General features: G+C 49.7%; 83 protein-coding genes and 1 tRNA gene. 25 read left to right on the top strand and 59 right to left on the bottom strand.

Annotated elements, in window-relative coordinates:
* Positions 1–291: TA system toxin CbtA family protein (locus FDX11_RS25015; RefSeq protein WP_170975628.1), on the top strand; the 291-nt coding region annotated here is incomplete at its 5' end.
* Between the two features lie 381 nt (positions 292–672).
* On the opposite strand, the gene FDX11_RS25010 is transcribed toward FDX11_RS25015, so the two are convergent.
* The 11 genes from FDX11_RS25010 to proB form a co-directional block, all read right to left on the bottom strand.
* Positions 673–748: transfer RNA gene (locus FDX11_RS25010), tRNA-Thr, on the bottom strand.
* 165 nt (positions 749–913) lie between these two features.
* Complete coding sequence (locus FDX11_RS25005; RefSeq protein WP_249360765.1) at positions 914–1,258, bottom strand: isoprenylcysteine carboxylmethyltransferase family protein; 345 nt, start codon at positions 1,256–1,258, stop codon at positions 914–916.
* 298 nt (positions 1,259–1,556) lie between these two features.
* On the bottom strand, positions 1,557–3,005 hold the full coding sequence (locus tag FDX11_RS25000; protein WP_137398702.1) for an EAL domain-containing protein: 1,449 nt from the start codon (positions 3,003–3,005) through the stop codon (positions 1,557–1,559).
* 648 nt (positions 3,006–3,653) lie between these two features.
* On the bottom strand, positions 3,654–4,349 hold the full coding sequence (locus tag FDX11_RS24995; protein ID WP_061383053.1) for a fimbria/pilus periplasmic chaperone: 696 nt from the start codon (positions 4,347–4,349) through the stop codon (positions 3,654–3,656).
* Positions 4,346–5,953: a hypothetical protein gene (locus tag FDX11_RS24990; protein WP_042310368.1), complete on the bottom strand. Its 1,608-nt coding sequence runs from the start codon at positions 5,951–5,953 to the stop codon at positions 4,346–4,348. The genes FDX11_RS24995 and FDX11_RS24990 overlap by 4 nt, the downstream gene beginning before the upstream one ends.
* A gap of 10 nt (positions 5,954–5,963) precedes the next feature.
* Entirely contained in the window at positions 5,964–8,456 is a 2,493-nt protein-coding gene (locus FDX11_RS24985) for a CS1-pili formation C-terminal domain-containing protein (protein ID WP_079226190.1), read from the bottom strand.
* A gap of 58 nt (positions 8,457–8,514) precedes the next feature.
* The gene (locus tag FDX11_RS24980; protein ID WP_042310371.1) at positions 8,515–9,192 is read right to left on the bottom strand and encodes a hypothetical protein; all 678 of its coding nucleotides are present in this window, start codon (positions 9,190–9,192) and stop codon (positions 8,515–8,517) included.
* A gap of 52 nt (positions 9,193–9,244) precedes the next feature.
* Positions 9,245–9,832 (bottom strand): common pilus major fimbrillin subunit EcpA, encoded by a 588-nt coding sequence (locus tag FDX11_RS24975; protein ID WP_042310373.1) that lies wholly within the window; start codon positions 9,830–9,832, stop codon positions 9,245–9,247.
* 594 nt (positions 9,833–10,426) lie between these two features.
* Positions 10,427–11,146, bottom strand: coding sequence for a Crp/Fnr family transcriptional regulator (locus FDX11_RS24970; RefSeq protein ID WP_137398701.1), 720 nt, complete (start codon positions 11,144–11,146; stop codon positions 10,427–10,429).
* A 279-nt stretch (positions 11,147–11,425) separates the two neighbouring features.
* Positions 11,426–12,676: a glutamate-5-semialdehyde dehydrogenase gene (proA, locus tag FDX11_RS24965; RefSeq protein ID WP_061383056.1), complete on the bottom strand. Its 1,251-nt coding sequence runs from the start codon at positions 12,674–12,676 to the stop codon at positions 11,426–11,428.
* An 11-nt stretch (positions 12,677–12,687) separates the two neighbouring features.
* Positions 12,688–13,791 (bottom strand): glutamate 5-kinase, encoded by a 1,104-nt coding sequence (proB, locus tag FDX11_RS24960; protein WP_003031373.1) that lies wholly within the window; start codon positions 13,789–13,791, stop codon positions 12,688–12,690.
* Positions 13,792–14,080: 289 nt separating this feature from the next.
* On the opposite strand from proB, the gene phoE reads away from it, so the two are divergent.
* Positions 14,081–15,136: a phosphoporin PhoE gene (gene phoE / locus FDX11_RS24955; RefSeq protein ID WP_137398700.1), complete on the top strand. Its 1,056-nt coding sequence runs from the start codon at positions 14,081–14,083 to the stop codon at positions 15,134–15,136.
* Positions 15,137–15,193: 57 nt separating this feature from the next.
* On the opposite strand, the gene crl is transcribed toward phoE, so the two are convergent.
* The 3 genes from crl to gpt form a co-directional block, all read right to left on the bottom strand.
* Positions 15,194–15,595, bottom strand: a complete 402-nt coding sequence (crl, locus tag FDX11_RS24950; protein WP_061383058.1) for a sigma factor-binding protein Crl — start codon at positions 15,593–15,595, stop codon at positions 15,194–15,196.
* Positions 15,596–15,652: 57 nt separating this feature from the next.
* Positions 15,653–16,897 carry an esterase FrsA gene (gene frsA / locus FDX11_RS24945; protein ID WP_042310383.1) on the bottom strand — a complete coding sequence of 415 codons (1,245 nt, stop codon included), beginning with the start codon at positions 16,895–16,897 and terminating at the stop codon, positions 15,653–15,655.
* 100 nt (positions 16,898–16,997) lie between these two features.
* The gene (gpt, locus tag FDX11_RS24940; RefSeq protein ID WP_038637683.1) at positions 16,998–17,456 is read right to left on the bottom strand and encodes a xanthine phosphoribosyltransferase; all 459 of its coding nucleotides are present in this window, start codon (positions 17,454–17,456) and stop codon (positions 16,998–17,000) included.
* A gap of 261 nt (positions 17,457–17,717) precedes the next feature.
* Here gpt and pepD point away from each other — a divergent pair, with 261 nt between their 5' ends.
* On the top strand, positions 17,718–19,175 hold the full coding sequence (pepD, locus tag FDX11_RS24935; RefSeq protein ID WP_137349260.1) for a cytosol nonspecific dipeptidase: 1,458 nt from the start codon (positions 17,718–17,720) through the stop codon (positions 19,173–19,175).
* A 102-nt stretch (positions 19,176–19,277) separates the two neighbouring features.
* On the opposite strand, the gene dinB is transcribed toward pepD, so the two are convergent.
* The 11 genes from dinB to lafA form a co-directional block, all read right to left on the bottom strand.
* Entirely contained in the window at positions 19,278–20,333 is a 1,056-nt protein-coding gene (dinB, locus tag FDX11_RS24930) for a DNA polymerase IV (RefSeq protein ID WP_137398699.1), read from the bottom strand.
* Positions 20,334–20,397: 64 nt separating this feature from the next.
* Entirely contained in the window at positions 20,398–21,039 is a 642-nt protein-coding gene (locus FDX11_RS24925; RefSeq protein ID WP_061383065.1) for a hypothetical protein, read from the bottom strand.
* A gap of 56 nt (positions 21,040–21,095) precedes the next feature.
* Complete coding sequence (gene lafU / locus FDX11_RS24920; protein ID WP_137398698.1) at positions 21,096–22,094, bottom strand: putative lateral flagellar export/assembly protein LafU; 999 nt, start codon at positions 22,092–22,094, stop codon at positions 21,096–21,098.
* A gap of 2 nt (positions 22,095–22,096) precedes the next feature.
* Entirely contained in the window at positions 22,097–22,960 is an 864-nt protein-coding gene (gene motA / locus FDX11_RS24915; protein ID WP_006685923.1) for a flagellar motor stator protein MotA, read from the bottom strand.
* Between the two features lie 29 nt (positions 22,961–22,989).
* Entirely contained in the window at positions 22,990–23,706 is a 717-nt protein-coding gene (locus FDX11_RS24910) for a FliA/WhiG family RNA polymerase sigma factor (protein ID WP_006685924.1), read from the bottom strand.
* Between the two features lie 20 nt (positions 23,707–23,726).
* On the bottom strand, positions 23,727–24,197 hold the full coding sequence (gene fliL, locus FDX11_RS24905; RefSeq protein WP_061383066.1) for a flagellar basal body-associated protein FliL: 471 nt from the start codon (positions 24,195–24,197) through the stop codon (positions 23,727–23,729).
* A gap of 7 nt (positions 24,198–24,204) precedes the next feature.
* Positions 24,205–25,377: a flagellar hook-length control protein FliK gene (locus tag FDX11_RS24900; protein ID WP_137398697.1), complete on the bottom strand. Its 1,173-nt coding sequence runs from the start codon at positions 25,375–25,377 to the stop codon at positions 24,205–24,207.
* The gene (locus FDX11_RS24895; protein WP_079225387.1) at positions 25,374–25,691 is read right to left on the bottom strand and encodes a flagellar protein FliT; all 318 of its coding nucleotides are present in this window, start codon (positions 25,689–25,691) and stop codon (positions 25,374–25,376) included. Before FDX11_RS24895 ends, FDX11_RS24900 begins: the two co-directional genes overlap by 4 nt.
* Positions 25,692–25,695: 4 nt before the next feature.
* A complete protein-coding gene (gene fliS / locus FDX11_RS24890; protein WP_003843794.1) occupies positions 25,696–26,088 on the bottom strand; it encodes a flagellar export chaperone FliS in 393 nt (130 codons plus the stop codon).
* A gap of 33 nt (positions 26,089–26,121) precedes the next feature.
* Complete coding sequence (gene fliD, locus FDX11_RS24885) at positions 26,122–27,447, bottom strand: flagellar filament capping protein FliD (protein ID WP_137398696.1); 1,326 nt, start codon at positions 27,445–27,447, stop codon at positions 26,122–26,124.
* Positions 27,448–27,642: 195 nt separating this feature from the next.
* Entirely contained in the window at positions 27,643–28,548 is a 906-nt protein-coding gene (gene lafA, locus FDX11_RS24880; RefSeq protein ID WP_042310403.1) for a lateral flagellin LafA, read from the bottom strand.
* A 543-nt stretch (positions 28,549–29,091) separates the two neighbouring features.
* Here lafA and FDX11_RS24875 point away from each other — a divergent pair.
* Together FDX11_RS24875 and FDX11_RS24870 are read left to right on the top strand one after the other, a co-directional pair.
* Entirely contained in the window at positions 29,092–30,042 is a 951-nt protein-coding gene (locus tag FDX11_RS24875; RefSeq protein ID WP_061383074.1) for a transcriptional regulator, read from the top strand.
* Positions 30,020–30,499: a hypothetical protein gene (locus FDX11_RS24870; RefSeq protein ID WP_137398695.1), complete on the top strand. Its 480-nt coding sequence runs from the start codon at positions 30,020–30,022 to the stop codon at positions 30,497–30,499. Before FDX11_RS24875 ends, FDX11_RS24870 begins: the two co-directional genes overlap by 23 nt.
* Here FDX11_RS24870 and FDX11_RS24865 read toward each other — a convergent pair.
* The 12 genes from FDX11_RS24865 to flgB form a co-directional block, all read right to left on the bottom strand.
* Complete coding sequence (locus FDX11_RS24865; protein ID WP_137398694.1) at positions 30,496–31,497, bottom strand: flagellar hook-associated protein; 1,002 nt, start codon at positions 31,495–31,497, stop codon at positions 30,496–30,498. The genes FDX11_RS24870 and FDX11_RS24865 overlap by 4 nt on opposite strands.
* Positions 31,498–31,522: 25 nt before the next feature.
* Positions 31,523–32,452, bottom strand: coding sequence for a flagellar hook-associated protein FlgL (gene flgL / locus FDX11_RS24860; protein WP_137398693.1), 930 nt, complete (start codon positions 32,450–32,452; stop codon positions 31,523–31,525).
* Positions 32,453–32,469: 17 nt separating this feature from the next.
* A complete protein-coding gene (gene flgK, locus FDX11_RS24855) occupies positions 32,470–33,846 on the bottom strand; it encodes a flagellar hook-associated protein FlgK (RefSeq protein ID WP_042310409.1) in 1,377 nt (458 codons plus the stop codon).
* A gap of 98 nt (positions 33,847–33,944) precedes the next feature.
* On the bottom strand, positions 33,945–34,247 hold the full coding sequence (locus FDX11_RS24850) for a rod-binding protein (RefSeq protein WP_094301070.1): 303 nt from the start codon (positions 34,245–34,247) through the stop codon (positions 33,945–33,947).
* Between the two features lie 8 nt (positions 34,248–34,255).
* Complete coding sequence (locus FDX11_RS24845) at positions 34,256–35,377, bottom strand: flagellar basal body P-ring protein FlgI (protein WP_137398692.1); 1,122 nt, start codon at positions 35,375–35,377, stop codon at positions 34,256–34,258.
* A gap of 14 nt (positions 35,378–35,391) precedes the next feature.
* Entirely contained in the window at positions 35,392–36,057 is a 666-nt protein-coding gene (flgH, locus tag FDX11_RS24840) for a flagellar basal body L-ring protein FlgH (protein WP_038643004.1), read from the bottom strand.
* Between the two features lie 56 nt (positions 36,058–36,113).
* On the bottom strand, positions 36,114–36,899 hold the full coding sequence (gene flgG, locus FDX11_RS24835; protein ID WP_042310416.1) for a flagellar basal-body rod protein FlgG: 786 nt from the start codon (positions 36,897–36,899) through the stop codon (positions 36,114–36,116).
* Between the two features lie 30 nt (positions 36,900–36,929).
* Complete coding sequence (locus FDX11_RS24830; RefSeq protein WP_042310418.1) at positions 36,930–37,667, bottom strand: flagellar basal body rod protein FlgF; 738 nt, start codon at positions 37,665–37,667, stop codon at positions 36,930–36,932.
* Between the two features lie 9 nt (positions 37,668–37,676).
* Positions 37,677–38,879, bottom strand: a complete 1,203-nt coding sequence (gene flgE / locus FDX11_RS24825) for a flagellar hook protein FlgE (RefSeq protein ID WP_137398691.1) — start codon at positions 38,877–38,879, stop codon at positions 37,677–37,679.
* Between the two features lie 26 nt (positions 38,880–38,905).
* The gene (locus FDX11_RS24820; protein ID WP_137398690.1) at positions 38,906–39,775 is read right to left on the bottom strand and encodes a flagellar hook capping FlgD N-terminal domain-containing protein; all 870 of its coding nucleotides are present in this window, start codon (positions 39,773–39,775) and stop codon (positions 38,906–38,908) included.
* Positions 39,775–40,206, bottom strand: coding sequence for a flagellar basal body rod protein FlgC (gene flgC, locus FDX11_RS24815; protein ID WP_006685942.1), 432 nt, complete (start codon positions 40,204–40,206; stop codon positions 39,775–39,777). Before flgC ends, FDX11_RS24820 begins: the two co-directional genes overlap by 1 nt.
* Before the next feature lie 2 nt (positions 40,207–40,208).
* Entirely contained in the window at positions 40,209–40,556 is a 348-nt protein-coding gene (gene flgB / locus FDX11_RS24810) for a flagellar biosynthesis protein FlgB (RefSeq protein ID WP_042310529.1), read from the bottom strand.
* 82 nt (positions 40,557–40,638) lie between these two features.
* Here flgB and flgA point away from each other — a divergent pair, with 82 nt between their 5' ends.
* The 7 genes from flgA (at position 40,639) to FDX11_RS24775 (ending at position 47,351) form a co-directional block, all read left to right on the top strand.
* Positions 40,639–41,406, top strand: a complete 768-nt coding sequence (flgA, locus tag FDX11_RS24805) for a flagellar basal body P-ring formation chaperone FlgA (protein ID WP_371414808.1) — start codon at positions 40,639–40,641, stop codon at positions 41,404–41,406.
* 100 nt (positions 41,407–41,506) lie between these two features.
* The gene (flgM, locus tag FDX11_RS24800) at positions 41,507–41,794 is read left to right on the top strand and encodes a flagellar biosynthesis anti-sigma factor FlgM (RefSeq protein WP_137398689.1); all 288 of its coding nucleotides are present in this window, start codon (positions 41,507–41,509) and stop codon (positions 41,792–41,794) included.
* 12 nt (positions 41,795–41,806) lie between these two features.
* Positions 41,807–42,235: a flagellar protein FlgN gene (flgN, locus tag FDX11_RS24795; protein WP_042310426.1), complete on the top strand. Its 429-nt coding sequence runs from the start codon at positions 41,807–41,809 to the stop codon at positions 42,233–42,235.
* Between the two features lie 135 nt (positions 42,236–42,370).
* Positions 42,371–43,315, top strand: a complete 945-nt coding sequence (locus tag FDX11_RS24790) for a lysine-N-methylase (protein WP_137398688.1) — start codon at positions 42,371–42,373, stop codon at positions 43,313–43,315.
* A 56-nt stretch (positions 43,316–43,371) separates the two neighbouring features.
* Positions 43,372–45,945, top strand: a complete 2,574-nt coding sequence (locus FDX11_RS24785; protein WP_137398687.1) for a glycosyltransferase family 2 protein — start codon at positions 43,372–43,374, stop codon at positions 45,943–45,945.
* 32 nt (positions 45,946–45,977) lie between these two features.
* Positions 45,978–46,694: a class I SAM-dependent methyltransferase gene (locus FDX11_RS24780; protein ID WP_233639317.1), complete on the top strand. Its 717-nt coding sequence runs from the start codon at positions 45,978–45,980 to the stop codon at positions 46,692–46,694.
* Between the two features lie 27 nt (positions 46,695–46,721).
* The gene (locus FDX11_RS24775; protein WP_137398686.1) at positions 46,722–47,351 is read left to right on the top strand and encodes a hypothetical protein; all 630 of its coding nucleotides are present in this window, start codon (positions 46,722–46,724) and stop codon (positions 47,349–47,351) included.
* A 91-nt stretch (positions 47,352–47,442) separates the two neighbouring features.
* Here FDX11_RS24775 and FDX11_RS24770 read toward each other — a convergent pair whose 3' ends face one another.
* From FDX11_RS24770 to FDX11_RS24725, 10 genes are all read right to left on the bottom strand, one after another.
* Positions 47,443–48,246 (bottom strand): FkbM family methyltransferase, encoded by an 804-nt coding sequence (locus tag FDX11_RS24770; protein WP_137398685.1) that lies wholly within the window; start codon positions 48,244–48,246, stop codon positions 47,443–47,445.
* Between the two features lie 78 nt (positions 48,247–48,324).
* Positions 48,325–50,556: a glycosyltransferase family 9 protein gene (locus tag FDX11_RS24765; RefSeq protein ID WP_137398684.1), complete on the bottom strand. Its 2,232-nt coding sequence runs from the start codon at positions 50,554–50,556 to the stop codon at positions 48,325–48,327.
* Positions 50,557–50,596: 40 nt separating this feature from the next.
* Positions 50,597–50,998, bottom strand: coding sequence for an adenylyltransferase/cytidyltransferase family protein (locus FDX11_RS24760; protein ID WP_137398683.1), 402 nt, complete (start codon positions 50,996–50,998; stop codon positions 50,597–50,599).
* Positions 50,995–51,438, bottom strand: a complete 444-nt coding sequence (fliJ, locus tag FDX11_RS24755; protein WP_042310438.1) for a flagellar export protein FliJ — start codon at positions 51,436–51,438, stop codon at positions 50,995–50,997. Before fliJ ends, FDX11_RS24760 begins: the two co-directional genes overlap by 4 nt.
* Positions 51,439–51,440: 2 nt before the next feature.
* On the bottom strand, positions 51,441–52,781 hold the full coding sequence (gene fliI, locus FDX11_RS24750; RefSeq protein WP_137366061.1) for a flagellar protein export ATPase FliI: 1,341 nt from the start codon (positions 52,779–52,781) through the stop codon (positions 51,441–51,443).
* Positions 52,774–53,484: a flagellar assembly protein FliH gene (gene fliH / locus FDX11_RS24745; RefSeq protein ID WP_061383093.1), complete on the bottom strand. Its 711-nt coding sequence runs from the start codon at positions 53,482–53,484 to the stop codon at positions 52,774–52,776. The genes fliI and fliH overlap by 8 nt, the downstream gene beginning before the upstream one ends.
* A gap of 3 nt (positions 53,485–53,487) precedes the next feature.
* Positions 53,488–54,504, bottom strand: a complete 1,017-nt coding sequence (locus tag FDX11_RS24740) for a flagellar motor switch protein FliG (RefSeq protein ID WP_003838846.1) — start codon at positions 54,502–54,504, stop codon at positions 53,488–53,490.
* Entirely contained in the window at positions 54,482–56,161 is a 1,680-nt protein-coding gene (gene fliF / locus FDX11_RS24735) for a flagellar basal-body MS-ring/collar protein FliF (RefSeq protein ID WP_137398682.1), read from the bottom strand. The genes FDX11_RS24740 and fliF overlap by 23 nt, the downstream gene beginning before the upstream one ends.
* Positions 56,162–56,165: 4 nt before the next feature.
* The gene (locus tag FDX11_RS24730; RefSeq protein WP_042310447.1) at positions 56,166–56,519 is read right to left on the bottom strand and encodes a flagellar hook-basal body complex protein FliE; all 354 of its coding nucleotides are present in this window, start codon (positions 56,517–56,519) and stop codon (positions 56,166–56,168) included.
* Between the two features lie 47 nt (positions 56,520–56,566).
* Positions 56,567–57,553: a sigma-54-dependent Fis family transcriptional regulator gene (locus FDX11_RS24725; RefSeq protein ID WP_042310449.1), complete on the bottom strand. Its 987-nt coding sequence runs from the start codon at positions 57,551–57,553 to the stop codon at positions 56,567–56,569.
* Positions 57,554–58,146: 593 nt separating this feature from the next.
* On the opposite strand from FDX11_RS24725, the gene FDX11_RS24720 reads away from it, so the two are divergent.
* Genes FDX11_RS24720 through flhA form a run of 7 tightly spaced genes read left to right on the top strand, consistent with a single transcriptional unit; the run spans position 58,147 to position 64,404 of the window.
* A complete protein-coding gene (locus FDX11_RS24720; RefSeq protein WP_061383097.1) occupies positions 58,147–59,010 on the top strand; it encodes a FliM/FliN family flagellar motor switch protein in 864 nt (287 codons plus the stop codon).
* Complete coding sequence (locus tag FDX11_RS24715; protein WP_137366058.1) at positions 59,003–59,374, top strand: FliM/FliN family flagellar motor switch protein; 372 nt, start codon at positions 59,003–59,005, stop codon at positions 59,372–59,374. The genes FDX11_RS24720 and FDX11_RS24715 overlap by 8 nt, the downstream gene beginning before the upstream one ends.
* Positions 59,371–60,129 carry a flagellar type III secretion system pore protein FliP gene (gene fliP, locus FDX11_RS24710; RefSeq protein ID WP_137349246.1) on the top strand — a complete coding sequence of 253 codons (759 nt, stop codon included), beginning with the start codon at positions 59,371–59,373 and terminating at the stop codon, positions 60,127–60,129. The genes FDX11_RS24715 and fliP overlap by 4 nt, the downstream gene beginning before the upstream one ends.
* A 12-nt stretch (positions 60,130–60,141) precedes the next feature.
* Positions 60,142–60,414, top strand: a complete 273-nt coding sequence (locus tag FDX11_RS24705) for a flagellar biosynthetic protein FliQ (RefSeq protein WP_003838859.1) — start codon at positions 60,142–60,144, stop codon at positions 60,412–60,414.
* Between the two features lies 1 nt (position 60,415).
* On the top strand, positions 60,416–61,198 hold the full coding sequence (gene fliR, locus FDX11_RS24700) for a flagellar biosynthetic protein FliR (protein WP_137349244.1): 783 nt from the start codon (positions 60,416–60,418) through the stop codon (positions 61,196–61,198).
* A complete protein-coding gene (gene flhB, locus FDX11_RS24695) occupies positions 61,188–62,327 on the top strand; it encodes a flagellar biosynthesis protein FlhB (RefSeq protein ID WP_137398681.1) in 1,140 nt (379 codons plus the stop codon). Before fliR ends, flhB begins: the two co-directional genes overlap by 11 nt.
* The gene (gene flhA, locus FDX11_RS24690; RefSeq protein ID WP_137360625.1) at positions 62,311–64,404 is read left to right on the top strand and encodes a flagellar biosynthesis protein FlhA; all 2,094 of its coding nucleotides are present in this window, start codon (positions 62,311–62,313) and stop codon (positions 64,402–64,404) included. The genes flhB and flhA overlap by 17 nt, the downstream gene beginning before the upstream one ends.
* A gap of 37 nt (positions 64,405–64,441) precedes the next feature.
* Here flhA and FDX11_RS24685 read toward each other — a convergent pair whose 3' ends face one another.
* Complete coding sequence (locus FDX11_RS24685; protein WP_042310462.1) at positions 64,442–65,203, bottom strand: C40 family peptidase; 762 nt, start codon at positions 65,201–65,203, stop codon at positions 64,442–64,444.
* Positions 65,204–65,552: 349 nt separating this feature from the next.
* Here FDX11_RS24685 and dpaA point away from each other — a divergent pair, with 349 nt between their 5' ends.
* Positions 65,553–66,293, top strand: coding sequence for a peptidoglycan meso-diaminopimelic acid protein amidase (dpaA, locus tag FDX11_RS24680; RefSeq protein ID WP_042310464.1), 741 nt, complete (start codon positions 65,553–65,555; stop codon positions 66,291–66,293).
* On the opposite strand, the gene FDX11_RS24675 is transcribed toward dpaA, so the two are convergent.
* Together FDX11_RS24675 and lpcA are read right to left on the bottom strand one after the other, a co-directional pair.
* Positions 66,264–67,031, bottom strand: coding sequence for a class II glutamine amidotransferase (locus FDX11_RS24675; RefSeq protein ID WP_042310466.1), 768 nt, complete (start codon positions 67,029–67,031; stop codon positions 66,264–66,266). The genes dpaA and FDX11_RS24675 overlap by 30 nt on opposite strands.
* Before the next feature lie 111 nt (positions 67,032–67,142).
* Positions 67,143–67,724 carry a D-sedoheptulose 7-phosphate isomerase gene (gene lpcA / locus FDX11_RS24670; RefSeq protein ID WP_137398680.1) on the bottom strand — a complete coding sequence of 194 codons (582 nt, stop codon included), beginning with the start codon at positions 67,722–67,724 and terminating at the stop codon, positions 67,143–67,145.
* 239 nt (positions 67,725–67,963) lie between these two features.
* Here lpcA and fadE point away from each other — a divergent pair, with 239 nt between their 5' ends.
* From fadE to FDX11_RS24645, 3 genes are all read left to right on the top strand, one after another.
* Positions 67,964–70,408: an acyl-CoA dehydrogenase FadE gene (gene fadE, locus FDX11_RS24665; RefSeq protein WP_042310469.1), complete on the top strand. Its 2,445-nt coding sequence runs from the start codon at positions 67,964–67,966 to the stop codon at positions 70,406–70,408.
* Between the two features lie 787 nt (positions 70,409–71,195).
* Positions 71,196–71,963 (top strand): amidohydrolase, encoded by a 768-nt coding sequence (locus tag FDX11_RS24650; RefSeq protein ID WP_137398678.1) that lies wholly within the window; start codon positions 71,196–71,198, stop codon positions 71,961–71,963.
* Positions 71,964–72,143: 180 nt separating this feature from the next.
* Positions 72,144–72,554, top strand: a complete 411-nt coding sequence (locus FDX11_RS24645; RefSeq protein WP_038637532.1) for a Spy/CpxP family protein refolding chaperone — start codon at positions 72,144–72,146, stop codon at positions 72,552–72,554.
* 15 nt (positions 72,555–72,569) lie between these two features.
* On the opposite strand, the gene FDX11_RS24640 is transcribed toward FDX11_RS24645, so the two are convergent.
* From FDX11_RS24640 to FDX11_RS24600, 9 genes are all read right to left on the bottom strand, one after another.
* On the bottom strand, positions 72,570–73,289 hold the full coding sequence (locus FDX11_RS24640; protein ID WP_137398677.1) for an EAL domain-containing protein: 720 nt from the start codon (positions 73,287–73,289) through the stop codon (positions 72,570–72,572).
* Position 73,290: 1 nt separating this feature from the next.
* The gene (locus tag FDX11_RS24635; RefSeq protein ID WP_137398676.1) at positions 73,291–74,958 is read right to left on the bottom strand and encodes an O-antigen ligase; all 1,668 of its coding nucleotides are present in this window, start codon (positions 74,956–74,958) and stop codon (positions 73,291–73,293) included.
* Position 74,959: 1 nt separating this feature from the next.
* A complete protein-coding gene (locus FDX11_RS24630; RefSeq protein ID WP_042310477.1) occupies positions 74,960–75,502 on the bottom strand; it encodes a fimbrial protein in 543 nt (180 codons plus the stop codon).
* A 9-nt stretch (positions 75,503–75,511) separates the two neighbouring features.
* A complete protein-coding gene (locus tag FDX11_RS24625; RefSeq protein WP_042310479.1) occupies positions 75,512–76,576 on the bottom strand; it encodes a fimbrial protein in 1,065 nt (354 codons plus the stop codon).
* Positions 76,573–77,178 (bottom strand): fimbrial protein, encoded by a 606-nt coding sequence (locus tag FDX11_RS24620; protein WP_042310481.1) that lies wholly within the window; start codon positions 77,176–77,178, stop codon positions 76,573–76,575. Before FDX11_RS24620 ends, FDX11_RS24625 begins: the two co-directional genes overlap by 4 nt.
* 11 nt (positions 77,179–77,189) lie before the next feature.
* Positions 77,190–77,966, bottom strand: coding sequence for a molecular chaperone (locus tag FDX11_RS24615; RefSeq protein WP_042310485.1), 777 nt, complete (start codon positions 77,964–77,966; stop codon positions 77,190–77,192).
* A 26-nt stretch (positions 77,967–77,992) separates the two neighbouring features.
* Positions 77,993–80,464, bottom strand: a complete 2,472-nt coding sequence (locus FDX11_RS24610) for a fimbria/pilus outer membrane usher protein (RefSeq protein WP_137398675.1) — start codon at positions 80,462–80,464, stop codon at positions 77,993–77,995.
* A 41-nt stretch (positions 80,465–80,505) separates the two neighbouring features.
* Positions 80,506–81,054 carry a fimbrial protein gene (locus FDX11_RS24605; protein ID WP_137398674.1) on the bottom strand — a complete coding sequence of 183 codons (549 nt, stop codon included), beginning with the start codon at positions 81,052–81,054 and terminating at the stop codon, positions 80,506–80,508.
* Between the two features lie 69 nt (positions 81,055–81,123).
* Entirely contained in the window at positions 81,124–81,672 is a 549-nt protein-coding gene (locus tag FDX11_RS24600; protein ID WP_038637500.1) for a fimbrial protein, read from the bottom strand.
* Between the two features lie 642 nt (positions 81,673–82,314).
* Here FDX11_RS24600 and FDX11_RS24595 point away from each other — a divergent pair.
* Together FDX11_RS24595 and FDX11_RS24590 are read left to right on the top strand one after the other, a co-directional pair.
* Complete coding sequence (locus FDX11_RS24595) at positions 82,315–83,103, top strand: winged helix-turn-helix domain-containing protein (protein WP_061383107.1); 789 nt, start codon at positions 82,315–82,317, stop codon at positions 83,101–83,103.
* 1 nt (position 83,104) lies between these two features.
* Positions 83,105–83,623: a hypothetical protein gene (locus FDX11_RS24590; RefSeq protein WP_042310494.1), complete on the top strand. Its 519-nt coding sequence runs from the start codon at positions 83,105–83,107 to the stop codon at positions 83,621–83,623.
* The last annotated feature ends 194 nt before the right edge of the window (positions 83,624–83,817 follow it).

Raw genomic sequence — 83,817 nt, 5'->3', positions numbered from 1 at the left:
CCCGTGGCTGTCTGGCAAATGCTACTGACCCGCCTGCTGAAACAGCACTATGGTCTCACCCTCAACGACACACCGTTCAGTGAGGAACGTGTTATACAGGAACATATCGATGCCGGAATCACGCTGGCTGATGCCGTGAATTTTCTGGTGGAAAAATACGAGCTGGTTCGTATCGACAGGAAGGGATTTAGCTGGCAGGAACAATCTCCTTATCTCCGGGCTGCAGACATTCTGCGAGCGCGGCAGGCAACTGGCTTGTTGCGGCAAAGCCGTAACAACGTAGTACGATGAACATTGCGTACAACCTTCCCGATTTACATTTCTGAACTTCCTCCCTTGTTTACCTATTGCGTAATGCGCCTGCTACTACCCGGCAGGCGCGTTATCTTTTTACGGACAAACAATCATGCAACCAGAAGTTGAAGTATTAACCGATCATAATGAGCTAATTTGTTCGAGCTTTATTGAACACATTGCCAACACATTAAATTTAGGAGTGGTGTACAACTAAACCTGCAGCCAAGGATGTATAGTGAGCGAAGCCCTATCAGGCCTTTTTGGTCAGTAGATAAGATTGATCTTCGTTGATAGAATTTACTTACACCAGCTGTTACATTAAGATAATTTTTTGGTGGGAGAATGATAAGATCTTACGTAACAATTTGATTTTAATGGTGCCGATAATAGGAGTCGAACCTACGACCTTCGCATTACGAATGCGCTGCTCTACCAACTGAGCTATATCGGCCCTGAAAAGGACATGTCCACGAATGTGAACACGGGGTAGAAGGTTAAAACTAACCGGGCGATGCGTCAATGGCCTTGTGAATCAAACGCCTATTTTTGCATCATCCGCTTTCAATTACGCACGAATCGTGTCAACACAAGAACGCTTGTACACGGTTGGTTATGACTATAACCAACGACGAACCCGTTGCTCATAGCGCTCCCATTCCGGCCCGAAATGTTTTCGCAGCTGTTCTTCTTCAAAATCGATATGCAATCTGGCTATCACCAGCATAAATAATGGTACAGCCAGTATCCCGGCGAGGCTGCCGATGTAGAAAGCGAAGGCCAACTGGAGTCCGCTCATTCCAAGGTAAATAGGGTTGCGGCTCCAGGCGTAACAACCTTCGGTAACAAGCGTGGTCGTTCTTTCCGTATGAAGCGGGTTCAGCGTCGTGCGTTTCATTAGCATTTGCCACGCGGTATGCAGTATCACCCACAGACTGACGCTGGTCAGTAATGCGCTGATCACGATATTCACCGCACCGAATATGAAACGTGGACTCGCCGTCATCGCATCCGCTGCGAGGAAAAGTACTAAGATGAGTGGTGGCGGAAACCAGACTCTTAATTTTTGCAGGAAATGACGCATAACGACTGAACCGGCTTGATGAACGCTGATACCGCTATAAATACCCTGTAAAAAACACATAGACAAACGATGTTTCACTCACAACAGGCTATCGCCTTCACCAGGCAGACTCTGTAGTACTAACTTCGGCAAAAATACTGGCATCAGAGGCATACGCCCCTGATGTTCCCGTCAGGTTTCATGATGAGAAAGTGGAATCCGGCGCTGATTCAAATAGACCTACCGACTGCTTGTAAAAACGCATAAAATCATCAAACATCACTGGCGGTAAAAATTGATAACCCTGTAGGTAATCAACATTATTTTTTCCTAACCATTGCTGCTGATAACCATGTTCAACCCCCTCCGCCACCATACGTAATCCCAGGAGTCCAGAAAGGTGAATGATTGACTCGAGCATAGGGATATGTTGCTCAACATCTTTAATAGCCTTGATGAAAGTTTTATCAATTTTTATAACATCCAGGTCTAACTCATTGAGATAGCAAAGGTTAGCATATCCCGTCCCAAAATCATCTAAAGCAAATAAAACCCCTTTGTTTCGCAGTGATCGTATCAGCTCTTTGATGGCAGGAGTAATAGTGAGCGTCTGGTTTTCGGTTATTTCAATCATCAATTTAATCGGTAGCCTTTGTGTTATCTCCATAAAGTTAAGGCATTCCCAATAGAAAACGGGATTACTTAAACCTGATGGGCTGACATTAAAAGAGACAAATAGAGTTTTATTGATATCCTCACTTCCATCGACCAGATTACGCGCGACCGTAGTCATTAAATAGCTCGTTAACTCATTCATTAAGCCACTTTTTTCAGCCAGTGGTATAAACTCACGTTGAGAAATTGCATAGTTATGCCCATGTGGCCAGCGAGCTAAAACCTCAACACCACAGACATCTCCATTGATATTTACGATGGGTTGAAAATAAGGAATGATTTCTTCATTCCTTATTGCCATACTCAGTCGACCAGAATCTGAGATATCATATGCATCGCCGTATATTACATTCTCACCAGAATGACTGTTCGTCGGACAACCATCATGCAATAAATTATTTCTGGTTAAAAAAATGATAGTTTCATTAAAATGTGAAAAACCCAGACGAGCGGTAATTCGTTCCCGGTATCTATACACTGATTTAATGGTTAGCGAGTTAGCAATACAAAAATCGTGCAATTTTTCTTTTGTAAATGATGCATACAGCATTTCCTCCTCAAATTCAGACAAATGAAAAGTAAACATCGTTGAACCTTTAGTGACTTCCACAACCTCAATGGGTGCCATCAAATTGGCTCTTAGCTGAGAAATCAACTGTTCCGATAATTCCCGTCCATTAATGAAAGCATACTCTTCGTACCCTCGATTAACAGAACGCGTTTCATTCATTCGCAGAACAATACAGTTTATATTGATAAATTGTGTACTATTTCTTTGAAACCATTTCCTGACCAGAAATAATGGTAACCGATTATCGATAATCAGCAAACAGGATGGATACCGTGGAATAATTGACTGAGTACCAGAAATAAATGATCGCGCATCAACCAGCACCAGATTTGGCAACCACGCTTTTATTCCTGAGAAAAGGAAAATATCATAACTGAGAAGAAAAACCTTTTTCGTATTCATAGTTATCACCAACTTTAATTTATGGCATAGCAGGCCCCTCGTTTTATACACGAGAGCATGTACAACACCTTCAACCTCCAATAATTATAAGGCGGCGCGTGAGTTAACTTTTTCCATAAGTTATCTCATGCAGGTTAGGAATTTATAATCACAACTGTCCATATGAGTATCCACGTAAAATAGTAAGGCCTTTTAAAAGTTGAAAAAGGAATATTCCTGATTCCTAAGCAGCACAAATAAAATCGCTCACGTTGACAGCAAGTCAAAATATAAAACCATAAAATAAAAAAACGACAACATATGTAACTAAAAAAATTATTCTGCCAGACAAACCATGAACACATGTCATAAATTTCTTATCCCATAACCATTTCCAGCGATATGGATCACATTTCATTAGAAAAAAAACTGGCTTAACATGAGCTACTCAGTAATATCATCAGGAACATTATCATTTAATTTTTTGACGATAGCCGCACGACGAATCTTTGATATCACGCTGCTTCAGGCTTTTCTGGTGCAATCACACTCAACCTGATCATTAATTATACACCCCATGCAATCTGACTCTTAAATACCGTAATATTGAGTACGTATGAAAAATTTCATCTATTCTGAGCTTATGACTGTATTTTATAAAGATACATACTAACGATTGAGTTTGAAGCACCCCTGCCCCACAGGTAAATATTTCTGCAAAGCAACTATAAATTTTCTGTTTTGTGTTTTTAGTTCACTACTATGCCAGGTTTCCCCGGGTAACACATAACGCATAATGGCTTCATCATCTGTTGAATGGCACCCCCGGTGTACGATGACCTTAAAAAAAGTATTCCCGGTGTTTTTCAGTGTCCCGTTTCTCTCATCAACCGAGTATGCCAGATTGATTTTTCTCGGACGAACAACCAGTATGGTATCCATGGCGATTACCGGGAGCGCCGCTCCGCCTTTCCCTTGATTGCGCTGGGTAAGCAGCGTTATCGGCATTTCGCGAAACAGAATTCGATAATAACGTTCCTTATCATCCTGTGGACCACGGTAGAAAATCTTAAAAAATTCGCTCGCCTGCGGTGCCAGTGAAAAATTCAGTGGTGTAAATAAAAGTTCGCCTTCGGCAATAGCGCTTCTGTTTTCACCACCTGGCCCCGGTTTATCAATTTTTACTGCGCTAATACTGTACAAATTCTGTTTCTGGCTATCGTTATAGATTCGTTTACTGATAAACGATTTATCCGATGGCATCTCATAAATAGTCGACTCCAGATAAACAGCCTGTACAGAGCATGCAGTCAGCGCAGACAGCAAGACAAATACCCATCTAAGTGCCAAATGGCAGCGATTCATGGCGTGACTCCCACCCAATTCGCCGTGACTTTTATCTCTCCACTGGCACTGACGACACCTTCCCAGTCCGCACCAGAAACGGTTAACAGCGAACGTGAATCATTCATTGGGAAAAGCAGTTTCAAATCAGTTGCATAGTAGCTTCCATCATCGTTGTTATTTGCGTCCCAGGGCGTCTGTTGCCACTGCGCATCACTCATGTTGATTGCCGCCTCACTACAGCTGTTTCGTTTCTGCACCACGCCCCCCGACTGACTGTTGTACTGAAGAAAGGCGGGAATTGGGACGGATAGCCCTCCTTGCGTAGAGGTAAACAGGCAATAAGGCACATTGTTTATCGTTGTACTATCCCCAATAACCTGGGCGGTAATGCTATCGGCCTGACGGGGTCCGGAGACAGTCACGGTGTAATCCATCTCAATCGGAGCGGCATCGCCAATCGTACCGCTGCCGCTTGCAGAAGTAGTATTATTCGCAGAGATAATACTGATCCCATACTCCTTCGGCACAATATTAAGCTGTAGTGAAGGTGTAAACTGGTAATATCCAGACTCTGGTGTTAATCCATTATAAAAACCAAAAGTAAACGGTTGACTATTAGTAATGCTGATTCCTGAATCGACGAGATTTTTCAGAAATGCTTTCGACAGAAAAATATAAATATATTCCCCAGACGTTGTGAAAACGTTGTAATACGCTGTTGAAGTACCATAGTTATACCAGTTTGAACCATTCCCGGAGTATTTCACCGTAGTCGAACCCGGCGTAAAACCAAGCATTGCTGTGTCAACATAAGCTCGAAACGTCAGAGAGGCGGTCAGATTAGCCGTTTGTTGCAGGTTATAACTTACCATCTTGCAAATCACACCATCGGTGCCGCCTACCACGCCAAGTTCACAATAACCAGAGTCTTTGGTGATGCTCGGCGTTCCATCGCTGGCGACCCACAACTCCTGAAATGCGTTGGTAGAAACTAAAGATAAATGGCCTCTTTTGTTTAATGTATAGGGTCTGATGTACCAATTGCCACTACTCTGGTCTTTGCAACGTTGTCCAGCCGCATAATCATAGTCAATCGTTGTTCTGCAAAAATTGAGATTGTAGGTCTCTGAGCCACCGACTGACATATTGCGAAAATATTCATACGCCGAGTCAGTCAGCGATGCAAAACCATAGTATCCACCGGCAATCCCCGCTCCGGTTGCTTTGGTATGATAAAAACCAAATTGATCGGTTAGTTCTGCAGGTATGTAGCCAGATGCCGGACAATTAGCGCCAGTTGTGCAACGAATACCACGGAATGGTTCGCTGATTGGCGAATTATCAATCCACATATCCTTGTAGTATGTAGTATTAGCTACCCAACCAACGATACCAATGTATCCAAGGCTATCCTGGTCATTTCCATATTTTACCCAAGTATTCGAGCCGCTAATACGGGGATCGAGGGAAGAAGGTGTAATAAAATATTCGTTATCAACGTTGTTTTCTATAAATAAATAATTATTGTTCACAGCCGCCTGTGTGGACGCAGAAAGCGCCCATGCCGAGGGGGATAACGCAACGAAGACACTCCCGAGAATAAGAGACAGAGATTTATTCATTATTAATACCTTATCGTTGTGCCATGGTGGTTTGCGTTGCACATTTCACCTCACCAACCCACGCCGCGCCGCGTGCTTTTTCCAGATCAAGATCAGCTTCACATACGCTGCCATTGGCTGAAATTAACGTGATGACCGGATATTTTTTATCAATATCGATAGCAAACTCACCCTTTTCATCCGTGCGCGTTTTACCAATATGGTTATGAATATCGGTATTTGCAGCCAATTGCCCATCAGGGTAGCGAATACGCCCGAACACGGTGACCATGCTTTTAATTTCAGGGTTAATAACGCCAACGTTCCCCGGATAAAGCGTCAGTTCCTGTTTGCGTCCTGAAACAATATCGAAGCTGTCCTCAGAGTTCTTATCATTGAGGATCTCCAGCTTGTATTGAGCATAGGGCGGGAGTGCAATGAAATTGGATTTACCGCTGAGAAGATAATTACGATTATTAATCTTCGCAGCCAGTTTCCCCTCGCCGGTCAAATCTGTTTTCACGATGACACCAGACCGCTGCCTCTCTTTACTCAGACCGAAGTCTTTGCCAGCCCACGCCAGAGAGCCTTGAGAAGAGAAGTTCATATTGGTGGAGTTATCCGCGGAACGCGTTACCGATACGGTACCGGCGTTATATTTCGTGTCATAACTCAGATTGCCATTTATCGAATAATTGTTGTCGTAATATTGTTCACCACTCAGACGTGTTGACGCCGCCAGGCCGACCGATTTAATGGGACCTTCAGCATACTGCTTGCGCGCGCTGAGATTCCCCTGGGTGCTGCCATAGCGATCCCGGGAGACCCCCATGCTCAGCCAGGAAGCCAACGGCAACGATAAATCCAGGCTGACATAACGTTCCTGTCTCCCATCGTCATTTCGGTTGTTGTAGTAATAACGCTGGATCCCAGCACGCAGTCCAACCGAGGCATACCTGCCAGAATATAGAGTAGTGCTGTAATCAAGGTTACGGTATTTATTGCCGGAATAACGATTCTCCGTCTGACTCACTGTGAGCGAACCGCCATGAGGAATAAACTTTCCGAGGTTCAGCGTGCCGCCAATAGAATAATTGTCACGTTCCTGCACCGGCAGACGATCGCCAATTTTACTGTCTTCACGAGATGCCCAAAGAGAACCATACCCCTCAGGCACATTGAGATTAATGTTACTGATGTTTCGCCATGACGAATCGTTCGCTACCAGCGTCTGAGCGCCAATGCTGACGTATTCATTCACATTGAGTGTGACATCCGTTTCATTGACCGCATTGTTGTCAAAACCGTAGATCGTCGACTTCAGACCTAACCCCGACAATATCGCCAGCGTTACCGATGCGGCCCCGCCGGCAATCCATGTCTGCTCGCTGCCCAAATCACGATAATGGTTACGCTTATAGCTCACCCGATCATAATCCAGTGAGCCGCCAAAAAATTGCCACGAGAGCTGATCAATTCCAGCAGCCTGCTGGCGGGCAAAGATTTTATTAACCCGGCTGATACGACTATTAATCGTCCGGCCATTGACCACGATATCCACCGTGACGTCATAAACTCCATACGGAAAACGACTGGTATCAATTTCATAGCTGCCCATATTAAAGTTCTGCACGCTGAGCAATCGCCCGTCACGAAAGACATGAACCTCGCCAGCTGCTGGCAAAAATACGGTAATCGGCGTGAGTGAAAGCGCGGTGTTTTCAACCACCGTATTTCCTTTGTTTCCGTAGCTCACGCCGTAAATTTTACCGCCATTCAACGCATTCAGGCTGGCAATAGACTGGACATTCCAGGTGTCAAGCATCCCGAGCGCCAGTCGATACCCGTTATAATCGCGCTCATACATCGCCCGATAGAGTTTACTGGTGCCATTGCTGTCGCCTATGCCGTAAAACGAACCGTTAATGTTGATGTGGTGTTCACGTAGCGATGTTGTATTGTCCATCGTCAGATAACTGCGGGTGCTACTGCCGTTACGATAGTCGTTGTAGTAAGTGCCGAAGTTATAATTCAGGATGTTGGAGAGCGTCTCTACGCTGGAAGGCCCGAGCAGACTGCTGCGTGCGACAATCGCTTCAGTTAACGCATCTTTGCTGACGATCATCTCCAGGTGAAATGAAGAGACATTGAGTTGCAGGCGCACATCATCTGACAGTTCAATATTCGTGTTGTCATGAAATTTCACATCACGAATTTTTTCCACCATCGCGCGGGTTTTCTCAGAGAGCACCGCATTATTGGGCAATTCAGCAAGCGTCAGGGCTTTAACGGTAATATTGCCATCAACAAGCGCAATAACCGCATCGGCAATTTTTTGCTGACTTTTCTCGTCAGTCTCGTTGTAACGAATATATACCGGCACCGTCATTCCCTGCTCCAGTGAACGGGCGAAAGCGCTGGGAATAACGTAATTACCCACTTTTACTGGGGCTGCATGTGAAAATCCTGGTGTCAGCGCAAGAAAAAGACAAAAGCTACCGCCGACAATATTATTTGTTGTCATATGCATCCTTACATTCCGGTATTTTTATTTATCCCGTACAGATGGCTGCAATCGACCATCACTTCACTGTAATAAACTGTTTACCGTGCCAGATACCGATCCGTGAACGGCTATTGCTAATGTCGGTAAACTGTAATTTTATTTTCGTACCCGGCATAATGTAATAACGTTCGCGACAGCCTCGTCCCCGATCGCGGGCCTTATCCTTACATGCCCCATAGGCGATCACACGAAACGAAACATTGCCGGTATTGGTAATAACATCGCCATGTCGGCTATATTCAAAACGCTCCTTTCGCGGCGCCACCACCAAAATAGTGCCAATTTCAGCGGATGCTGTCGCAACAGCCATTTTATTGGCCCGGGTTTCTGCGCTCTCGGTGACCGGTTCATCAATCCATTGCAGACGATAATAACGCTCGACATCATCTGCAGGTCCTTTATAGAAGAAACGAAATACATCCTTCGCTTGACCAGGCAGAATAAGATTGGCAGGTGTAGAAAGTAACTCTCCAGAATTAACAGGCTTTATTTCGATACCACCCGCCAAAGGTGATGACAATTGTTTTACCGAAACACTGACATAACGTGCCGAATCTGTCGTATTGGCAATTTCTTTCGATAATGAACTCTCAGCAGAAGTCATTATCGATGTAATCTCACCGACATTAATTGCCCAACTGGAAAAAGATGTTACTAACCCTACCAACATTGCTGCCGGTAAATATTTTTTCATGACACCATTCCTGATAAATTCGGGAGAAAATATTCTCCCGAATCTTTATTGCTTAGGCAGACGGAGTCGTCCAGGTTGCATTGAACTGTACTTTTACATCGCCAGTCCAATAGCCGTCCGGCAGGGCAGAGTAATCCGTTACTGCCTGGGTACCATCAGAAGTCGCTGACGCGATGGTGAATTTGAAGTTGGATTGATCGCTGACACGAGCAGCACCATTATAAGCGCCATCAGCCATCAGGCTTTCAAGACCAGAAGTCGAGCTGGAGTTGACCAGGACGGTATCTGATGAATTAGTCAGCGGGGTGCCATTCCATGCCACCCCGACGTTCAGGGTAGAAGCATCGCCACTGGCGTTAGTCAGAGTATTGCTAACAATCTGAGCAGTCAGTTCAAAATCAGTGGCGGTCTCCTGGCCTTGAATGGTCACATCAAATGCGCCATCCTGGGAGTTGAAGCCATTCAGACCTTCCGCATACTGAAAGGTTAAAGAATTCAGCGGGGTGACAACCAACATGCTGGAGGTATCTTTTGTTGCCGTCGCATCCCACGAGGCTGTTGCAGAAGCAGTAACATCCGCCATTGCATTTGCCGCAACAAATACAGAAGCCAGAGAGGTCACTAATAATAATTTTTTCATTTTATCTTCTCCTAAGAACAAACTCACCACCGAGTCTTATTATTAAGTCACTCCAGCGGTTCCATTATTGCGAGCCAGAATTGCCGCGCCCAAAAATTATCATTTGAATTAAGTAACATCTCAACAAACCCTGAAACGCAGAAATTATAAAAGACTAAGAATTTTCCCACAAAAAAAGACCTCTAAGAAGTTTCCTAAGAGATATTTACTCAAAACAAGCCTCGCCCCAGAATTATCACCCAAACAAATAAGTCACAGCAAACAATTCATCTTTTTTATGTTTTTGATATTTATCAAAAATGTCATACAAATAAATTCACACCAAAATCCTTACAAAACATAAAGATAATCAAAACATCCATATTTCATCCAGAATGCTTATTCTTTGTTGCAATTTTGCTAAAATTTATCCTTCACAAGAAAATTCTCATAAAACTTTCGTTTGAAGGGTAATATTCTTATAAACAAAGCACAAGTCTGGAGGATTAATATTCGAATTGATAATTATTTCACACAAGTAATACCAGGAATTTTCCATATAAAAAGAATATTCCTGGTATTACCAGATAAAAATCATGTGCATAAAGGAGAGAATTAGATGAAGCTTTTCAAACCAAGGTAACTATTAAGTGTTACCGTACGTACCCGATGTATGGTAATCAAATCCTGTTGTTCGAGTGATTTTAATGAGCGGCTGACGGTCTCAATTTTAAGGTCGAGATAACTGGCAATTTCTTCCCGGGAAAAAGGCAATCGAAGCGTCGTTTCCGGTCTGCCAATGCGCAAATGCATCTCGTAAAACTCCACCAGGAAAGCGGCGATTCTGGCCTCCGCGTGCTTATTCGCATAACGCCGCAATTTCTCCACAATGAACCCATTATCTCTGCACAGAAACTTGATGATTGCTGCGGCCACTGAAGGATCCTTCTCTGCGACCTTGAACAACCGCGCGATGTCGATATGGCAAACTTCCGCAGTCGTTGCAGCCCTGATGGTGGTCAGATACGTTCTCCCTTCGACAGCATCCAGCGCCATGATATCCCCCGGAACATAAAAGCGGCTGATCAAAACGTTATCGCCACATTCCACGCTGGACTTGCAATACCCCTCATGAATCACAAAAAGCATCTCAGCGGTTTCATCCTGCCGAGCGAGAATCTCACCTGCTTTAAACTTCCTTCTTTTGTCTATTAACCTGTACTCATTATCACGATCAATCACCGATCCCTTTGGACACAGCGAACAATGGCGGGGTGGAAACGGATTGCCGAGCGGCACAACAGGAATGCTAAGTTTGTGAATATCCGATTTCACGCAACAACTCCTCATAAAAATGAGACTGATTCTAATAGAACGGGCGTTAGGAACAATACGTGAGCCGCAGACCAGGAAAATTCATTCCAGACAGGGAAAATTCTGTGCTAGCTCACTTTTCTGGCACAAACGAGAATATGAATAAATATAGTCTGCTGCGGATGATTAAAAACGCAGAGCTGAAACGAACGCAGGTATGGCGAAGAAGGTTAAAACAAACCGGGCGATGCATTACTGGCCTTGCGAATCAAACGCCTGTTTTGCATCACCCGGTTTCAATTACGCGCGAATGGTGTCGTCGCCGAAGCCAATCCACTTATATGTAGTCAGTGCTTCAAGTCCCATTGGGCCACGCGCGTGCAGTTTTTGCGTACTCACCGCCACTTCAGCCCCCAGTCCAAACTGGGCGCCATCGGTAAAACGGGTGGAAGCATTCACGTACACGGCAGAAGAATCAACTTCATTCACGAAACGGTTGGCGTTGCTGAGCGTGCGCGTCAGGATAGCGTCTGAGTGCTGGGTGCCGTGTTCGCGAATGTGCGCGATAGCACCATCCATATTTTCGACCACCACAACGTTCAGATCCAAAGACAGAAACTCGTTATCCAGCTCTTCCGGTTTCAGCGGCACCAGTTTGGCCGGGCCATGCAGTACCTGCATCACGATTTCGTCGCCGTGCAGCGTAACACCGCTTTCCGCCATCTTTTGGCTTAACGCAGGCAGGAAACGCTCAGCGATATCCTGATGCACCAGCAAGGTCTCCACGGTATTACAGGTGCTCGGACGCTGGGTTTTGGCGTTGACGATAATCTTCAGCGCTGGAGCGATTTCAGCAGAATCATCCACATAAATATGACACACGCCTATGCCGCCGGTGATGACCGGGATAGTCGACTGCTCACGACACAGCTTGTGCAGGCCCGCGCCACCGCGTGGGATCAGCATATCGATGTACTTATCCATACGCAGCATTTCAGCGACCAGCGCGCGATCCGGGTTGTCGATCGACTGCACCGCTGCTGCGGGTAAACCGCAGGCTTCCAGCGCCTTTTGGATCACCGCCACGGTCGCCGCGTTAGTCCGGTAAGTCTCTTTCCCGCCGCGCAGGATCGCCGCATTACCAGTTTTCAGGCACAGGGAGGCAACATCAACGGTAACGTTAGGACGCGCTTCATAAATCACGCCAATCACGCCCAGCGGGACGCGACGGCGCTCGAGACGCAGGCCGCTATCCAGCAGGCCCCCGTCAATCACCTGCCCGACCGGGTCAGCAAGATTACACACCTGACGCACATCATCAGCAATCGCTTTCAGGCGCGCAGGGGTCAGTGCCAGGCGGTCGAGCATCGCTTCGCTCAGACCATTTTCACGCGCCTGTTCTACATCCTGCTTGTTAGCGCTAAGGATACTTTCCATTTGCGCTTCCAGCTCATCGGCTATTTTTTCCAGCACGCGATTTTTTTCGCGGCTGGAGAGCAGCGCCAGCTTGTATGACGCAGCTTTGGCAGCAATGCCCATTTGTTCCAGCATATGCCTGTTCCTTAACGGGTAATCATGTCGTCGCGATGGACAGCAACCGGGCCGTATTCATAGCCAAGGATGGTGTCAATCTGCTGTGAGTGGTGTCCGGCAATACGGCGAAGCGCGTCGCTGTTATAGCGGGTCACGCCGTGGGCGATATCGCGCCCTTCGAGATTGCAGATACGAATCACTTCACCACGAGAAAAGTTGCCTGTCACGCTTTTAATGCCTTTTGGCAGTAATGAACTGCCGCGTTCCAGGATCGCAGCGGTAGCCCCCTCATCGACGGTAATTTCCCCGGCAGGCGGCGCGCCGAAAATCCAGCGTTTACGGTTTTCCAGCGGAGAGGCCTGAGCATGAAAACGCGTCCCAACGGAAACACCTTCCATCACATCACCAATCACGCCCGGCTTGCTGCCCGCGGCAATAATAGTGTCGATTCCGGCGCGGCACGCGACATCTGCAGCCTGCAATTTAGTGCCCATACCACCCGTTCCCAGGCCAGAAACGCTGTCGCCGGCAATGGCGCGCAGCGCATCATCAATACCGTGAACGTCTTTAATCAGCTCCGCCTGCGGATTGGTGCGCGGATCGGCGGTGAACAGTCCCTGCTGATCGGTCAGCAACAGTAGCTTATCGGCTCCGGCCAGAATTGCCGCCAGCGCCGAGAGATTGTCATTATCGCCGACTTTAATTTCGGCGGTCGCCACCGCGTCATTCTCATTGATGACAGGAACGATGTTGTTGTCCAGCAGCGCGCGTAACGTATCGCGGGCATTGAGGAAGCGCTCTCTGTCTTCCATATCCGCACGCGTCAGCAGCATCTGCCCGATATGGATACCGTAAATAGAGAACAGCTGTTCCCACAGTTGAATCAATCGGCTCTGCCCTACCGCTGCCAACAGCTGTTTCGAGGCTATCGTTGCCGGGAGCTCAGGGTAACCAAGATGCTCACGCCCGGCGGCGATCGCGCCTGAGGTAACGATAACAATACGATGCCCTGCTGCATGGAGCTGCGCGCACTGGCGAACCAGTTCTACAATATGGGCGCGGTTCAGGCGGCGCGATCCGCCCGTTAACACACTGGTGCCAAGTTTTACCACCAGCGTCTGGCTGTCACTCATGATTCTCTGCCATTCAAAATTGGGGAAAATGATATCAAACGAACGTTTTAGCAGGACTGGCCCCGGTTGCCAACAGCCAGCGCACAAAGCATGAAATTTTATTGCGCAGGATCAGCAAGCGTAGCGGCAGATTTTGACGCATTGATTACAGAAACATAAAAACACTCTTTTTTAAAAATATTCTTACTTTGTCATAAAACGTTCATTGCCAGACGTTAAAAACCTTCCTGTCTTTTAACGGGGATCACACCCAGTGAATATTAGCGCGTACTTTTAATCAGGAATGAAAATGAAAAAGAGCACTCTGGCATTAGTGGTGATGGGGATTGTGGCGTCGGCATCCGTACAGGCAGTTGAAGTGTATAACAAGAACGGTAATAAACTGGATCTGTATGGCAAAGTTAAAGCCATGCATTACATGACGGATTATGACAGCAAGGACGGCGACCAAAGCTATATCCGTTTAGGCTTTAAGGGCGAAACGCAAATTAATGATGAACTGACGGGTTATGGTCGCTGGGAAGCCGAGTTCGCAGGCAATAAAGCTGAAAGTGATTCCAACCAGCAAAAAACACGTCTGGCCTTTGCCGGTCTGAAATTAAAAAATCTTGGCTCGTTTGATTATGGTCGTAACCTGGGCGCGCTGTACGATGTAGAAGCGTGGACCGATATGTTCCCGGAATTCGGTGGCGATTCATCTGCGCAGACCGATAACTTTATGACCAAACGCGCCAGCGGCCTGGCGACTTACCGTAACACCGACTTCTTCGGCGTCGTGGATGGACTGGATCTGACCCTGCAATATCAGGGTAAAAACCAGGATCGCGATGTGAAAAAACAGAACGGCGATGGTTTTGGTACGTCCGTTACTTATGACTTTGGCGGTAGCGATTTCGCTGTAAGCGGCGCTTATACTAACTCCGATCGTACCAATCAGCAGAATCTGCAAACTCGCGGTACGGGTGATAAAGCAGAAGCCTGGGCAACGGGTTTAAAATATGATGCTAACGATATCTATATTGCGACGTTCTATTCTGAAACGCGCAATATGACGCCGATTTCTGGTGGCTTCGCCAATAAAACGCAGAACTTCGAAGCGGTTGTTCAGTACCAATTTGACTTTGGTCTGCGTCCGTCACTGGGTTATGTGCTGTCAAAAGGTAAAGATATTGAAGGCGTCGGCAATGAGGATCTGGTGAATTATATCGACGTTGGCGCCACGTATTATTTCAACAAAAACATGTCCGCGTTTGTCGATTATAAAATCAACCAGCTCGATAGCGATAATAAGCTGGGTATCAACGATGATGATATCGTTGCTGTCGGTATGGTTTATCAGTTCTGATTTAGTATAAAAAAATGCCGGATGGGGTTGCGCCGCCATCCGGCATTTTACTGTTCATTATGCGGTTAATTTAACCGGCTCATCCTTAAAATCGTCAGCAGGCTCCAGCGCCAAATCCAGCGACGTTAACAACCCACGTAATTTTTCATGAAACTCACGTAAGGTGTATTCCAGTCGCTCTACCACTTCAGTCTCTTTCACCGGCACCGCCGTCCAGTTGCCATCTTTATCAAACAAACCAAACTGATAGCTGTAGGTAAAGCGTTTTTCCTGCGCCTCAAGCTCCATCCACCAGCCCCAGAACTCACGTTTCTCAGGGGCGGGTTTCACGTTGACGCAAACAGCCAAACAATCGAAAAAAAAGCGATTATCTTCGCACTGCCCTTCCCGGATGTACGGGCCAAGCGCGGTGAATTTCTTGATCAATCTACTTTTCGGATGCCCACTCGGTAACGTCATTACGATCTCCTTAGGTGAAGCTCCTGTTTTACCAAATCGATAAAATTTAGCAAACTTTTAACACAATCTCTGATTGATCCACTTGGTTATTTCTTGCAGTCCTTTGTCAAAATTGCGATACACCGGGTTGAATGGAATCTCCAGCAGCTTACCGTCAGAAGATGACGAGGTGATTAAACGCGACTCCTCTTCCGGGCTAAACGGATCATTTTTCCAGAACCCCGACAGCATTGGCGTCGGGCAGCGTCGCCCCAGCAGCCCCTGCACTTTTAATGAATAGCGATTAAGCTCAACGCGCAGCGCTTCATCGGAAGCGTCATGCATCCCCAGGCGGCTGGCCAGAACGTCAAGATACATTTCCGGGACGCTTGCCTGACGCTGCGGGTCACTCAACAGCGCATGCACAACCGGTCCCAGGCAGGCCACCGCCTTCAGCCGTGACGACTCCAGATACGCCAGGCGTACCGCCACGTTAGCGCCAAAACGGAAACCGAAGGCCGCCACGCGGGTGTGATCCACCCACGGAACATTCGGCAGCGCCTTTAATACATGCTGATGCAGCAGGCTGGAATCCTGAGTCAGTTTCCATTTTGATGAGAATCCGACCGACGGCATATCCAGCGTCAACATGGCAATACCGCGCGGAGCAAAGTAGCGCTCATACAGGGTGTAGTAGTCCGTCTGCATGGAATCGAGACCGCCGCACATCAGTACCGTCGGGAACGGACCATCGCCTTTTGGCATATGCAGGAAGCCGGTTATCGGCGCGCCGCCAGCGACCGCGAATTCCATCTCACGCAGCGTGCCCGGCAGCCGTTGAGCGGCTTCTTCATAGGCGCGATTGGCCAGAGCCTGCGCCTGCTCTGCCAGCTCATCGCCTTTCAGGTGCGGATAAGCGGCAATGTTGTACAGCGTAGAGGCATGCAGCCAGTGGCGCCCGCTCACCTGCGGATCCTCCTCCATAGACGCTTTCTGTTGCCATTCCATCGCCTGCTTTGCCCACTCATAGATCCAGTTCCCACCACGATAGCCAATGACCGTGTCGTAGAGCTCTTTATCCGTGCGTTCGGCTTCGCTCATCACGATACGCGCCTGTACTTCGAGGATTTCACGCGGATCGATGCCGCGCCAGATCCACATCAGGCGATTCACCATGCGATACCAGTGTGGGATTGTTTTGCCATCCAGGGCAGATTGTACGGACGGCTGCGCGCCGTGATTAAAACGACGAACCAGCGTAGACGTTTCAGGGTGTTTGAAGCGGGGTTTGAACAGGACTTCGCTGAGGTTAGCTTGTGACATTCTTGCAGCCTCCATGAATACTCATTAAGGCATAGTGTAACCTGATGGGGATTAATAAAGAACAACGCCCGGCATAGCCAGGCGTTGAAAGCGCTGTTGATTAGCGACCAGAGATCGGCGGGACAAACACTACGCCCATATCCCAAGGCTGCTCAATCCAGGTATCCTGAGGGATATCAACAATATAATCATTTACCAGCGGACGACCTGCCGGCTTAGCGAAAATAGTGACGAAATGCGCTTTAGGATACATTTCGCGGATCGCAACCGCGGTGCCGCCGGTGTCAACCAGGTCATCGATGACGATAAAACCTTCACCGTCGCCTTCAGCACGCTTAAGCACTTTCAGCTCGCGCTGGTTGTCGTGATCGTAGCTGGAGATGCATACGGTATCGACATGACGAATACCCAATTCACGCGCCAGCAATGCGCCCGGCACCAGACCACCACGGCTAACGGCAATAATGCCTTTCCATTGTTCAGAAGGCATCAGGCGGCTTGCCAGTTTACGTGCATGGATCTGCAACATGTCCCAGGTGACGACGTATTTTTCGCTCATGTGAAGTGTCCCAGCCTGTTTATCTACGGCTAATTAATAAATTGAGGGTGAACCAGGTTGCGCGAGATTATAGAGATCTGACGCACTAAAAACCAGTGTTTCGCAGAATCCACGCCTCTTTTTGCATGCTTTATGCTAGCCGTCAGCGGAGAAAGTGGTATTCTCAATCGCATCGCGCAAGCCTGACTTGTGGTGTTTTTTATTCAGCTAACCCCGTGCCCTGCAAGCAAGTTTTGTAGGACATCGCCAAGGAGACTCAACGTGTCTGAACTGTCTCAATTATCCCCGCAACCGTTGTGGGATATTTTTGCCAAAATCTGTTCTATTCCTCATCCGTCCTACCATGAAGAGCAGCTCGCTGAACATATTCTGAGCTGGGCCCAGGAGAAAGGTTTTCACGTCGAGCGCGACCAGGTCGGTAACATCCTGATTCGCAAACCTGCCACTGCAGGCATGGAAAACCGCAAACCGGTCGTTCTGCAGGCGCACCTGGATATGGTCCCGCAGAAAAACAACGACACCGTGCACGACTTCACCAAAGATCCTATCCAACCTTATATTGATGGCGAATGGGTGAAAGCCCGTGGCACCACGCTGGGTGCGGATAACGGCATCGGTATGGCGTCCGCGCTGGCCGTACTGGCGGATGACAACGTGGTACACGGTCCGCTGGAAGTGCTGCTGACTATGACCGAAGAAGCGGGCATGGATGGCGCGTTCGGTCTGCAGGCTAACTGGCTGCAGGCAGATATCCTGATCAATACCGACTCTGAAGAAGAAGGTGAGATCTACATGGGTTGCGCTGGGGGTATCGACTTTACCTCAAACCTGCCACTGTCCCGTGAGGCGGTTCCGGCTGGTTTCCAGAGCTTTAAACTGACCTTAAAAGGTCTGAAAGGCGGTCACTCCGGTGGCGAAATCCACGTCGGCCTCGGTAACGCGAATAAGCTGCTGGTACGCTTCCTGGCGGGCCACGCTGAAGAGCTGGATCTGCGTCTGATTGATTTCAACGGCGGCACGCTGCGTAACGCGATTCCACGTGAAGCTTTTGCGACCCTCGCCGTGGCTACTGATAAGGTTGATGCGTTAAAAGCGCTGGTTAACACTTACCAGGACATCCTGAAAAACGAACTGGAAGCCAAAGAGAAGAATCTGGCTCTGCTTCTGGATGCCGTAGCCAACGATAAAGCCGCGCTGACCGCACAGTCTCGCGATAGCTTTGTTCGTCTACTGAACGCCACCCCGAACGGCGTGATCCGCAATTCCGACGTAGCGAAAGGCGTGGTGGAAACCTCCCTGAACGTCGGTGTCGTGACCATGACTGACGATAATGTACAGATCCACTGCCTGGTTCGCTCGCTGATCGACAGCGGTAAAGACTACGTGGTAAGCATGCTGGATTCACTGGGCAAGCTCGCCGGTGCCAAAACCGAAGCCAAAGGCGCGTATCCTGGCTGGCAGCCGGATGCTAACTCTCCGGTTATGCACCTGGTTCGCGAAACCTATCAGCGTCTGTTCAACAAAACGCCGAACATCCAGATTATCCACGCCGGTCTGGAATGTGGTCTGTTCAAGAAACCGTATCCGGATATGGACATGGTTTCCATCGGGCCAACTATCACCGGTCCGCACTCCCCGGATGAGCAGGTTCATATTGAAAGCGTCGGCCACTACTGGACGCTGCTGACTGAACTGTTGAAGTCGATTCCGGCGAAGTAAGTCTCTGTAATAAATGCCGGATGGCGCTGCGCTTATCCGGCTTACGCGCTGATTTGTAGGCCGGATAAGGCGTTTACGCCGCTATCCGGCAATACATCAGAGTTAAATTCCCAGCAGCAGTTGCCTTTCCAACTGTGGATCCAGCAGCGTGACGTGTAATCCCACCAGTCTCACGCCTCGCCCTCCCCGACGTTCATCCCAGGTTTTGTGCGCCGTCGCAATTAAGTCATCTTTACTTAAGCGCGGCCAGACGTGCTCCTGCGTGGTTTGCTGAAAATCATTAAACTTGAGTTTTATTCCCTGCCGGGCAATCAACAGATCCGGTTTTACCTTTGCCAGACGCCGTTCCAGTTCGGGATATAGACGCTCAATAATCTCCTCACATTCAGCCCATTCATGAATATCTTCTGCCAGCGTACGCTCGACGCCGACTGATTTGCGCAGTCTGTCGTTGTTGACGTCGCGCTCATCAATACCCTGGCTGCGTTCCCACAACACGCGACCAAACTTACCAAACCGTTTGAGCAACATGGCCAGGTCGTATTTTTGAACATCCTCGCAGGTGCGCAACCCCATCACTTCCAGCTTAGCGGCAGAAACTTTGCCAACGCCGGGTATTTTCCCTAACGGCAGCGTTCTGAGAAATTCAGGAACATCGGCGGGGGTAATGACATATTGCCCGTTGGGTTTATTGAGATCGGAGGCTATTTTTGCCAGAAACTTAACCGGCGCAATCCCGGCGGAGGCGGTTAACTGTAGCTCGTTGAAAATTGTCTGGCGGATCTCCCGCGCTATCAGCGTGGCGGAACCGTGACAGTGAGCGCTGTCGGTCACATCCAGATAGGCTTCATCCAGCGAAAGAGGTTCGATCAGCGAGGTATAACGGGAGAAGATCGCCTGAATCTGGCGGGAGGCTTCTTTATAAGCCTCGTATCGACCAGGCAATAACGTGAGATGCGGGCACAGTTTTAACGCCATTCCGGTCGGCATTGCGCTACGCACGCCAAATTTACGCGCCGGATAATTGGCAGTGCTGATAACCCCCCGGCGTTCACGACTGCCGCCGATAGCAATGGGAATGTCGCGCAGGGCTGGATTATCACGCATTTCCACCGCTGCGAAAAAACAGTCCATATCAACATGTATGATTTTGCGCATCACTCGCCCCACAACACTGTTTAAGTATACAGTATTTTTATAGTGTGAGAAGTCTGATTATGCCTTACGCAGGACCATTCATAACGAAGCGCGCATCACACAGGTAACGCACAATATCCGTTTTCGTATGCTCCGCTGGATTGCCCGCCGTACTGACAAAAAGCTTATTCACTTTGCGAATCTTTGCTCGCAGCAATTTTTCGATCGTCATCAGGCGAAAGGCGTCATTTTCCACGCAGAAAAGCTCGTAGTCGCCCAGACGCTCTCCACAAATTTCACAATGATTCATCCAGTAACGTAGCCCGGTGGTTTTACTTTTATCCAGATAGTAATTGCTGGCTTTGATGTTCTTTTTTATCTCTTCAGGCAGAGAATTAATGTGGAACAGAAAGGTATTCCGTCGAATAGATTGCCAGCCTTTGCCATCCTGATCTTTTCTGATAAACCGGGTAAACATCACTCCGTGAATATGGGTAAGCTGGTGGCAGTTCCAGCAGTGCATCTTCGAGGTAATCACCAGATAGTACGGCGCGACGATGTTAAAACTGTCGGTGTTGTAGACATAGTCACGAAGCGCCTCGTTTAGCTCATGGGGTTCGGTGTACCAGATCCCGGAAACTTTGTCGAAATGCGCGCCCTGACAGGCCACATCCGTGACGTTATCAGTATGAATATCCAATGGAATAATATGGGCTATATCTATCATATTGCCTTCCTGCGGGATAATTTACCCCCACATTGCGTGGGGGACGGGGAACAGAATTAATGAGCGACGGGAGCAGAATGTTGGCGTAAAGAAGTCACCTGCTTTTGTTTGTCGAGCTTATCAACCAGTGGTTGCACAACCTTCTCGCCATGCTGACCAAAATATTGATACAGCGTATCGGAAGCGCTTTGCGTCAATACCATGATCTCAATGCGACGGTTGCCGGCGCTTTCCGGATTTTTCGCATCCAGCAGCATTTGGTCAGCCATTGCGCTGACCTGCATTACTTTATCCTGCGGCATCCCGGCGTCTTCCAGCACACGACGGGCCGATAATGCGCGGTCGCCTGACAGGTTCCAGTTGTTGTAAATGTTACTCTTATAGCTCATCGCGTCCGTATGCCCGGTAATGATGAGCTTGTTGTCCAGCGAGTCAAACACGGGGGCCAGCTCAACCAGCAGCGATTTAAAGAACGGCATAATTTTGGCGCTACCGCGTTCGAACATATTACGGTTCTGATCATCTTTAATCAGAACGCGCAACCCCTGAGGAACAATCTCCATTTCAAGGTTGGTCTCCATATGCGCATTGCGGGCAATGACGTTAATGTCGGTCGCCAGCTCGCCTAGCTCCTGGGCTGATTTTTGTTTCAGTAACACCGTTTTCTCGTTCACATCCAGCGCCTTTTTAGCGTTCTCTTCCGTGATCCTCGCCGTCTCCTGTGGATTCACGGTTTTATCAAGCTTGTTGCGCGTGACGTTTTTCTTCTGCGCGCCTGGCGCTATCGGCTGCTTGCCCAGCTTGTTTAACGGCGCCATACCGCCACCGTTAAAGATTGACTGGCCATGCAGCGCCGCCACGATATTTTCGCGGTCAGCCTTGCTGACGCTGTTCACAATCCACAGCGTCATAAACAGCGCCATCATCGCCAGAGTAAAGTCAGCAAAGGCGACCTTCCACGCCCCGCCATGATGACCTGCATGGTTCTTTTTAATTTGTCGGCGGATAATAGTGGTTTTCGCGCCGCGATCGCGACGATTTGGCCCCTTCCTCATGCTTATTCCTGCTCCAGCATCGCATTAACCCACGCATCCAGATTGGCGAAAGTGGGTTTAGAGGCCAGATGGAGAAGTTTACGGCCAGCATCGACCGCCAGTAGCGTCGGTTTACCGCCCGCTTGCGCCACCAGCACGGTACGAACGCATTCGAGCAGCGAATGCTCTGCCCGCGCCTGCTGTTCCATGGCGTTTGCCAGCGGGTCCATCAGGCAATAACAGATGAACACCCCTAAGAATGTCCCCACTAACGCCGCCGCCACTTTCAAACCAATAAGCGCAATGGAGCCATCGATAGACTGCATGGTGATGATAATGCCCAGTACCGCAGCACAAATGCCAAATCCAGGCATCGCCTCGGCGGTACGCTGCAAGGAGCGCGAAGGGGTTAACAAAGACTCTTCGGCGGTATCCAGTTCCTGATCGAGGATCCCTTCCAGTTCATGGGCATCGATTTTCCCCATCGCCATCAGACGGAAGTTATCGGCGATAAATGTCACCAGTCGCTTCTGAGTCAGCACCAGCGGGTATTTCTGGAAAATGGTGCTTTCTTCCGGCTGCTCGATATGCTGATCCAGCATACGCAGACCACCGTTCTGCACCATTTCCAGCAGCTCATACAGGCACATCAGTAACTGACGCTGAAACTCCGGTCCCATTTTCTTTTTACTGATCACCCCTTTGATCTGGTGGGCGATCTCTTTCAGGACATGTACCGGGTTACCAATAATCATCGCCCCCAGACCAGCACCGACGATGATAATAATTTCTGCTGGCTGCCAAATAGCAATTAACTGCCCACCAGCCTCAAAGTAGCCGCCAAATACGCAGCCCAAAACCACTAATAAACCAAAAATCTTTTGCATTACGTCCTCCGCATGTTGATTCGGAATTGTTAGTCTGGATATAAACAATCACGAATCTTGTGCGTGATTTTTTTATTCATTTGACAAATTCGGGCTTCGGTCAGCCCTAATACCAGCGCGATCTCTTTTAAATTCATATCGTGTTGGTAATACATTGAGAGCACGAGGCCCTCTTTTTCGCTGAGTTGGCTCAGGGCGTAACTCAACATTTCCTGGGTGACGAATTGCTCCTCAAGCCCCCGCCCTTCGAGCGGTGCAATCGGCATATCGCCATTCAGTAATTCATCCAGACTGGCCAGCGTTTCGGCGCCTTCCAACTGTTGATATTCCTGATAATCCTCAGACGATAACCCCAACCGGGACAACTCCTCCCATGAGGGTTCATGCCCAAGCTGTGTGCGCGCATCACGAATCAAATCTTTAATCTGATGGTATTTTTGCCGTAACTGGCGAGGCCGCCAGTCGAGGCTGCGCAGCTCATCCAGAATTGCGCCGCGTATGCGGTGGACAGCATAACCGGCAAAACCTTCGTCTGGCTGACCGTAGCGGCGAATCGCGTTCAGCAATCCCATCAGCGCCGTTTGTTCCATATCCTGCCTGTCCATAACGCAGGTACATTGCGGCGCAAGTTGACGCACCACTTTGCGCACCAAAGGTAGATAAGCCTGTAAATAATGGCTCTCTTGCTTTGGCGTGAGCACGGGCGTGGCATTAAAGTCTTCTGACTCGTAAGCATCCTGTATCATGTTATTTCCTGGCTTGTCGCTTATTGGAACACGACTTTTTTCACCAATATGTCCTTATAAGGTGTCGCCATTTTGCGTTTCGCTAATTCGACTTTCAGATTCTCAAATACTTTCTTTCTGATATCGGAGATCTTCAGCGCCCGAATATCTTCATATTTCATATTCGAAAGCTCATCTACGGTAATACTTTGATAGAGCGGTTCGTCCTTCTTAATTTTTTCAGCGTCTTTCTCTGAATCAACGACCATTACCAGCTCAGCGACCATATAGCGATCGCCCCCTTCATCATCATGCAGCGTAACCACCGTTTCCGGCAGAGAGACAAAAATACTGCTGGATTCATCCTGGCTGTCTTCCGCTTCATGGGCAGGAACCTCTGCTGCAGCCGTAGTTCGCTTATTCATAGAATGATAAATGCCCCATCCTGCGCCCCCCGCAATACCCAGAGCCACAACGGAGCTGATCACACACGCGATAACAATTTTCTTCATTTTACTTTTACACTTTGATCAGAACGGATTCATTCCGTTGAAATTGAGGTTCATCATTGAGCACTAATGCCGACGTCACCTCATCCTGTTGATGACCTGACTGCTGTTTTTGCTGCTGAGATTGCCCCTCGGAGGAGACCTGAACATTGACTTCCATGAAGTTCTGCGCCGTCAGGTGCTGGCGTAGGTTCTCGCTAAATTGTTGCAATGAGCGGCAGACATCGCTCTGATTTGCGCCGATGTGAACCATCAGCTTGCCTGCATCCAGTTGCACGGCGATTTCAAGTTTGCCTAGCGAAGGAGGGTCAAGACGAATGGTTGATACCTGCTGTTGCTGACCAAGCTGGAACTGAATTCTGTCTTTGAGGAGCGCGGTGAGTTTCTCCCCGAGTTCCTCCGTTGACATCATCACTGGCGAGGACGCTTGCGTTGACACGATGTTATGGTCAGTCAGCGGATTCACCGGCTGATTTCCCTGCGCCGCCGTAGTGAGTAAACTTTGCGTAGAGAGCGCCGGGTTAACCGTCACTCCAGCGGTTTTTCTCTCCACCACCGGGCGCGGACTGGCGTTCTGGGTTGCTTTCACCCGAGCAGAAATTTGTTGGGTGGTCGAGAGTGACGCAGGCTCCGGCGCAATCGCACGCAGATCCTGGGCGGAAAACGTCGCCAGCTTAGCCTGTTGATCCGGGGTTGCTGGCGGCAAATCCTCACTGAGAGACGCCAATAACGTTTGCAGCTTAGGCGGCAGTGACGATAAGTCGGTTGTATGCTGCTCAGCCGATGGCGTGGACGCTTTTTCCGGCTGGGCCATGGCGCTCGCCAGTTGGCGCAGCAGCGATGATCCCGAATGAGTGGTTTGCACCTGCGCCAGCATTTTCAGCATTTCACCATCAGGTTGCTTCTGTACTCCAGCAGGAGCCGCCTGAGTCGGTTGCGCCAGTAGCATCGCCAACAATGCCTGCATGGCTGCCGGATTCGCATCGTCTGGTTTATGTGCAGCCGCCGATGTCAGCTGATGACTCAGTTTTGCGCCAATCAGCCGCTCAGCCGCGGCGTTAAACCCCGATTGGGGTAAAGAAAATGTGCCGCTGCTTGCAGGGGCCGCCGACGCCGAAATAGTCGCCTTTTCCGGTGTGGCCTCTGCCGACGCACTGACCGAGGCCAGTAATACAGGATTCATGCCTTCTCCGAAATTAAATTAACCATTGAATACGCCAGCATTCCTTCCTGGTTTTGCTGATGTTTCTCCATACGCGCTTTGAGTTCTTCCGCACGCTGCGTTCGCCGCGCAATTAATGCCTCAAACGCGACCAGCAGTCTGCTCTTCACTTCCCGTAGCGACTCGGCGTCAGTTTCCCAGGCAGCATAGGCATGAAAGTCACGCATCACCTGCTGATGCAGCCCCGGTAATCGACGCCACCGTTTTTGATCCAGGGCATCGTTCATCGCCGCCACCAGGGCATAAAGCTGCTGTTGCTGACGCTCTCTTTCCATCGCCTTATCCAAGTTTTGCCGACAGACCTTCCCAGCCTGTGCGCAGATTCGTCAGGATGAGGATCACTTCATCAATTTTTTCTAACGACAATTCGCCGCTCGCTTCATACAGACGGTAGACGCAGTGGTCATAAAGCCGGGAGAGATTCACCACCAGCTCACCGCCGGTTTCAAACTCCAGCGAGCTGGTTAAGGCGTTGAGAATATCGATACATTTATTGATGCTTTGCGCTTTACGCTCGTAGCGTTTGTTTTCAATGTGGCTTTTCGCGCGTTCCAGTTCGTCCATCAGTCCCGAAAACAGCACCAGCACCAGCTCTAACGGCGATGCTGCTGCCGTACGCGCAGCAAGATCCATCTCTTTATATTGCGAATAACCATCCTGCGTGTCGTACATATTGGTTCCCAATCCTTCTTTTAAATCAGCCGGTTACATAAACGCGGCCATACTCACTTTCATGGTATACGTTTCAATCAACGTATTGGTGTACTCTTCCACATAGCGGTCATAGTTGGTGTTATAGGTTTCGGTCAGTTGATCGCTTTCGTCCTGAATTTTGCTCTGCTGGTTATCAATGTTTTCCTGGCGCATAGCGATGATGCCGTTGCTGGAATCCAGGTAACTTTCCATCAGGTCGTCCATCTGCGCGACCATGCTGTCATCGCCGACAAAAATGGAGGTCAATCCGTCCGGGTTTTCTTCCATTTCTTCGCTGAACTGGGTGGAGTCAATCTGCAGGTGGCCGTCGGAATCCAGCGTAATGCCATAGTCGACAATCGATACGCCGCCGTATGAAGCGTGTGCGATATCATCCATCTGATTTGCCAGTGAATTCATCCCAGCGTCACCGGCAAAAACCCCGGCTGCCGTGTTGTCATCGCCGTAGCTGGTGAGAGAATCTATGGTGTCGATTAGCGTGTTATAGGCATCCACAAAGGTCTGCACTTTTGCCTGAGAACCACTGGAGTCTTCAGCAATGGTAAAGGTGGTTACATCGTTCGGATCGTCAGGGTCGCTGACCTCTGAAAAGGTCATGGTTACGCCGGGGATCACATCGTCAAAGGTGTTAGTGCTGCTTGTAATGGCGGGGCCGCCCGCATTACCCAGATGAATTTCAGCGTCCTGCGCCTCTGTGACATTATTTTCGCTGGCGGTAATCTGATCAGAGAAAGAGGTGTTTCCCGTTACGCTTACTGAGAATTTGCTTTGCGCTCCCGTGGAATCGGAAGTCAGCATGATGGTGGTTGTGCCATCGGTTTTGACCAGCGCCGCCGACACGCCTGGGTTGTCATCCGAGCCATTAATCGCATCAACCAGTTCGTTGGCATCAATAAAGCTGTCGCCATCCTCATCGGCAGACGCGAGATCGATATCCATGGTCGTACCGTCATCCATCGTGAGCTCAAACGTGCCGGTTGCGCTAAAGGTATCGTCACTCATGCTGAAGGTCGTCTGCTGCGCCTGCGCCAGTTTAGTGACATAGAATGAATAGGTTCCCGCCTGCGCCTGCGAGTTTGCTGATACGGTATTCGCCTCATTATTCGAGGTGGCAGAAAACGTCAGTGGGCCGTCGGTGTCGCTGTTAAGCGCGTCTATTGCTGACTGAAAGTCAGTGAGCGCCGAACTTAACGACTCCAGACCGCTGCTCTCTGCATTCAATTCGTTCTGTTGGTTCTGCAGATTCGCCGCTTGAGTGGCGATATCTGCGTAGGCAAATTCTTGTGCTAATTTTTGGATCGGACTCGTAAAGCTCATAATCAGTGACTCCGTGCAACGTTATTTATGCATTAGCAAAACGCATGCCAATATTTTTTAGTATTTATATTCAGTAAGTTAAATTAGTAGCGGAAATGAATTTTCCCTTCCTCAGGAAGGTTTCCAGGTAAAGCCTGGTCGCTGAAAGCACAACACCGCCGGATGGCGGTGTTGTGAGTGGCATCACGTCAGGAATTACTGCAGCAGGCTGGAAACCATGCTGGACATGCTGTTGGACTGCTTCAGCATGGTGATACCCGTTTGCATCAGTACCTGTTGCTGGGTCATGTTGGACGCTTCTGTCGCGTAGTCGGTATCCATAATGTTGCCGATCGCCACTTCAGTGTTGTCCTGCATGCTGGTCAGGTTAGCAGCGGTGTCGTTCAGACGGTTGATGGATGCACCCAGTTTGGACTGGATCTTAGACACGTCATCCATTGCAGTCTGGATAGTGCTGATCATATTGTTAGCAGCGCCCGCAGAAGCTGTTAGCTCGGTACCAGATGCACTCACATTAGATGAGTTGTCAGAAGAGAAAGATTTGCTGACTTTATCCAGATCGTTGACCAGATCACCCAATTGCGAAGAAATATTTACGGTCATGGTGTCAGAAGATTCAGCGCCAACCTGGAAGGTCACTGAACTCTGGAACAGACCTGAAACCCCTGTGTTACTTGTGGCAGCCGTACCGAACAGGTTAGTGCCACCATAGGTGGTGTTCTGCAGCATATCGGACATCTGCTGACCCAGTTCGTCGTATTCATCCTGCATCGCCTGTAGATCATCGCTGCTGTAAGTTCCGTTCGCAGCCTGGGTGGACAGGTCTTTCATACGGCCCAGTACGTCGGTCATTTCGTCAAACATGCTGTCGGCAGTCTGCAGCATCGCGGTTGCGTCCTGAATATTGCTCAGCGCAACGCCCATACCGCTGGACTGCGCGGTCAGGCGGCTGGCAATCTGTTTGCCCGCAGCGTCATCTGCAGATGAGTTAATACGGTTACCTGTCGCCAGACGTTCCATAGAAGTAGACAGTGATGCGCTGCTTTTGTTGATAGCATTTACAGCAGACATTGATGCGGTATTAGTATTAATCGATAACATGGTACTGCTCCTTGGGAATAATCGTTTTCGTTTCGATACTCAGTAAAAACGACCACCCGTTCGGAAAACTTAAAGCGCTACAAAAAATTTTTTCATGCCTCCTACAACTTCATCAGCAAGAGCTCACTCCTATTTTAGCTTTCCGTGCTTTAGCTCCAAAAAAGGCCTCACCCAAGGAAGAACTCACCTAAAGTTTAATTAAAAGATTATTAGAAATATCTCATCATGAGTTGATTGATTACGCATCTGAAGGGTTAACTTTATGATAAAGATAAGATTGTACTCAATCAAGAATGCATTAAAGTATCGTACTCAGGCTTTATTTTACATTTCGTTGCAAATAGCCTGTATTTTTATATTGTGAGTCTCGGACACTTTCGCTACATTTCAAATCCTTTTTTGGACAGTATAAAAAATACTCAATAGCGATTCGGCTACAGCTTCACAGCCAGAAAGACATTTCAATTTCTCCAGAATTTTAATGCACTGATTTTTAACGGTGTGACACCAGGGATATAAAATCTTGCACGGGTACACAAAACGATGAGTATCGTAGTCAACAACTGGCGGATGGATTCCTCGCTTAATGCGTTAATCCATTGTGAAACAGGTGAGATACGTCGCCTGGGCGAATACCATTTTATTCTGTTAGAGACATTAGCTAAAAATGCCGATGTGGTTTTATCTCGGTCGTATTTAATGAGCGCGGTATGGAAGAATCGTATCGTTGGTGGAAATAGCCTGCCGACAGCCATTCATGCCCTACGTGTTGCTATCGACGATGACGGCAAGCAGCAGGAAATTATAAAAACCATACCCAAAAAAGGGTATTTATTTAATAAAAACTACCTCACTGAAACTATTGACCTTAATGAAACTGTGGCTGATGACAGTACTATTGATGAAGCCGAGAAGCGTACCGAGGTTATTGAACCCCTTACACTTGTTGAAACGCTTCCGTCAACAACTCATGGGGAAATACCCTTACTTAACAGTCAACTATTGCCGAGAAGCCAGAGAAAAACTACCATCAGGCGGCATCCTTATCGCGCCGTTCTGATTACCTTACCCGTTATCGTTATCGCGCTGTCGTTGTTTATTTTAATCTCTTATTTTAAAGCACCATCTGTCACTAAAATGGAAGAAGCTCCACAACTGGTTAAAGAGACGCTTGAAAATGCCAACCGTGTTACCGTATATCAACTGTACGACTCAGGTGAGAATAAGAAATCGTCATCGTTTGTTTCACCGCATATTCTTCCCGGTATAGAGCAGCTCAACCCATTGTTGGTAAGCCATAATGCCTCGATGACCTTGTATTATCGGGTTTCACTGAACAAACTTGCCCTTGATATTGTGCTTAGTAATCAATGCAATGACAAATGGCAGTTAGCGCTGAGTTTTGATAACTGGCTAAATAAAGATAATGAAATGAATGGTATTTTAATTAAAGAAGTGGAGAAAATGTTAAATGAAATGCCAAAATGCAAATAATTTCTTTTTCCCTGGCCTGTCTGTTTTAACGCTATTTTTCACTTTTATCGCGCATGCCCATATTGAAAATACAGTTATTGCCAATTACGATCTTAATACTGGCAAAAACGTACATTATGAACTCATTACGAGTCCACTGAACAAAAACATGACCGCCACTCTCGTCCCGCTGGAGCAAAATAACAAAATGCCATCCACGTTTAAGATCGCATCGTGCATAAATCATTATGCAGGTTCATCTAAACAAGGGGAGTTTCACTTTAGTACCACCAAAACCGATCAAAACGATTCCCGGCTGGCTAATTTCGGAGTATTTGTCTCTGAGCACAACCTGCATACGTGGTGGCTTCATTTAAACCCACAGCAAAATTTGCTTTTTACACGGGATGTTGGAGGTCTATTAATCACAGACCCCACTGTATTTAACTTCTCAACAAATGCATGTCAGCAGAATTAACTTAATAAACTACGGACAGTCTGGCTGGAAAGTCGGGCTTGTCCATTTACCGCCTGTGCTAATACCTGATAATTGTGATTAGCATGATCCAATACTCCCCCCAGTGATTCAGAGGCTTTTACCGCACTCTCTGCCTGTGGAAAACGCGCCATACCGTCAATCAGTTGCCGGCCCTTTTCCTGCTGGGCAGCCATTTGCGCACGTTGATCGCCAATAATATCCAACGCCTGCTGTAATCCGTCCGGAGTCCGGGTTCCGCCCTGTGCTATATACTGTTGAAGCTCCTCTGAACGTGAGGGATCGGCAAATGTTTTCATCGGGGTAAACGCTGATGACTTCGCACCGACATCGCGTACGCTCAGGGTTTGTTGGATCTGCGGCCACTGCTTTTCCGTGGTGGAGAACGTTAACGTGCCCTGCCGATCGTGCACCTGTACGCCGACGCGACGCAGCGCGTTGCTCATCATTATCTTGTACTGGCCTGGATCCATATCCTCACTCACCACCACCGCCGAGTGCTGCGTTTGCCGCCCGTCGGAAACACTAAACATACGCGAGCTTATGGCATCTGTTTGCAGCATCTGCGCCAGTTCAGGCGCGTGAAAGGTCACTCGCGCCTCGCCCTGCAAAACCGGACGCAGTTGCCTGTCCACCGCGCCGCCGGATAACGCCGTTCTTTTATCCAGCCACTGGGTAAGTTCGGCGCCCTTTTGCTGCTGCGTCTGCCCGCCACGGCGCGAGGCATGGCGATAATCCAGCAAATGCTGCTCCAGTTGTCCCAGATAGTGATCGGCCTGCTGCAGCGTGGTGAGCTGATCGTTAAGCTGCACGCTATAGCGCTGAGGCCGGGTGGTAATAAGCGGTGAGGCCGGGTAATCACTCGCCGTTGCGGGTAACTTTTGACGGACAGGGGCATTCTGCGCAACGGTATGCTGTTGCACAGAAGAATTAAGCGCTCCGCTACCGGAGAGTGATGTTGTATTTAAACCGACCTGCATACTATTCCTGAGCTACTGCTAGCTGTTAAATCACACTGAAAAGGTTCAACTCACTCACTTTGGAGTAAGTTTTTAAGGTGGCTTCCATCGCCATTTCCAGACCGGTAAAGGTTATAGAAGCGGGGCCATAATCCAGATCGCTCAACTGGCTAATAAGCTGATCGTTGGACGTTGAGATATCCGTTTGAGCACCGCTTAGCATGGTCATCGTATTCTGCGTTTCACCAATGGTGGCGATAGAGGCATTGAGCTCATCAGAAGCCACGTCTACCGTGTCGATGGCATTCTGAATATCGCTTTGCACCTGCGGAGCGGCGGGGTCTACCGATGGATCCTGCAGCTCTTTCGATAATGACGTTAAGGTGTTCAGCACGTCCAGGCTATCGCCGAAGAAGTCGCTGACGGCAACATTGGTATCAACCTCTACGCCATTGGAGACGGTGGTCTGGCGATGATCGTCGTTACCCTGATAGGTATAGCTGTCGGTCACCCCGTCGCCGTCCTCATCCACCGCGACAATCGGCGGCCGATCGTTCACCGTGCCGCCAAACACATAGTGCCCGTCTTCATCCTGGTAATTGAGCGCCGCCACCATCGCTTCGGTCATTGACTGGATATCCTGCCCCAGGCTGGATAATGACTCGGCGGTATTGGTGCCGTTCGCGGCTTCCAACAGATCGTCGCGAATCGCCAACAGATCGTTATTGACGCCATCGAGAATAGACTCCTGCTGGCTCATTCCTGCCGACGCGGAATCAATATTGGTTTGATATTGGTCGAGGGCCGATTGCTGGCGGTTAAGCTGGGTGATACGGGTTGCAGCGATAGGATCATCTGACGGCAACAGAATGCTTTTGCCCGTCGCCATTTGCGTAACGACGTGCGACAAATCGCTGGAAAGGTTATTAAAACTCTGCGTCATAGACACATAGGATTGTTGGGTAGACACTCGCATGATAATAGCCCTCCAGGTTAGCTACACATTTCCAGCACAGAATCGAAAATATCAGCACCTGTTGAGATGACTTTCAGGTTAGCCTCGTAAATCTGCTGGTAGGTAATAAGGTTGACCGCTTCTTCGTCCATGCTGACGCCGCTCACGCTGCTCTGTTGATTCTGTGCCTCGGAGTACACGTTGGCTGCGGCTTCGGCTTCCGTCTGGTTTTGCTGGCTGTAAATACCGATGTTACTGATGATCGATGAACAGGCTTCGCCCACGGTTACGCTGCCGAGACCTTCTATATCCAACGGTTCGGTCGAGATGTTGATTAGCGCCTGCAGGTTATCGCTGTTACCGCTTTCGTCTGGCGAGCTGGAAAATGCCAGTTCATCGGCGGTGATATCGGGATTGACCTCCAGCGGACCATCCGATGAGTTTTCGTCATAAATAAACAGCGGTTCGCCGGGATTCCCGTTCAGGTCATAGCCCTGCGCCAGCTGAGTGTTAACCGCATCGGCAAATTGCTCCGCCATGCTGTTAATCGTTCCCGTCAACGGCGTCAGTATTTCATTCTGATAATCAAACAACGCCCCCAGCGAACCGCCGGTATCGGTGCTCATGGATGAGGTGGTTCCGGCAAACGTCAGCGACATGCTTTGTGTGCCGTCGGCGTTGGTATCCAGTTCGATGGTGGAACTCTCCTGCCCGCTGACCAACGGCTGACCGTTTTGCAGCGTGACGTTATAGTTACCTTCATCATCGATATTGACCTGAACGTCCATGATACCGCTGAGTTGTTCGACCATCTGATCGCGGGCGTCGTACAGCGCCGAGGCGTTATCACCGTTGGCTTCAGCTTCCGCAATTTGCTGATTATAACTGGCAATACCGGTAGTCAGGGTGTTCACCTGCGCCACCATCGCCTGCTCCTGGCTGACGATCTCGCTGCTTTGCGAGTCGATATAATCGAGGGTGTTATCCACGCGCAGCGCCAGCGCGCCGGACTCGCTAATCACCTGCTCACGCAGGGCGGAATCATCCGGACTGGTGGTGGCTTCGTTTAGCGCGGCAAAAAAGTTATCAAAACCCCCGCTCAGGCTGCTGTTATCATCGCTGAGGACGGTTTCCAACTGCGTTAAATATTCTTGCTGGGTGTTGTAATAGCCATAATCGCTGGCGGCATACCAGACCTGGTTAACCTGATACTGGTTTGAGACCCGGCGAATACTGTCAACCTGCACACCGTTACCCGCGCTGTTCGCCGAACCAGAACTGGCGCCAATGGTACTGGTGATGGCAACCTGCCGGGTGTAACCGTCTGTCATGGCGTTGGCGGTGTTTTGCGCCGTTACGTTAAGCTCCACTTGCGCAGTCGATGCGCCGCTGTAGCCAATGTTAATCATGTCCATCAAAGCGTCCTCGCCGGTCAGTTACCCGGTCTGTCATTAACAACCTTGCCGATTAAGAGCGGCGAAAAAACCGCAGTTCTTAAGCCGCCGCGCAATCTTTATCCTTTGTGATGAGGGGAGAGTTGTTTGACGATCATCTCCGCAATGCCAATGCCGTGCTGTTGGGCAAGACTGTTGCACAGCTGATCATCATAAAATCCCTGCATCATGCGTACCGAGTCGCTGTTAAACGGGTTATCTTTTGAATCGAATATCTCATTGGTTTTACGCATCTCTTTCAGCATGTTGCGTAAGAAGATGGCTTCGAACTGCTGGGCCGCTTTCTGCAAATCGTTATCTTTGATTTTGGGGCCCATTAACGCATCGCTGCCGTCAATCCCCCCGCTATGATTCACCTTAATATCGGCCATTAAATCACCTCCAGATCGGCATCCAGCGCCCCGGCTTCATGCAGGGCCTGTAAAATAGACATAATGTCGTCTGGCGTGGCTCCCAGGCTGTTGAGCGCATTAACCAACGTTTTCAGACTGCTGGATTCAGGCAGCGTAATCATCCCCGGACGGGCATGATTCACCGAAATATTGCTTTGCGGCGTCACCGCCGTACGGCCACCGGCAAAAGCGTTCGGCTGGCTGACGTTGCTGCTTTCATTGATGGAAACCGTCAGACTGCCATGCGATACCGCCGCCGCATGCAGGGCAATACCATCGCCCATAACGACCGTACCGGTACGCGAGTTAAACACCACCCGTGCCCGGACTTTTTCCGCCTGCACCTGGACGTCATCTAACTGAGACATAAACGCAACGCGCGCCCCGGGGCTGGTTGGCGCGCGGACGATAACGTTGGTTGAGCTTTGTGCCGTCGCAATGCCGCCAAACGACGCGTTGATCGCCGCCGCAATATTATTGGCATCTTTGAAAGAAGGACGTTTCAGGTTAAGCGTGATGGTATCGCCCATCTGGAAATCGCTGGGAATTTCACGCTCTACCGACGCGCCGTTCGGTATCAGCCCGGCGGTGGGGGTATTCACGGTGACGCTGGAGCCGCTGGCCCCGGTCGCGTTCATCCCGCCGACCACCACGCTCCCTTGCGCAAGGGCGTAGACCTCTCCGTCCGCGCCGTGTAATTGGGTGAGTAATAATGTGCCGCCGCGCAGGCTTTTGGCATCGCCAATCGACGAGACCGTGACGTCAATGGTCTGCCCACGCGAGTACATGGGCGGCAACGTCGCGCTGACCGCCACCGCCGCCACGTTCTTCACCTTCGGATCGATTTTGCCCGGCAGTTGTACGCCAAACTGGCGCAGCATGTTGGTAATTGTCTGGTTGGTGAATTTGACCTGGTTTTTATCCCCGGTTCCGTCCAGACCGACCACCAGACTGTAGCCGACGAGTTGGTTTTCCCTGACCCCCTGGACGTTAACCAACGACTCCAGAGATTGCGCCTGCGCCGCGCCAGGCAGCGCCAGGCTCAGGGCGATAACGATGCCATTTAACGCCTTCATCCAGCGCCCGCTTAAGTGTTGCATATCAAAATCCTGCATTAGATCGGGAAGAGAGGATGGTTAAACAGACGCGTCAGCCAGCCCGCCGCATTGGCATCGCTCAATGCGCCACGACCCGCATAGGAGATACGCGCATCGGCAATACGCTGTGATGAGACGGAGTTGTCATTCTGAATGTCATCGGCGCGCACCAGGCCGCTCAGGCGAATGTACTCATCGCCCTGGTTAAGGGTGAGCCATTTTTCACCGCGAATTTCCAGGATACCGTTCGATTGTACCGAGTGTACCGACACCGTAATTTCACCGCGCAAACTGTTCTGCTGCTGCGAGGTCGCCGTCCCGTTGAAGTCACGATTAGCATCCACGGAAGCGGAAAGGTTATCTTTGGTATGTCCGAACAGCGTCGGCGCGCCGATATCAACGGTATTGTTCTTACCGAAATTGGTTTTCGCCTGTTTGCTCGACTGGGTGGATTCTTCCAGCATCACGGTCAGGATATCCCCCACCCGATAGGCGCGGCGGTCCGCCGTCAGCGACCAGTTATACCCAGTTTCAAACACGCCACCCGCACGACCATCCGCCGTTGGCGGCGCTTCCGTTTTGGGAGGAGCAAAGAATTCGTCATTTTTTTTGACCAGTAGGGCCTGCGATTCGCACCCGCTTAACAGGGGAAGCAGTACCATCAGCCAGAGATAATTTTTCACGTTCTGCCTATTTCTGCCGGATGGCGCTGAACCATCCGGCATTTCACATTCTTGAGTTACAGTGTCTGACTAATAAACTGCAGCATATCGTCTGCCGCAGAGACCATTTTGGCGTTCATCTCATAGGCGCGCTGTACGGTGATCATCGCCACCATTTCGTTGACGATGTCCACGTTCGAGCCTTCCAGTGCTTTATCCTGTAACGTTCCCAGGCCATCTTCCCCCGGAATACCTTCCGTCGGTTGGCCGCTAGCCGCCGTTTCCAGATACAGGTTGTCGCCTTCGGCTGAAAGCCCGGCCGGGTTGGCGAAATTCACCAGCGTTAGCTGCCCCAGTTCAGTAGGGTCACTGTCGCCGGGCAGGATTGCCGTCACGGTGCCATCAGGCGAAAAAGCGACTTGGGTGGCCCCTGCTGGTACATCAATTTCTGGCTGTAGCGGCAATCCCTGGGCGTTGGTTAGCACGCCGTCGGCATTAACCTGCATATTGCCGTCACGGGTATACGCAATATCTCCGTTCGCCTTTTGCACCTGCCAGAATCCCTGCCCCATGATGGCCACGTTCATCGTATTGTCGGTGGTTTCTACATTCCCTTCGGTGAAGGTTTTTTGCGTTCCCACAATACGAACACCGCTACCGAACTGCATACCGGTCGGCATGATGTTATTTTGATCGAGCATGGCGCCCGGCGCTTCCTGAGTCTGATAAAACAGATCCTGGAACATCACGCGGTCGCGCTTAAAGCCCGTGGTATTGACGTTGGCGATGTTGTTAGCAATCGCACTCATCTCAGCATCCTGCGCCGACAGGCCGGTTTTACTGATCCATAACGCTGCGTTCATAAAACTTTATCCCTGATTAAAGGCTACGACTCAGGAGCCGCGTAGCAGTCTGTTGCCTGAGTCGCTGAGATCTTCAGCCGTTTTCATCATCTTGATTTGCGCTTCGAACTGACGGTTCATCGCGATAGATGACATCATTTCGCTCACCGCAGACACGTTACTGCCTTCCAGAAAGCCGCCGCTCACTTTGATGTTCTCATCGCGCTGTGCCGGTACGCCGTCCGCCGTCACCAGCATCCCTTCGCTATTTTTCGCCAGATTGGCGACCGGAATATCCACCAGCTTCAGGCGATCGATATCCATCGTTGCAGTGACATCGCCATCGTCAGGTGTGACGGAGAGCGTGCCGTCGCTGCCGAAAGAGGCAATCGCGTTTGGCGGTAAAATAATCGGGCCGTTATCCCCGAGCACCACGTTACCGTCGATGGTCAGTTGCCCCTGATCGTCCTGCTGAATATTGCCGTTACGGGTGTACACCTCGTTTCCCGCTTTATCCTGCACGGCGATATAGCCGGATCCCTGAATAGCAACATCAAGTGGACGTTCGGTTTTTTCCGCCACGCCGGTGCTGTCATTGACGCCGCTGGGACTCTCCTTCGCCATAAAACGCGTATCGAAGCCACCGCCTTTTACTTTGTCATTGCTCGCCATCGCCATATCCGCGCGAAAACCATTGGTGTTAACGTTGGCGAGGTTATTGGCGCTAATTTGCTGCTCCAGCAGCGTCTGGGTGGCGCCGCTCAGTGCGGTATAAATCAACCGATCCATTTCTTAGCCTTACATCGCCTGGAAGAGAGCCTGATCCAACTGCGTACTGGTCGAAATCACCTTGGTGTTCGCCTGGTAATTACGCTGGGCGGTCATGAGATTGACCAGTTCGTTGGTGATATCCACGTTGGAGCTTTCGAGCATGCCGGAGGAGAGCGTGCCGCAAGAGCCGGAGCCAGGCGTGCCAATCAGCGGCGTGCCGGATTCGCCCGTCTGCACCCAGGCAGTGCCGCTGACCGCTTCCAGCCCGTTCTCATCCGGGAACGTCGCCAGCACGACCTGCCCCTGCAGCATGCGTTCGCCGTTGCTGTAGGTGGCGTAAACTTTACCGTCGTCATCAACCTGTACGCCGTTTTGCGTCGCGGAGGCATAACCGGTGGCGGAGTTGGTCGTCACCGAGAAATCAGAGCCGTACTGAGTACAGTCTGAATAATCGACGGTCATTGAAATCGGCGCAGCTTCATCAGTAGTGAACGTGATGGTTTGCGGCGTTGTTGGCGATGTCAGCTTACCGGTATTCTGATCAAAGGTCAGTGTGGTCGGCGGTACGCCGCTCTGCGCCTCACCATCAAAGGTGTACTGCACTTCCCAGGTGTTATCTGCGGTTTTAGTAAAATACTGGCTAACCGAGTGCTCGTTACCCAGCGAGTCATACACGGTGGTGGTGTAGCTGTCGGTGTAGGTGTCGCTGTTGTTTGCGTCAAACGGTACGCTGGCGCGATCGATCGTTTCATCACTGGCATCAAAGTTTGCCGTGAAGGTCATGCTGTCGGTGGCCTGCGCCGGGATGTTGCCGGTTTTAATCTGGATATCAGTGACGGTACCAGTTTGCAACGTGCCGCTGTCATCAACCGGATAACCTTGCAGGTAATCACCGGACGCATTGACGATATAACCGTTTTTATCCGTCACAAAAGAACCGGCGCGGGTATAGGATATGTTCCCTGCGCTGTCGCACATGACGAAAAAGCCATCATCGTTAATGGCCAAATCCAGCGCATTGCCGGTTGATACCATCGAACCACCGGTGGAGATACTTTGTGCGGAACCTGCCACGCTCACGCCCATCGCCTGTGTCCCGGCGTACATGGCGGAGAACTGGGTGGTCATTGATTTATAACCGACCGTCCCGGAGTTAGCGATATTGTTACTGATACCGTCCAGTTGTTCGTTGACGGCGTTTAGCCCCGTCGCTGCAATTTCATAACTCATTGTTTCTTCCTGTAATGTAAACTAAATCAGAGCACTGTATTGCTGTCGGCGTTATCGCTGCCGTCGTTAGTATCTGGCGGCGTGGTGTCATCAGTGCTATCCGGTACGCCAAACTGGGTGATCATGGTGAATGGCACTTCGCCAACGCCGTCAACGTTAAGCACCGGCGTGCTGCCATCGAGCGGAATACGCACATCTTCCACCTTGCCCGTCACCTCAATCGGCACTTCCTCTTCTCCGGTATTGGTCACCACAGATACGCTGTAATCGCCCGGCGGGATGCCGTAACCCGCAGGATTGATGTCGAAGTCCACCTGGCCGGGTCCGACGGAGGTTTCACCTTCCGGGATCAACGACACGGTGTAGTCATCACCCGCTTCATCGGTAAAGTGCAAATCCACATCGGTACAGCTGTCATCCAGCGTGACGCGCCCCTGAATCTCCTTGCTGTTATCTTCGATATCCAGCGAGGTGGTTTGCACCATGATGTCGTCGCCGACCATATTCCCCAGCGCCATCACCTGAATGTTGCTCATCAGCACGGCGTTGGTGTTGGCCTGGACGCTCATCTCTTCCATCATGGCGACCTGCGCCATTGAGGAGAGCTGATCGATATAGGCCGTAGGATCGGTGGGATCGGTTGGATCCTGATTTTCGATTTCAGCCACAAACAGCGTCAAAAAGGTGTCGACCGCCGAGGTTTCGGTGGACGTTGTCGTTGTTGGGGTGCTGCTGGTGTCGCTGGTATCCGTCGTTGACGACGTCGTAGAAGAACTACTGTCTCCCAGATTGGTGCTTTGCGCCGTTGCGCCGACGTTATTTTCAGCAACGGCCGTCGTCTTCTCCTGAGAAGAAGCCAGCGCCTGAGATTGGGCATACAGAGCCAGGGTATTCATTACACTTCTCCCAGTTTGAGTAAGCTTTGCTGCATACTTTTGACGTTATTCAGCACATCAACGTCGGTTTCAAAATCACGTGACGCGGACATCATGTCAGCCATTTGCTCGACCACGTTGACGTCCGGGTACCAGACAAAACCGTTCTGGTCCGCCATTGGGTGATGCGGCTCATAACGTTTCACCGCCCCGCCGCTTTGCATGACGTCCTGTACCTGTACGCTGGCGCCATCAATGGCGTGACGGTTATGTCCACCTATCAGACTATTGTTGTAAACCGCGGCAAAAACCGGGCTGCGCGCCTTATAGGCCTGCGCCTCGCTGCTGGCAGGAGATTCCGCATTCGCCATGTTGCTGGCGACGGTATTCAGACGGATGGTTTGCGCCGTCATCGCCGAGCCGGAAATCTGGTAAATATCAGTAAACGACATGGTTATTTTCCTTCAATGGCCTCTTTGATACCGCTAAGTTGCAGGTTCAAAAAGGTCAGACTGCTTTGATAATCCATACTATTTTGTGAAAACCGGGCCTGCTCGGTATTCAGCTCTACGGTATTGCCATCCTCTGAAGGCTGCATCGGCACCCGGTACTTCACGTCCACCTCGGGTGGAACATTTGTGCGACTTGCCCGTTGCATCTCAGCGGCAAAATCAATATCTTTGGCTTTGAAATTTGGTGTATCGACGTTTGCCAGATTCGCAGTCAGTAGCTCGGTCCTCTCAAGACGTAACTTCACTGCCAGCGGATGTACACCCAATGCCTGCTGAAAACTGATTCCCATTTCTTGCATCACTCCTGCGTAGATATCGCTGTTATTAGCAATATGTATGCCAACTTTTAAGTGATTGATGAGAAATGACTTTATGAAAACACCTCCTCACAGAAGGAAGCCCTTTTTCCTCTTTGCCGTGGAAATGATGCTGGCTATATGCTGTGTCTTACCCGTACATGCCGCCGTCCATCCCATTCAGCACAGCGCCCGGGAACAGATCAACGCGCGGGTTCTCGATGCCGCCAGTCATGAAATTGACGCGCTGGCGCGCAAACAGCAGTGGCAGGACTATCGCTACACGTTCAATATCTATATCCCCTCAGCCGTGAGCACCAGCGCGCTATGCGCGTCGACGCCACAGATCACCTCCAGTACCTCCCCGGAGATGGCCTTGTCACGCATGAACTTTGTGGTGACCTGCCCGGGCAATGCGGGCTGGAAATATAACGTTGCAGTGCGCCCCGACGTGTCGGTGCCGGTAGTGATGCCAAAGTCGTTGATTGCCCGAGATACGGTGATTACGACCGACGACCTGCAGCTTAAAAAATTCAATATCAGCAACCAGCGGGAAGGGTTGATGACAAATATGGATGAAGCGATTGGTCTCACCAGCAAGCGCCCCCTACAACCGGGTAAGCCGATTACCCGTAGCGAGCTGGTTCAGCCTGTATTGGTGAAACGCGACCAGCCGGTAATGATCGTCTCCCATACGGCCGGGATTACCGCCTCGATGCCGGGCGTGGCATTGAAAAATGGTCGTAAAGGGGATGTGATAAAAGTTCGCAACAGCAGCAGCCAGCGGATCATTAGCGGTGTGGTGGATGATACCGGCGTGGTCACCACGCTGGCGGCGGAGTAGTGAGGGGGATTTTTTGTGATGGGATTAAAGTTTTCCTCTATTGCCGTCGCTTTTAGCCAATAACAGATAACCAACCCAACGAAATATGTACGAGGTTGCTATGAAAATTACCCCAACTCTGCCAGGCAATCGTCCTGCATCGACAACCGAACAGGCGCGTGCAGACAAAAGCAGCGTGCAGACGAGCACATCCAGCTCTGCGGCGCTTTCCGCCGATGATATTACTCAGGCGGGATTGCAAACGGCGCAGCAAACGCTGAACAATGATACGCAAAGTGACGTTGATTACGACAAAGTGGCGCAAATGCAGGCCATGCTGGCCTCAGGCGATTTGCAGGTTGATACCGATCAATTGGCTGGGGACATGCTCAGCTTTTTCCAGAAATAAGAGGCTACAACAGTGAGTACCAGGCTACAGCAGGTGAAAACTCTGCTTCAGGGCATCCGCGAGGACGGGACGCGGTATGACGCGCTCAGACACCAGTTGGAACAACAACGTCTGTGTATGATCCGTCGCGACAGCGACGAGCTGCTGGCTGTCAATGAACTTATTCAACAGCATTATGAGCAGTTGCAAAACAGCAGCCAACAGCGCCGCTCGATCCTGCAACTGCTGGGCGTAAGCGTCAATCGTGCAGGGATAGAGCAGGTCTTTAGCTGGTTGCCGGGCGTGCAGAAAACTGCCGCAGAGGGCTGGTGGCAAAGCCTTGAGCAAAAAGCGAAACGCTGCAAGATGTACAACGAAAAAAATGGCGATCTGCTGATCCGTCAGTATGAGTTTATTCAGGCTTTTTTAGGCACTGAGCCAGATTTTATTTACCAGCGCTAAAACTTCCTTCCCTGACGCGGAAACCGACTTTCCGCGCCTCACCTAACAAATTGATATAAATACAATTAAATTTCAGGCATGGATATTGCACTGTTATAGCCAGATTTTGAACATTGGGATTACTGAGAACAAATTATGAGTATGATTGATTGTTATGAACCCGACTTTGTCCGGTTGTTTTTATCCCACCACCCGGATTCCGCTTTACTGGTCAACATGCGCTGGAAAACGGAAGTTCGTCAGAGTCTGAACTTAACCGATCCGGCCAGCTGTCAGGCTGCATTAGGCGATCCCAATGCCTTTGTCCTGCATACGTCAAAATGCGCAGCTGACCTGGACAGTCCGGCGTTATCCGCACGCGATCAGGTCTTGAATCAATCCGCTCTGAATACCATCACCCTTCCAGGTTTGTCGCCGGAACTGCGCCTGTATGCGCTGGGCATCATGCTCTCTTTTTCCGAGAAATGCCCAGGCGACAGCGACCCTACGCTTGAGAAGCTGGCCTCGCTACCACAAGTGCTGGCTGAACATGCAGAAAGTGGAAAACTGCAGGAGCAATTCGCACAACTGCCCAGCCTGCCCCAGTTGCAGCGGGAAATGATCACCCAAATGGGCAACTGTGATTTCAATTGGGAGCAGTTGCCGGAAAGTGCGCGTAAGCTGACCTTACCCCTGCAGATCAGCCTGCTGATGCTGCAAGATGCTAACAGTGAAGCCTTGCTCCAGCAGCAGTTGCAGGAGCAGTGGTTAATGACATGGGATCGCTATTTTGCGCAGGAGAGCTGGATTTTCAGTAACTACCTGATTTATCGCTTGTATCACGACACTTTCCCGCAACACGACGATGAAAGCCCGCTCCAGCGTTTCTTCTGGCTGGTCGCCGATGTCTTTATGATTCGCACACTCTTTTGCCTGTGGACAATGGACGATTCCACATTAAGCCACGACGAAATTTATGCCCTTTTCGCGCTGTTTGAAGCCTGGCGCAATAGCGAGAATGCCAACTCGCTGCGCCAGCATATTCTGAACATACTGCCCGGAGACCCTCTGCTCTCGGCGTTTTCCCTGATTACACGTTAGTGCCTGTTGACCGGGTGAATGCCCGGTCCTTTTTCGAATCACGAATACACATCACTATGCCTGAAACCTCTAAAGCTCGTTCCGCCCTGACCGGCATTGTCAAAACGCTGGATACTGGCCGTGAAAAGCCATTTGTCAGCGTTGTCACTCCCACGTGGAACCGCGCCGCTTTCTTACCCTATTTACTGTACATGTACCGGTATCAGGATTACCCAGCCGACCGCCGGGAGCTGGTGATCCTCGATGATTCCCCGCAAAGCCATCAGTCGATCATCGACAGGCTGACGCAAAACCACCCTGAGAAATTTAATATTCGCTATATCTATCACCCGGAAAAGCTCGACCTGGGCAGAAAACGCAATATGCTCAATGAGCTGGCGTTAGGTGAATATATTTTGTGTATGGATGATGATGATTATTATCCATCAGATAAAATCTCTTACACCATTGAGATGATGCAGCGCCACCGGGCGTTGATTTCGGGTTCCGATCAGATCCCCATCTGGTATAGCCATATCAACCGCTTGTTTAAAAGCCGCAGCTTTGGCCCGCAAAACATTCTCAACGGCACCTTTTGCTACCATCGCAATTATTTGAAAAAGCACCGTTACGATGATGAATGTAACTTAGGCGAAGAAGAAGGATTCACCAATCAATTCACGGTGAATCCACTACAATTGCCGGGCGAGCGCACCATTATTTGTATCTCGCATAGCCAAAATACGTTCGATAAAGACTTTGTATTGGGAAGCAGCGAGCCGCAGGAAACCTCGCTGGCACAGGCGGTTACCGACCCGATGCTAAAAAACTGGTATCAAAGCCTGCATAACGCCACGCATCATCAGCCGATCCACTGGGATTACATTGATCAGGTGGTGATCGTGAATCTGGATTCACGTCCGGATCGTTTAGCGCACATCCAGCAAGAGCTGACGTTTCTTAATTTCCCTGCGGAAAAGGTTACCCGGCTGGCCGCATCAGTAGCAACCAATGGCCAGATTGGTCGCCGTCAATCCCATATGCAGGCGCTACAGCTGGCGCAGAGTAAGGGCTGGAAAAACTACCTGTTATTTGAAGATGACAGCGTGATCCTCAAACAGGAAAAGCATATTCGTGTACTTAACTCGCTCCTGAGCGCGTTACCTAATTTTCCGTGGGAAGTGGTTATCCTCGGCGGAGAAATTAAACAAGGCAGCGAACTGAAAAGCCTGCAGGGTATGATCCATGCCCGCGACTGCAATAAGGTTTGCGCCTATCTGGTAAACAGCCGCTATTACCCGACGCTGACTCAGCAAATGGAGCATGACCTCTCAGACACCCTCGAAGAGCAATGGCAGCCGCTGCTACGTGAAGGAAAATGGCTCTCGTGTTATCCGAGCATTTGTTATCAACGCGCGGGATATAGCGATATCGAGAAGAAAGAAACCGATAACATCGGCTACTACTTCAATAAAATTAATAAAAAACCCGAGACCGTCAACGCGCTGGTAAGCAACTCGCTACCTTCGACTTCCACTCATCTCGATGCCATTGGCTTCTATATGGAAACGTCGCTGCATTACGCGGTGTACCGCCCCATTATTCGCGCGCTGCAGGCGATGGGCCATACATGCTCGTTGTTGGTAAGTGACAAAATACACAAGTCGTTTCTGGATGAAATGACGGCAACGATTAAAACCATTAACGACCCCGCGCTGGGCGGAACACGTCTTTCTACGGTCATTGAGCAACGCCAGCGTTTCAAATGCCTGGTCAGCCCTTACTATACGCCGTTGCTAAACGGACTGGCGGATACCCATGTGCGTGCCATGTATGGCCTGGCGAAAGAAGAGTGGAACCATGCCTGGTGGAACGCTTTTTATCATCGCATCCTGTGTTACAGCCACTATAGCCAGCACGCGCTTGATATTGGCGGCAGTGCAAAAGTGGTCGGCAATCCGCTCTTCGATGAGTGGCACAACCACACTTTTGATAACACGCTGCCAAAAAGCCTGAAACTCAATGCGAAAAAACAGACCATTCTGTATGCGCCAACCTATGGTGCGCTAAGCTCCCTCCCCCATTGGGCGGAACAACTCAGCCGGTTAAGCCATGAATATAATATCGTCACTAAATTGCATCATGGCACACAGCACAGACCGGAAGAAGCCGCCTCTCTGGCGCTGGCGCAGCGCTATTTAAAAAACAGAATTGACGATCCGCAGAACCTGCTGGCGCTTATTGCGCAGGCGGATTACGTCCTGACAGACAGCAGCGGCTTTATTTTTGATGCTATTCATATGAATAAACGCATCATTTTACTGAGCTGGCCCAACATGAATTCGTTGCTCGATGGTCAGCAAAGTTTCTCCACTCCTGACAGCGCAGATCAACGTATCCGGGACATTCTCCCTGTTGCTGATGATATGCAAACACTGCGTGCTGCGTTATCCGATACGTTTGACTGGGCTGCGCTGGAAGTGTCATTGACTGAGATTCGCCAGCACTATTGCGATGCGTTTATGGATGGCCGAGCGGGTGAGCGAGCGGCGCAGGTAATCGCTAAAACGATTTGTCCGGAAGATGTTACGGATCAAAATGTCTTATTACACAGCCTACAGAAAAAATTATTCAATTTAACATCTAACTGACATCATAAATTATCTGGAGTAACAGAGTGACGATGGATATAAAAAAAGTTGAAAAAATATCACTATGTAAAATATGCAATTCCGAGGCATCGTTGTATGGCGTTATTGATTTCAACGAGTTACATGGCAGGCATGGACTGAAATCTAAATTATCGGGCCAACCTATCTACTATCATCGATGTGAAAACTGTGGATTAATTTACACTAATGCTTTTGATCACTGGAATGAAGATGACTTCTCTACATACATCTACAATGACGAATATATCCATATTGATCCAGACTTCCCTGAATTAAGACCTCAACAGAATGCAAGATTTTTGATTGAAAATTTTTCTGATATTAAATCATATCATATGCTAGATTTCGGTTGTGGAAATAATAAACTAGTCGATTTACTTAAAGAAAAAGGCGTAGATGCAACTGGCTGGGATCCTTTCTATCAAAATGATTCAATGCCGCAGGAGAGATTTGAGTTCATTGTCTCTTTTGAAGTAATGGAACACACACCTGACCCGATTAAAACGGTATCATTAATTGATAATTTATTAAATAGTAATAATGGTAAATTTTTCTTCTCAACATTAAATAATGACTCACGACTGCATCTCAAAATGGATGATTGGTATATACTTCCCAGAGGCGGGCATGTTAGTTACTACTCAACAAAATCGTTGAACATTCTATTCCGCAAATTCAACATGGAGGTCCATCATATATGTGACGGCCTTCACCTGGCATTTAAATAAGACAAACAACAATCAAAGTGAACATCTATGTCATCAAATCAGGTTAATGCGAAAAAATTTCTAAGCTCATTAAAACATCTTAGTACTGAGCTAGTAAAATTAAGAAATAACGATACGATTGATAAAATTAAAAATTTATTTGTTGCATATACCGATTCATTAGAAGAAAGCAATGAACTAAATGACCTCATTAGCAAACTTATAGAACTATCAGAAAGAAACATCGATGATAATGATATTGATCATTTTATTTGCCTAATATCCAAATACTGGATAATGATATTAATGAAGAATATTCATATTGTATTCTTTGGTAACTTGAGTAATGCCTATAAGTTGTCCAACACTATCCACAATTTTTCGGAGGTGCAGCATGTCCCTGCCGATCAAGATATCGATACAAGCAGTATTACCGCTCTAATACCACAGAGTGTTTTCACATTAGTTATCTATGACGATATAGGCAGCAAAATTCTATCGCAACGAAAAAACCTTAACGTTTTTGACTACATCTATTTAGATGATATATTTATAGATACAATTGGAAGAACTACAAAGGATAAAATAAATTATTTAATCAATAGACATAACTTGTTGCGTAAGAAGCATTATATTTTATTGCCAATATATAGTATTATCACCTCAATTCACCATTAATTAATTCTTCATACAATACTCAATAAAGACGGATCTTCTCTCCGTCTTTATTTAACAAAAGAACATCTGATTTGCTCAACCTATTTCAAGACTATTTCACCCCTGTTATTTCATTAAGTGTCGGATCGCTATTATGAATGGCCAAAGCATTAATTCCACATGGAAAAACTTTATATCCCATACCGATAAGGAAATTGTTTATTTTTTCCTTATCCGATTTTATTGTCTCCACCAATATAATTGGATGATGCTTACATATTTGCTCTATACCACCTTGTAATACATCCATCTCCATACCTTCGACATCAATTTTAATGAAATCGAGCCGAAGTAAATCTAAAGAATCAAGAGATATTACAGAAACTTCATCACAATCATCATCACTGTAAGAAACATATTGCCCAATAAATTCTGTACCTATTTTTTGCTTTAGCTCCAAACTACCAAAGCTTGCGCTACGGTTATAATCTGGGCGAGGAATAAGCATCTTACCTGTTTCAGCACCTAAAGCGGACAGTTTTGCCTGAGCATTAGTGCAATTATTAATGGCAATATTTCCAGCTAGTGCATAGAAAATCCTCTCCTGAGCTTCAAAACTCAACACTGATCCCCACCCTTGCATATAACGAGAGCACTCTAATGTATGGACACCAATATTAGCACCACCATCAATAACAAACACGCCATTACCATAATATTTTCGACGACATGATAACAGTTGTAAAATTAAGGAAATCTCGTCGACATCGAAGCACGCACTATTGAGAATATGATAGCCCACGCCATAATATTCATTATTATCTTCATTTTTGTTATAATCATTTCTATTTACGATCATTGTGCCATGATGTGAGGCACTGAGGACAAACGACAGTTGGCGTGGGGCAAAAAACATAAAGAATCCTATCTGTTAATAGTCGAATAGTTTTACTATACAATATATAACTCTTACAAAGTAATTATAAATATTTAATCACCCTGTATGAACCGTTCCGGAATAACGCTGCAGAACAAATTTTTTAGAAGATAAAAAAGACATAATTTCTGGGAATAAATTTTCGGCAGAATAACTTTTTATGCAGGAGTAGCGAAATTTATCACCTTGCACATCACCTAATGGACACCAATTATTCAGTCGACGCATTTGAATATTTGTACCAAGTACATCTCGACAGAATTTTGAATCTATAGCCAGTTGCATACAGTGACCATATTTACATTTCAGATTCACGCATAAAGCATTCCATCCCAACCTTCCATGCCGATAGGGAATACGCTTATACCCGGGCACAATCGAGTAAAGTGAAACAATAGCTATATCAGATGCGCCAGCTAATGCAACAGGCCCAGAATCGGTGGCGACCAGTAGCTGACTTTTTCTCATCAAATGTATGGTTTCAAGAATTGAGAATTGGTCCACCGCATTAATGACTGCCGGATGAGTGAACTCATGCACCTGTGTTTCAGCATATTTATTATTGGTACTTCCTATTGCGACAACTTTCCAACCTAAATGGATAAATTTCTCTGCCAGAATATTCCAGTTCTCACCAGACCAAGTACGATTTGGATCACCTATGTTGGCATGCAATAATACAATATTTTCATCATTAAAATTATTTATGGTACAGAATTCATCAACCCGAGTAAGATCATGTCTACTCAGGTCAATATCCATGCTCATTTCTTTTGGATTAATTTTCGCGCCAACACTACGTAAACAGGCATCGATCTGATGGCAATCTGCCAAAATATGTAAAATCTCGCAAAAATGTGCACTACGTTGTGTTTCCTCATAGAAGTAATCAATTAAAGCATGATCTGAAAGATCTTCAATGGCAATAACCTTATCTATCCACGGATTACATCGTGCTAATTCTGTGTAAGCTCGGTGCGTCACGAACGTTATTTTCTTCTTTGTAACAGCATAAAGGGCCTTAACTGCTGATAATGCAAACATGCAGTCGCCCAATGAGGATTTCATTTTGATAAGAATCATTTCATCGAGCTGTTGTTCATCATTTCCATTTAACAGATTTTTTGTTTCACTGCTATAGAGAATGTCACCCTGATAACCAACAGAAAAAATTAGTTCTCCAAATTGTTTAGTGCTATGAAAAGACAAATCCTCGTACAAAAAAAAATAAGAAATTCGATTTGTAGGAAATGCCAGCAAGTATAAATCAGGATGCCCTGAAATTTTTTCAGGAACGACACCAAGCGCATGAAGAAAAAACATAGAGCACTGTTCTTCATAGCTTATATTCAGATATTCACGACCAGACAAGTATTCTCGGTAGTCATCAGAGGCGTTAACACAATTAATAACCAATCGAGAATACTGATTCAAGACATCCTGCGTTGATATGTACTCATCAAAATGAAAACCAAAATCTCTTTTACTCGATTTAAACTGTGCTGACTTTCGGTAAGTCGCGTCAGCATAAGTTAACATTAATATATTATCTGCAACATATTTTTTTAGGCGTAGAAAAATATCCCCGGTGATACCAAGTATCTTCATGTACAGTAACTGTACTTTTCTATCTGTTTTCTTAATGCATTCATAATCAATAGGTAACGTATTCTTAAGTAACTTATCGGTAAAGCTTTTATTATTATTCTCAGCCAATAAACATGGGCGAACCATATGATAGTCAGTATCAAACAGATAGTGCCAAAAATAAAACATAAATGCCGTATCAAAACGGAATAAATATTTCAAGTCAAGATTCTCAATCATCAACTGAAACTCATTGAGCAAACGAGTTATTGAGGATTTTAGAGTTTCCCTCTTTAAATTTAAAAATTCCTGACGACAAAGAAGATCTTCTACAACACCATCCCATACGTGTAGCTTTATATTAGTAATCGTTTTAATTTTATTGATATTACGTATAAGGTTAAAAGACAAAATAGATATAAATGAAGCTGTTACTGGAAAATGCATTTCAATATGCGAAAAATTTTTTTCAACTATAGTATTGCACAACTTCATGATTATATGATCATAGTAATCATGATGGTGCTTGTATGGTATAATTAGTGCACGAGTCACTGATAGTACATCTCCGTTTAATCGACTAGCAAACGGAGAAATAAATATCGATTGACTATTTTCTTTTTCAAAAGAATCTATGTGGTTTAATAACTGTTGTTCAAGAGTGAAAAATATTTCTGATATATATATTTTTAACATCTTCATAATTCATCCTTACTGCAAAAATAATCCCATCAAAACATTATTAATGAGTTGAATCAGCTTGAATAATTTCTATTATCGAAGTCGTTGATATCGATGGTGTTCTTGGGAAATAGATCACTTCGCACAGGTACGACAAACTATCAAAGCGTCCTGCCCAGTCATCGCCCATCACCAGCGTATCGGCGTTAAACTGGCGAATATAATCCGCTTTTTTCTCCAGCGACTCTTCGAGAAACACACTGTCCACGCATTTCAGCCCGGCAACAATCCCCATACGATCGCTTTGGCTGTAAACCGGCATCCGGCCTTTTTTCTGCATATTTAGCGCATCGGAAGAGATACCGACAATCAGTCGCTCACCCAACTGCCTGGCGCGTTCAAGAATACGCAGATGTCCAATATGAAAAACATCAAATGTGCCGAAAGTAATGATCGTTTTCATACCAGTCCCAGCGTCTTCTGTCTTAGCCAGCATTGCGCGGCTATTTCATCTACGGCTTTTTGCTCTTTTACCTGCGCCTCATTGCTCAGCGCGTAACGCTTATCTGCCAACGTCATGGCAACAATTTTCTCTTCGCAGGCCGCGGCAACCAGATTTTTTTGAATACGCTGCTCTTTGATTTTAGCCAGCGTTTTTTCCTGTTCTTGCCAGGCAATTACCGTGCGCAGCGTACCTTTGTAACCCGTGACGTTTTTAAGTGATTCAACGGAAGGGGTGTCAACGCCGGTGCCGGTTTTTTGAATAAGGTAGCCCAGCGCTTTTATGTTATTGTCAAAACCGGTACAGACCTGCTGCTGTTTAGCCAGTTGGACCGTCATGTCTTTTACTGATTTATCCCGCAGGCGCTGCAATTGCGCCAGGGTATCAATAATTTGCCGCATGATTATTTACCTTCCGTTTTCTTTGCCTGGGGGAAAAGGGCCTGTAAGCGACTTTGCACCAGCTCAAGTGAGGCGGGTTCACTCACCTCCTGACGCAGAAAACGCTCGATAGCGGGGAACACTTTGACGGCTTTATCAACGCTGGGGTCGGCTCCGGCAACATAGCCTCCCAACGGGATCAGCGGCTTAATTTCCATATAGGTGGCGTAGTTTTGTTTCAGCAGACGGGCTGACTGTTGGTGTTCGTTGGGCGTAACCTGCGTCATGCATCGACTGATCGACTGCCCAATATCGATGGCTGGATAATGCCCGGCTTCCGCCAGCTTACGGGTCAGAACGATATGCCCATCCAGCACCGCGCGCGCGCAGTCAACGATCGGATCCTGCTGATCGTCCCCCTCCGCCAGCACCGTGTAAATGGCGGTCATTGAACCTTCGCTTTCGCTGTTGCCCGCGCTTTCCACAAGCTTTGGGATCATGCCGAACGCCGATGGCGGATAGCCTTTCGTCGCCGGAGGTTCCCCTAATGACAACGCAATCTCACGCTGCGCCATGGCATAACGGGTTAACGAATCCACCAGCAGTAAAACGTGATGCCCGCGATCGCGAAACCAGGCCGCGATAGAGTGGCACAGCTCGGTGGCTTTCAAACGCATCAACGGCGACTCATCCGCCGGAGCCGCGACGACGATAGATTTTGCCAACCCTTCCGCGCCCAGTGAATGATCGATAAACTCTTTCACCTCGCGGCCACGCTCACCAATTAACCCCACCACCACAATGTCGGCCTTGGTCTGGCGGGTGATCATCCCCAACAGCACGCTTTTTCCCACGCCGCTGCCGGCCATTAATCCCACGCGCTGGCCTTTACCGATAGTGAGCAGACCGTTGATTGCTTTTACGCCAACATCCAGCGGTTGGTTTACCGACCGACGCGTGAGGGGGTTGATAGACGGCGCCTGAGGTGGCAGCACGTCATTGCCGGTCAGACGACCTTTGGCATCCAGCGGTTCGCCCAGGCCATTGACCACCCGCCCCAGCCAGCTTTCGCTAATCAGGATCTCCTGGGCTTTTTCTTCGGGGAATACGCGCGCCCCCGCCATCAGTCCGACGGGGTGTTTGAAGGGCATCAGGTAGGTGATATCACGATTAAATCCCACCGCCTGCGCGTCAATCAGCGTATGGTTGGCGCTTTCAACGCGGCACAATTGGCCCGTTACCAACGGGCAGCCCACGCTCTCCAGCAAAATGCCGTTCACGCGCACCAGTCGCCCGGCAACCCGGGCTAAAGGAATCGACTCAATGGAACGCAGCGCGTTGTCGAAGCTGGAAAGGTCACTCACCCGTCGACTCCGGCAGCAGCGACTCTTTGAGCGCCGACATACATTGCTCGAGTCGATGCTCGCAGCCAATATCCAGCTCGGATTTATCGGTAATCACCCGGCACTCGCCCGCCTGCAGATCGGGAGATGGCGTCAGTCCCCATGCGGTGACCTTCTCAGGCGCGACATCTTTGATACGGTTAAATTCTTCGTTACTCAGCAGCACCTGTAGCGACTCAGGCATCGCCGGAAAGGCCGAAATAGCCTCTTCGACCAGCGATAATAGCTGCGTCGGTTGCAGCGCCAGCTCGCAACGAATCACCTGGCGGGTAACCTTTTCAACCAGCTGCAGCAGGTCTTCCCGCTGTTTACGCTGGATGTGCGCGAGATAGTCATTCACTTTGCCGGAGATAGCTTCCAGCGGCTGGGCGGCTCGTTCAAACTGCTTGCGCCCTTCTTGCTGTCCGGCCAGGCTGCCTTCAGTGTATCCCTGACGACGCCCTTCATCGTGCCCCTTCTGATGCCCCTCCTGAAAACCCTGCTCCTGGCCTTCGGTCATCCCCTGCTCAAAACCTTTTTGCAGCCCTTCCTGGAAGCCATCCATCAGTTGGCGCTGATAATCCGCTGGGGTAATACCCGGCGTGAGCTGTTCAGCCTGGAGATGGCGCTGGCGAGGAGGAAAACGATGCAGCCGGTAACGACCACGAATGGTTTCAATCGCCATGTGTTACTCCGCCGTCTGTTCAGCAAACAGCTGTAGCTGAATTTCACCCGCTTCCTCAAGCTCGCGGGCAATTCCCATGATTTCACGGCGGATCTGCTCAATACGGCTCACCGGAACCGGTCCAAGACGTGAGGTTATCGCCTCCAGCTGTTGTACCTGACGTTTAGGCATCACGGCATAAATCGAACGGCGTAACAGCGCTTCGGTACCTTTCAGCGCCACCGCCCAATCTTCCATCGGCACTTCATCCAGCAGTCGACGGCGCACTTCGTCGCTTTGGCGGCTCAAAATGAAGAAGTCGTACATTTCGTCCTGCAACTGTTCGAGGACATCTTCATCGCGTTCGCGCAGCTGATCGAGGATCACCTGTTGGTTACCCTGGAAGCGGTTCACGATATCTGCGGCCTGCTTGATCCCTTTCACTTTCGAACCATGTTCGGAGAGCACCGACAGCCCACGTTCGATCAACCGATCCAGCTCATCCACCACGTCGCGGTTTACATCGTTCAGTTTGGCAACCCGATAGAGGATCTCGTTTTGCACTGACTCATTCATGTAAGACAGTACCGTAGCCGAGATCTCTGGCGTCAGGAAGGCAAGGAATACGGCCTGTAGCTGCAAATGCTCTTCTGAGATCAGTATCGCCAACTGGCGCGGTTCCACCCACTGTAAACGCGCCATCCGCGAACGGATCTCGTCGCCATAAATACCGTTGATCACGCTGCTGGCGATTTCAGTGCCCAGCGCTTTATTGAGGATCCCTTGCAGCATGGAACGCGAGGCGCCGTTAATGCCGCTCTGCTCACGGAATTCATCAAAAAAGTTATTGATCACTTTTTTCGCCATGCTGGTTTTTACGCCAGACAGACGCGCCATGTTTTCGCTGAGACGAACCACCTCTTCGCGGCTGAGCTTTTGCATCACCGTGGCTGCCGCCTCCTCGCCCAGACACAGCAATAAAATTGCGGCCTGCTCGAGGTAGCTGTTGTTACTGCCGTTATTTATTGTCAATTCGCTCATTGCTGGTAATCCATTGTCTGAGAACTTCAGCTACGCGATCGGTGTCGCTCATCGCCAGTTTTTGCAGGAACTCCAGCTTCACTTCCAGACCGGAGCTCTGCGAAGGCAGGCTGTCGTCACCAGGGAAAGAAGGCAGTTCAATGTTTTTGCGTTCATCTTCAGCGGCCGCAAAATGAGGTTTGTCCGCAGGAATCGCGATCGGTGCGGCGTCCAGCGCCAGCTCTGGTGTCGACGTCCGGCGACGTTCGGCGGTCAACCGTTTCATGACCGGACGAACAACAAACAGCAGCAACAGCAGAGCCAGCAGGCCGCAACCAATCAGACGCACCCAGGCCAGAATGTTGTCATCCTTCCATAAGGGGACCACCGGCTCGACGGGGATCGACTGCGGCACAAAATTAAGCAGCGATAAGGACAGATTGTCGCCACGCTTAGCATCAATCCCGGCGGCGTTATTCAACAGCGCCGTCAGCTGCGTGGTTTGTTCCGGTTTCCAGTTCTTCAACGCAGGCGCGCTCTGGTTAAGTACCACGGCCACATTTAAACGTTTAATGTCGAAACCAGGATGCTGAATATGTTCAACGCTACGGTCCCAGGAGTAGTCGCGTTTGTTCTCGCTATGCTTTGACAACGCAGCAGGCTGGCGAGGCTCTTCTGGCGCGGTTCCATTGGCACCATTCGTCACCTGATTTGCCGCCAATGGAGGACGGTTACTCAGCGAGCCGGGGATCCCCATGGCGATTTGGTTGGTATCGCTATCGAGTACCGTTTCTTCACGATTAACCTTTGGCGTATCGCCGTAATGCTCCTGGGTTTCGTCGATATTGCTCAGATCGAGATCCGGCATCACGCTCACCCGGTAGTTACCGCTTCCTACCAGCGAGTCGAGAACATTTGCGAGACTGGCGCGGGTCTTATCCTGGATATCTTTGAGGATTTGGTCGCGCTTACGCGTCGCCGCAGAAACCGCTTCACCCGCGCCAATACCATCGGACAGCAAATTCCCCGCCTGGTCGACAACGCTGACCTGCGAAGCTTTCAAATCAGGCACACTGCCGGATACCAGGTGCACGATGGCATTCACCTGATCGAGATCCAGCTTGCTGCCATAATGCAGACGCACCACCACCGAGGCGCTGTTTTGCGGCTCGTCGCTGACGACAAAAGAACTCTCTTCATTGAGCGCCAGATGCACGCGGGCGCTCTCTACGGCGTCCAGCGTCATGATGCTCTGCGCCAGTTCGCCTTCCAGACTCCGCTTGTAACGGACGTTTTGCACAAACTGACTGGCGCCCAGTACTTCGTCTTTATCCATCAGCTCGTAGCCGCTGGGCAGCATGGCCTGAACGCCTTTCGCCGCCAACGTCATTCGCGTTTTGGACAAGTCCTCTTCCGGAACCAGAATTTGTCCGCTTTGCGGATCGATCCGGTATTCCAGCTTTTCACCATCCAGCACGGTGACGATCTGCGAAACCGGGATATTTTCCTGGCTACCGTACAGCGAAACATAGCCGTGGTTGCCATTCCATAGCTCGCTGACAATAATGGCGGTAGCCGCAACAGCCGCTGCTGCCAGTAACGCCAGACGTTTATTACCATCCAGCCTGAAAGAGAAGGATGGTAAAAACTGAGTAACTTTTTTTATTAGTTCATTCATAGCGTTAGACTGACATGCTCATCAGGTCATTGAATCCGGAAGCGACTTTATTACGTACCTGCACCAGCGCGGAAAACGATAACGATGCCTGCTGGCTGGCGATCATCGCCCCCGCCAGGTCGTCGCTTTTCCCCATCTCAATGGCCGTTTGTTTTTGTTCCGCAACCTGCTGGAACCGATCAACATGATTCAGCGCCCCTTGCATAACGCGGTCGAACGAAACCGGAGATGATGCCAACTGGGGGTTTACCTGCATCGGCGAAAGGACGGGCGCTTGCGCGACCGCTTTCATCTGCTGCATGTCCTGCATCATTTGCGTCTGCATGGTACTGGCTGGGGCTATCGTATTTATGCTCATGACCTACTCTTAAAATTAGAAAAGCGTTCTCGGTACCACAGACTGATTCAGGAAAAGATTTCTATTCCCTGTTTTCGCATTGATGCCAGACGATAACGAAGCGCACGTGGGGTTATTCCTAATAAATCAGCGATTTTGGTTTTATTACCCTGATATTTGCGCATCAGGTCAGCGATATATTGATACTGTGCGCTGCGACCATGCTGGCCCAGATTGTCGCTGGTGGTGATCTGCGCGCTGGGTTTAGGTTGCCATTGCGGCTCGCTCCAGGAATCGGACTCAATGGATGGCAGGCCTAACGTATCGGGATAAATGACGCCATCACGATTAAGGATCATTCCTCGTTGAATGGCGTTCTCCAGTTGGCGCACATTACCCGGCCACGCATAGCTCAGTAACGCCCGGCGTGACGATTCAGAAAGCTTGATATTTTTTACCAGCACCGTGGAGTATTTTTTAATAAAGGATTCCGCCAGAGGGATAATATCTTCCATACGCTCGCGCAAAGGCGGCATGGTCAACGGAATCACTGACATGCGATAATAGAGATCTTCTCTGAAGCGTCCTGCCGCAACCTCTTCTTCAAGATTTTTATTGGTGCAGGCAATTAAACGAAAATTTAATTTGATGAGACGGTTACTTCCTAAACGCTCAACCTGTTGTTCCTGTAATACACGTAGTATTTTGGCCTGTAGTGCCAAAGGCATATCGCCGATCTCATCCAGCAGTAATGTACCGTTATTGGCTAATTCCATCTTTCCCGGTACGGTGGCCACCGCTCCAGTAAACGCCCCTTTATCATAACCAAAGAGCGTTGCTTCAAGCATGTTTTCAGGAATAGCGGCGCAGTTCACACCGATATAAGGCGCCGACGCCTCCTGCGCAAATGCAATCGAGTGAATAAATTTGGCGATACATTCTTTACCAGTACCGGTTTCGCCATGGATAAGTACTGGAACATTAAACGCAGCAATACGCCTGGCCATTGAAAAAACGTTAATGCTGGAGGCTGCTTCGGCAATAAGTTCAAACATGATTATTTACACTTAGAAGTAAAGTTAACATCCGTTACGAGAAATATACAAATCATTCCAAAGCACAATCATCGAATAATAGATATCGCCCGTGCCATGTCTTAATCTCATCCTTGCTCATGTTTTACCACCCGTTCACGGGGCTGCCCTATCTGAGACTATTTCCAAATAGGGATTTTCCTAAAAAAATACTATCACCAGTAACATTAACAATCTTAAATTAAAAGATAATAAAAATATTATTCCTTTAAAAACATCAACATACAAGAAAAATCGCATAAAAAACAGACATAATGATAAGCCTAAGCAGCGACAGGCAGTAAGTGGGCAACATCACGGATGCGTAATTAATTATTTTTTAATTATAGTTCATCACCATTAATAACTTGCAGAGGAGAGGGGTAAAATATCTAATATCCAGCCCTACTCCATAGACGTGAGTAGGTACTGCATTTCGTATCTAATGGACTTCAACACTATGAGAATAGCGTCAAGGATGAACAGTAAATTAAATGGATTTGTATTTTCTTTGATAACCGCGGAATTTGATATCAACTTATCCGCCCCAGAAATTACAGCTGAGAAAGCGTACCATGCTGAAATATAGTCAAACGCCCGGAATCTTTAAACTTGAAGGAAACCGGCTTGGACGTCCATATCATCGTCTGCCGACTATGTTTACGGGAAGTTTTGATACAATTGAATCACATCTTGGAAACTATTTCCTGAAAAAACATCGCACAAATATAACACTAAAAAAAATACACTGTGAGATGGATGTTATCAATAAAAGTGCGGAATTATTAGTTTCTCAGGTTGGGCATCTGGCCTTTGATATCGACCGCGCATTATTGTTAATGTTATTAGGTAACTTTTATGGTCTGACATCATCTCTCGCCGACGAGAAGTCGCAAGATGATTTACCAACCAAAACGGAAATCCGCTTGAGAAGCAGACTGGCACTGGATATTTGCAATATCATTTTTAATAAAAATATATCCGGTATTCCACTGACGCTCAAACCCGACAGCAGCACCATACAAACCCACTGGGCTTATCAGCTTACATTTGTATTAGGTGATGATGAGAATTGCAGTTTCCGCATCTTACTGGACGATTCGCATACCGATTACATTCTGAATTTGATCCGCCGTAGCGAACACGGAGAGAAAAAAAAGCAGATTGATAAAGCCAGCGCTGAAACGCGTAAAAAAACGCTGATCAAAGAAATCATTCATACGCTGCCGCTAACCATGAACGTGAAGATTGCAGAAATTCCTCTGAATGTTGCCGACCTGACGACGATTAAACCCGGCGATATTTTACCGATTGCGATGCCTGATACTTTCCCTGTTTATATCGGGAAATCCGAATTATTTAATGCCCTGATCGTAGAGGATAAAGACAAACTGTTTTTGTCCGAATTAACGAGCAAGACGGAGAAATCCTATGAGTAAGCCAGAAGATATTTTAGAGCAAGGCTTCGAGTTAGCCCCCGAAGCGACTACGCCACCCACACCGTCTGCCACAGAAAAGCTGGTGGCGCGTTTAGAAGACCGTTTTTCCGAGTCGATGTCATTACTCAAACGTATTCCGGTCACGCTAACGCTGGAAGTTTCATCCGTAGAGGTGATGCTGGCCGATCTGCTGAACATCGATGACGACACCGTCATCGAGATGGATAAACTCGCCGGTGAACCGCTGGATATCAAGGTCAATAATATCCTGCTAGGTAAGGCTGAAGTGGTTGTGGTCAACGAAAAATATGGCCTGCGCGTCCTTGAATTCAACACGCATGAAATCAACGATCTGGCACCATGAAACGCGCGCCAACACTCACACTCTTACTGGGTATCTCGTTACTCATCCTCTCTCCCTTTGCCTGCGCGCAAGGGGGAGATATCCCGTTGCTGAATGTGATTTCACACGGAAATAGCCAGGAATACAGCGTAAAAATCCAGGTCCTGATCCTGATGACCCTGGTGGGCATTCTGCCTACCCTGGTGCTGATGATGACCTGTTTTACCCGTTTTATTATTGTTCTTTCCCTGCTTCGTCAGGCGTTGGGGCTGCAACAAACGCCGCCGAACCGCATATTGATTGGCATTGCGCTGTCGTTAACCATGCTGGTGATGCGCCCAATTTGGCTCAACATTTACGATCATGCCGTGGTTCCGTTTGAAAACGATCAAATCACGCTCCCCGACGCCCTGAGTACAGCCGCTTCGCCATTGAAACGTTTTATGCTGGCGCAGACCAATAAAAAAGCGATTGCGCAGATAATGACGATCGCCAATGCGAAAGGGAACGCCGTCGATCAGGATCTTTCCATTATCGTTCCCGCCTATGTGCTAAGCGAACTCAAAACCGCCTTCCAGATAGGTTTTATGATTTACATTCCGTTCCTCGTGATCGACCTGATCGTCGCCAGCGTACTGATGGCGATGGGGATGATGATGCTGTCACCGCTGATCGTTTCGCTGCCCTTTAAGCTGATGCTGTTTGTGCTTATTGATGGCTGGGCGCTGACGGTTGGGACGCTGACCTCCAGCATTCGCGGTCTGGGACTAGGCTAACGGAGATCAGACATGCTTACCATTGATGTAGCTGCAGACATTGTTGCCAGCGGTATAAAAGTTGTGATCATTTTAGTCTGCGTGTTGGTCGTCCCCAGCCTGCTGGTCGGTATGTTAGTCAGCATTTTTCAGGCTGTGACGCAGATTAACGAACAAACGCTTAGTTTTTTACCCAGGCTGATCGTCACCCTCGCGGTATTGGGTATTTGCGGAAAATGGATGATCGTCCAGCTGAGCGATCTCTGCGTGCATCTGTTCACTCAGGCCGCCATTCTGGTGCACTGACATGCGCGAAACAGATATTACACAGTTAAGTAATCTGATACTGGGCATGTGGTTTCCCTTCGTGCGCATTATGGCGTTTATTCACTACGCGCCGGTACTGGATAATGCCGCACTGACCATACGTATACGCATTATTTTGTCACTGGCGTTGGCCTTTATCATTACGCCGCTTATCCCCCACCCGGTGCCCACCAGCCTGCTGTCGATGAACAGCATTATTTTGACCGCAGAGCAGTTTCTGTGGGGGATGCTTTTTGGCCTGATGCTGCAGTTTTTATTTTTAGCGCTGCAACTGGCGGGTCAGATCCTCTCTTTTAATATGGGGATGAGCATGGCGGTAATGAACGACCCCAGCAGCGGCGCGTCAACGACGGTGCTGGCGGAAATGATCAATATCTACGCGGTGATACTGTTTTTTGCCATGGACGGGCATCTGCTGCTGGTGAGTATTTTATTCAAAGGCTTTACTTACTGGCCGATTGGCAATGCTCTGCATCCGCAATCTCTGCGCACGATTTCCCTGGCGCTGGGCTGGGTATTCGCCGCCGCCACGCTGCTGGCGCTGCCGACAACCTTCATCATGCTGATTGTTCAGGGCTGCTTTGGTCTGCTAAACCGTATTGCACCACCGCTCAACCTGTACTCATTAGGTTTTCCCATCAACATGCTGGCGGGCCTGATCTGCTTTGCGACTCTGCTTTACAACCTGCCCGACCACTATTTGCACCTGGCGAATTTCGTCTTACAGCAGCTTGACGCGTTGAAGGGGCACTATGGCGGATAACAGTAGCGAAGAAAAAACAGAAAAACCCTCGGCGCAAAAACTTCGCAAGGCCAGACAAGAGGGGCAAATACCGCGTTCAAAAGATATGGGGCTTGCCGCCAGTCTGTTTGCCGCGTTTATGGTGATCTCCAGCAGCTTTCCCTGGTACGAAGATTTCGTGCGCGAAAGCTTTATCAGCGTGCATCAGTACGCGCAGAACATTAATGACCCGGATATCATCGGTCAGTTCCTTGAGCACCATCTGCTGATTCTGGGGAAATTCATCCTGACGCTGTTACCCATGCCGGTTGCCGCGCTGTTTGCCTCACTGATTCCGGGAGGCTGGCTATTCCTGCCGAAAAAAATATTGCCGGACTTTAGCAAATTAAGCCCGATCAAAGGGATTAGTCGCCTGTTTTCCACCGACCATCTGGTCGATACCGGCAAGATGACGCTCAAAGCGATAGTGCTGCTGGTGATGCTATGGCTCAGCGTACGCAATAACGTTGCCGCATTCCTCGGCTTACAAGAGCTTCATTTCAAACAGGCCATCAACGATGGTCTGGCGCTGTACAGCAGCATCATGCGCAACTTTGTCATCCTGTTTGTTTTCTTTGCGTTGATCGATGTCCCTCTGGCAAAAAAAATGTTCACCAAAGGGCTGAAGATGACGAAACAGGAAGTGAAAGAAGAGTATAAAAATCAGGAAGGTAAACCCGAGGTTAAGGCCAGGATCCGTCGCCTGCAACGGCAAATGGCGATGGGGCAAATTCGCAAAGTTGTGCCAAAAGCCGATGTGGTGATCACCAACCCAACCCACTATGCCGTGGCGCTACAGTACGACCAGTCACGCGCCGCAGCACCTTTCGTGGTTGCCAAAGGCACTGATGAAATCGCGCTGTATATCCGCCAGGTGGCGGCAGAAAGCAATATTGAAGTTGTTGAGTTCCCGAAGCTGGCACGCTCCGTTTATTACACCACCCAGGTGAATCAACAGATCCCATTTCAACTGTATCGGGCGATTGCACACGTCCTGACCTATGTACTGCAAATGAAGCACTGGCGTGACGGTTCACAAGCACGTCCTTCGCTGAACAGACATATTTCCATTCCAAAAGAGGTTCTTAAACTGGATGCCGAAAACAACTAAACAATTCCTGGCGCTGCTGCGTAACGGTAACATCGGCATTCCGCTGGTTATACTGTGTATCCTGGCCATGGTGATCCTGCCGTTACCACCGGCCCTGCTGGATATTCTGTTCACCTTTAACATCGTGCTGGCGGTGATGGTACTGTTAGTGGCCGTTTCAGCGAAACGCCCGCTCGAATTCAGCTTGTTCCCGACCATTCTGCTGATCACCACCCTGATGAGATTGACGCTGAACGTGGCGTCAACACGCGTGGTATTACTGCACGGTCACATGGGTGCAGGCGCTGCCGGTAAGGTGATTGAGTCCTTCGGCCAGGTGGTGATCGGCGGTAACTTTGTCGTTGGTTTCGTGGTGTTCATCATTCTGATGATCATTAACTTTATCGTGGTGACCAAAGGTGCGGAGCGTATCTCCGAAGTTTCTGCCCGCTTTACGCTTGACGCCATGCCCGGTAAGCAGATGGCGATCGACGCCGATCTCAACGCAGGACTGATTAATCAGGCGCAGGCGCAAGCACGACGTAAAGACGTAGCGGGCGAAGCGGATTTCTATGGCGCGATGGATGGTGCGTCAAAGTTCGTACGCGGCGATGCCATCGCCGGGATGATGATCCTGGCTATCAACCTGATCGGCGGCGTCTGTATCGGGATCTTTAAATACGATTTAAGCGCCGAAGCCGCATTCCAGCAATACGTACTGATGACCATCGGTGACGGCCTGGTCGCCCAGATCCCTTCTCTGCTGTTGTCGACCGCGGCAGCGATCATCGTCACCCGTGTAAGCGACAGCGGCGATATTGCCACAGACGTGCGTAGCCAACTGCTGGCCAGCCCCTCCGTGCTGTATACCGCCACCAGCATTATGTTTGTGCTGGCAGTGGTGCCGGGGATGCCGCATTTCCCCTTCCTGATTTTCAGCGCCCTGCTGGGATTCACCGCCTGGCGCATGAGCAAGCGCCCCAAGGTGGCGGAGACCGAAGAGAAAAATCTCGAAACGCTGACCAAAACCATCGCTGAAACCACCGAGCAGCAGGTCAGTTGGGAAACCATCCCTTTAATTGAACCTATCAGCCTGAGCCTGGGATACAAGCTGGTGTCGTTGGTTGATAAATCCAAAGGGAATCCGCTCACTCAACGTATTCGCGGTGTGCGGCAGGTGATCTCAGACAGCAACGGCGTGTTGTTACCGGAAATTCGCATTCGTGAAAACTTCCGCCTCAAACCGACCCAGTACGCCATTTTTATCAATGGGATCAAGGCCGATGAGGCCGATATTCCCGCAGATAAGCTGATGGCGCTGCCCTCCAGTGAAACCTATGGCGAGATCGACGGTGTTTTAGGTCACGATCCGGCCTACGGAATGCCGGTCACCTGGATTGTCCCAGCGCAAAAAGCGAAAGCGTTAAATATGGGGTATCAGGTTATTGATAGCGCCAGCGTCATTGCGACGCATGTGAATAAGATCATTCGTAACTATATTCCAGAGCTGTTTAATTACGATGACATTACGCAGTTGCATAACCGTCTCTCTTCTATGGCGCCACGTCTGGCGGAAGATTTGAGCGCAGCGCTGAATTACAGCCAGCTCTTGAAAGTGTACCGGGCGCTGCTTATCGAAGGTGTGTCATTGCGCGATATCGTCACCATAGCCACCGTACTGGTCGCTAGTAGCGCCGTGACCAAAGATCATATTCTGTTAACGGCGGATGTGCGTCTGGCGCTACGTCGCAGCATTACCCACCCGTTTGTACGCAAAGATGAGCTAGCGGTATATACGCTGAATAGTGAACTGGAGAATCTGCTGGCGAATGTGGTGAATCAGGCTCAGCAAAGTGGAAAAGTGGTGCTGGACAGTGTGCCGGTCGATCCCAATATGCTGAATCAGTTCCAGACCAATATGCCGCAGATAAAAGAGCAGATGAAAGCGGCGGGGAAAGAGCCGGTGCTGCTGGTCGCGCCGCAGTTACGTCCTCTGCTCGCGCGCTATGCGCGCCTGTTTGCCCCGGGCCTACAGGTGTTGTCTTATAACGAAGTTCCGGATGAGCTGGAATTAAAGATCATGGGGGCGTTGAGTTAACGCCTGGCGAGGCGGTGTGATTACACCGCCTTTTTGATTACAGAATCGTATTTTCCGTAAGAATACGACGGGCACCAAGATAATGATCCCGCCAGAAGTCATCGGATAAATTGCTCACCCGAATGGTTTCTCCCGTCCTCGGCGATTCAATAAATTGCCCCTGCCCCAAATAGACGCCCATATGATCGGCAATATCCCGGCTGTGAATATGAAAGAAGACTAAATCACCACGGCGAAGATCGCGGTTAGAGACGATGGTTGCCCGTCGGTAGTGATACATTTCATTCGCCGTCCGGGGCAATTTTGCCGCCAGGATTTTGTTGTAGGCATAAAAAATCAGCCCGCTACAGTCAAACCCTTCATCAGGATCGGTACCTCCCCACAAGTAGGGTTTACCTAGCTGTTGCTCAAGTCGGTGGATGGCCACTTCAGTGATATTGTGCAGATGATCGCTACTGAGAAAATGATCATTCTCAGCCAGTTCCTGCCAGCGATGGTCGCTGGCTTTTAGTGGGCCAGGGAACCACTCCGGGTGCTGTTTAATCAGCGCCCGGTTCTGCTGGCGCAGCGCGCGTTTACTTTCTGCGTTGCCTTCCACCACGTAGCTTGCCTGTTTTTTTTCCTGTGCGTGATACTGCTTCAGCAGCCGGGCGCGGTTACGCATCCGCAATTGCGCCGCATAGCTTAAATGGGCGTCAGATAAGTGGGGCTGAACTTTGGCGACAGACGGTAAAGACAGCACAACACACAAAGACAGCAGGCCCGGTAAGAAGCAACGGGGCGCAGAGACAAAAAACATGAAAAGAAGAATACCTGGTCAAACACGTTCGCCGCAGTTTACCGCTATTGCTCATCGTTCCTGTTTAATATTCGATTATTAAATAATTAATTTTTTAAATTCAATATATTAGACATTCTTCACTAATAAGAAGAAATGCAGTGTGCTAACCAACAAAACAAGCCAGTGTCTGACTGCCTTTAAGCGCAATTTTCCGTATAAAGAAAAACTAAAGTGTAAACGCCGCACGAGAGACTTGCGAAAAACTCTCTTGGTGCTAATGTGAGCGCTCCAGATCCAGATTTATCCGATTTGGGGACTCTTTTTGCCGTCCTGGCGTGTGTAATCGTTTTATCAAGGAATAAGCAGTATGCGTAAAATCGCATTTTTTCTTGCGATGCTTTTATTGCCGTGCGTTTCATTTGCTGGTTTGCTGAGCAGCAGCAGCCCGACCACGCCTGTCAGCAAAGAATATAAGCAGCAGTTAATGGGCTCCCCTGTCTATATCCAGATCTTCAAAGAAGAGCGAACGCTGGATCTGTACGTCAAGATGGGCGAACAGTATCAATTGCTCGACAGTTATAAGATCTGTAATTATTCCGGCGGGTTAGGGCCGAAACAGCGTCAGGGCGATTTCAAAAGCCCGGAAGGGTTTTACAGCGTACAACGCGGACAGCTCAAACCGGATAGCCGCTTCTATAAGGCGATTAACATCGGTTTCCCTAACGCCTACGACCGTGCACACGGTTATGAAGGTAAATACCTGATGATCCACGGCGCCTGCGTTTCCGTCGGCTGCTATGCGATGACCGACAACGGTATTGATGAGATTTTCCAGTTTGTCACCGGCGCTCTGGTGTTTGGACAATCCAGCGTACAGGTGAGCATTTACCCATTCCGCATGACCGATGCCAACATGCAGCGTCATAAGTTTTCGTATTACAAAGATTTCTGGGCCCAGTTAAAGCCAGGATACGATTACTTTGAACAAACGCGTAAGCCACCGACCGTTTCCGTCGTCGATGGCCGTTACGTTATCAGCAAGCCGTTGAGTCACGAAGTCGTTCAACCGCAGCTGGCATCAAACTACGCGCTCCCCGAGACAAAATAATGCCCATTCGCCTGGCATAATCTTTTGCCAGGTTTCATTGCCGGTTAACGGCTGAGTGGCAATCACGGTGACCACATCATTGGGTGTGGTCTCTGAGCTAAAATCAATTTCCACATCCTGATCCAGCAGCGTCGCTACGCCAAATGGCGCTCGACGGGTGATCCAAAACAGGTTGGTCGAGCAGAAAGCCATCACATAACGACCGTCAGACAACAGCATGTTGAAGACGCCCTTCTCCCGCAGTTCTCCTGCCAGCGCCGCGATATATTTAAACACCGCTGTCATATTACCTGGCGTGCGTGGATAACGCTCTGTCAGCTTGTTCAGCAGCCAGCAAAAGGCTTTTTCGCTGTCGGTTTCACCGACCGGACGGAAATTACCAGTCTCCAACGATTTATAACCGCTGAGCTGCCCGTTATGGGCATACGTCCAATTGCGTCCCCATAGTTCACGGGTAAATGGATGGGTATTTTCCAGTGCCACTTCTCCACGATTCGCCTGACGAATATGGGCAATTACGGAACAGGATTTGATGGGATAGTCTTGTACCAGTTTAGCGATAGGCGAATTAAAGCTGGGTTGCGGATCTTTAAACGTACGGCAACCCTTACCCTCATAAAACGTAATACCCCAGCCGTCTTTGTGCGGCCCGGTCCCTCCGCCGCGCTGAACCAGCCCGGTGAAGCTAAAGCAGATATCGGTTGGCACATTGGCGCTCATCCCGAGCAGTTCGCACATACATCACCTACCTTAAAACCGTGAACTGCCTGATGGCGCTGCGCTTATCAGGCCTACGTGGAGCTCATGTAGGCCGGATAAGGCTTCAGCCGCCATCCGGCAATCGCCTTCTTATGATTTAACCATCTCTTTTTCGATCAACTGAATCAGGATATGAATCACTTTGATATGAATTTCCTGAATACGATCAGCGTAGCCAAAGTGCGGCACACGAATTTCGATATCCGCACTGCCCGCCATTTTGCCGCCATCTTTACCGGTCAGGGTGATGACTTTCATCCCCTTCTCACGCGCTGCGGCAATCGCTTTAATCACGTTACCAGAATTACCCGACGTCGAGATGCCTAACAGGACATCACCTTCACGGCCAACCGCTTCAACGTAGCGGGAGAACACATAATCGTAACCGAAATCGTTGCTGACACAGGAGATGTGGCTAACGTCAGAGATAGCAATAGCCGGATAACCAGGGCGGTTTTCACGATAGCGCCCGGTCAGCTCTTCGGCGAAGTGCATCGCGTCGCAATGGGAACCGCCGTTACCGCAAGAAAGTACCTTACCACCGGCTTTAAAGCTGTCTGCCAACAGGGCCGCCGCGCGCTGAATGGCGTGAATATTGGCGTCATCTTTAAGAAAATTAGCCAGCGTTTCCGCCGCTTCGCTCAGTTCGTTACGAATAAGATCCTGGTACATGAGGATATCCTTCAGCATGAATGTAAATGACAAGATGCAGTGTACCGGATAGCGCTACCAGCGAGAAGTACAAGCCACAGGAATGGCCGCGGCTTTTGATTTTTTGTGCCGGTTAAAACACCAACAATGTGAGCTTTGTTGTAATTATTTTGTAAACACATTGCTAAAAGAATTTACATCCACTACAACCTTATCATCACAAGTGGTCAGACCTCCTACAAGCAAGGGAGCTTTTCGTTATGATGATTTTGAGTATTATCGCTACGGTTGTTCTGCTCGGCGTATTGTTCTATCACCGCGTGAGCTTATTCCTCAGCAGCTTAATTTTGCTCGCCTGGACGGCTGCGCTTGGCGTGGCAGGTCTGTGGTCAGTCTGGCTGCTGGTTCCTCTGGCCATTATTCTCGTACCGTTTAACTTTACGCCGATGCGCAAATCCATGATTTCTGCGCCGGTGTTCCGCGGTTTCCGTAAAGTCATGCCGCCAATGTCTCGTACAGAGAAAGAAGCGATTGATGCCGGTACTACCTGGTGGGAAGGCGACCTGTTCCAGGGGAAACCTGACTGGAAAAAGCTGCATAACTATCCTCAGCCGCATCTGACAGCCGAAGAGCAAGCGTTTATTGATGGTCCGGTTGAAGAAGCATGCCGCATGGCGAATGACTTCCAGATCACCCACGAACTCGCGGATCTGCCGCCGGAACTGTGGGCGTATCTGAAAGAACACCGCTTCTTCGCGATGATCATTAAAAAAGAGTACGGCGGGCTGGAATTCTCCGCGTATGCTCAGGCTCGCGTATTGCAGAAACTCTCCGGCGTCTCCGGGATCCTCGCAATCACAGTCGGCGTACCTAACTCATTAGGCCCAGGCGAACTGCTGCAGCACTACGGCACCGAAGAGCAGAAGAATCATTACCTGCCGCGTCTGGCACGTGGTCAGGAGATCCCATGTTTCGCCCTGACCAGCCCGGAAGCAGGTTCCGACGCAGGCGCGATCCCTGATACCGGCGTGGTCTGTATGGGTGACTGGCAGGGTCAGCAGGTGCTGGGGATGCGCCTGACCTGGAACAAACGTTATATCACGCTGGCGCCTATCGCTACCGTATTGGGTCTGGCATTTAAACTCTCCGACCCGGAAAAACTGCTGGGTGGGGAAGAGGAACTCGGCATTACCTGTGCGCTGATCCCAACCTCAACCCCGGGCGTACAGATTGGCCGTCGCCACTTCCCGCTTAACGTGCCGTTCCAGAACGGTCCGACGCTGGGCAAAGATGTCTTCGTGCCGATTGATTACATTATCGGTGGCCCCAAAATGGCCGGTCAGGGCTGGCGTATGCTGGTGGAATGTCTGTCTGTGGGGCGCGGTATTACCCTGCCGTCCAACTCCACGGGCGGCGTGAAATCGGTCGCAATGGCAACCGGCGCGTATGCGCATATTCGTCGCCAGTTCAAAATCTCTATCGGCAAGATGGAAGGTATTGAAGAGCCGTTGGCGCGTATTGCCGGTAACGCCTACGTGATGGATGCTGCGGCGTCGCTGATTACCTACGGCATTATGTTGGGTGAAAAACCGGCGGTACTGTCGGCTATCGTGAAGTATCACTGTACTCACCGTGGACAGCAATCAATCATCGATGCCATGGATATTACTGGCGGTAAAGGCATCATGCTTGGCGAAAGTAACTTCCTCGCCCGTGCTTATCAGGGGGCGCCTATCGCCATTACCGTTGAAGGCGCTAACATTCTGACCCGTAGTATGATGATCTTCGGTCAGGGTGCGATTCGCTGCCATCCGTATGTGCTTGAAGAGATGGCTGCGGCGCAGAATAACGATGTGAATGCGTTCGACAAGTTGCTGTTCAAACACATCGGTCACGTTGGCAGCAATAAGGTACGCAGTTTCTGGCTGGGCCTGACGCGTGGCTTAACCAGTAGCACGCCGACCGCCGATGCGACCAAACGTTACTATCAGCACCTGAACCGTCTGAGCGCCAACCTGGCACTGCTTTCGGATGTGTCCATGGCTGTTCTGGGCGGTAGCCTGAAGCGTCGTGAACGTATCTCGGCGCGACTGGGGGATGTGTTAAGCCAGCTGTACCTGGCCTCTGCGGTGCTGAAGCGTTATGACGATGAAGGCCGTAATGAAGCCGACCTGCCGTTGGTTCACTGGGGCGTCCAGGATGCGTTGTACAAAGCCGAACAGGCGATGGACGATCTGCTGAAAAACTTCCCGAACCGTTTGGTTGCCGGTTTGCTGAGTGTGGTTATCTTCCCGACCGGTCGCCACTATCATGCACCGTCCGACAAGCTGGATCATAAGGTCGCGAAGATTTTGCAGGTTCCGAGCGCCACTCGTTCTCGCCTTGGTCGCGGTCAATACCTGACGCCAAGCGAGCATAACCCGGTCGGTTTGCTGGAAGAGGCTCTGCTGGACGTGATTGCAGCCGACCCTATCCACCAGCGGATCTGCAAAGAGTTGGGTAAAAACCTGCCGTTTACCCGCCTGGACGAACTGGCGCATAACGCGCTGGCCAAAGGGTTGATTGATAAAGACGAAGCCGCGATTCTGGTGAAAGCCGAAGCGAGCCGTCTGCGCAGTATCAACGTGGATGACTTTGAACCCGAGGAGCTGGCGACTCAGCCGGTAAAGCTGCCAGAGAAAGTGCGTAAGGTCGAAGCGGCATAACCTTCCGCACGGCATTAAGCACCGCTAAATGGGTAATGCCAGTCAGTTACGCATATAGGGTGAACATTCCGCCTATGAACAGGATTACGTTCACCTTATGCTCATTACTTCTCTGAAACCGCATTACACATGAACGTGCAAGGGAGGCTCCTATTCGTCTTATTCCGTCTGCCTGTCGGGTCGGGGCCGAGCCTGCGTCCATGCAGGCCGTCCCCTCTGCCCGCATCCCTGCGGGCAACCCCGGTCAGCCGTCAACGCCTCATCGATTTTCAGCCGGACCGGAGTCATCGCTTCAATGCTCTGACTTCCAGTTAAATCTGTTTTGCTGTTCAGACCAAAAACGCAGATGGTGAGGTGTGGGCTGGTCCGGCTGAAAATTGCCGACGTGTTTCCGTAAGGCCGGGAGAGCCAGCATGGATGCTGGCTCAGGGCGCGCTTTGCAGGGACGCTTCATCGCGCCCGGCCCGGTAGCCTGAAGGAATAAGCGGAGGGTATTGCGCAGCAACAATTTTCCCGCCGGGAGCCGGGATGGTAAAGGGCGTGGCGGAGAACGCCCTTTACACGTTCACAGGAATCGATGTTTCAGAGAAACAATGAACATAAGGTGAACGGAACCCTTTCTCTGAGACAGCATATTCATAACTTCTACCAATACTGGTGATGCTTTCTGAAACAGAGGCGTTAACTGAACAGCATTACGCTATATGCGGGGAGATTTCTTATTGCCACATTTTCGTTAAAGCTCATGCTACAGTGTCAAAATGTTGTTCAACGAGGAGCCTCGATCGTGCCTGGTTTGAAAATTACTCTGCTGCAACATCCGTTGATTTGGATGGATGGCCCGGCCAACCTGCGCCATTTCGACCGACAACTGGAAACCGTCACCGGACGTGATGTGATTGTGTTGCCCGAGATGTTTACCAGCGGATTTGCGATGGAAGCGGCAAACAAATCGCTGCCGCAGGAAGAAGTCGTAAGCTGGATGCGCGCCAAAGCGCAACAGACGAACGCCCTGATCGCGGGCAGTGCCGCGATTCAGTCCGAACGCGGTGCGGTTAACCGTTTTTTACTGGTCGAGCCCGAAGGTAATGTGCATTTCTATGACAAACGTCATCTGTTCCGCATGGCGGATGAACATCAGCATTACCAGGCGGGAGAAGCGCGCGTTATTTTTACATGGCGCGGCTGGCGCATTCTGCCGTTAGTCTGTTATGACCTGCGTTTTCCGGTGTGGTCGCGCAACCGTAACGATTACGACCTCGCCTTGTATGTGGCTAACTGGCCCGCGCCGCGTTCACTGCACTGGCAGGTTCTGCTCACTGCACGGGCGATTGAGAATCAGGCGTATGTAGCAGGATGTAACCGTGTAGGAACTGACGGTAACGGTCATCATTATCGCGGTGACAGCCGGGTGATAAATCCACAGGGTGAGATTATTGCCACCGCCGAGCCGCATCAAGCCACACGTATTGACGCTGAACTGTCGCTCTCGGCACTGCGTGAGTATCGCGAAAAGTTTCCCGCCTGGCAGGACGCCGACCCGTTCGCGCTGTAGATATCGCCTCTCCTCCCGCTGCGTAACATTTTTCCGTAGCGGGATTGTTGCACTCCGTAACCAACCGCAAAACAAATTCGCGTGGCGACATGCTTCAGGCAACGTATTCTGCAAGGGATAATCACTCGTAACCGGCGAGTGTCTGACAATGTTAATAATTCCTTTATCAGGATTTCAATAATGAAGAACTTCGTACGCATGACTTTGCTGGCTGCAACCGTAGCTGGCGCTTCTTTTAGCACGTTTGCAGCAAATGTATCCAACGTTCCCGCTCCAGCTCAGGACCCGGTAGTCCAGCACCTTAAGCTGACCACCGATCAGGTTGCGCAGATCAAAAAACTGCACCAGCAGCTTGAAACCAACGTCAGCCAGATTTCAGTGAAAGATGTTAAAGACGGCGCATTGATTGACGTCATCAAGTCCGGGAAATGGGATGAAACCGCCGTTAAGAAGCAGCTTTCCGCGTTCAGCAACATCGAACAACAAGCGCGTTATTATCGTGTGAAATATTACTTTGACCTGAACAAAGTTCTGACTCCGGAACAGCGCCAGCAGGTACAGAAAGATATCGCACAGACGCTGAGCGAGTAATCCCCAGGGCCTGAATCAGCAATGATTCAGGCTTTTCGGCACGATCTCCTGCTGAAAAAAGAAGCCCTGTACAGCATCTGCGCCGCTCATACGGCAGATGGCGTAATCCTGCGCGCTTTCTACTCCCTCGATCACCACCCGCTCTCCCAGCCCGCGAAATTGATTGACCAGTACTCTCAACTGCCACTCCGATGATCTGAACTGATGAAACATCCCGCTTTCAATTTTAATGGCATCAAAACGGATGCCAGACAGTCGCCAGACAAAAAACAGCTCAGGCGAAACGTCATCCAGCCACACGCGAAAACCATGGCGCACCAGGGTTTTTATGGCGATGCATACCGCCTGCTGTTCTGCCTTTTCCAGACGCATCATGGTAGCGGGATCCTGAATTTCAATAACAATCCGCCCCTGATGCGCCTGCCTGGTGAGTCGCGAGATCCACGACAGACAGGTCAGCATCCTGACGGATAAATTCAGCGAATAGCTTCCTGGGAGTAAGAGTACCCGCTGCATTTGCCACATAAACAGCTGCTGTTTCGCGCTGACAGAAAGATGCTTGAAAAAAAGATCCAGCGGGAGCGGTGTGCGTACCTGGCTTAACACCTCACGGACATCCAGTGATGCATCATCAAAAAAATGAATGCGCTGCAAACGGATCCCGGAGATCCGCAGCAGTTCGGCATTACGGGGAAGCTCGGGTACATATTGAGCCTGTTCGCTGAGTCTGTTCATATCATTCCATTTTTTGATTAAAAGGACGTCGTGCATCCTGTAACCAGGAGATACGGCGATCGTTCGGATAGATCAGGTAAAAGCGGGTCGCCAGGCGGTGCGCCTGAGCCAGGTCGCGCTGCTGCATCGCCAGCAAGATTTGCGTTAAGGAGATATTCGGGTCCGGGTGAACACGCACATAGTCAGGCGCCCAACGGCGCACCAACTCCAGCCAGCGAGCATCCCGGGTACGTTGATACCGTTGCAGGTATCCCATCTGGAGATCAAAGTGGTAGCGTGTGGCAAGCAACCAGCCGCCTACCGGGAGCGATTCGGCAAGTTGCCACTGTGTTGATTGCCGTTCCGCCAGCGTCAGTTGCTGTTGCGTCTGTAGCGTGAGAAGTAACAAGGGAGTGGCTATCAGAAACGAGATAAATGCCAGCCCACGAATCAACGACGTCGCCGGGCGCGTCAGACTAGCCCCTTTTAGCGCGCCATCTGCGCAACGAAGCAGCAGGATCAGCAATAACCAGTGTGGCGTTGACTGTCTGACCGGGTATTCCGTCAACATATGGATAACCACTGGCAACGCCGCCACCAGGCAGGCACGACGCCAGCAATTTCCGTGCAGCCAGAGCCATAACCCACCCGCAATAAAACACAGCGCGCCCGCCAGTCCAACCAGACCGCCCTCCACCAGCCACAGCACCAGTTCGTTGTGCGGATGCGAGATACTACTCAGCCCCAATGGCCCCGCTCGTTCGAGAAAAACAGCAGCGAAACTGCCCACGCCCCATCCCATCCACGGGCGTTCGGCAAATAATGCCAGTGATGTTTTCAGCACCGTCCAGCGCACATGAGAAGTCGTTAAATGATCTACCGTGGCAACGGACAAAAAATGGCGAGCGGCAGCGCCTGTCGCCATACCTAACGCCAACGGCAGGAGAAGTAGCAACAGCGTGCGGCGTTGTGCAGGGAACACCACCAGCAGCAACACTTCCCCGACCGCCAGAGACAAATAGCCGGTTTGCGACTGGGATTCATGCAGCACAAATCCCATCATCACCAGAGCAACCCCAAAAACAATTCGGTATCTGCCGCCCTGGCGTAAAAAGAGCAGCGCTGACAGCAGCACGCCGCACGCAGTGAAACTGGCCAGCAGATTGACCTGCTGAAAAATACCGTAGGGCCGCGTGCCGCGCCGCCAGGCGAACTCCCAGTAATCAACGCCCGGCCAATGCCAGTACTGATAGACAAACGCCACACATTCGATGACGCATGCCCCCCATAACAGGGCCAGCAATACCGTGCGAACGTTTGTCGTAAGTGGAATTTGTAACGTCACCAGATAGACAAGCACGCCACCCAGTAACGCCCCCGCTACCAGCAGCGCCTCGGACCGCCAGATGCCCGGCGTCAGCAGACAAAGCAGCGTCAGGATCAGCGCGCCCAGCATAAATCCAATAGCAGGTACAGTGATGCGCCAGCGTCGGCGAGGCAGTAGCATCGCCGTACTTGCTGCCAATACTGCAGCGTAGATCCAACTGGTAATATTAAGCGGCAACGACAGACCGCTGCCGCCGTTATTCAGCCAGTAGAGGTGCATGATCCCGCACCAGAAAAACAGACTGACAATCAGCAATAATTTCTGGCCAGGCAGCGGCGCAATACGATTCAGTGCGTTCATCATGCTACTGGTAATTCAACGTCCAGGTCCCGCTGGCGCTGAACGGACCGTATTCAAGAGACTGGTTTTTTATCGCCGACGGTTCTGCCGCGACCCACGCCAAAAAATTCAGCGTCATCGACCCTTCAGTAATCTCTGTAACTGACGTGCTTTCATCAAGCCGGATTGCCGTGCCATCGTCTTCACTCATTCCAATCCCGATCCCCGATGCCCCGTCCTGCTCGCTGCTATCCAGCGCCAGATGATCGGTAAGCTCCGCATCTTCCTTGCCGCTGAAAGTGACCGAGATCCCGCGGAAAACCTCCGGGTTGCAGTCGCGTAACTGGATGCTGAATTTTTCCGGCTTACTGCGTCCTGAGAGATAGAGATCCTGCGTCGCGATTTGCCCGAAATCGACCTCGATTTTGTCGCCGCCGGGTGCAAGGCTGCAGGCCAGCGCTCTGATGGTGCCGTGAAAATACATATCGCCACCGACCAGTTTGGTATCAGCCTGTACCGTTGCGCCAAACAGCAGCGTACTCACCGCGATTAACGTTCTGAAAGTCATGGTATTACCCTACTGAAACTGCGCGACAACGGTGGCAGAGGCTTCAAACTCACCTTCCTTAACGCTCCCCACGCCCGGCTTTGCCACCGGTGCGGCAGTGAGATTCCAGTCGCCCTGATTCTGGTAAAAACCCTTCACGTTGTAGAACTGATTGGGCACTACGGTGCCGCCGCTCTCGTCTTTAATCATAATGCCGAGATCGTCGCGTTTCTGTCCCCCACTCAACGTGCCGAGAAGATGATCGTTAAACCCAGCCGTACCTGACGCCGTGGTGGTTTGTACACCTAAATTGATATTCAGCGCGCCCTGATCGAAGCTGCCGCCTTCACAGACCACATGTATCGGGATCGACTTGCTGTAATTGGTGCCGTTGAGTTTTGCAGCGGATCCGGGCAGATCGCCAAACTCAATGCTGATTTTGTCTCCCCGATTGAAGGTGCATTTATCCGGCACGGTAATGAGCCCGGATTTAATGACCACGCGTGAAATCGCCGTGGTTGGCGTAGGTCCCGCACCGCCCATGCGCCCGGCAACCTCCACCAGCGACTGGGAGGTGATATTGATGCCATTGATAATGGGTTTAGTGACAATAAACGTCACTTTCCCTTTTGAACCACTTTCAACGTTCGTGGCGCGCGTGTAGCCCTTACGCTTTTTGCAGCTGTTGTTACTGTTGCGGTTTGAAACGTTGGTAAAAGGCGCCTGGACGTATTTGTTGTAACGTCCGGCAACCCACACCTGAACTTCCACATCCAGATACTCGTTTAACCGAAAACGGTTCGCCCCCTGATTTGAAGGCGGCATGGTGGTCGTGGTGGTGTAATAAATAGGCTCCCGAGAGATATCGGCCTGTTCGCAATAAAAATTCACCACATACCAACTGCCCAGATTCCAGGTAAAAGGCTCCGTTCTGCCGCCTACATGGTTTTTGCTGACATCCAGCGAACTCAGTTCAATATCGTACTGATGCGGCGACCCGCCCTCCGGCTCACCTTCCCCCTGTGTGAATGCATGCCCGGCCAGAGGACTGCCTGCCAGCACGACCCACAGCAGCGCTTTATGCAATACGCTCATAGATACTCCAGCTTAAGTCTGACCAGACCGTTAAATTCGCCAGCGGTCACCTCCTGCCCAAAAGATTCCAGCGCGGCAAGAAAGTGAATCGCGTTATCACCTGGTTTGAGGATCCACATGCGTTGCGGTTGATTCAGGTGGATCAACTGGTTGCGTTCGGTCAGTAGCCGAATGCCCGCACCACGCACATCGCCGCGAATACGCCCCAGATCGCTGTTTTCCGGCGCGCCTTCGGCCATCAGCGTCATCGAAACGCCACGTTCCACCGTGCTATGCGCCAGCTCCGGCATTTCGCTGGTCTGTCCGGGAAAATCCCTTAAGGTATGGCCAGAACCTTTTAAGCAGCCATTCAGGTTCAGCGTCACTAATACCGGATCGCTGCGATCGCCGCTCTGGCGAAAGCGGCTGGCGGAAATATCACCCAGATCGATGGTCTGATCGCGTGAAGCCATATCCAGCACGCACGGCGAAACGAACACCCGACCATGAAAGCGGACGTTGCCATACTCGCCGGAAACGTTGCTCATATCCTGGCGGCCGCTAGTGGCCTGAACCGGGCAGGCCATACCTGCCATCAGCAGAGCGCAAAGCATCTTTTTCATTTACGAGTCCTTTACCGGGGCTGTTGCTCCATCGGCAATGCTTTACACACATTGCCTGTGCAGCTGAATTTCAATTCAGGGTGACCGCCAAAATCGTTCACATACATCATGCTGAACTGGCTAACGCTGCCGTCGGTGACGCTGAAATCAAGCGAGGATTTTGGTGAAACCATAACCCCGGGGAAATCAGTCAGCCTGCCGCCGCCCTGCGCTTCCGGCTTACGGCTTAAACCGATCAAGGTGACGAAGTATGGCGTTGGGTTATCCACGGTCCAGCGTAGACCCTGCTTGTGAAAGACCAGTTGGTTTTGCCACACCGCGCCCGGCGTTTCCGGCACGATGGCGGTCGGACGGTAGAACAATTTGATGCGCGACTGCATCGCCAGTTGCAGCACGTTCGGCTTATCAGGCTTAGGTGGAATCTCACGCACATTCAGGTAGAACAGGCTTTCTCGATCCTGAGGCAGCGCATTAATCCCGCTGGTTTTCGTCACCCGGGCAATGCCCTTTTGCCCACCGTTAATTCGCTGTAGCGGCGGTAAGACCATCAGCGGCGAGGTAACTTTTGTTCCGTTGGCGTCTTCCACCCACGACTGGGCCAAAAACGGAATGCTCGGGCTGGTATTGGTTAAGTTCGCGCTGACAGATCGCGCATCACCGGTGATGATCATCCGGGTACGGTCGAGCGCAATACCCGCCCAGGAAGCGTTGATCTCTGCAATAAAAAGCAGGCCACAAGCCACGGGTTTGAGCCAACGCTGCACGGAGTAAAAAGCTTGATTTTTCATGACAAAATTCATTCTGGTTATTGAAATTATTCACAAGGCAACAGCACGTTACCTTCCGGGTTGAGTTGTTGTGGCACCTGTAAGTGACACTGCGCTCGTCCGCCCCAGGCCACGGAAAGACGCTCGGCTGGATTCACACCGGCAATCCAGGCCATGCCGTTTTCCATCACCATGGCGACGCTGACGCCGTTGGCGTTAAACACTTCGGCGCCAAACGGCGGGACCGAACCATCCTTCAGGCGCAGCAGCGCCATCATTTTTTGCCCCTGCGCCACGGCAAAGCGCTGATAGCCAATCGCCCCTTCCGTCAGGGTGTTGGTGACGATGGCTTTGGTCGCGGAAATATCCTCGTCCATTGCGTCCACATCGATGCGGGTATCAAAGCTGTGATAGCTGACGACGTCCGGTACCACGGCAATACCGAAGCGGTTTGAATGCGCCTGTTCGCCGTTCAGCGGTACATTCGCCACACCGTCGGTATCAACCATCACTCTGGCGGTATTCATTGACGCCTGGCTGTTGTGCAACGCCGCGCCGTGACGCGTCGCGGTAAAACCGCCGCGCATCGTGCCGCCTACGGAGAAATAGCGTGATTGCTGCCAGCTGACGTTAGATTCCAGCTCCGCCATCATGCTGCGGTGCTTGTAATAGCCATCAAATGCCGTGCGCCCTTCACCGGAAACCCCTGCGCGCAAACGCCATGGGTTGTTACGGTCGCGGTTATCGGAATACGAAACCATCTGGCTGGTCTGGTTGCCGCTGTTCTGCAACTCATAATCCATGGAGCGGCCATCGCTCCAGGGAATCGAAATTGAAAGCGAAAGACTGTCGTCCCGTTTGCCCTGATACTCAGAGCGGTAAGCCGCAAGGTTGGCGCTAATCCCCTGGATGCCCGCCAACGAAAAGCTGTGCCCCATCGACAACCCGTAACGATCCTGCGAACGACGATCCCAGTAGTTCTGGTGGGTGTAGGTCAGATACAGCGTGGTGGCTAACTGCTGATCGTCGGCAAAAAAGGTCTTGTTACCGGTGATGGTGTACATCTCTTTTTCGTTACCGGCGCTGTTGTTATTGGCATACTGCTCGTCGAGGAACTGTGAAAAAGTACGGAAGTTACGCTGTGAAAAGCGGTATCCGGCAAAGGTGATGGCGCTGTTGTATTCATCAAAGGTTTTGGCATAGCTGAGCTTAAAGGACATGCCTTTTTGTTCAGCCTGATGCTTCACACGGCTCACGGATTGCGTCGCATCCGCTGACAACGCCCCCAGCCAGCTCAAATCCCGCCCAATCCCCATCGACCAGGCGTTATAGCGCTCGCCAGTGAGCAGCGCGCCGCCGTACAGCGACCACGCATTGCTGACACCCCATGAAAAATCGCCGGTATAAAACGCAGGGCCCTGAATGTCATGATTGTAAAGCGATGGCTTACCGACCGCGGCGTTATAGCGAACGTAGCCTGGGCGCGTCAGGTAGGGAATATCTGCGGTATTAACCTGAAAGGTTTGTACGCTGCCATCCTGTTCCTCAACGCGTACATCCAACGTGCCGCGTACCGAGCCGTGCAGATCCTGAATATTAAACGGCCCCGCAGGAACGGTGGTTTGATAGATAACACGTCCCTGCTGACTAACGGTGACCTTGGCGTTACTCCGCGCGATGCCATGAACTTCAGGCGCGTAACCCTGCAAATTCGGTGGCAGCATACGCTCATCGCTGGCGAGGTTAGCCCCGGTAAAACGAACCGAATCAAAGACCTGAGAATTCAGATAGATTTCGCCAAGCGTCAGTTTTGCCGCCTGCATCGGTAATGGGCGATAAGCATAGATCTGATCCCAGTCGATACGCCCACGATTATCATCAGAAGCGTAATTGGCCTGATACTGCCCGCGAAAGCGCCACGCGCCGAGGTTAAAACCTGTTTGCCCGTAGCCAGAAAGAGAGCGGTAACGATCGCCCCCCTGCTCGTAATGTGTGGCCTGACCCGAGATGCTGTAGTCAAAAATCAGCCCCGCGACGCCATTATCCCAGCGTTCCGGCGGCGTCCAGTCTGGATCGGTATATTTCATCCATGCCTGCGGCACGGTAATGTCCAGTACGCCTGCGCTATTATTCAACGCCACACCCGGCAGATGGGAAATGTCATAACATGTCGCGCTAATCGGATGAATATAGGTCAGTGCCTCTTCTTTGAGCGCCAGTAATTCGAGTTGCTGTGGCGTCAGACACGCCATGGATTTATGCGAGTTGGCAGGATCGACGATATAGCGGATCGATTGCTGAGGAATTTCCTGGCTGTTAATACGAACATCCAGCAGATATTCACCGGGAGTCACAAAGTTGCCTTCGGAAAAACGCTGCAAATCGACATTCTGCCGGTCGCTGGCATCCAGTACGTCAGTATTAAATTCAACGGCCTCATCCGCTTCAGCCCATGCAGAGGCACAAACCAGAGTAATAAATAGCGCCAGGCGTTTTTTATCTGTTTTCAGCGTGATCATTTTCGTTCGCAAACCTTCAGATACCCGAATTGCAGTGCAGCTCAGAGATAATTCACAACAAAATGCGTGACCGCAGTAAATTCGCCGGATGTCATTCTTCCGTCACGGGAGATCAAATAAGCCGTAAAGTTGAGCGTGTTCTTCCCTGGATTAAGCACATAATCCGGTGATGGTTCGCCCAGATGAATTTGCTGTCCTTTGCTGTCGTATATTTCTATTGCTAAATTTTCAGTTTCCGACTGCACGCTCAGATAATCAGGATTGTCCCTGTCGGGCGCACCAGAAAAGGTAATATTGGCGCGTTGAAACACATTCCCGGAATGTTGAGAATCCCCTAATGAACATCCCAGCAAATGAATACTGAAATCATGCGCGGACACTTTTTCTGGTCTTCCAGAAATATCTCTGGCAGAGAGATCATCGAATTCAACCAGTAGTGACCGGTCGCGCGGATCAACATAACAGGCAGCCTCAATAATATTTCCTCGCATGCGCATTTTGCCGGGCGTACTGTTTAGATGATTGGCGCCAGCCATAACCCATGCAGGCGAGATAAAGACAAAAAGCAGTAAAATTCGCCATCCAGGCATAACCGTATTTCCTTTCAGTTATTCGCAGGAAGGGTTAAGCAGGCGCATTAATGCGCCCGCTGCGGGTAATTACTGATAGTCGATCTGGAAATTAACGGTAGATTCGAAATCACCCGGCGTTACCGCTGCAGAAGCGTTGTTTGCCTGCAGATAAGCCACGAAATCAATGTCGGTTTCGCCGTCAGTGATGTTGACCTGAGAGGCAGCTTTACCCCATTCCACATCCTGGTTGCCGCTGTCAACCATACCAATACCCGCGCCCTTTGCAGTACCAGAGGTGAATGCAGCCAGCGCGTTGTTGTCTGTATCAATTGTTGCCGGGGTATAGGTCACAGTGGCCGTTTTCGCAACGGTGGTGTCGCAGCCCTGAAGAACGATTTTGGCATGCTTAACGCCAGCGCGTTGGTTGTCTTTTAACTGAGAGGTTGGGATCTCACCAAAATTAACCTGCACCGGGCTGGATTCAGGTGCCAGACCGCATGCGGAATTAACCAGAGAACCGGTGAACTGAATTTTACCGTTAGTCGGTTCAACATTTTTTGCAGCGAAAGCAGAAGAGGCAGTCAAAGTCATTCCCGCCATCAGCGCGCAGGCCACAGCCACGTTTTTCATTTTCATATTACTACTTAACCTTATATCCGTTTTTAGTTATTCCGACGATCTATTTCCGCAGACATTTAAGTCAGGGAAATGCTGATCTGCAGGTGGCGGTAGCGCATATCCTTGCAAACAATCCATCTCAACCCGCCCCTTATTTTGAACATCGTTGGCATTCCATACGAAATACCGTCTACAGCTGTTCAGGCTGTTTCGGGGCTTATATTAAGTCGGCAGAAAAATGACACAATGCAAAAATACGGTATTAATCAAACTCAGGGAATCGTGTTGTATCACCGCCTGCACAACGATCGTTTACCTAAAAAATCGCCAAAATTCAGGCAACTGCTAGTGTTAATATCTATTATTTTGCGTTTTTATAGAGTTTTTATCTATCAACTATTTTTTTATTTAGTCCGGATACCAGGCAAAATGTATTTATGAAAGTTTTGTAAAAATGAAGGTGGATATCAAAACCGAGTAATGACAATAAGATAGTGACAGAGAGAAAGGAGAATGAGACATCTATAAGAAATATTAAAATATTGTTATATAAATATTAATGAAGCGATCTATGGCGCAACCATTTTTTATAAATGAATTATGTTATGCTATTGCTTCCCCCACTCGAATGCGAGATATCCTGCTTTAAAGGAGACATCAGTGATTTCTCATATACCAATAAACAAAATTAAATCCGTAATTATTGGTGATGGCTTAGTTTTCAGACCAAATAAAAATACCCTAAAAGACCTGACATCCGGTGAAATGGCCACATTGAATAATGTGGCAACGCAATTACTGCTCTATTTGTTGCAAAATGGTAAAGAGATTTCCTCGCGCGATGAAATTCTGCTGAATGTTTTCCAGCATAATGGCGCCCGGGCGACGGATGCCAATCTCAACCAGCACATTTCATTTCTGCGCAAAGCAATAACGTCAACGGGTCACCCTGCAGAGCTCATCGTCACCATTCCGCGAATGGGATTTCGGATGGGCGATGTCAATATCAATATTCAGCAACTGGAAGAGGCGCAAACACCAGCGCGAATTGCCAATGTTGCAACGAAGCTCAACAAAAAGAACCGGAACCGATGGCCTGTCGCAATAACAACGTTAATCACCGGCCTCGCAGTGCTGGCGACAGCGTGGTTAACATGGATACCCAATGAAATCGCCATGACGGACGCAGCTATTCTGCGAACAATCGACTACGAGCAATGCCGGGTACATATATTAGGGAATGCTCTCACCGATACCATAACTGAAAAGAAAGCGCTGGATATATTCAAGTCAGTGGGTATTAACCCAAACTGTTCGCATCCAAAAGATCTCTATCTTAATACGTGGGCGAGCAACCATAACCTGGTTGAGTGGTCGTTTGCCGCTGAATGCGGACTAAACCTCGGCTATTACCATTGCGTCAGCCAGTATCGTCATTATGAGGAATGATATGAAGCAGGAAAGCGATCACTCTCCTTTACTATGGTCAGTGGTAATTGCCATTTTTGGGCTGGCGGCCATTGCTTTTTTCATTATCGCCGGGAATGCGAAGAAACAAGAAATCAGCTTTTCATGCTCATCGGAATTCACGTCGATACTCGATATCCAAAATAGCAAAAAGGAACTCAACGGAATTATGCTGATCACTAGCTACAATTCCGGACACCTTTCATTGTCAGTACAAGGGAAATTCAAAAGTGATGATGGTGAGTTCACGGTTAACCGAAAACTGTTCTTTCGCTACGCCCGTCCGCTCGGCCATACCGCAGGCGTTTTCATGCTCACTCCCGATGGACGTGAAAAATCCCCCGATGATGACGCAACGGATGCTGTCGATTATCTCTTCTTCGACGCTTACGAACGTGCCGACAAGCTATATATGCTGAAGCACCTGAATGAGGAAACGGTTCTTATTGGCGATAACTTTTCACCCCGCTTCGCCTGCGTGATGAATCACTTCGCGGGTTAATCGCCTCTACGATATGCGTCGGGTTAAGGATGACCTGATGTGTTTCCCGCCCGGCAGCGCGGATGTATCGATACAGTGTAATGAAGGGATTGTTATTTTGGGTGGGACTAAAACGACGAAAGCCTGAATCATTTCTGATTCAGGCTTTCTGAATAGTGGCGGAATGGACGGGACTCGAACCCGCGACCCCCTGC

Origin of the sequence: Citrobacter sp. wls714, assembly GCF_005281025.1 — a bacterium.
Classification (GTDB): domain Bacteria; phylum Pseudomonadota; class Gammaproteobacteria; order Enterobacterales; family Enterobacteriaceae; genus Citrobacter; species Citrobacter werkmanii.
Note: the sequence above shows the minus strand (reverse complement) of the source record. Positions and strands in the feature narration are given on the sequence as shown.

Excerpts from the sequence above, each read along its gene's own strand:
- FDX11_RS24985 (WP_079226190.1), bottom strand. The coding sequence starts at position 8,456 with ATGACAACAAATAATATTGTCGGCGGTAGCTTTTGTCTTTTTCTTGCG.
- FDX11_RS24620 (WP_042310481.1), bottom strand. The coding sequence starts at position 77,178 with ATGAAAAAGATGCTTTGCGCTCTGCTGATGGCAGGTATGGCCTGCCCG.
- FDX11_RS24845 (WP_137398692.1), bottom strand. The coding sequence starts at position 35,377 with ATGCAACACTTAAGCGGGCGCTGGATGAAGGCGTTAAATGGCATCGTT.
- fliF (WP_137398682.1), bottom strand. The coding sequence starts at position 56,161 with ATGAATGAACTAATAAAAAAAGTTACTCAGTTTTTACCATCCTTCTCT.
- dpaA (WP_042310464.1), top strand. The coding sequence starts at position 65,553 with ATGCGTAAAATCGCATTTTTTCTTGCGATGCTTTTATTGCCGTGCGTT.
- flgE (WP_137398691.1), bottom strand. The coding sequence starts at position 38,879 with ATGAGTTATGAAATTGCAGCGACGGGGCTAAACGCCGTCAACGAACAA.
- FDX11_RS24600 (WP_038637500.1), bottom strand. The coding sequence starts at position 81,672 with ATGAAAATGAAAAACGTGGCTGTGGCCTGCGCGCTGATGGCGGGAATG.
- FDX11_RS24900 (WP_137398697.1), bottom strand. The coding sequence starts at position 25,377 with ATGAATCCTGTATTACTGGCCTCGGTCAGTGCGTCGGCAGAGGCCACA.
- FDX11_RS24725 (WP_042310449.1), bottom strand. The coding sequence starts at position 57,553 with ATGTTTGAACTTATTGCCGAAGCAGCCTCCAGCATTAACGTTTTTTCA.
- FDX11_RS24610 (WP_137398675.1), bottom strand. The coding sequence starts at position 80,464 with ATGATCACGCTGAAAACAGATAAAAAACGCCTGGCGCTATTTATTACT.
- FDX11_RS24975 (WP_042310373.1), bottom strand. The coding sequence starts at position 9,832 with ATGAAAAAATTATTATTAGTGACCTCTCTGGCTTCTGTATTTGTTGCG.
- flhA (WP_137360625.1), top strand. The coding sequence starts at position 62,311 with ATGCCGAAAACAACTAAACAATTCCTGGCGCTGCTGCGTAACGGTAAC.
- phoE (WP_137398700.1), top strand. The coding sequence starts at position 14,081 with ATGAAAAAGAGCACTCTGGCATTAGTGGTGATGGGGATTGTGGCGTCG.
- FDX11_RS24925 (WP_061383065.1), bottom strand. The coding sequence starts at position 21,039 with ATGATAGATATAGCCCATATTATTCCATTGGATATTCATACTGATAAC.
- proB (WP_003031373.1), bottom strand. The coding sequence starts at position 13,791 with ATGAGTGACAGCCAGACGCTGGTGGTAAAACTTGGCACCAGTGTGTTA.
- FDX11_RS24635 (WP_137398676.1), bottom strand. The coding sequence starts at position 74,958 with ATGATGAACGCACTGAATCGTATTGCGCCGCTGCCTGGCCAGAAATTA.
- FDX11_RS24995 (WP_061383053.1), bottom strand. The coding sequence starts at position 4,349 with ATGAATCGCTGCCATTTGGCACTTAGATGGGTATTTGTCTTGCTGTCT.
- FDX11_RS24790 (WP_137398688.1), top strand. The coding sequence starts at position 42,371 with ATGAGTATGATTGATTGTTATGAACCCGACTTTGTCCGGTTGTTTTTA.
- FDX11_RS24640 (WP_137398677.1), bottom strand. The coding sequence starts at position 73,289 with ATGAACAGACTCAGCGAACAGGCTCAATATGTACCCGAGCTTCCCCGT.
- lafU (WP_137398698.1), bottom strand. The coding sequence starts at position 22,094 with ATGAGGAAGGGGCCAAATCGTCGCGATCGCGGCGCGAAAACCACTATT.
- flgA (WP_371414808.1), top strand. The coding sequence starts at position 40,639 with ATGAAAACACCTCCTCACAGAAGGAAGCCCTTTTTCCTCTTTGCCGTG.
- FDX11_RS24980 (WP_042310371.1), bottom strand. The coding sequence starts at position 9,192 with ATGAAAAAATATTTACCGGCAGCAATGTTGGTAGGGTTAGTAACATCT.
- FDX11_RS24875 (WP_061383074.1), top strand. The coding sequence starts at position 29,092 with ATGAGTATCGTAGTCAACAACTGGCGGATGGATTCCTCGCTTAATGCG.
- lpcA (WP_137398680.1), bottom strand. The coding sequence starts at position 67,724 with ATGTACCAGGATCTTATTCGTAACGAACTGAGCGAAGCGGCGGAAACG.
- FDX11_RS24865 (WP_137398694.1), bottom strand. The coding sequence starts at position 31,497 with ATGCAGGTCGGTTTAAATACAACATCACTCTCCGGTAGCGGAGCGCTT.
- fliJ (WP_042310438.1), bottom strand. The coding sequence starts at position 51,438 with ATGCGGCAAATTATTGATACCCTGGCGCAATTGCAGCGCCTGCGGGAT.
- flgM (WP_137398689.1), top strand. The coding sequence starts at position 41,507 with ATGAAAATTACCCCAACTCTGCCAGGCAATCGTCCTGCATCGACAACC.
- FDX11_RS24780 (WP_233639317.1), top strand. The coding sequence starts at position 45,978 with ATGGATATAAAAAAAGTTGAAAAAATATCACTATGTAAAATATGCAAT.
- FDX11_RS24605 (WP_137398674.1), bottom strand. The coding sequence starts at position 81,054 with ATGCCTGGATGGCGAATTTTACTGCTTTTTGTCTTTATCTCGCCTGCA.
- dinB (WP_137398699.1), bottom strand. The coding sequence starts at position 20,333 with ATGCGCAAAATCATACATGTTGATATGGACTGTTTTTTCGCAGCGGTG.
- fadE (WP_042310469.1), top strand. The coding sequence starts at position 67,964 with ATGATGATTTTGAGTATTATCGCTACGGTTGTTCTGCTCGGCGTATTG.
- crl (WP_061383058.1), bottom strand. The coding sequence starts at position 15,595 with ATGACGTTACCGAGTGGGCATCCGAAAAGTAGATTGATCAAGAAATTC.
- FDX11_RS24785 (WP_137398687.1), top strand. The coding sequence starts at position 43,372 with ATGCCTGAAACCTCTAAAGCTCGTTCCGCCCTGACCGGCATTGTCAAA.
- FDX11_RS24705 (WP_003838859.1), top strand. The coding sequence starts at position 60,142 with ATGCTTACCATTGATGTAGCTGCAGACATTGTTGCCAGCGGTATAAAA.
- flgK (WP_042310409.1), bottom strand. The coding sequence starts at position 33,846 with ATGGACATGATTAACATTGGCTACAGCGGCGCATCGACTGCGCAAGTG.
- FDX11_RS24675 (WP_042310466.1), bottom strand. The coding sequence starts at position 67,031 with ATGTGCGAACTGCTCGGGATGAGCGCCAATGTGCCAACCGATATCTGC.
- motA (WP_006685923.1), bottom strand. The coding sequence starts at position 22,960 with ATGCAAAAGATTTTTGGTTTATTAGTGGTTTTGGGCTGCGTATTTGGC.
- FDX11_RS24615 (WP_042310485.1), bottom strand. The coding sequence starts at position 77,966 with ATGAAAAATCAAGCTTTTTACTCCGTGCAGCGTTGGCTCAAACCCGTG.
- FDX11_RS24715 (WP_137366058.1), top strand. The coding sequence starts at position 59,003 with ATGAGTAAGCCAGAAGATATTTTAGAGCAAGGCTTCGAGTTAGCCCCC.
- fliD (WP_137398696.1), bottom strand. The coding sequence starts at position 27,447 with ATGAGCTTTACGAGTCCGATCCAAAAATTAGCACAAGAATTTGCCTAC.
- flgB (WP_042310529.1), bottom strand. The coding sequence starts at position 40,556 with ATGGGAATCAGTTTTCAGCAGGCATTGGGTGTACATCCGCTGGCAGTG.
- FDX11_RS24775 (WP_137398686.1), top strand. The coding sequence starts at position 46,722 with ATGTCATCAAATCAGGTTAATGCGAAAAAATTTCTAAGCTCATTAAAA.
- FDX11_RS24630 (WP_042310477.1), bottom strand. The coding sequence starts at position 75,502 with ATGACTTTCAGAACGTTAATCGCGGTGAGTACGCTGCTGTTTGGCGCA.
- fliS (WP_003843794.1), bottom strand. The coding sequence starts at position 26,088 with ATGTACGACACGCAGGATGGTTATTCGCAATATAAAGAGATGGATCTT.
- fliL (WP_061383066.1), bottom strand. The coding sequence starts at position 24,197 with ATGAAGAAAATTGTTATCGCGTGTGTGATCAGCTCCGTTGTGGCTCTG.
- FDX11_RS24685 (WP_042310462.1), bottom strand. The coding sequence starts at position 65,203 with ATGTTTTTTGTCTCTGCGCCCCGTTGCTTCTTACCGGGCCTGCTGTCT.
- FDX11_RS24895 (WP_079225387.1), bottom strand. The coding sequence starts at position 25,691 with ATGGAAAGAGAGCGTCAGCAACAGCAGCTTTATGCCCTGGTGGCGGCG.
- FDX11_RS24590 (WP_042310494.1), top strand. The coding sequence starts at position 83,105 with ATGAAGCAGGAAAGCGATCACTCTCCTTTACTATGGTCAGTGGTAATT.
- FDX11_RS24765 (WP_137398684.1), bottom strand. The coding sequence starts at position 50,556 with ATGAAGATGTTAAAAATATATATATCAGAAATATTTTTCACTCTTGAA.
- fliH (WP_061383093.1), bottom strand. The coding sequence starts at position 53,484 with ATGGCGATTGAAACCATTCGTGGTCGTTACCGGCTGCATCGTTTTCCT.
- FDX11_RS24625 (WP_042310479.1), bottom strand. The coding sequence starts at position 76,576 with ATGAGCGTATTGCATAAAGCGCTGCTGTGGGTCGTGCTGGCAGGCAGT.
- FDX11_RS25000 (WP_137398702.1), bottom strand. The coding sequence starts at position 3,005 with ATGAATACGAAAAAGGTTTTTCTTCTCAGTTATGATATTTTCCTTTTC.
- frsA (WP_042310383.1), bottom strand. The coding sequence starts at position 16,897 with ATGTCACAAGCTAACCTCAGCGAAGTCCTGTTCAAACCCCGCTTCAAA.
- FDX11_RS24830 (WP_042310418.1), bottom strand. The coding sequence starts at position 37,667 with ATGGATCGGTTGATTTATACCGCACTGAGCGGCGCCACCCAGACGCTG.
- FDX11_RS24720 (WP_061383097.1), top strand. The coding sequence starts at position 58,147 with ATGCTGAAATATAGTCAAACGCCCGGAATCTTTAAACTTGAAGGAAAC.
- gpt (WP_038637683.1), bottom strand. The coding sequence starts at position 17,456 with ATGAGCGAAAAATACGTCGTCACCTGGGACATGTTGCAGATCCATGCA.
- fliP (WP_137349246.1), top strand. The coding sequence starts at position 59,371 with ATGAAACGCGCGCCAACACTCACACTCTTACTGGGTATCTCGTTACTC.
- fliR (WP_137349244.1), top strand. The coding sequence starts at position 60,416 with ATGCGCGAAACAGATATTACACAGTTAAGTAATCTGATACTGGGCATG.
- FDX11_RS24730 (WP_042310447.1), bottom strand. The coding sequence starts at position 56,519 with ATGAGCATAAATACGATAGCCCCAGCCAGTACCATGCAGACGCAAATG.
- FDX11_RS24760 (WP_137398683.1), bottom strand. The coding sequence starts at position 50,998 with ATGAAAACGATCATTACTTTCGGCACATTTGATGTTTTTCATATTGGA.
- FDX11_RS24645 (WP_038637532.1), top strand. The coding sequence starts at position 72,144 with ATGAAGAACTTCGTACGCATGACTTTGCTGGCTGCAACCGTAGCTGGC.
- flgG (WP_042310416.1), bottom strand. The coding sequence starts at position 36,899 with ATGAACGCAGCGTTATGGATCAGTAAAACCGGCCTGTCGGCGCAGGAT.
- flgL (WP_137398693.1), bottom strand. The coding sequence starts at position 32,452 with ATGCGAGTGTCTACCCAACAATCCTATGTGTCTATGACGCAGAGTTTT.
- proA (WP_061383056.1), bottom strand. The coding sequence starts at position 12,676 with ATGCTGGAACAAATGGGCATTGCTGCCAAAGCTGCGTCATACAAGCTG.
- FDX11_RS24910 (WP_006685924.1), bottom strand. The coding sequence starts at position 23,706 with ATGATACAGGATGCTTACGAGTCAGAAGACTTTAATGCCACGCCCGTG.
- FDX11_RS24770 (WP_137398685.1), bottom strand. The coding sequence starts at position 48,246 with ATGTTTTTTGCCCCACGCCAACTGTCGTTTGTCCTCAGTGCCTCACAT.
- FDX11_RS24870 (WP_137398695.1), top strand. The coding sequence starts at position 30,020 with ATGAAATGCCAAAATGCAAATAATTTCTTTTTCCCTGGCCTGTCTGTT.
- flhB (WP_137398681.1), top strand. The coding sequence starts at position 61,188 with ATGGCGGATAACAGTAGCGAAGAAAAAACAGAAAAACCCTCGGCGCAA.
- lafA (WP_042310403.1), bottom strand. The coding sequence starts at position 28,548 with ATGTTATCGATTAATACTAATACCGCATCAATGTCTGCTGTAAATGCT.
- FDX11_RS24990 (WP_042310368.1), bottom strand. The coding sequence starts at position 5,953 with ATGAATAAATCTCTGTCTCTTATTCTCGGGAGTGTCTTCGTTGCGTTA.
- flgC (WP_006685942.1), bottom strand. The coding sequence starts at position 40,206 with ATGTCGTTTACTGATATTTACCAGATTTCCGGCTCGGCGATGACGGCG.
- FDX11_RS24740 (WP_003838846.1), bottom strand. The coding sequence starts at position 54,504 with ATGAGCGAATTGACAATAAATAACGGCAGTAACAACAGCTACCTCGAG.
- FDX11_RS24820 (WP_137398690.1), bottom strand. The coding sequence starts at position 39,775 with ATGAATACCCTGGCTCTGTATGCCCAATCTCAGGCGCTGGCTTCTTCT.